General features: G+C 71.3%; 98 protein-coding genes and 8 pseudogenes (1 of these 106 cut by a window edge). 54 read left to right on the forward strand and 52 right to left on the reverse strand.

The genetic code is table 11. The features are described from left to right. Positions 1–372: 372 nt before the first annotated feature. From ABZ920_RS16015 to ABZ920_RS16025, 3 genes are all read right to left on the reverse strand, one after another. Positions 373–1665 (reverse strand): hypothetical protein, encoded by a 1293-nt coding sequence (locus tag ABZ920_RS16015; RefSeq protein WP_361504269.1) that lies wholly within the window; start codon positions 1663–1665, stop codon positions 373–375. Further along, a complete protein-coding gene (locus tag ABZ920_RS16020) occupies positions 1659–3035 on the reverse strand; it encodes an N-acetylmuramoyl-L-alanine amidase (protein WP_361504272.1) in 1377 nt (458 codons plus the stop codon). Before ABZ920_RS16020 ends, ABZ920_RS16015 begins: the two co-directional genes overlap by 7 nt. Positions 3036–3216: 181 nt before the next feature. Further along, the gene (locus ABZ920_RS16025; RefSeq protein ID WP_361504567.1) at positions 3217–4353 is read right to left on the reverse strand and encodes an SH3 domain-containing protein; all 1137 of its coding nucleotides are present in this window, start codon (positions 4351–4353) and stop codon (positions 3217–3219) included. 480 nt (positions 4354–4833) lie between these two features. Here ABZ920_RS16025 and ABZ920_RS16030 point away from each other — a divergent pair, with 480 nt between their 5' ends. Together ABZ920_RS16030 and ABZ920_RS16035 are read left to right on the forward strand one after the other, a co-directional pair. Next, the gene (locus ABZ920_RS16030; protein WP_361504275.1) at positions 4834–5646 is read left to right on the forward strand and encodes a M23 family metallopeptidase; all 813 of its coding nucleotides are present in this window, start codon (positions 4834–4836) and stop codon (positions 5644–5646) included. Between the two features lie 662 nt (positions 5647–6308). Next, positions 6309–7268: a DUF5996 family protein gene (locus ABZ920_RS16035; protein WP_361504278.1), complete on the forward strand. Its 960-nt coding sequence runs from the start codon at positions 6309–6311 to the stop codon at positions 7266–7268. Positions 7269–7451: 183 nt separating this feature from the next. Here ABZ920_RS16035 and ABZ920_RS16040 read toward each other — a convergent pair whose 3' ends face one another. Next, positions 7452–8861, reverse strand: coding sequence for an MFS transporter (locus tag ABZ920_RS16040; RefSeq protein ID WP_361504281.1), 1410 nt, complete (start codon positions 8859–8861; stop codon positions 7452–7454). Positions 8862–9566: 705 nt separating this feature from the next. Continuing rightward, positions 9567–10232, reverse strand: coding sequence for a response regulator transcription factor (locus ABZ920_RS16045; RefSeq protein WP_361504284.1), 666 nt, complete (start codon positions 10230–10232; stop codon positions 9567–9569). A 461-nt stretch (positions 10233–10693) separates the two neighbouring features. On the opposite strand from ABZ920_RS16045, the gene ABZ920_RS16050 reads away from it, so the two are divergent. The 9 genes from ABZ920_RS16050 to ABZ920_RS16090 all read left to right on the forward strand — a co-directional run bounded on the left by ABZ920_RS16050 (position 10694) and on the right by ABZ920_RS16090 (position 27865). Beyond that, on the forward strand, positions 10694–10858 hold the full coding sequence (locus ABZ920_RS16050; RefSeq protein WP_361504287.1) for a lysine biosynthesis protein LysW: 165 nt from the start codon (positions 10694–10696) through the stop codon (positions 10856–10858). Then, positions 10855–12183: an MFS transporter gene (locus tag ABZ920_RS16055; RefSeq protein ID WP_361504290.1), complete on the forward strand. Its 1329-nt coding sequence runs from the start codon at positions 10855–10857 to the stop codon at positions 12181–12183. Before ABZ920_RS16050 ends, ABZ920_RS16055 begins: the two co-directional genes overlap by 4 nt. Positions 12184–12204: 21 nt before the next feature. After that, on the forward strand, positions 12205–17139 hold the full coding sequence (locus ABZ920_RS16060) for an amino acid adenylation domain-containing protein (protein WP_361504293.1): 4935 nt from the start codon (positions 12205–12207) through the stop codon (positions 17137–17139). Next, entirely contained in the window at positions 17136–20408 is a 3273-nt protein-coding gene (locus tag ABZ920_RS16065; protein ID WP_361504296.1) for an amino acid adenylation domain-containing protein, read from the forward strand. Before ABZ920_RS16060 ends, ABZ920_RS16065 begins: the two co-directional genes overlap by 4 nt. Continuing rightward, the gene (locus ABZ920_RS16070; protein ID WP_361504299.1) at positions 20398–24363 is read left to right on the forward strand and encodes an amino acid adenylation domain-containing protein; all 3966 of its coding nucleotides are present in this window, start codon (positions 20398–20400) and stop codon (positions 24361–24363) included. The genes ABZ920_RS16065 and ABZ920_RS16070 overlap by 11 nt, the downstream gene beginning before the upstream one ends. Next, positions 24360–25211, forward strand: coding sequence for a transketolase (locus ABZ920_RS16075; protein ID WP_361504302.1), 852 nt, complete (start codon positions 24360–24362; stop codon positions 25209–25211). The genes ABZ920_RS16070 and ABZ920_RS16075 overlap by 4 nt, the downstream gene beginning before the upstream one ends. Then, complete coding sequence (locus tag ABZ920_RS16080) at positions 25208–26173, forward strand: transketolase C-terminal domain-containing protein (protein WP_361504305.1); 966 nt, start codon at positions 25208–25210, stop codon at positions 26171–26173. Before ABZ920_RS16075 ends, ABZ920_RS16080 begins: the two co-directional genes overlap by 4 nt. Then, complete coding sequence (locus ABZ920_RS16085) at positions 26170–27144, forward strand: aspartyl/asparaginyl beta-hydroxylase domain-containing protein (RefSeq protein ID WP_361504308.1); 975 nt, start codon at positions 26170–26172, stop codon at positions 27142–27144. Before ABZ920_RS16080 ends, ABZ920_RS16085 begins: the two co-directional genes overlap by 4 nt. A 124-nt stretch (positions 27145–27268) precedes the next feature. Further along, positions 27269–27865 (forward strand): GNAT family N-acetyltransferase, encoded by a 597-nt coding sequence (locus ABZ920_RS16090; RefSeq protein WP_361504311.1) that lies wholly within the window; start codon positions 27269–27271, stop codon positions 27863–27865. 3 nt (positions 27866–27868) lie between these two features. Here ABZ920_RS16090 and ABZ920_RS16095 read toward each other — a convergent pair whose 3' ends face one another. Both ABZ920_RS16095 and ABZ920_RS16100 read right to left on the reverse strand, forming a co-directional pair. Continuing rightward, the gene (locus tag ABZ920_RS16095) at positions 27869–28798 is read right to left on the reverse strand and encodes an arginase family protein (RefSeq protein ID WP_361504314.1); all 930 of its coding nucleotides are present in this window, start codon (positions 28796–28798) and stop codon (positions 27869–27871) included. Positions 28799–28818: 20 nt separating this feature from the next. Then, positions 28819–29565, reverse strand: coding sequence for a sulfotransferase family protein (locus tag ABZ920_RS16100; RefSeq protein WP_361504317.1), 747 nt, complete (start codon positions 29563–29565; stop codon positions 28819–28821). Between the two features lie 306 nt (positions 29566–29871). Between ABZ920_RS16100 and ABZ920_RS16105 the strand changes: the two genes are divergently transcribed. From ABZ920_RS16105 to ABZ920_RS16150, 10 genes are read left to right on the forward strand one after another with little or no spacing between them, the layout of a single operon-like run. Then, entirely contained in the window at positions 29872–30510 is a 639-nt protein-coding gene (locus ABZ920_RS16105) for a hypothetical protein (RefSeq protein ID WP_361504319.1), read from the forward strand. Then, positions 30507–31538 (forward strand): BtrH N-terminal domain-containing protein, encoded by a 1032-nt coding sequence (locus ABZ920_RS16110; protein WP_361504322.1) that lies wholly within the window; start codon positions 30507–30509, stop codon positions 31536–31538. The genes ABZ920_RS16105 and ABZ920_RS16110 overlap by 4 nt, the downstream gene beginning before the upstream one ends. Further along, the gene (locus ABZ920_RS16115; protein WP_361504325.1) at positions 31535–32866 is read left to right on the forward strand and encodes a DegT/DnrJ/EryC1/StrS family aminotransferase; all 1332 of its coding nucleotides are present in this window, start codon (positions 31535–31537) and stop codon (positions 32864–32866) included. Before ABZ920_RS16110 ends, ABZ920_RS16115 begins: the two co-directional genes overlap by 4 nt. After that, a complete protein-coding gene (locus ABZ920_RS16120) occupies positions 32863–33720 on the forward strand; it encodes a RimK family alpha-L-glutamate ligase (protein WP_361504328.1) in 858 nt (285 codons plus the stop codon). Before ABZ920_RS16115 ends, ABZ920_RS16120 begins: the two co-directional genes overlap by 4 nt. After that, complete coding sequence (gene argC / locus ABZ920_RS16125) at positions 33717–34739, forward strand: N-acetyl-gamma-glutamyl-phosphate reductase (RefSeq protein ID WP_361504570.1); 1023 nt, start codon at positions 33717–33719, stop codon at positions 34737–34739. Before ABZ920_RS16120 ends, argC begins: the two co-directional genes overlap by 4 nt. Positions 34740–34759: 20 nt before the next feature. Then, positions 34760–35671 (forward strand): [LysW]-aminoadipate kinase, encoded by a 912-nt coding sequence (locus ABZ920_RS16130; RefSeq protein WP_361504331.1) that lies wholly within the window; start codon positions 34760–34762, stop codon positions 35669–35671. Then, positions 35668–36771 (forward strand): [LysW]-lysine hydrolase, encoded by a 1104-nt coding sequence (locus tag ABZ920_RS16135; protein ID WP_361504334.1) that lies wholly within the window; start codon positions 35668–35670, stop codon positions 36769–36771. The genes ABZ920_RS16130 and ABZ920_RS16135 overlap by 4 nt, the downstream gene beginning before the upstream one ends. After that, positions 36768–37298 (forward strand): adenylyl-sulfate kinase, encoded by a 531-nt coding sequence (gene cysC, locus ABZ920_RS16140; RefSeq protein WP_361504337.1) that lies wholly within the window; start codon positions 36768–36770, stop codon positions 37296–37298. The genes ABZ920_RS16135 and cysC overlap by 4 nt, the downstream gene beginning before the upstream one ends. Continuing rightward, positions 37295–38203 carry a sulfate adenylyltransferase subunit CysD gene (gene cysD / locus ABZ920_RS16145; protein WP_361504340.1) on the forward strand — a complete coding sequence of 303 codons (909 nt, stop codon included), beginning with the start codon at positions 37295–37297 and terminating at the stop codon, positions 38201–38203. The genes cysC and cysD overlap by 4 nt, the downstream gene beginning before the upstream one ends. Beyond that, complete coding sequence (locus ABZ920_RS16150; RefSeq protein WP_361504343.1) at positions 38203–39471, forward strand: GTP-binding protein; 1269 nt, start codon at positions 38203–38205, stop codon at positions 39469–39471. The genes cysD and ABZ920_RS16150 overlap by 1 nt, the downstream gene beginning before the upstream one ends. A gap of 166 nt (positions 39472–39637) precedes the next feature. On the opposite strand, the gene ABZ920_RS16155 is transcribed toward ABZ920_RS16150, so the two are convergent. The 5 genes from ABZ920_RS16155 to ABZ920_RS16175 form a co-directional block, all read right to left on the reverse strand. Next, entirely contained in the window at positions 39638–40015 is a 378-nt protein-coding gene (locus ABZ920_RS16155; RefSeq protein ID WP_361504346.1) for a toxin Doc, read from the reverse strand. Further along, complete coding sequence (locus ABZ920_RS16160; RefSeq protein WP_361504349.1) at positions 40015–40254, reverse strand: hypothetical protein; 240 nt, start codon at positions 40252–40254, stop codon at positions 40015–40017. The genes ABZ920_RS16155 and ABZ920_RS16160 overlap by 1 nt, the downstream gene beginning before the upstream one ends. 77 nt (positions 40255–40331) lie before the next feature. Further along, complete coding sequence (locus tag ABZ920_RS16165; protein ID WP_361504352.1) at positions 40332–40892, reverse strand: pyridoxamine 5'-phosphate oxidase family protein; 561 nt, start codon at positions 40890–40892, stop codon at positions 40332–40334. A 276-nt stretch (positions 40893–41168) separates the two neighbouring features. After that, the gene (locus ABZ920_RS16170; RefSeq protein WP_361504355.1) at positions 41169–41576 is read right to left on the reverse strand and encodes a hypothetical protein; all 408 of its coding nucleotides are present in this window, start codon (positions 41574–41576) and stop codon (positions 41169–41171) included. A gap of 179 nt (positions 41577–41755) precedes the next feature. Next, entirely contained in the window at positions 41756–42187 is a 432-nt protein-coding gene (locus tag ABZ920_RS16175) for a hypothetical protein (protein WP_361504358.1), read from the reverse strand. A 381-nt stretch (positions 42188–42568) separates the two neighbouring features. On the opposite strand from ABZ920_RS16175, the gene ABZ920_RS16180 reads away from it, so the two are divergent. The 4 genes from ABZ920_RS16180 to ABZ920_RS16195 all read left to right on the forward strand — a co-directional run bounded on the left by ABZ920_RS16180 (position 42569) and on the right by ABZ920_RS16195 (position 46645). After that, positions 42569–43393, forward strand: coding sequence for a helix-turn-helix domain-containing protein (locus ABZ920_RS16180; protein ID WP_361504361.1), 825 nt, complete (start codon positions 42569–42571; stop codon positions 43391–43393). Between the two features lie 175 nt (positions 43394–43568). Continuing rightward, complete coding sequence (locus tag ABZ920_RS16185) at positions 43569–44126, forward strand: DoxX family membrane protein (protein WP_361504364.1); 558 nt, start codon at positions 43569–43571, stop codon at positions 44124–44126. Positions 44127–44347: 221 nt separating this feature from the next. After that, on the forward strand, positions 44348–45559 hold the full coding sequence (locus tag ABZ920_RS16190; RefSeq protein ID WP_361504367.1) for a globin domain-containing protein: 1212 nt from the start codon (positions 44348–44350) through the stop codon (positions 45557–45559). 21 nt (positions 45560–45580) lie between these two features. Next, positions 45581–46645, forward strand: coding sequence for an SDR family oxidoreductase (locus ABZ920_RS16195; protein WP_361504370.1), 1065 nt, complete (start codon positions 45581–45583; stop codon positions 46643–46645). Positions 46646–46775: 130 nt separating this feature from the next. On the opposite strand, the gene ABZ920_RS16200 is transcribed toward ABZ920_RS16195, so the two are convergent. From ABZ920_RS16200 to ABZ920_RS16220, 5 genes and pseudogenes are all read right to left on the reverse strand, one after another. Then, positions 46776–47051, reverse strand: a complete 276-nt coding sequence (locus ABZ920_RS16200; protein ID WP_361504373.1) for a substrate-binding domain-containing protein — start codon at positions 47049–47051, stop codon at positions 46776–46778. 324 nt (positions 47052–47375) lie between these two features. Further along, positions 47376–48245, reverse strand: a complete 870-nt coding sequence (locus tag ABZ920_RS16205) for an SGNH/GDSL hydrolase family protein (protein ID WP_361504376.1) — start codon at positions 48243–48245, stop codon at positions 47376–47378. Between the two features lie 343 nt (positions 48246–48588). Continuing rightward, the gene (locus tag ABZ920_RS16210) at positions 48589–49263 is read right to left on the reverse strand and encodes a YceI family protein (RefSeq protein WP_361504379.1); all 675 of its coding nucleotides are present in this window, start codon (positions 49261–49263) and stop codon (positions 48589–48591) included. Positions 49264–49483: 220 nt separating this feature from the next. Further along, positions 49484–49669 (reverse strand): annotated as a pseudogene (locus ABZ920_RS16215) (alpha/beta hydrolase); the annotation flags it as partial. A gap of 330 nt (positions 49670–49999) precedes the next feature. Continuing rightward, the gene (locus ABZ920_RS16220; RefSeq protein ID WP_361504573.1) at positions 50000–50482 is read right to left on the reverse strand and encodes a transposase; all 483 of its coding nucleotides are present in this window, start codon (positions 50480–50482) and stop codon (positions 50000–50002) included. A gap of 219 nt (positions 50483–50701) precedes the next feature. Here ABZ920_RS16220 and ABZ920_RS16225 point away from each other — a divergent pair, with 219 nt between their 5' ends. The 5 genes from ABZ920_RS16225 (at position 50702) to ABZ920_RS16245 (ending at position 55064) form a co-directional block, all read left to right on the forward strand. Then, positions 50702–51169 carry an SRPBCC family protein gene (locus ABZ920_RS16225; protein WP_361504382.1) on the forward strand — a complete coding sequence of 156 codons (468 nt, stop codon included), beginning with the start codon at positions 50702–50704 and terminating at the stop codon, positions 51167–51169. A 219-nt stretch (positions 51170–51388) separates the two neighbouring features. Beyond that, entirely contained in the window at positions 51389–52669 is a 1281-nt protein-coding gene (locus ABZ920_RS16230) for a PQQ-binding-like beta-propeller repeat protein (RefSeq protein ID WP_361504385.1), read from the forward strand. A gap of 407 nt (positions 52670–53076) precedes the next feature. Continuing rightward, positions 53077–54066 carry an aldo/keto reductase gene (locus ABZ920_RS16235; RefSeq protein WP_361504388.1) on the forward strand — a complete coding sequence of 330 codons (990 nt, stop codon included), beginning with the start codon at positions 53077–53079 and terminating at the stop codon, positions 54064–54066. Positions 54067–54175: 109 nt separating this feature from the next. After that, positions 54176–54832 carry a maleylpyruvate isomerase N-terminal domain-containing protein gene (locus ABZ920_RS16240; RefSeq protein WP_361504391.1) on the forward strand — a complete coding sequence of 219 codons (657 nt, stop codon included), beginning with the start codon at positions 54176–54178 and terminating at the stop codon, positions 54830–54832. 49 nt (positions 54833–54881) lie between these two features. Then, entirely contained in the window at positions 54882–55064 is a 183-nt protein-coding gene (locus ABZ920_RS16245) for a hypothetical protein (RefSeq protein ID WP_361504394.1), read from the forward strand. 73 nt (positions 55065–55137) lie between these two features. On the opposite strand, the gene ABZ920_RS16250 is transcribed toward ABZ920_RS16245, so the two are convergent. From ABZ920_RS16250 to ABZ920_RS16260, 3 genes are all read right to left on the reverse strand, one after another. Next, positions 55138–55698: a cysteine hydrolase gene (locus ABZ920_RS16250; protein ID WP_361504397.1), complete on the reverse strand. Its 561-nt coding sequence runs from the start codon at positions 55696–55698 to the stop codon at positions 55138–55140. A 137-nt stretch (positions 55699–55835) separates the two neighbouring features. After that, positions 55836–57071: an epoxide hydrolase family protein gene (locus ABZ920_RS16255; RefSeq protein ID WP_361504400.1), complete on the reverse strand. Its 1236-nt coding sequence runs from the start codon at positions 57069–57071 to the stop codon at positions 55836–55838. Between the two features lie 472 nt (positions 57072–57543). Then, positions 57544–58008 carry a DUF3293 domain-containing protein gene (locus tag ABZ920_RS16260; protein WP_361504403.1) on the reverse strand — a complete coding sequence of 155 codons (465 nt, stop codon included), beginning with the start codon at positions 58006–58008 and terminating at the stop codon, positions 57544–57546. A 434-nt stretch (positions 58009–58442) separates the two neighbouring features. Between ABZ920_RS16260 and ABZ920_RS16265 the strand changes: the two genes are divergently transcribed. After that, positions 58443–58889, forward strand: coding sequence for a hypothetical protein (locus tag ABZ920_RS16265; RefSeq protein ID WP_361504406.1), 447 nt, complete (start codon positions 58443–58445; stop codon positions 58887–58889). A gap of 161 nt (positions 58890–59050) precedes the next feature. Here ABZ920_RS16265 and ABZ920_RS16270 read toward each other — a convergent pair whose 3' ends face one another. Both ABZ920_RS16270 and ABZ920_RS16275 read right to left on the reverse strand, forming a co-directional pair. After that, positions 59051–59206, reverse strand: coding sequence for a hypothetical protein (locus tag ABZ920_RS16270; protein ID WP_361504408.1), 156 nt, complete (start codon positions 59204–59206; stop codon positions 59051–59053). Positions 59207–59459: 253 nt separating this feature from the next. Further along, positions 59460–59684 carry a hypothetical protein gene (locus tag ABZ920_RS16275; protein WP_361504585.1) on the reverse strand — a complete coding sequence of 75 codons (225 nt, stop codon included), beginning with the start codon at positions 59682–59684 and terminating at the stop codon, positions 59460–59462. Between the two features lie 288 nt (positions 59685–59972). Between ABZ920_RS16275 and ABZ920_RS16280 the strand changes: the two genes are divergently transcribed. Together ABZ920_RS16280 and ABZ920_RS16285 are read left to right on the forward strand one after the other, a co-directional pair. Beyond that, positions 59973–60998 carry a right-handed parallel beta-helix repeat-containing protein gene (locus ABZ920_RS16280; RefSeq protein WP_361504411.1) on the forward strand — a complete coding sequence of 342 codons (1026 nt, stop codon included), beginning with the start codon at positions 59973–59975 and terminating at the stop codon, positions 60996–60998. 436 nt (positions 60999–61434) lie between these two features. Continuing rightward, entirely contained in the window at positions 61435–62421 is a 987-nt protein-coding gene (locus ABZ920_RS16285; RefSeq protein WP_361504414.1) for a magnesium and cobalt transport protein CorA, read from the forward strand. 178 nt (positions 62422–62599) lie between these two features. Here the strand turns inward: ABZ920_RS16285 and ABZ920_RS16290 are convergent, their stop codons facing one another. Further along, a complete protein-coding gene (locus tag ABZ920_RS16290) occupies positions 62600–63916 on the reverse strand; it encodes a phytase (protein ID WP_361504417.1) in 1317 nt (438 codons plus the stop codon). Positions 63917–64517: 601 nt separating this feature from the next. Here ABZ920_RS16290 and ABZ920_RS16295 point away from each other — a divergent pair. Continuing rightward, positions 64518–65159 carry a flavin reductase family protein gene (locus ABZ920_RS16295; protein WP_361504420.1) on the forward strand — a complete coding sequence of 214 codons (642 nt, stop codon included), beginning with the start codon at positions 64518–64520 and terminating at the stop codon, positions 65157–65159. Positions 65160–65274: 115 nt separating this feature from the next. Here ABZ920_RS16295 and ABZ920_RS16300 read toward each other — a convergent pair whose 3' ends face one another. Further along, the gene (locus ABZ920_RS16300; protein ID WP_361504423.1) at positions 65275–66129 is read right to left on the reverse strand and encodes an SDR family NAD(P)-dependent oxidoreductase; all 855 of its coding nucleotides are present in this window, start codon (positions 66127–66129) and stop codon (positions 65275–65277) included. Positions 66130–66201: 72 nt separating this feature from the next. Here ABZ920_RS16300 and ABZ920_RS16305 point away from each other — a divergent pair, with 72 nt between their 5' ends. The 4 genes from ABZ920_RS16305 (at position 66202) to ABZ920_RS16320 (ending at position 69304) form a co-directional block, all read left to right on the forward strand. Beyond that, positions 66202–66636 carry a MarR family transcriptional regulator gene (locus tag ABZ920_RS16305; RefSeq protein WP_361504426.1) on the forward strand — a complete coding sequence of 145 codons (435 nt, stop codon included), beginning with the start codon at positions 66202–66204 and terminating at the stop codon, positions 66634–66636. Between the two features lie 417 nt (positions 66637–67053). Further along, the gene (locus ABZ920_RS16310; protein WP_361504429.1) at positions 67054–67806 is read left to right on the forward strand and encodes a 5-oxoprolinase subunit PxpA; all 753 of its coding nucleotides are present in this window, start codon (positions 67054–67056) and stop codon (positions 67804–67806) included. Further along, positions 67803–68450, forward strand: coding sequence for an allophanate hydrolase subunit 1 (locus ABZ920_RS16315; RefSeq protein ID WP_361504432.1), 648 nt, complete (start codon positions 67803–67805; stop codon positions 68448–68450). Before ABZ920_RS16310 ends, ABZ920_RS16315 begins: the two co-directional genes overlap by 4 nt. Then, complete coding sequence (locus tag ABZ920_RS16320) at positions 68447–69304, forward strand: biotin-dependent carboxyltransferase family protein (protein WP_361504435.1); 858 nt, start codon at positions 68447–68449, stop codon at positions 69302–69304. The genes ABZ920_RS16315 and ABZ920_RS16320 overlap by 4 nt, the downstream gene beginning before the upstream one ends. Positions 69305–69778: 474 nt before the next feature. Here ABZ920_RS16320 and ABZ920_RS16325 read toward each other — a convergent pair whose 3' ends face one another. Then, positions 69779–71950 (reverse strand): hypothetical protein, encoded by a 2172-nt coding sequence (locus ABZ920_RS16325; RefSeq protein WP_361504437.1) that lies wholly within the window; start codon positions 71948–71950, stop codon positions 69779–69781. A 237-nt stretch (positions 71951–72187) separates the two neighbouring features. Next, the gene (locus ABZ920_RS16330) at positions 72188–72580 is read right to left on the reverse strand and encodes a gas vesicle structural protein GvpA (protein WP_361504440.1); all 393 of its coding nucleotides are present in this window, start codon (positions 72578–72580) and stop codon (positions 72188–72190) included. Positions 72581–73046: 466 nt separating this feature from the next. Between ABZ920_RS16330 and ABZ920_RS16335 the strand changes: the two are divergent. Beyond that, a pseudogene (locus tag ABZ920_RS16335) lies at positions 73047–73151 on the forward strand (IS5/IS1182 family transposase); the annotation flags it as partial. A gap of 216 nt (positions 73152–73367) precedes the next feature. On the opposite strand, the gene ABZ920_RS16340 reads toward ABZ920_RS16335, so the two are convergent. The 5 genes from ABZ920_RS16340 to ABZ920_RS16360 are packed head-to-tail and all read right to left on the reverse strand — an operon-like array spanning position 73368 to position 78820. Next, entirely contained in the window at positions 73368–74387 is a 1020-nt protein-coding gene (locus ABZ920_RS16340; protein ID WP_361504443.1) for a histidinol-phosphate transaminase, read from the reverse strand. A 3-nt stretch (positions 74388–74390) separates the two neighbouring features. After that, positions 74391–75410 (reverse strand): ketoacyl-ACP synthase III family protein, encoded by a 1020-nt coding sequence (locus ABZ920_RS16345; protein WP_361504446.1) that lies wholly within the window; start codon positions 75408–75410, stop codon positions 74391–74393. Beyond that, on the reverse strand, positions 75407–76060 hold the full coding sequence (locus ABZ920_RS16350; RefSeq protein ID WP_361504449.1) for an SRPBCC family protein: 654 nt from the start codon (positions 76058–76060) through the stop codon (positions 75407–75409). The genes ABZ920_RS16345 and ABZ920_RS16350 overlap by 4 nt, the downstream gene beginning before the upstream one ends. Further along, entirely contained in the window at positions 76032–77807 is a 1776-nt protein-coding gene (locus ABZ920_RS16355) for a thiamine pyrophosphate-binding protein (RefSeq protein WP_361504452.1), read from the reverse strand. Before ABZ920_RS16355 ends, ABZ920_RS16350 begins: the two co-directional genes overlap by 29 nt. Then, complete coding sequence (locus tag ABZ920_RS16360) at positions 77804–78820, reverse strand: GlxA family transcriptional regulator (RefSeq protein ID WP_361504455.1); 1017 nt, start codon at positions 78818–78820, stop codon at positions 77804–77806. The genes ABZ920_RS16355 and ABZ920_RS16360 overlap by 4 nt, the downstream gene beginning before the upstream one ends. A gap of 332 nt (positions 78821–79152) precedes the next feature. Between ABZ920_RS16360 and ABZ920_RS16365 the strand changes: the two are divergent. Continuing rightward, a pseudogene (locus ABZ920_RS16365) lies at positions 79153–79383 on the forward strand (methylenetetrahydrofolate reductase); the annotation flags it as partial. Between the two features lie 98 nt (positions 79384–79481). Here the strand turns inward: ABZ920_RS16365 and ABZ920_RS16370 are convergent. Next, positions 79482–80369, reverse strand: coding sequence for a LysR family transcriptional regulator (locus tag ABZ920_RS16370; protein ID WP_361504457.1), 888 nt, complete (start codon positions 80367–80369; stop codon positions 79482–79484). 207 nt (positions 80370–80576) lie between these two features. On the opposite strand from ABZ920_RS16370, the gene ABZ920_RS16375 reads away from it, so the two are divergent. The 3 genes and pseudogenes from ABZ920_RS16375 to ABZ920_RS16385 all read left to right on the forward strand — a co-directional run. Then, on the forward strand, positions 80577–81221 hold the full coding sequence (locus ABZ920_RS16375; protein ID WP_361504460.1) for a disulfide bond formation protein DsbA: 645 nt from the start codon (positions 80577–80579) through the stop codon (positions 81219–81221). Between the two features lie 108 nt (positions 81222–81329). Beyond that, on the forward strand, positions 81330–82286 hold the full coding sequence (locus ABZ920_RS16380) for an EamA family transporter (RefSeq protein ID WP_361504463.1): 957 nt from the start codon (positions 81330–81332) through the stop codon (positions 82284–82286). A gap of 54 nt (positions 82287–82340) precedes the next feature. Continuing rightward, positions 82341–82529: pseudogene (locus ABZ920_RS16385) on the forward strand (transposase); the annotation flags it as partial. A gap of 466 nt (positions 82530–82995) precedes the next feature. Here the strand turns inward: ABZ920_RS16385 and ABZ920_RS16390 are convergent. Both ABZ920_RS16390 and ABZ920_RS16395 read right to left on the reverse strand, forming a co-directional pair. Next, positions 82996–83646 (reverse strand): peroxiredoxin-like family protein, encoded by a 651-nt coding sequence (locus tag ABZ920_RS16390; RefSeq protein WP_361504466.1) that lies wholly within the window; start codon positions 83644–83646, stop codon positions 82996–82998. Positions 83647–83756: 110 nt separating this feature from the next. Beyond that, positions 83757–83903: a hypothetical protein gene (locus ABZ920_RS16395; protein ID WP_361504468.1), complete on the reverse strand. Its 147-nt coding sequence runs from the start codon at positions 83901–83903 to the stop codon at positions 83757–83759. A gap of 166 nt (positions 83904–84069) precedes the next feature. On the opposite strand from ABZ920_RS16395, the gene ABZ920_RS16400 reads away from it, so the two are divergent. Then, positions 84070–84669, forward strand: a complete 600-nt coding sequence (locus ABZ920_RS16400; protein WP_361504471.1) for a TetR/AcrR family transcriptional regulator — start codon at positions 84070–84072, stop codon at positions 84667–84669. Positions 84670–84688: 19 nt separating this feature from the next. On the opposite strand, the gene mctP is transcribed toward ABZ920_RS16400, so the two are convergent. From mctP to ABZ920_RS16425, 5 genes are read right to left on the reverse strand one after another with little or no spacing between them, the layout of a single operon-like run. Continuing rightward, the gene (mctP, locus tag ABZ920_RS16405; RefSeq protein WP_361504474.1) at positions 84689–86311 is read right to left on the reverse strand and encodes a monocarboxylate uptake permease MctP; all 1623 of its coding nucleotides are present in this window, start codon (positions 86309–86311) and stop codon (positions 84689–84691) included. Next, on the reverse strand, positions 86308–87876 hold the full coding sequence (locus tag ABZ920_RS16410; RefSeq protein ID WP_361504477.1) for an MFS transporter: 1569 nt from the start codon (positions 87874–87876) through the stop codon (positions 86308–86310). Before ABZ920_RS16410 ends, mctP begins: the two co-directional genes overlap by 4 nt. A gap of 2 nt (positions 87877–87878) precedes the next feature. Beyond that, the gene (locus ABZ920_RS16415) at positions 87879–89543 is read right to left on the reverse strand and encodes a histidine phosphatase family protein (protein WP_361504480.1); all 1665 of its coding nucleotides are present in this window, start codon (positions 89541–89543) and stop codon (positions 87879–87881) included. After that, the gene (locus ABZ920_RS16420) at positions 89543–91585 is read right to left on the reverse strand and encodes an FAD/NAD(P)-binding protein (RefSeq protein ID WP_361504576.1); all 2043 of its coding nucleotides are present in this window, start codon (positions 91583–91585) and stop codon (positions 89543–89545) included. Before ABZ920_RS16420 ends, ABZ920_RS16415 begins: the two co-directional genes overlap by 1 nt. Positions 91586–91619: 34 nt before the next feature. Next, the gene (locus ABZ920_RS16425; protein ID WP_361504483.1) at positions 91620–92030 is read right to left on the reverse strand and encodes an OsmC family protein; all 411 of its coding nucleotides are present in this window, start codon (positions 92028–92030) and stop codon (positions 91620–91622) included. 264 nt (positions 92031–92294) lie between these two features. On the opposite strand from ABZ920_RS16425, the gene ABZ920_RS16430 reads away from it, so the two are divergent. The 4 genes from ABZ920_RS16430 to ABZ920_RS16445 all read left to right on the forward strand — a co-directional run bounded on the left by ABZ920_RS16430 (position 92295) and on the right by ABZ920_RS16445 (position 96910). Next, the gene (locus tag ABZ920_RS16430) at positions 92295–93797 is read left to right on the forward strand and encodes an NB-ARC domain-containing protein (RefSeq protein WP_361504486.1); all 1503 of its coding nucleotides are present in this window, start codon (positions 92295–92297) and stop codon (positions 93795–93797) included. Positions 93798–94531: 734 nt separating this feature from the next. Next, on the forward strand, positions 94532–94975 hold the full coding sequence (locus ABZ920_RS16435) for a group 1 truncated hemoglobin (protein WP_361504579.1): 444 nt from the start codon (positions 94532–94534) through the stop codon (positions 94973–94975). Between the two features lie 22 nt (positions 94976–94997). Then, positions 94998–96155, forward strand: coding sequence for a globin domain-containing protein (locus ABZ920_RS16440; protein ID WP_361504489.1), 1158 nt, complete (start codon positions 94998–95000; stop codon positions 96153–96155). After that, the gene (locus ABZ920_RS16445) at positions 96152–96910 is read left to right on the forward strand and encodes a DivIVA domain-containing protein (RefSeq protein ID WP_361504492.1); all 759 of its coding nucleotides are present in this window, start codon (positions 96152–96154) and stop codon (positions 96908–96910) included. The genes ABZ920_RS16440 and ABZ920_RS16445 overlap by 4 nt, the downstream gene beginning before the upstream one ends. Positions 96911–96983: 73 nt before the next feature. Here the strand turns inward: ABZ920_RS16445 and ABZ920_RS16450 are convergent. Then, positions 96984–97196, reverse strand: a pseudogene (locus ABZ920_RS16450) (IS701 family transposase); the annotation flags it as partial. A 143-nt stretch (positions 97197–97339) separates the two neighbouring features. Then, the gene (locus ABZ920_RS16455) at positions 97340–98080 is read right to left on the reverse strand and encodes a 3-oxoacyl-ACP reductase family protein (protein ID WP_361504582.1); all 741 of its coding nucleotides are present in this window, start codon (positions 98078–98080) and stop codon (positions 97340–97342) included. A 707-nt stretch (positions 98081–98787) separates the two neighbouring features. Here ABZ920_RS16455 and ABZ920_RS16460 point away from each other — a divergent pair. Continuing rightward, complete coding sequence (locus ABZ920_RS16460; RefSeq protein WP_361504495.1) at positions 98788–99273, forward strand: hypothetical protein; 486 nt, start codon at positions 98788–98790, stop codon at positions 99271–99273. A gap of 73 nt (positions 99274–99346) precedes the next feature. Further along, positions 99347–100213, forward strand: coding sequence for an alpha/beta hydrolase (locus ABZ920_RS16465; protein WP_361504498.1), 867 nt, complete (start codon positions 99347–99349; stop codon positions 100211–100213). A 48-nt stretch (positions 100214–100261) separates the two neighbouring features. Here the strand turns inward: ABZ920_RS16465 and ABZ920_RS16470 are convergent. Together ABZ920_RS16470 and ABZ920_RS16475 are read right to left on the reverse strand one after the other, a co-directional pair. Continuing rightward, a pseudogene (locus ABZ920_RS16470) lies at positions 100262–100443 on the reverse strand (hypothetical protein); the annotation flags it as partial. 578 nt (positions 100444–101021) lie between these two features. Next, positions 101022–101852 (reverse strand): AraC family transcriptional regulator, encoded by an 831-nt coding sequence (locus tag ABZ920_RS16475; protein WP_361504500.1) that lies wholly within the window; start codon positions 101850–101852, stop codon positions 101022–101024. 109 nt (positions 101853–101961) lie between these two features. Here ABZ920_RS16475 and ABZ920_RS16480 point away from each other — a divergent pair, with 109 nt between their 5' ends. Continuing rightward, positions 101962–102333: a cupin domain-containing protein gene (locus ABZ920_RS16480; RefSeq protein WP_361504503.1), complete on the forward strand. Its 372-nt coding sequence runs from the start codon at positions 101962–101964 to the stop codon at positions 102331–102333. 16 nt (positions 102334–102349) lie between these two features. Here ABZ920_RS16480 and ABZ920_RS16485 read toward each other — a convergent pair whose 3' ends face one another. The 6 genes and pseudogenes from ABZ920_RS16485 to ABZ920_RS16510 form a co-directional block, all read right to left on the reverse strand. Continuing rightward, the gene (locus ABZ920_RS16485) at positions 102350–103471 is read right to left on the reverse strand and encodes an IS630 family transposase (RefSeq protein ID WP_361504506.1); all 1122 of its coding nucleotides are present in this window, start codon (positions 103469–103471) and stop codon (positions 102350–102352) included. Positions 103472–103963: 492 nt separating this feature from the next. Further along, positions 103964–104983, reverse strand: a complete 1020-nt coding sequence (locus ABZ920_RS16490) for a hypothetical protein (protein WP_361504509.1) — start codon at positions 104981–104983, stop codon at positions 103964–103966. A 513-nt stretch (positions 104984–105496) separates the two neighbouring features. Beyond that, on the reverse strand, positions 105497–106396 hold the full coding sequence (locus tag ABZ920_RS16495) for a dihydrodipicolinate synthase family protein (RefSeq protein ID WP_361504511.1): 900 nt from the start codon (positions 106394–106396) through the stop codon (positions 105497–105499). 95 nt (positions 106397–106491) lie between these two features. Beyond that, positions 106492–107199: a phenylalanine--tRNA ligase beta subunit-related protein gene (locus tag ABZ920_RS16500; RefSeq protein ID WP_361504513.1), complete on the reverse strand. Its 708-nt coding sequence runs from the start codon at positions 107197–107199 to the stop codon at positions 106492–106494. 46 nt (positions 107200–107245) lie between these two features. Further along, a pseudogene (locus tag ABZ920_RS16505) lies at positions 107246–107897 on the reverse strand (FMN-binding negative transcriptional regulator). Between the two features lie 35 nt (positions 107898–107932). Beyond that, positions 107933–108769 (reverse strand): DMT family transporter, encoded by an 837-nt coding sequence (locus ABZ920_RS16510; protein ID WP_361504516.1) that lies wholly within the window; start codon positions 108767–108769, stop codon positions 107933–107935. 121 nt (positions 108770–108890) lie between these two features. Between ABZ920_RS16510 and ABZ920_RS16515 the strand changes: the two genes are divergently transcribed. Continuing rightward, positions 108891–109466, forward strand: coding sequence for an XRE family transcriptional regulator (locus ABZ920_RS16515; protein WP_361504519.1), 576 nt, complete (start codon positions 108891–108893; stop codon positions 109464–109466). 343 nt (positions 109467–109809) lie between these two features. Here the strand turns inward: ABZ920_RS16515 and ABZ920_RS16520 are convergent, their stop codons facing one another. Both ABZ920_RS16520 and ABZ920_RS16525 read right to left on the reverse strand, forming a co-directional pair. Next, positions 109810–110238 (reverse strand): hypothetical protein, encoded by a 429-nt coding sequence (locus ABZ920_RS16520; RefSeq protein WP_361504522.1) that lies wholly within the window; start codon positions 110236–110238, stop codon positions 109810–109812. Positions 110239–110904: 666 nt separating this feature from the next. Then, positions 110905–111048 carry a hypothetical protein gene (locus ABZ920_RS16525; RefSeq protein ID WP_361504525.1) on the reverse strand — a complete coding sequence of 48 codons (144 nt, stop codon included), beginning with the start codon at positions 111046–111048 and terminating at the stop codon, positions 110905–110907. Positions 111049–111342: 294 nt separating this feature from the next. Here ABZ920_RS16525 and ABZ920_RS16530 point away from each other — a divergent pair, with 294 nt between their 5' ends. Further along, on the forward strand, positions 111343–113022 hold the full coding sequence (locus ABZ920_RS16530; RefSeq protein WP_361504528.1) for an alpha/beta fold hydrolase: 1680 nt from the start codon (positions 111343–111345) through the stop codon (positions 113020–113022). 138 nt (positions 113023–113160) lie between these two features. Here ABZ920_RS16530 and ABZ920_RS16535 read toward each other — a convergent pair. Next, positions 113161–113830, reverse strand: a pseudogene (locus ABZ920_RS16535) (transposase); the annotation flags it as partial. A 61-nt stretch (positions 113831–113891) separates the two neighbouring features. Here ABZ920_RS16535 and ABZ920_RS16540 point away from each other — a divergent pair. Next, positions 113892–114051, forward strand: partial view of a phosphotransferase gene (locus ABZ920_RS16540; protein WP_361504531.1) — the 5' end (the start) only. Its footprint extends 740 nt past the window's final position; 160 of the gene's 900 nt are visible here — the first part of the coding sequence; its start codon is at positions 113892–113894; the stop codon falls past the right edge of the window.

Below are 114051 nucleotides of genomic sequence, written 5' to 3' on the forward strand. Positions count from 1 at the left end.
ACCGGGGAGGGCCCCCGCACCGGGGACGATCCCCGCACCGGGGAGGGCCCCCGCACCGGGGAGGGCCCCCGCACCGGGGACGATCCCCGCACCGGGGAGGGCCCCCGCACCGGGGAGGGCCCCCGCACCGGGGACGATCCCCGCACCGGGGACGGCCCCCGCACCGGGGAGGGCCCCCGCACCGGGGACGATCCCCGCACCGGGGACGGCCCCCGGGCCGGGGACGGCCCCCGGGCCGGGGACGATCCCCGGGCCGGGTACGGCTCCCGCGCCGGGGACGATCCCCGAGCCGGGGGCCCTGCCCCACGGCGCGTCGCCGGATTCGCCGTAGGGTGCGGGCGGACGCCAGTGCGTCCGCCCGCCGGGATCGGCTCAGCAGGTCGGGACGCCCGGGAGCCAGGCGTCGGGGACGTCGATGAAGATGTTGGAGACGTAGCCGCCGTAGTCGGGCAGGTAGGACCAGGCGTCGTTGCTGTAGCCGTTGTAGGTGACGAGCTGTCCGTGGACCTGGCACTTGACACGCACGGTGGTCGGGCCGGGCAGCGTGGCCACGCGGGTGGAGGTGGTGGTCGCCTGCTGACGGATGCTCACGTCCGTGCCCCAGGTCGGGAAGGACTTGGTGTCGCCGCCGCCGCCGTCGGTCCACAGGTAGGTGACGGTCACCCAGCCGTTGTTGCTCAGGCCGATGTTGTAGAAGGTGCCGTCGGCCAGGTCGATGCCGGCCGGGTTGGCGACCTGGCGGCCGAACTCGTCGCGTCCGCCGTTGTACCCGTTCTGGTAGGCGGCCTGCGCCTCGGGCACCCCCCGGGCGAGGTCCCTCCACTGCTCCCTCTGCGTGGAGGGGTTCCAGTAGTCGTCGTGCGTGTTCCAGGGGCCCACGTCCCACACCGGCGCGGTCTCGCAGCGGACCGGCCCGCACACCTGCACCGAGTACTGGCCGCTGCCGTTGGGCGACAGGGCGCGCCGCGAGGGAAGGGCCACGAAGTGGTCGTTGCTGCGTATGACGTGCCCGTTGGCGGTCGTGCCGCCGACCAGTCCCTCACGGGTGGCGAAGACACGGGCCGAGAAGGCCGAGGCCGCCGCCAGCGGCCGGGCGGCGGCGGTTCCCCCGTCGTCCGCGCTCAGCGTCAGCTCCTCCACGGCCGGTGTGGTGCCGTCCTCCGCGGTCCACAGGGTCAGCCGGGCCTGCACGTCGTCGACGAGGCCGGGCAGTTCCGCCGGAGCGCCCGCCGTCGCCTGCCGCCACTCCGTCCACGCGCCGTCGGCGGCGCGGCCGCGCACGTCGACCACCACGCTCGCCCCGCCGGGCACCGCGGCGTCGACGTCCACGGTGACCCGGTTCACCGGCCGGCCCACGTGGTGCGACTGCAGCACGGCCGAGGCGTAACCGCGGTCCTGCCCCAGCGACGCCGGGCTCAGCGAACCGTCGCGCACCCGCAGCGCGCCGTCGCTCCAGCGGACGTTGGCGTCGTCGGAGCCGGGGTGGGAGAGGTCGGCGCGCCAGGAGACCGCGCCGGTGGCGGCGCGCGACGCGTCGGCCGCGCCGGCGGCCGGGGCCGTGCCGAGCGCCGTACCGGCCAGGGCGAGGAGGCAGAGCGTGCCGCGGAGCAGACGGGATCTGCGGCGCGGGGCGGGCCTCTTGCCCGGGGAAAGGGGGGTCAGCATGTCGGCACTCCCGGGAGCCAGGCGTCGGGGACGTCGATGAAGATGTTGGAGACGTAGCCGCCGTAGTCGGGCAGGTAGGACCAGGCGTCGTTGCTGTGGCCGTTGTAGGTGACGAGCTGTCCGTGGACCTGGCACTTGACACGCACGGTGGTCGGGCCGGGCAGCGTGGCCACGCGGGTGGAGGTGGTGGTCGCCTGCTGACGGATGCTCACGTCCGTTCCCCAGGTCGGGAACGGCGTGGTGGGGCCGCCGCCGTCCCCGCGTACGAGGCTCATGTAGTACGACCAGTCCCAGTACGGGCCGGGGTCGGTGTGGTCGTTGCCGGGCACCTCGCTGTGGCCGACGAGGTGCGTACGGTCCGTGGGAATGCCGTACTTGTCGGTGAGGTAGCGGGTCAGCGCGGCCGAGGACCGGTACATGCTGTCGGTGAACCAGGACGGCGTGCTGACGTAGCCCTCGTGCTCGATGCCCACGGAGTAGGCGTTGGCCGAGCGGGCGTGCCAGGCGGTGTCGCGTTCCCGGACCGTCTGGGTCACCTGGCCGTCGGAGGAGCGGACCACGTAGTGCGCGCTGACCTGTGCCGCCGGGTCCTTGAACCAGTTGATGGCGCCCGCGTACGAGCCCTGTGTGACGTGGACGACCACCGTGGTGACGGCCGAGGTGCGGCCGGCGGCGTAGTTGCCGGCGTAGGCCGGTGACCAGAGGGCCGACGGATAGTCGGCGGCCGCGGCGAGGCCCTCCGGGGCGGCCTGCGCGTACCTGCCGCGCCGGGGGGTCACCCGGTGCGGGGCGACGCCGACCTCCTCGCCGCCCGGCACGTGGGCGCGGACGCCCCGTCGCAGGACGTCGTAGACGGCGTCCGCGTACAGGCGGCCCGCCGTGTCGCTGCCGGGCGCGCCGTAGCGGGCGGTGACCGGGTACCAGGCGTCGAGCCGGTGCCGTCCGGCGGCGCGGAGGCCCGATGCGTCGGCCATGGCGCGCAGGACGGCGGCCCCGCCGCGGATGTTGGCCGCGGGGTCGTGCTTGAGCTCGGCGGCCGTGGCGGTGGTGAGCCGGGCGGCCTGTTCGAGCGTGTGCCGGGAGGGATTGCTGACCAGGTGCATCATTCCGAAGCCGTTGTCCTGGCTGGGCAGTCCGTGGTGGCCGTCGAGGCGCGTCTCGGCGTAGGCGACGGCCACCAGCAGGTCGCGGGGTACGTCGTAGGCGGACGCCGCCCGCGCGAAGGCTTCGTTGAGGGCGGTCCCGGCCGGCGCGGCGGGCGGGGAGGGGCTCGCCGCGCCGGCCGGCTGACCGGTCAGGGCGAGGCCGGTGGCCAGGGCCAGCCCGAGGAGGGCGGTGCGCAGGCGTCTGAGGGGAGGTCCGGGAGGCATGTGGGGCTGCTCCGTTTCTCGGGTGCCGGGTGAGGTGGGACGGCAGCTGGCGCACCGTCGTCGGACATCGGAGGGACGGCCGCCGCGGTGGACGGCCGGGTGCCGGGAGGGGAGGTCCCGGCGACGGGCCCTGGGCGCGGTGCCCGGGCGGAAGTGCCGCGGGGGAGTGGCCAGGGGCTCGTCAGCACACGGGGACGCCGGGGAGGCGGTCCGAGGGGGTGTCGACGTAGACGTTCGTCAGATAGCCGCCGTAATGGGGGAGATGGGCCCACCAGTCGCTGCTCCGGGTGCCGTCCGTGATGCGCCGGCCCTGCTTCTGGCAGGTGACCAGGACCTCCACGCCGGCCGGGAGCGTCGTGACGACGGCGGAGTCGGTCGTGGCGCCGGCGCGGACGCGGACGCCCGAGCCGAGCGTGGCGAAGCGGACGCCGAGGGGGCGCCGGGCGCCGGGCACGTCGAGCAAGTCGACCAGGCGGGTGAGCCGGGAGTACGCGGTCCCGTACGGCGTGCCGTCGGGGTGCAGGGTCAGGACGGCCACGATGGACCGGTCGTCCGCGCCGGCGGTGCCGGTGGAGTGCAGGGCCTCACTGACCAGATCGACTCCGCCGCCGGCGGCGGCCGTGGCGGGGCCGGCGGCGGACGGTCCCGGCTTCCGGGCACCGTGGACGGAGCCCGCGCCGGCCGGGGCGGCGACGGGCGCCGGTGTGCCCACGTCCGCGGTGCAGCCGCCGGACGTGAAGCCGGACCAGCCCTGCTTGACCGCCCAGGGGCCGGTGAAGGCCGACGGGATGCCGAAGTACTGGTCGTAGCCGTCGTTGGCGCACCGGGTCGAGCGGTGCAGAGCGCCCATCACCAGGTCCCGCACGGGGGCGGGGGCGCTGTCGAGGACGTAGCGGTAGATCCGCACGGTGTCCGACGCGGTCAGGGAGGTGTACCCCCAGAAGCCGGGGTGGGTGGCGGGCGGGGGAGCCGTGCCGGTCAGCCCGAGCCGGGCGGCCATCCGCTCGACGATCAGGCTGCCGCCCCGCTGCGACCAGTAATGGCTCGCCGCACCGTCGTCGCTGCTGCGCAGCATGGCCTCGAGCCGCGCCCGGTCCTCGGCCGGGACCTGGTAGCCCGGCCCGAGGTCCCCCAGGACGTCGAGGGCGAGCAGCAGCTTCACGACCGACGCCGACCGGAACTGCCGGTCCTCGTTGAGCAGTTCGGTGAAGCGGCCGGTGGACCGGTCGAAGACGGCGACGCCGGCGGTGACGCCCGCGGGTACGTCCACGTCGGGCGACGGGCGGGGCGAAGCGGCCAGGGCGGGCACCGCCGCCAGCGCGCCGAGCGCCCCCAGGGCGACGGTGAGGCTCACCAGCCGGCCGATGCCGTGCCGGACCCGGCGGCGGGTACGGCGGGCCGGCCGCGTCGCCGGCCGGGCGGCGGACGGGCCGGACACCGCCGGACCACACGGCAGTTGCGGACCACGGCCGGCCGCGGCAGCCGCCGGCCGACGCTGTGGATGTGCCGTGACCTGCCGCTGCGTGCGTGCTGAGGCCCGGTCTCCCGGGCGTCCCTGCTGCATCGTCGCCCACTCCGTCCGTCACGCCAAGGAGACCCGCGGTGGCGCGAGTCGGCCGCACTCCGGTCACGCATGGTGGTCCGGCGGAGTTGTCATGGGCAAGACATTGCGTTCTGAACGAAAGACCCCGTCCGCTTCTTGTGCCGCACCAGGCGCGTCCCTACCTTGTGCCGCGGCCCGCCGTCCGCCCGGACGCCGGCGTCCCCGGCTGCTTTCCCCACGAAGGAGCGATGCGCGATGCCTCTCAGACGCCTCTGGACCACAGCGGTGACCGCCCTGGTCGCACTGGCCGGCCTGTTGCTCGTCCCGGTCCAGCCGGCCGGTGCCGCCACCACCGGAAGCACGGTGGCGGCGGCGCCGAACTTCAAGGCCCCCTACCCGTGCGGTCAGAAGTGGACCTACAGCCACCACTCGGCCGAGGTCCGCCGCGCGCTGGACTTCGTCCGCGCCGACGGCGGCACCACCAACGGAACCCCGGTCCTCGCCTCCGCCGCGGGCACCGCCTACCGGTACTACCAGGCGAGCGGCGCGGGCAACTACATAGCCATCGAGCACGGCGGCGGCTGGCGCACCTACTACTTCCACCTGTCCGCCTACAGCGTCGCCGACGGCGCGCACGTCGAGCAGGGCCAGCAGATCGGGACCACCGGGAGCACCGGCAACTCCAGCGGCCCGCACATCCACTACGAGCAGCTCTACAACGGCGTCGGTCAGGACATCCGCATCAACGGGGTCGCGCTGGCCTACCCCGGCAGCTACAACCAGTACTTCCTGACCAGCGACAACGGCTGCGGCGGCGCGGGCGTGCCGTTCATGACCTGGGGCAGCGGGGTGCGGGTGCGCAGCGACGCCTACCTCAGCGCGCCGGTGGTCACCACGCTCGGCGGTCCCACGAGCGTCCGGGTCCTGTGCCAGAAGCAGGGCGACACGGTGAACGCGGAGGGCTACACCAACAACTGGTGGAGCAAGCTGCGCGACCAGAACGGCTTCATCAGCAACATCTACATCGACAACCCCGCGGCCCAGCTCCCCGGCGTCCCCCTGTGCTGACCGGGACGCGGTGAAACCGGCCGGCCCGGAGACCTCCGGGCCGGCCGTCGTGCACGGCCCTCACGCGCGCCTCGCGAGAGGCGTCACCCGGCGGCCGGCGCGCCGTCCCGGGAGCGCGGGAACCGCGCTCCTGCCCCAGCGCCGACCCGGCGCACTCGGCCATGAGAACGGCGGCTGGTGCGGGGCATCCCGGGCGCGCCATTGGTCTCCGCAGTGGACGGCGGCGGAGGGGACCAGTACGGCTGCGAGAGTCGCCGCCGCGGCCAGGAGGACGGCCACACGGGGTCTTCCACTCATCAGGCACTCCGATCAGTTCCTGTGCACAGGGATGACCACAGTTCACGACTAGGGTCGTGTGAGCTGGGGGCCGTCGGTTGTCCCTGACAATGGTTCGGGCAGGCTTCACGTGCGGAGAAGGTGAGCCGCTGCCCGGCCCCGTGTCTCAAGAAGCACGGTGTGGGCGGCGGCCTCCCCCGCCGGTCAGGTCCAGCCCCGCGAACACGGTTCAGCGGGCTCCGCGTGCCTCGCGCGGAGTCCGGGGGCGGGCAGCGGACACGCCTTCCGGGTTCACGAGATGCCGCGCCCGTCAGGTGTGGCCATCATGGTCAGCCAGGCTCCGTCCGGCCGTCAGGGCAGCCGGGCGGGAGGGAAAGGTGGTGACCATGGAGCTGTTCCCGTCGATCCCGCTCGCCGAGTGGCGCGGCACCAAAGAGACGCTCCACCGTTTCGCGCAGACCGTCGGGAAGATCCGGCTCGCCGCCAGCCCCCGGCGCAACCACTGGTGGAACGTGCCATTCCACCTGACCGGGCGCGGCATCACCACGCGCCCGATGGGACAGGGCGACGGCCGTCCCGTCTTCACGATCGACTTCGACTTCGTCGCGCACCAGCTGGACGTCTCCGCCCTGGACGGACGGCAGATGTCGATCCCGCTCGCCGACCAGTCCGTGGCCTCCTTCCACGACCAGGTCATGCGAGCGCTCGCCGCGCTGGGCGTCCAGGTGGACATCGACCTCGACCACCCCTTCGACCTGCCCGACGCCGCCCGGCCGTTCGCCGAGGACACCGAGCACGCGGCCTACGATCCCGCCCAGGCCAACCGCTACTGGCGGGTCCTCAGCCAGGTGGCCTCCGTACTGGAGGAGTTCGCCGCGGGCTATGCGGGGAAGGTCAGCCCCGTGCACCACTTCTGGCACACCTTCGACATCGCCCACACCCGGTTCTCCGGACGGCGCGTCGAGCAGCCCGAGCAGGTCGACCCCGTCACCCGGGAGGCGTACTCCTGGGAGGTGATCAGCTTCGGCTTCTGGTTCGGGGACGACACCTTCCCCGAGCCGGCGTTCTACTCCTACACGGCTCCGGAGCCCGCCGGGCTGACCGAGGAGCCGCTCCGGCCCGCGGCGGCGCACTGGCTCCCCCTGCGGGGCAGCCATCTGGCCGTACTGCCGTACGACGCGGTGCGCACCGAGGCCGACCCGCGTGCCGCCGTGCTCGCCTTCTACGACAGCGCGTACCGGGCCGGTGCGCGGCGCGCCGGATGGGAGACCGAGGCGCTGGAATGCCCCGGCGGGGTCACGGACCCGCAGTTGCGTGTCCAGCGGTCCGACGGGGCGCCCGGCTGAGGCCGGGCGGGAGCGGCGGAGGCCGAGTCGGTGCGGCCGTCCGGGCGCCGCCCGCCCGGTGAGCACGCCGCTGGTGGCCGCGCCCCTTCCCCGACGGCCACACCACCACACGCCGGTGGGCCGCCCCGGGCAGGGACGGCCCACCGGCCCATCCGGGCGGCAGCCGGGGGAACGCCGGCCGGATCAGACGGAGGAGGTGACCGCGGCGCGCTTGCCGTCGTCCGCCGAGGCGGGCTCGCCGTCGTCCAGGGAGACGTTCTTCGTCTCCTTGCCGAGGAGCAACGCGGTCAGTGTCAGCACCGCCATCGAGGAGAGGTAGACGCCCACCAGCCACGGCGAGCCGTCACCGGCCTGCCACAGCGCCACCGCGATGAACGGGGCGACCGCCGCGCCGAGGATCGAGCTGACGTTGTACGAGATGCCGGACCCGGTGTAGCGCACGCTCGTCGGGAAGAGCTCGGGCAGGAGCGCGCCCATCGGGCCGAACGTCATGCCCATCAGCGTGAAGCCGAGCACGAGCCACAGCACCACGCCGAGGGTGCCCAGACCGATCAGCGGCACCCAGACCAGTCCGAACACCACGATCGCGGCGGTGACCCAGATCAGGGTGGTGCGCCGTCCGTACCGGTCGGCGAGCGGGCCGGAGATGAGGGTGAACGCGGCGAAGAACAGCACGCCGAAGATCATCATCAGGACGAACGTGGTGTAGCTGTAGCCCAGACCGGGCACGGCGGCGTCCTTCGCGGTGCGTCCGTAGCTCAGCGAGAACGTGGTCATCAGGTAGAAGAGCACGTACGTCGCCAGCATGATGAAGGTGCCGAGGATCAGCTGCTTCCAGTGGCTGCGCACCACGGTGGCCAGCGGCAGCTTCTGCACCTTCCCCGCCTCGCGCGTCTTGGCGAAGACCTCCGACTCCACCAGTCGCGACCGCACCCACAGGCCGATGGCGACCATCACGGCGGAGAACAGGAACGGGATGCGCCAGCCCCAGCTGACGAAGGCGTCGGAGGGCTGCGTGGGGTCGGCGCCCGCCGCGGAGGGCAGCAGCGCGCCGATGATCAGGAACAGGCCGTTGCCGATGATGAAGCCGAGCGGCGCGCCCAGCTGCGGGAAGGTGCCGTACAGAGCGCGCTTGCCGCTGGGCGCGTTCTCCGTCGCGACCAGCGCGGCACCGCTCCACTCGCCGCCGAGCGCGAAGCCCTGCGCGAGCCGCATCAGCACCAGCAGTGCGGTGGCGATCCAGCCGGCCTGCACGTAGGTGGGCAGGACGCCGATGAGGAACGTGGCGATGCCCATGGTCAGCAGCGAGACCACCAGCGTCCTCTTGCGGCCGAGCCGGTCGCCGAGGTGTCCGAAGAAGACGGCGCCGATCGGGCGGGCGACCATCGCGGCGCCGAACACCGCGAACGACGACAGCAGCGCCGTGGTCGGGTCGCCGCCCGGGAAGAAGAGGGAGGGGAAGACCAGCACCGCGGCGGTCGCGTAGATGTAGAAGTCGTAGAACTCGATCGTCGTGCCGATGAGGCTGGCGATGAGGACGCGGGACCGCGGATTGACGGGTGTCTGGGCTGAGCCGGTGGCTTGTGCGGGCATTGCTCGGTCTTTCGCGCGAGGTGGAATCGGTCGCCGAGGGCCCGGACCTGCGCACACGTCCCCCTCGCCGAAAGACCGTGCGAACTGTACGGGCAGGCCAACGATCTCAGGCGTCTTACGTTCCGAAAAGCGCCGCCCACATGCTGAGACGCCTTCCGGCCTGCCCCTCGGCCCCGCTCACGCCGGCCGCCCTCGCCGGGTGGGGGCCCGTCCTGGAGGGATGTGGAGGCGCTCCGGACTGCGGGGCCGGGCGCGTTCGACGACCGGGTGACCGAACCGAGCGGCCCGGGCGGTGACCATGCCGGGCCGCGTTCGCCACCGCGGTCGTGTCCCGGCGCGGGCAGTCCCGCTGGCGCTGTCCCGCCCGGGCGGACCCGACCCGGGTGCGTCGGGCCGGGCGGCGGGCCGTGACGGAGACCAGGGGAGCGGTGGTCACGACGACATCGGACTGCTGCGGGCCGGTGAGCGCACGCCCGCGGGCCACCGCCGCTATGTGAGGACTACCTGCGGCGGCTGTACCGGGTGCGGGCGCTGCGTGCCCTGGGTATGCCCCTGGAGGAGATCAAGGACCCGCTCGGAGCCTGGCGCCGGGGGCGGCCCCTCCACGAGGGGGAGGGGCCGCACCCCGGCTTCCCCCCGGTCGCCGGGGGTCAATCGTGGAAGACCTGGGAAGCGGTACTCGTGTGCGGTACGGGCGTGCCTCGGTCAGGCTGATTGGATCAGCCCGGACCGGTAGGCGAGGGAAACGAGTTGGACGCGGTCGCGTACGTCGAGCTTGCAGCGCAGGCGGTAGAGATGGGTGCGAACGGTGGTCACCCCTATCGATAATTGCGCGGCGACCTCCTCCGTGGACATGCCTTGTGCCAGCAGCGTCAGTACCTGGCGCTCGCGCGTGGTGATCTCTTCGGTGGGTATCCGCAGCGCCTCGTGGGGAGTGCGGTTGTCGCGCCGGTACCAGTCGACGAGCCGGGTGGCGATCTGCGGAGCCAGTGTGGTCTGGCCCTTGGCGGCGGACCGTATGGCGGCGCTCAGTTCCTGACCGGTGGTCCCGCGCACCAGTACGCCGTTGACGCCCAGGCGCAACAGGCCGGCGAAGGTCTCGTCGTCGTCGTTCATGGCCAGCGCGACGATGCGGGGCGGTGTGTCTCCGGGTTCGCGGAGAAGTCTTCGGATCATCTCCGTACCGTTGATGCCCTGGAGGTCCAGACCGGTCACCACCACGTCGGGCCGCTGAGTGCGAGCCGTCATGATCGCTTCCATGCCGCTGTTGGTGGTGCCAATGACCAGCATGTCCGGCTCGGCCTCGATGAGACTGCGGAGCCCGTCAAGAACGATCGGCAGGTCATTGCAGACCAGTACTCGAAGGGACATTTGTCATCCTTGTGTAGGGGAGGGTGACACCTTCTCATTCGTTCAGCCGCGTCACGCTACCAGCATCTGAATGTTGAATTAGCGTTTCTCGTCGAGAGATGCGGTCCTTTGGTGGGGCAAGACTGCTGCTTCCGGGGCGCGTTGTGCTGTCAAGAGGGCCCGACCCGATCATTTCTGCAACGACCCCGTTGAACCCGTCCCTCTCACCACGCGAGCCGCCATGACGCAGCGGTGCCGCACGGCGAGGGACGGCATCCGACACGGGGTCGGCAGGACGAGGCCGAACACCCGGGGCACGGCCACGAGCCCTCCGCGCCGCAGGGACCCGGGGTAAGCGCAGCGTTGAACCACCCTTACGTCCAGGTCAATGCGGCGCGGACGACCGCCTGGCGAGCGCTGGGTAGTTTCGGCCCTCGGTGGCTCCGCGGCCATCGCGTCCGAACCGGCTTCAGGAGGTCCCCATGGTCGTCTGTCCCGAGTGCGAAGAGGGACTCGCTGTCCCGGCTCAGTCCAGGAAGGGCGAGATCCTCGACTGCGCCGGCTGTTCCAGCGAGCTCGAGATCCTCGCCGTCGACCCCGTCCTGGTCGCCCTCGCCCCCGAGGTCGAGGAGGACTGGGGCGAGTGAGCGCGCATCGCTCCCTCTGGAGCAACCGTGACTTCACGGTCTTCTGGGCCGGGGACACGGTTGCCCAGTTCGGCAGTCAGATCACGCTCCTGGCCGTACCGCTGACCGCGGCGGTCACGCTGCACGTGGACGCGAAGGCGATGGGCGTGCTGAACGCCGCCTCGTACCTTCCCTTCCTGGTGCTGACCCTGTTCGCCGGGGTCTGGGCCGACCGCTACCGGCGACGCCCGGTGATGCTGGCGAGCACACTCTGCCGCGCCGTCCTGCTCTCCCTCATTCCCCTGCTGTTCGCCCTGGACCAGCTGAACCTCGGCTATCTGGTCGCCGTCGCGATCGCCGTCGGCGTGTTCACGGTCCTGTTCGAAGTGACCTACCAGTCCTATCTGCCGTCGCTGGTGGACCGCGAGGACCTGATGGAGGGCAACAGCAAGCTCCAGGTCAGCGCGTCGGCGGCGCAGGTCGGCGGTCCGGCCCTCGCGGGCTGGCTGGCGGGCTGGCTGACGCCCCAGGACGCGATCCTGGTCAGCGCGATCGCGTTCGCCGTCTCGGCCGGGGGGCTCGTCATGGTCCGGAAGCCGGAGCCCGCTCCGGACCGGCCGGCCGAGCACCCCGCGGTACGGCGCCAGATCGCCGAGGGGCTGCGGTTCACCTTCGGCAACCGGGTCCTGCGCGCCTGTGTCCTGGAAGCCGCCACCTACAACATGTTCTGGCTGGTGCTGGAGACCGTCTTCCTGCTCTACGCCACCCGGAACCTGGGCTTCTCACCCGGAACGGTCGGTCTGATCCTGGGCGGCGGCGCGGTCGGCTCCCTGGCGGGGTCGCTCGTCGCCAAGCGGATCTCCGAGCGCCTCGGACTCGGCAACACCGTCACGCTCGCGATGGTGCTGGGGTGCGCCGCACCGGTGCTGGTGCCGCTCGCGGGCGGTCCGCGGGCCGTGGCCCTGGGGCTTCTCCTGCTGTCCTTCCTCGTCGGCGGGGCGGGCACCATGGTCGCCAACATCCAGGTCGTGAGCCTGCGGCAGACCATCACACCCAACGCCATGCTCGGCCGGATGAACGCCAGCTACCGCTTCATGTCCTGGGGCGTGGTGCCGCTGGGCGCCCTGCTGGGCGGCTGGCTCGGCGACTCGATCGGGCTGCGTCCGGCGCTGTTCGTGGGTGCGGCGGGGCTCTTCGCCTCGGCGCTGTGGATCGTGTTCTCCCCGATCCGCGTGATGCGTGAACTCCCTGCGGCCGCCGACCACGAGGCGGCGCACGACGGCGGCACGGACGGCGCGGACGAGAAGACCTCAGACCCGAACGCGGCAACGGTCGCCGACCACTGAACGGACCGAGAGGCGGAACTCGTGAACACGTTGCCGGTGCAGCAGTTGGTGTCGAGGGTCGCCGAGGCCCGGCCCGAGGCGATCGCCGTCGTCCAGGGGGCACGGCGCCTCAGCTACCGGACGCTGGTGCGCCGGGCCGAGTCGCTGGCGGTCCGGCTGCAGAAGCTGGGAGTGTCCCGCGGCGACCGGGTCGTGCTGGCCACGACCCGGTCGCCCGAGATGGTGGTGGGCATGCTGGCCGTGCTCCGGGCGGGCGCGGCGTACATCCCGGTCGACCCCGGCTATCCGGCCAAGCGGCTGGAGTTCCTGATCGGGGACGCCGGCGCCCGCCTGGTGCTCACCGAGCCGGAGGTGCGGCCCGGCCTGCCCGGCCTCGACTGCCCCGCCGTCGACATCCCGCGTGAGGACGACGGTGGGCAGGAGCGGCCCGTCCCCGCCGCCGCGGACGGGTCCGACGTCGCGTACTGCATCTACACGTCCGGCTCCACCGGCCTGCCCAAGGGCGTGGAGATCCCGCACGAGGGCCTGTCCAACCTGGTCGCCTGGCACCGGGAGACGTACGGGCTGACCCCGGCGGACCGCACCACCCAGATCGCGGGCACCGCGTTCGACGCCTCGGTGTGGGAGATCTGGCCCACGCTCACCACCGGCGCCGAACTGCACCTGGCCACCGAGGGACACAGCTCGGCGGCCGAGCTGGTGGAGTGGCTGACCGGGGCGGGGATCACCGTCTCCTTCCTGCCCACGCCACTGGCCGAACTGGTGCTCGCCGAGGACTGGCCGGCCGGCACCCGCCTCCGGTATCTGCTCACCGGCGGCGACCGGCTGCACCGCCATCCGCCCGCGGGGCTGCCGTTCACACTGGTCAACCACTACGGTCCGACCGAGTGCACCGTCGTCGCCACCGCGGGCGAGGTGCCCGCGGGCGCGGAGGGTCGCGAGCCGTCCATCGGGCGGCCGATCCGCGGTATCGAGGCCCGGCTGCTCGACGACCAGGGCTCGGACGTGCCCGACGGCACCGAGGGCGAGCTGTACCTGAGCGGCGCCGGCCTGGCACGCGGATACCTGAACCGCCCGGAGCTCACCGCGGAGCGCTTCGTCACCCTGGGCCCCGACGGCACCCGGTACTACCGCACCGGGGACCTCGCCGTCCGGAACCCGGACGGCAGTCTGCGGTTCGTGGGCCGGGCCGACGGCCAGGTGAAGCTGCGCGGCTTCCGGATCGAACTCGGCGAGATCGAATCCACCCTGTGCACCCACCCGCGGATCACCGGCGCGGCGGCCGCCCTGCGCGAGGACGTCCCCGGCGACGCGAGGCTGGCCGCCTACCCGGTGTTTCGGCCCGGCACCTCCCTGTCCGCCGCCGAACTGCGTTCCTGGCTCGCCGAACGGCTCCCCGGGCACCTGGTTCCCACCTCGTTCACGGCACTGGACGCGCTGCCGCTCACCCGCAACGGCAAGGTGGACCGCTCGGCCCTGCCGGCCCCCGCCCAGGACCGTGACGCGCTGGCCGGCGCCTACGTGGCCCCGGCGGAGGGCGTCGAGGCCGAACTGGCGAAGCTGTGGCAGGAGGTGCTGGGCGTCGACCGGGTCGGCGCGCTGGACGACTTCTTCGTCCTGGGCGGCAACTCGCTGTCGGCGGTCCGGGTGACGGGACGGTTGCGCGAGCACTACGCCGTCGACCTGCCGCTCACCGCGGTGTTCGCCGAGCCCACCGTCCGGGGGCTGGCCCGCGCGGTGGCCGCCGCACCCCGGCAGGACGCCGAACGGCGTCAGCCGCGGACCCCGGACCGTTCCCGGCCGCTGCCGCTGTCGCCGTCCCAGCGGCGGATGTGGCTGATGAACGGGCTGGACGACTCCGGCACCACCTACAACGTGCCGCTCGCCTTCGACCTGCGCGGTCCGCTCGACGAAGGAGCGTTGCGGCAGGCCCTGCGCGCGGTGGTGGAGCGCCACGAGGCGCTGCGCACCGGCTTCGTCGTCGAGGCGGGGACGCCCCTCCAGGTCGTCGGTGCCGTACCGGAGATCGATTGTCCCGTGGTCGAGGTCGGCAACGACGAGGAGCAGCTCCGGCGCGCGGAGCGCATCGCCCGGCACCGCTTCGACCTCACGACCGGTCCGCTGATCCGCTGCGAGCTGCTGCGCCGCGGGGCCCGGCGGCACGTCCTGCTGGCCGTCGTCCACCACATCGTCTTCGACGGCTGGTCGCTCGGCGTGTTCAGCCGCGACCTCGCCGACTGCTACGAGGCGGCCCTCGCCGGACGCGCACCGGCGCCGCCCCTGGCCGTGCAGCCCGCAGACATCACCGAGCAGCTTCAGCGCGCGGCGGACGAGGCGTCCGAGGGCCCCCACGCGGAGTACTGGCGCAGCACGCTCGAGGGCGCGCCGCAGGACCTCGGACTGCCCACCGACTTCGTCCGCCCGTCCCGGCCGACCAACCGGGGCGGCCGGGAGAGCGTCGACATCGGGCCGGAGGCGCTGGGCTCGCTGCGGGCCCTGTGCCGGGCCGAGGGGGTCACCCTGTTCATGGGCCTGGCGGCGCTCTGCCAGGCGTACCTGAGCCGGATCACCGGCAACGAGGACGTGGTCATCGGCAGCCCGGTGGCGGGCCGCAACGCGTCCGGCAGCGAACCGCTGGTCGGCTGCTTCATCAACACGCTGCCGCTGCGCACCGATCTGAGCGGCGAGCCCGGTTTCCGCGACCTGCTGCACCGGGTCCGCCACGTCGTGCTGGGCGCGTTCGAGCACCAGGACACGCCGTTCGAGCGGATCGTGGAGCTGGCCGCGGCCGGGCACTCCGCCGACCAGAACCCGGTCTACCAGGTGGTGTTCGCCCTGGAGGACGCCCACCGCGCGGAGTTCGGCTTCGGCGGACTGAGCGCCACCGTCACCGAACTGGACGCCGGCACCGCACGGGCGGACCTCAGCTTCTCCGCCACCCCGTACGGCAACGGCCTGCGGCTCACCGCCGAGTACCGCTCCGACCTGTTCGCCCCGGCCACCGTCCGCAGGACGCTCGCGACACTCGGCACGCTGCTCGACGGTGCGCTGGCGGAGCCGGACCGGCCGTTCACGCTGCTGCCGCTGCTGGGCCCGGACGAGTACCGCGACCAGGTGCACACCTGGAACGACACCGCGCGGCCCTTCGAGGACACGGCGACCGTGCACGAGCTGGTCGAGCGCAGGGTGGACGCCGACCCGGACGCCGTCGCGGTGGTGTTCGAGGACCGCGCCGCGCTGACCTACGGGGAGCTGGACCGCCGCGCCAACGCGCTGGCGCACCGGCTGCGCGCGCTCGGCGTCGGCCGGGAGACCCTGGTCGGGCTCTGTGTGGAGCGCTCGCCGGACCTGGTGGTCGCGGTTCTCGCGGTGCTCAAGGCCGGCGGCGCGTACGTGCCGCTGGATCCGGCCTACCCGGCCGACCGGCTCGCCTTCATGCTGGCCGACAGCGCGGCTCCGGTCGTGGTGACCCAGTCCGCGGTGCGCGAGCGGTTGCCGCAGACCTCGGCCGCGGTGGTCGAGCTGGACACGGACACGGCAGTGGACAAGATGCCCGCCACCAGGCCGGCGCCGGTCTCCGGGCCGGCGGGGCTCGCATACGTGATCTACACCTCCGGTTCCACGGGACGGCCCAAGGGGGTGCTGATCGAACACCGGTCGGTCTGCAACTTCATGGCCAACGTCCAGCAGATGTTCGGCCTCGGCCCGCACGACCGGATCCTCCAGTTCGCCTCGCTGAGCTTCGACGTCTCGACGTTCGAGATCTTCGGAGCGCTGACCAGCGGCGCCCGGCTCTGCCTGGCCCGGCAGGAGACCCTGCTCTCGGTGCGCGCGCTGAGCCGGTTCATGACCGAGCAGGGCATCACCGTGATGGACATGCCGCCCGCGGTGATGAAGCTGCTGCCCGGACAGGAGTTCCCGGCGCTGCGCGTCGCCTTCGTGGGCGGTGAGGCGTTCTCCGGAGGCCTGGTCGACGACTGGTCGGTGCCCGGCCGGCGGTTCATCAACGGGTACGGGCCCACCGAGGGCACCGTGACGGTGATCGCCGAGGAGTGCGGCCCCGGCGCGTACGAGGGATCGCCGCCGATCGGACGGCCGATGGGCAACATGCGGGCCTATGTGCTCGACCGGCGGCAGCAGCTCCTGCCGACCGGGGTCCCCGGAGAACTGTGGATCGGCGGTGCCGGACTGGCCCGCGGCTACCTGGGGCGCCCGGAGCTGACCGGCGAGCGGTTCCTGCCCGACCCGTTCCTGGCCGATGAGGACGCGCGGATCTACCGGACCGGCGACCTGGTCAGGCTGCTGCCCGACGGCCGGCTGGACTTCCTCGGCCGGGTCGACGACCAGGTGAAGCTGCGCGGTTTCCGGATCGAGCTGGGAGAGGTCGAAGCCGTGCTGACCGAGCACCCCGGGATCTCCTCCGCCGCCGTGCTGCTGCGCGAGGACAAGCCGGGGCACCCGAGGCTGGTCGGGTACGCGGTCCCGGCGGACGGCGCCCTCACCGCGGCCGAACTGCGCGCCCACCTGGCGGACCGGCTCCCGGCGCACATGGTGCCCGACGCCTTCGTCCTGCTGGAGAGCCTGCCGCTCAGCCCCAGCGGCAAGATCGACCGCCGCTCCCTGCCGGCCCCCGCCGCGGCGGACCTCACGGCGGCCCGTGCCGTCGTGCAGCCGCGCAACCGCCGCGAGCGCACGCTCGCCGAGCTGTGGTGCAAGCTCCTGCAGGTCCCGGAGCTCGGCATACACGACAACTTCTTCGAACTGGGTGGCAACTCGATCGCCGCGGTGCAGCTCGTGTGGGACATCCACAACAGCTTCGGAGTGGAGCTCCGGCTCCGCGAGGTGTTCGACCACCCCACCGTGGCCTCGCTCACCCCCCGCATCGAGGCGGCCATGCTCGCCGAGCACGCCGCCCGAGCCTCGTCCGCCGTGGACCCGAAAGGCAGCGTCCGATGACCGAGAACCTCTCCGAGCTCTCCGCCGAGGAGCGCGAGCGGCTGCTCGACCTGCTCCAGGACGAGGCAGCCGACGCCCCGTCCGACCGGATACCCGCGGCGGCGGGCGAAGGTCCCGCCCCGGCCTCGTACGCACAGCGCCGCCTGTGGTTCGTCGACCGCTTCGACCCCGGGAACCCGGCCTACAACGTGCCGCTGGCGGCCCGGATCCGTGGTGACCTCGACCTGGACGCGCTGGCTGCGGCGCTGCGGATGGTGGTGGACCGGCACGACGTGCTGCGCACCACCTTCCGCGAGGCCGACGGCGGGCCGGTGCAGGTCGTCGCCGAGCCGGGCGAGGTCGAACTGCCCGTCCTGGACGCGGAGCGGACCGGACCGGTCGACGAGTGGATCACCACCGAGACGCTCCGCGTCTTCGACCTGACCGAGGGCCCGCTGCTGCGCGCGGCGGTGCTGCGGGAAGCGGCCGACTCGCACGTGCTGCTGCTGGTGGCCCACCACACGGTGGTCGACGGCTGGTCGCTGGGCGTGGTGATGCGCGAACTCGGCGCGTTCTACGCGGAGCTGAGCGCCGGCCGGACGCCCGAGCCGGGCGAACCCCCGGTGCAGTACGCGGACTTCGCCTCCTGGCAGCGCCGCCGCCTGGAGGACGGCGAGCACACCGGGGACCTGGCGTACTGGCGCGAGGCGTTGCACGGCGCGCCCCCGGTGCCGGCGCTGCCCCAGGACGGCCCGGTGCCCGGCACCGAGCGCTACGCCGGAGAGGTGCGCTCGGCCCGGGTGGCGCCCGGGACGCTGACCGGCCTGCGCGCGCTGGGCGCCTCCTCCGGCGCCTCCACGTTCATGATCGTGCTCGCCGCGTTCCAGCTGCTGCTCGGCCGGCTGGCCGGCACCGGCGACGTGGTGGTCGGCGTGCCCACCGCGGGCCGCTCGCGCCCCGAACTCGCCGGCTCCGTCGGCTGCTTCCTCAACACCCTGGCCCTGCGCGCGGATCTCGGCGGAGAGCCGACCTTCCGCGGCCTGGTCCAGCGGGTCGGCCGCTCCACCCTCGCCGCCTACGAGCACCAGGAGCTGCCCTTCGAGCTCCTGGTGGAGGAACTGCGGCCGGAGCGCAGTGCCACCCACACTCCCTTCTTCCAGGTCATGTTCAACCACACCAACACGGTGGAGGCGACGGACCGGCTGGGTCCGCTGCCCCTGGAGTTCCTGGAGCTCTCCCGGCCGCCGGCCAAGTTCCCGCTCACCCTCTACGCACGGGAGACGGGTGAGGAACTGGTGCTGGAGGCGGTCTTCCAGACCGCGCTCTACCACCCGGAGCGCATCGCCCACCTCCTCGGCCAGCTCGTCCGGCTGCTGGAGCAGGCGGTCGCCGCCCCCGACACGGCGGTCTCCCGCTACTCGCTGGTCCTCCCCGGGAGCGAGGGGGCCCTGCCCGATCCGGCGGAGCCGCAGAAGGCCGAACTCCAGCCCACCGTGCGTGAACTGGTGTACGCGCAGGTGCGGCGCACCCCCGGGGCCGCGGCTGTGGAGTGCGGCGGGCAGCGCTGGAGCTACGCCGAGCTGTGGGAGCGGGCGGAGGCCATCCGTACGTCCCTCGGCCTGGACCCGGACGGCGCCGAGCGGCCCGTGGTCGCGGTCTCCGGGCGCCGCAGCCCGGCGCTGGCCGCGGCGATGCTCGCCGTGCTCGCGGGTGGCGGCGTGCTGGTCTCGGTCGACCCGCTGCTGCCCCGGCTGCGGCAGCAGAGCCTCCTGAGCCGGTCCGGGGCCACGCGGGTGGTCCTGGTCACCGCACCGGAGGACGGCGAGGACTCGCCGCTGCGCCGCGACGGAATGGGAGTCGTCGAGGTGCCCCGGGACACCGGACGGCCGCTCGGCGCGCCCGGACCGCACGAGCCGGGCCGGACGTACGGCAGCGAGGCCGGATACCTGTTCTTCACCTCCGGCACCACCGGCGTGCCCAAGGGCGTCCTCGGCCGTGAGAGCGGACTCACCCACTTCCTGACCTGGCAGCGGGACACGTTCGGTGTCGGTCCCGGCGACCGCACCGCCTTCCTCACCGGACTCTCCTTCGACGTCGTGCTGCGGGACCTGCTGCTGCCGCTGGTCTCCGGCGCCACCCTGTGCGTCCCCGAGCGGGGCGACGCACTGCTGCCCGGCGCCCTGCTGGGCTGGCTGGCGGAGCAGCGGATCACCGCCCTGCACACGGTGCCCGCACTCGCCACCGCCTGGCTCGCGGAGCACCCTGCGGACAGCCCCGGACCCAGCGCCGTGCGGCTGGTCTTCTTCGCGGGCGAGCCGCTCACGGACGCTCTGGTGGCGCGCTGGCGGGCGACCTGCCCGGGCAGTGCGGTGGTCAATCTGTACGGCCCGACCGAGACCACCCTCGCCGCCTGCTCCTGGACCGTGCCCGAGCGGCCCGCGGCCGGCGTGCAGCCGGTCGGCCGCCCGCTGCCCGGAGGCCAGGCCCTGGTGATGAACGAGTCCGGGACCCGCTGCGGGATCGGTGAGGTCGGGGAGATCGTCATCCGCACGCCGTACCGCAGCCTCGGCTACCTCGCCGCCGAGGAGGCGGAGACCGGCGCACGCGCCGCCTGGCAGCCCAACCCCGCAACCGGCGACCCCGAGGACCTGCTCTATCACACCGGTGACCTGGGCCGTTACGGGCTGGACGGCACACTGGAGATCCTGGGCCGCAGGGACCGCCAGGTGAAGATCCGCGGGGTGCGGATCGAACCCGACGAGGTGGCGGCCGTGCTCGCCAAGCACCCGGGCGTCCGTCAGGCGGTCGTCGCGGCCAGGTCCGTACGGGACGGCGAGATCCTGCTGACCGCCTACGCGGTGGCCGCCACCGAACCCGCCCCGACCCCCGCCCAGCTGCGCGGCTACCTCGGCAAGCGGCTCCCCGCCGCCGCCGTGCCCGCCGTCTGCCTCTTCGTGGACGCCGTACCGGTCACCGCCAACGGCAAGACCGACTGGGCGGCGCTCCCGAAGCCGGAGGCAGCGGTCGAGGAGGAGTGGGTGCCGCCCCGCAGTGGCACCGAACAGCGACTGGCCGCAATCGTCGCCGAACTGCTCGGCGTCGACCGGGTCGGCGCGCACAGCGGCTTCTTCGCCCTCGGCGGCCACTCGCTGCTCGCCATGCAGCTGGTCTCGCGCATCGCCGACACCTTCGGGGTCACGCTGCCGCTCAAGGCGGTGTTCGAGAGCCCGACCGTGGCCGGGCTCGCCGAGCTGATCGACGCGGAAGCGGTGCGCCCCGATGACGACTGAGCACCCGGCCGCCCCGGACCACCCCGCCTCGCTCGCCCAGCGCCGGCTCTGGTTCGTCGACCGGCTCACACCAGGGAGCTGCGCCTACACCGTGCCGGTCGCGGTACGGATCCACGGTGCGCTCGACCAGGAGGTGCTGCGGGCCGCCCTGGACGGGATCGTCGCCCGGCACGAGGTGCTGCGCACCACCTTCCACCTGGTCGACGGCGAGGTGACGCAGCGGGTGCGTCCCGCACGGCCGCTGCCGCTGGCCGTGCACGACCTGACCGGGGAGCCCGACGCCGAGCGGCTGGCGGACGAGGCGGTGGACCGTGCCTCCCGGCAGGTGTTCGACCTGGCGACCGGACCGCTGTTCACCGCCGAGTTGCTGCGGCTCGGTCCGGCGGAGCACGTGCTGTCGCTGGTCGCGCACCACATCGTGGTGGACGGCTGGTCGCTCGGCCGGCTGCTCTTCGAACTGCAGGTCCTGTACGCGGACCTCGCCGCCGGGCGCCCCGCTTCGCTGCCGCCGCTGCCGCTGCAGTACGGCGACTTCGCCCGACGCCAGCGCGGCCGGGCCGGCTCGGATTCCGGTGCGCGCGAACGCGCCTACTGGCGCACCGCGCTGGAGGGCGCTCCACCGGTGCTGGAGCTCCCGGCCGTCCACCCGCGTACCGCCGCCGCGACCGGGAGCGGGCCGGGAGCGCTGCGCTCGGCGCGGCTTCCGGCCGGACTCGCCGAGGACCTGGCCGAGCTGGCGGAGCTGCACGGCAGCACGCTGTTCATGACCCTGCTGACCGCCTTCGGCGTGCTGCTGCACCGGTACACCGGCCGCACCGACCTCGTGGTCGGCACCCCGGTGGCCGGACGGCTCAGCGCCGACGTCGAGCCGATGATCGGCTGTTTCATCAACACCCTGCCGCTGCGGATCCGGGTGGATCCGGAGCGGACCTTCGGGGAACTCCTCGGCGAGGTCCGCGAGGTGGCGCTGGGCGCCTACGACCACCAGGCCCTGTCGTTCGAGGAGATCGTCGACACGGTCCACCCGGACCGGTCCGCCGGACTCGCCCCGCTGTTCCAGGTGATGTTCGCGGTCAACAACACCCCGCCGCCCGCCGCCCCACGGGGTCCGCTGCGCCTCGAACCGCTGCCCGCCCGGCGCAGCGAGGTGAAGTACGACCTCAACATGTCGGCCGCGTCCACCCCCTCGGGGATCGACCTCGCGGTCGAGTACCGCACCGACCTCTTCGACGAGGCATGGGTGGACCGGTTCCTCGCACAGCTCCGCACCCTCCTGCACGCCGTGGTGGAGGACCCGGCCGGACCCGTCGGGGACCTCCCGGTGCTGCCCGCGGCCGAACGCCGCCTGCTGCTGCACGAGTGGAACGCCACCGGCACCGGCCATCCGCCCGTGAACGCCGTGCACGAGCTGATCCACCGGCAGGTGGACCTGACCCCCGAGGCCGTGGCGCTGTCCTTCGAGGGCACCGGGCTGACCTACCGGGAGCTGGACGGCCGCGCCAACCGCCTGGCCCGCCATCTGCGCACGCTCGGCGTGGGGCGGGGCGACCGCGTGGGCCTCTGCCTGCACCGTTCGACGGAGCTCGTGGTCGCGCTGCTCGCCGTGCTCAAGGCGGGCGGCGCCTACGTGCCGCTCGACCCGGACCACCCCGAGGAGCGGCGCGCGTTCCTGTGCGAGGACGCCGGGACGGAGGTGGTGCTCACCCATGCCGCCGCCCGCGACCGGGTGCCCCCGGCCGCCCCGCTGGTGGTGGACCTGGACGCGGACGCCGCTGCCCTCGCACCGTACGCGGAGACAAGACCCGAGCCGGTCAACGAGCCGGACGACAGCGCGTACGTCATCTACACCTCCGGCTCCACCGGAACGCCCAAGGGCGTGGCCAACAGCCATCGGGGCATCGTCAACCGGCTGCGGTGGATGCAGGACTGCTTCGGCCTGGCCGGTGACGACACCGTGCTCCAGAAGACGCCGTACAGCTTCGACGTCTCGGTCTGGGAGTTCCTCTGGCCCCTGATGACCGGTGCCCGGCTGGTGGTCGCCCGTCCCGGCGGCCACAAGGACCCTGGCTACCTGGCCGGCCTGATCCGCGCCGAGCGGGTCACCACCGTGCACTTCGTCCCCTCCATGCTGGAGGTGTTCCTGGAGACGGAGCAGGCCGGGGAGCTCACCTCACTGCGCCGGGTGGTGTGCAGCGGTGAGGCGCTGCCCGCCGCCCTGGCCCGCCGCTTCCTGGCCGAGGCCGGGCACTGCGGCCTGCACAACCTGTACGGCCCCACCGAGGCGGCCATCGACGTCAGTCACTGGCAGTGCCGTCCCGGGGAGCCCGGCCCGGCCGTCCCGATCGGGCGCCCGATCGCCAACACCCGCCTGTACGTGCTGGACGAGCGCGGCGCCCCGGCGCCGGTCGGCGTGCCCGGCGAACTGTGCATCGCCGGCGTACAGGTGGCGCAGGGCTACCTCAACCGCCCCGAGCTCACCGCCGAGCGTTTCGTCGCGGACCCCTTCCACGGCGGCCGGATGTACCGCACCGGCGACCTGGCACGGTGGCGGCCGGACGGCGCGCTGGAGTTCCTGGGCCGACTGGACGACCAGGTGAAGCTGCGCGGTTTCCGGATCGAACTCGGTGAGGTGGAGGCGGCGGCCCGCGCCGTGGACGGAGTCCGCAACGCGGTCGCGGTCGCCCGGGACCAGCGGCTGGTCGCCTACGTCGCAGGCGACCGGGAGCTGGTCGACACCGCGCGGCTGCGAGCGGCGATGGGGCGCACCCTGCCCGAGTACATGGTGCCGGAGGCCGTGGTGTGGCTGGACGAGATCCCCCTGTCGCCCAACGGCAAGGTGGACCGCAAGGCGCTGCCCGACCCCGGCGTGGTCACCGACGAGAGCGGACAGGTGGCCGCCCGGGACGGTCTGGAGCTGGCGCTGGTGGCCCTCTGGGAGGACGTCCTCGGACGCCGCCCCATCGGCGTCACCGACGACTTCTTCCAGGTGGGCGGAACCTCGCTGCGTGCCGTGCGGCTGCTGTCCCGGGTGGCCGCCGAGCACGGCCGCGAGCTGCCGCTCTCCTCGCTCTTCGCCGGCGGGGCGACCATCGAGCGGCTGGCGGCCGAACTGCGTGAGGGCCGGTCCGCCGCCTGGTCGCCGATCGTGCCCATACGGGCCGCCGGCTCCCGGCCGCCGCTGTTCTGCCTGCCGCCCGCGGTCGGCAACGCGCTCAGCTACCTCGATCTGACCCGTCACCTCCCCGACGACCAGCCGGTGTACGGCCTGCAGTCCTTCGGCCTGGACGCCGGGCAGCAGCCCGTGGACCTGCTGGAGGAGGCGGTGGAGCACTATCTGGACGCCATCGTCGGCGTGCAGCCGGAGGGTCCGTACCACCTCGTCGGCTTCTGCATCGGCAGCGTGGTCGCGTACGCGGTCGCCCAGCGGCTGCGCGGGACCGGGCGCGAGGTGGCCTCGCTCACCATGCTCGACGGCGGGCCGCCGAACCTCGGCAACGGGCTGGAGGAGGCCGACGAGGCCGACCTGGCCGCCTGGTTCGGCTGGGAACTGGGCCGGGCCGCCGACCGGCGCCTGGAGATCGACCCGGCCGCGCTGCGCGGGCTGCCGCCGGAGCGGCTCACCGAGGAGCTGCTGGCCCGGGCGGCCGCCGCGGACGTACTGCCCCCGGACACCGCGACCGGCCAGCTCTCCCGGCTGATGGCGGTGTTCAACGCCAACGTCCGCGCGGTGCGCCGATATCCGCTGAAACCGTGGGAGGGCCCGCTGACGGCCGTACGCGCGGCCGAGGAGCGCCAGAGCCCGGTCGCGGGCTGGCAGCGGCTGGTCGGCCGGCCGCTGAAGATCCACGACGTGCCCGGCGACCACTACACCATGATGCGACCCCCGCACGTGCCCCGGCTCGCCGAGCTGCTGGCCCGGGCGACCGACCCCGAGACCCCTGGTAGTGACCGGTGACCATCGAACAAGCCGCCGCGGCGACCGATCGGGCCGCCCGTCCACTCGCCGAACGGGCGCTGCGCGTGCGGCAGCACATCGTCGCGATGACGGCCAGCCCCGAGGGGGCGCACATCGGCGGAGCACTGTCCGCCGCGGACATCCTGACCGCGCTGTACTTCGACGTGCTGCGCATCCGGCCGGAGGAGCCCGACTGGCCCGGACGCGACTACTTCGTGCTCAGCAAGGGGCACGCCGCCGCCGGCCTGTACGCGGTGCTCGCCGAGCGCGGCTTCCTGCCCGTCGAGGAGCTGGACACCTACGCCCGCAGCGGCAGCCGCCTGGGCGGCCACCCGCTGCGGGCGGTGCCCGGTGTCGAGTTCCCCACCGGCTCCCTCGGCCACGGACTCGCCCTGGGACTCGGGCTGGCCCTGGCCGCGCGGAGCGACGGCAGGGACAACCGGGCCTACGTCCTGCTCGGCGACGGCGAGCTCCAGGAAGGCAGCGTCTGGGAGGCCGCGGACGCGGCGGCCCGGCTCGGCGTGGACAACCTGACCGCCGTGGTCGACCGCAACCGCCTGCAGATCAACGGCAGTTCGCACCGCGATGCGCTGGCCGGCCGCTGGCGGGCCTTCGGGTGGCGGGCCGTGGAGACCGACGGGCACGACCTGGGCGCGCTGAGCGCCGCCCTGCGCGAGCCGCCGGCGGATCCGGGCGTGCCCACCGTGCTGCTCGCGGACACCGTCAAGGGGCGCGGTGTGCCGTTCCTGGAGAACCGCGCCAAGGCCCACTACGCGTTGTTCTCCCCCACGCTCAGGCACCGGGCCCTCAAGGCCCTCGCCGCCTCCGGACGGGAGAAGGGCCGATGACCGCCGAAGCGCCGGACCTCGCCGGGACGACGGGCCGGGACGCGTTCCGCCGGGCCCTCACCGAGCACGCCGGAGAGAACCACCGGATCTGGTGCTGCGACTCCGACATGGGCGGCGTCGCGGAGGGCTTCGGCGCCACCCACCCCGACCGGTACGTGGACCTGGGCATCGCCGAGGCCACCCTGATGACCACGGCGGCGGCCCTCGCCGCCGCCGGCAAGATCCCGTTCGCCCACACCATGGCCTCCTTCGCCGCCCTCCGCGCCGGCGAGCAGGTCAAGGTGGACATCGCGTACAACAACCTTCCCGTGCACATCGCGGCCACCCACGGCGGACTCTCGGGCGGGCACTTCGGGCCCACCCACCAGTCCCTGGAGGACATCGCCGTCATGCGGGCCCTGCCCAACATGACGGTGGTCGTCCCCAGCGACTCGGCCACCGCCGCCCGGCTGGTCCCGCTGCTGGCCGGGCTTCCCGGCCCCAGCTACGTGCGGCTCGGCCGGCGTGTCACCGCACCCGTCGGCCCGGTCGGCCGCCCGTTCGCCCTCGGCCGGGCCGAGGTCCTGCGCGAGGGCGAGGACGTGACCCTGGTGGCCTGCGGACCGCAGCCGGTGCTCGCCGCCCTCGGTGCCGCCGACCGGCTCGCCGCCGACGGCCTCGGCGCGACCGTCCTGGACATGGCGACCGTCAAGCCGCTCGACGTCGCGGCCCTGGTGGCCGCCGCCGAACGCACCGGCCGAGTGATCACCGTCGAGGACCACAGCATCGTCGGCGGCCTCGGCAGTGCCGTCGCCGAGGCGCTCGCCGAGCACCGGCCCGTACCGCTGCGCCGGATCGGTGTGCCCGACCGGTTCTGCGACCGGGTGGGCGGCCACGAGGAGCTGCTCGCCCACTTCGGCATCACCGGCGAGCGGGTGCACCAGACCGCCCTCGCCCTCTACAAGGGAGTTGACGAACTGTGATTTCCGCCCGGCTGCCCCGCAGCTACGACCCCGCCCGGCTGGCGGAGGACCTGGACCGGCTGCGCGCGCTGCCGCAGGCCCCGCAGCCCGGCCCGTACCACGACGGCGAATGGACGGGCGTCGACCTCTACGCCCAGGGCGGCGGCAGCGGACCCGCCCCGCACCTCGAACCCTTCCTGCCCACCCCGGCGCTCGACCACGCCCCCTACCTCGCCGAGCTGCTGGCCGGCCTGGAGTGCCCCAAGCTGATGGTCCGGCTGCTCACCCTGCCTCCGGGTGCCGACATCGGCGAGCACAACGACGCCGGCTGCAACCCCCAGTTCGGCTCCCTGCGGCTGCACGTGCCGATCCGGACCCACCCGGACGTGGTGATGGTCGTCGACGGCGAGCGGATGCGCTGGCAGCCGGGCGAGCTGTGGTGGGGGGACTTCTCCAAGCGTCACTGGCTGCGCAACGACAGCGAGGTCACCCGGGTGCACCTGGTGATCGACGTGCTCATCAACGACTTCGTACTGGGGCTCTTCCCGCCCGCACTGGTCGCACGCTGGCGCGAGGAGGGCACGGGGATCTCCGTGTACCGGCCGCCGCTGCCCCGTGACGACGGCGCGCTGGAGCGCTTCGCCGGCGGCTTCCTGCTGCCGAACCAGCTCATGCCCCTGTTCGGCGGGGGGAAGGGACTGGAGACGCTGGTCGGAGGAGCGGCCGCCGAACTCGCCCCGCGGGACGGGCGCCTGGTCGTCAGCCTGAACGGCGAACCGGCCTGCGCGCTGGAGCGGGTGGGGGAGAGCACCTTCTCGGTGGTGGGCCAGCCGTCCGGCGTCACCTGGGAGTTCGACGACTCCGGGCTGCCCACGGTGGTCGTCCGGGGAGTGCCGGAGGACCTCTACGCGGCCCAGCTCGGCTTCCAGCGCGGCCCGATCGTCCCCGAGCAGCGCTTCTCCCTGCAGCGGGTGGCGACGCCGATCTCCTGAGCGGCGGCGAGCGCCGGTGAGCGGCGGCGGACCCCGGACGCGCGTCTGCCGCCGCTCACCACACGGCCCCGCCGGGACCCGGTAGCCTGCGCGGCGGGCAGCGGAACCAAGCGCGGAGGAAGCCGTGGAGGAAACAGGCAAGACGGTCGCGACGGTGGCCGGTCCCGCCGGCTGGGAGGACGTCGAAGCGCTGCTCGGCCGGCGGGGATCGGTCAAGGGCTGCTGGTGCATGTTCTTCCGGCAGACGCCCGAGGAGCGGCGTACCCAGTGGGGCGAGGGCAACCGGCGGGCCCTGAAGAAACTCGTGGACGGCGGGCGCGCGCCCGGACTCGTCGTCCACCGCAACGGTGAACCGGCCGGGTGGTGCTCGGTCGCACCGCGCGGGGAGTACTCCCGCCTGGACCGCTCCCCGGTCACCAAGCCGGTGGACGACACGCCGGTGTGGTCGCTGGTCTGTCTGTACGTGCACCCCCGCCACCGGGGTACGGGCGTGGCCCGCGAGCTGGTGCGGGCGGCGGTCGGGCATGCCCGCGAACAGGGTGCCGCCATGATCGAGGCGTATCCGGTCGACGAGGACCTGGGCCCCGTGCCGACGGGTGCCGCGTACCACGGGCTGGTCGGGCTGTTCGCGGCCGAGGGCTTCGAGGAGGTCGCCCGGCGCACCCCGAAACGCCCGGTGATGCGGCTGCGGCTGCGCCCGGCGGACCGGGGCGCGCACTGACGGTCAGGCGTGCCGCTGCCGTGCGGCGAGGCCACCGCCGAGCGCGTCCGCCAGCGCTCCGGCCAGGGTGCGGACCATGGCGCCGTCGGGATCGCGATCGGGGTTGACCTCGGTGAGGACCAGCCCGGCGAGTTGCGGGGCGGAGCAGAGCTCGGTGAGGCAGTCCCGCGCGACGTCCAGCGGCAGGCCCTCGTTGAAGTGCGGGAAGTTGGCCAGCGGCAAGTCGACCGAGTCGATGACGTCGACGTCGAAGTGCAGTACGAACGGGTCGTGCTCCGCGGTCAGCTCCTCGCGGGCCGCCCGCGCCGCGGAGACCGGGTCCGCTCCGGGGGCGGTGACCTCCGTACACGGGTGGGCGCGCAGCCCGTGCCGCGCCATCCGCTCACGGCCCGGGGCGTTCAGCTCCGCCGGATCGTGACCGAAGGCCACGATCCCCGCGGCGGGCAGGAGCGGGGTGCGCGGTCCCAGCCCGTACAGCTCGGGCGCGCCCTCACCGAGGAGGTGGGACAGGACCATCGTGTCCAGGATGCCGGAGCGGCTGGTCTCCGGCACGGACAGGTCCAGGTCCCCGTCGAAGTACAGCAGTCCGGTCCCGGGATGCCGGGCGACCTGGGCCGCGACCACGCCCAGGGTGATGGTGCAGTCGCCGCCCACGACCAGCGGGAGCGCACCCTCGTCGAGGATGTCGCCCACCGCGGCGGCCACCGCCTCGGCGACCTCGACCACCCGGTCGAGGTTCTGGCTGGTGCGGTGGGCCGGGTCGGTGCGGAACGGGACCACGGGCAGGTCCCCGTGGTCCGCCACCTTCCACCCGGCCGCCGTCAGCCGTTCGGCCAGTCCCGCGTGCCGCAGGGCCGCCGGCGCCTTCTCCTGGCCGGGGCCGTGCGTCCCGGCGCAGGACGGGACACCGAGCAGTGCGATCTCTGCGCTCACGTGCTCTCCCCGTCGGCTCGTCAGTTGCTCCCGGCCCCCGGGACGGGTATCCGGCCGGCCTTCAGCGCCAGGTAGTACGGCAGATGGTAGTCGGCGAACTCGGCCAGGCGCGGATTGTTGTCCACGGTGTCCGCGTACGAGGAGGCGACCTTGGTGAAGCCGCTGGTACGGCTGGTCGACTCGTGCCAGGCGCGGGTGGACCGCCACTCCTCGCGGAGCCCCGGCTTCCAGTTCAGCGCTTCCGGGCGGAAGCCGATGCCGACGGCCGCGCAGTAGGCGCGTACGGTGCCCTCGGGGGAGGCGAGCAGATCGTCGGAGTCCACCACCACCGGGGACCGGCCGGTGCGTGCCGCCACCGCGTCGTGGATCTCGCCGAGCCGGGCGACGCCGATCTCGTCCCGGGTGAGGCCGGGGTTGAGCGCGTAGTGCGAGGCGACGATCTCCCGGGGGTGCCGGATGATGAACGTGTGCTCGGCCTCGGCGAGGAAGTCGGTGTCGGCGAGCAGCACCGGGTAGTGGAAGTCGGTCGTGTCCTTGAAGAACACCGGCGTGCGCCCGGACAGTTCGCGCAGGGCGGTGATCAGCTCGGACTCGCTGCGCACCGTCCGTCCCGCGACGTCGGCCTCGCCGAAGTCGGCGACGTGCGAGAACGGCTCGTGCACCACCGTGTAGTCGCCCCGCTCGGCCATCATCCGGAGGAAGGCGGTCGAGCGGGAGCGCGGGGCGCTCCACAGGGCGAGAATGCGGGGCGGTTCCCGGTCGGTCATCGGCTGCCCTTCCTGGTGGGGACTACGTGCGGCCGATCGTAGGGCCCTCGCGTCCCGCCCGTACGGGGCCGCGGGAGTGCCGCGGGCCCCATTTCCGCGCCCCGTCATCGTCCTCGTTACGCGGCCGTCAACGGCTGTAGTCGTGGCGTTGATCCGGCTGCTTCGGGCGTCAACGCGGGTGACCCGCGACGATCCTCATTCGAGCGGACGTGGCCGTCGCGGCCGGCCCGTAGCGTGCCGGTGTCAGGGCGCCGCGGTCGCGATCCGGTCGGCCGGGCGCGGAGGACGACCGTGGACGGAGATCGGGTGACAGCCTCGGCCATCGAACGTCCGGCCGGTGGGGGCGGGGGAACGGCGCTGCACGCCGTCAAGCGCTTCCTGCCGGTCCGGCTGGAAGAGCACTGGAACAACCGGGCCGTCTCCGCGGCGGGGGAGACCGGCGCGGGCCGGTTCAACGTCTGGCGCAACTCCTTCCCCGCCGAGCACCTGCCCGCTCCGGGCGGTGAACTCGTCGTCGGCGACGTGCCGTACCGCTTCCCGGCAACCACGGCGGACGGTGACAACATCCGCTGCGCGGGCCAGTACCTGCGACTGCCCGAGGGGCGGTACGACTGGATCCACCTGCTGGCCTCGGGCGAGCGGCGGGTGGAGACCGAGCTGGCACTGCACTTCGCGGACGGCGAGGTCGACTTCGAGGCCGTGCGCGTCTCGGACTTCTGGGCCGCTCCGGCCCGGTTCGGCGAGCAGGAGGCCGCCCGCACACCGGTGATGCACTATCCGCACCACGTCCAGCGCGGCGTACCGGCCGTGCTGTGGTCGCAGCGGGTGCCGGTCACCCGCACCGCGGTCCTGCACGGCGTCCGCCTCCCGTGGCACATCGCCCTGCACGTGCTGGCGCTCACCTTGGAGTCGGTGAGCACGGCTCCCCCGGGCAGTGGCCGATGACCACATCCCTCCTGCCCACCGCCGCCGGCCTCTGGTACCGCGACGTCATCAGCTGCCTGTGGGCCACCCTCGCCGAGAACGTCGCCCGCGCCGGGGGCGACCCTCTCGAAGTCCTGGGCCTGCACTGGGAGTTCCGCTTCCGCCCGGGCGACGTGCGCTCGGAGGAGTTCTACTTCGCCGGGGCGTACCCCGACGACGTGGCCCGCAGCATCGCCCCGTACCACGGCCTCTCCTCGCGCTGGCACCGCGCGGCCGACGACGAGAACCCGCTGGCCGAACTGGCCGCGCTGACCGGTCGGCGTGTGCTGCCCGTCGCGGCCGTGGACAACTTCCACCTGCCGTTCCGGCCGGCCTTCGGGGACGTGCACGCCGCCCATCTGATCGTCGTCCACGACGTGGACGCGGTGGCGGGCACCGTCACCGTCTCGGACGCCATGCCTCCGGCGTTCTCCGGGGTGATCGACGCCGCGGCCTTCCGCAGCTCCTGGGAGTCCGCCAACCCCAGCGACGAGCAGGACGCGTTCTTCAGCGACTCGCGGATCGACCGCCGGTACCTCACGGTCACCGTGGACGAGCTGCCGCCCCTCGGCCCCGAACTCCTCAAGCGGGCCCTGGAGACCGACGGGAAGCGGTTCGCCGACGGCGACGAGCGCGGCCCGTCGGGCGACTGGACCGGACTGCCGGGCCTCGGCCGCTTCCTGACCGACCTGAAGGAACGTGCCGCCGCCGGTGACCCCGGCGCGCTGCGTGACGCCTATCCGTTCGGCTGGGGGATGCAGGCCCAGGCCGGCCTCCACGGGGAACTGCTGCGCCGCCTGGGCGTCCGGCACGACATCCCGGAGCTGCGCGAGGCCGGCCGGCGGGCGGAGGCGGTGGCCCATGCCTGGACCGGCGTCCGGCTGTGTTCCGCCCACGGACACCCCGACCCGCTCGCCGCGCTCGCCGAACTACGCGGGCACGCCTCCCGACTCGAGGAGGCGTACCACCGGGGGGTGGCCGCGGTGAACGATGCCTGGAGGGCTCTGTGACCCCTGTCGAAGGCGATCCCGCCGCGGACGCCAAGGGGCGGCGGCTGGCCGCGCTCGGCGGCCGCCCCGCCGTGCCCCGGTGTCTGCGCAGCCTGCCCTGGCCGGTGGTGACGGACGCCGACCGGAAGGCCGTACTGGACACCCTGGACGGCGAGTCGCTGGTCTCCAACGCCGATGGGCAGACTCCCGTGAGCCGCCTGGAGCAGGCGTGGGCCGACCGCTGCGGCACCCGCTGGTGCGTGGGCACGTCCAACGGCACCACCGCGCTCCAGCTCGGGCTGGCCGCGCTCGGCATCGGTCCCGGCGACGAGGTGATCGTGCCGGGACTCAGCTTCATCGCCAGCGCGCTCGCCCCCGTCCACCAGATGGCGGTACCGGTGTTCGCGGACGTCGACCCGGTCACCTTCACCCTGGACCCGGAGGCCGTACGGGCCGCCATCGGCCCCCGCACCGCCGCCGTCCTCCCCGTTCACCTGCACGGCCACCCGGCTGACATGGACGCCATCGGCGCGCTGGCCGACCGCCACGGTCTGGCCGTGCTGGAGGACGCGGCGCAGGCCCACGGCGCCCGCCACCGGGGCCGCGCGGTCGGTGGACTGGGGCGTGCCGGGGTGTTCAGCCTCCAGGTCACCAAGAACCTGCCCACCTGCGGCGAGGGCGGACTGCTGGTGACGGACGACGAGGACGTCGCCCGTACGGCACGGATGGGCCGGCAGTTCGGCGAGGTGATGGAGCCGGGCGTCGACCGCGACTACATCTCCCACCACCTCGGCTGGAACCACAAACTCAGCTCCGTGCAGGCCGCGTTCACCCTCAGCCAGCTGGACCGCTTCGACGCGTACGAGGCCGTCAGGACCCGCAACGTCGAGGCGTTCCTGGAGCGCCTCGCCGGACTGCCCGGCCTGGTCGTCCCGACCGTCGCCGAGGGCAGCACGCACGCCTGGCACATCCTGCGCTTCCGCCTCGACCCCCGGGCGGCCGGCCTGCCCGGCGACGTCACCCCCGGCGCGTTCCGCGCCGCGGTGCACCGGCTGCTGCGCGCCGAGGGGGTGCCGGTTTCCCGTTACCAGCTGATGCCGCTCTCCGAGCAGAAGGTCTTCCAGGACCGCGTCGGATTCGGTTCCGGCCACCCCTGGGCGGCCCTCGGCGGCCCGCCGACGGAGTGCGGCGACCTGCCCGTCACCCGCGCGGTCGTCGAGGACTCCCTCACCCTCCAGAAGCGTCACCTCAACCCGGACGCCGGCGAGGCGCTGCAGCGGTACGCCGACGGCATCGAGAAGCTGTGGGCGAACCTGGACGTCGTGGCCCGGATGGCGGGCGGCTCATGACGCCCGAGGTCGCGGTGCTGGTGTCCCGGGTACGGGCGGACGACAAGCGCATCTTCGAGGCGCTGGAGCGCCGCTCGGTGCCGTACGTCCAGCTCGACGCCCGTACCCTGCACGGCTCCGCGCACCCCGGTCCGCGGCGCCCGCGACCGGTCGTGCTGAACCGGGAGATCTCGTACACGCGGGCCTGCTACGGCGCCGAACTGCTGGAGGCCGCCGGACACGAGGTGGTGAACTCGGGCGCCGCGACGGCCCTCTGCGGAGACAAGTGGCGCACCAGCACCGCGCTGGCCCGGGCCGGTCTGCCCACCCCGCGCACGGTGCTGGCGCTCACCCCCGAAGCAGCGCTGGAGGCGTGGGAGGAACTGGGCGGGCCCGCCGTCGTCAAGCCGCTCGTCGGTTCCTGGGGACGGCTGGTCACCAGGGTCCCCGACCGAGCGACGGCGGAAGCGGTGCTGGAGTACGTCGCGGCGCTGCCCTCGCCCCAGTCGCACGTGGTCTACCTCCAGGAGCTGGTCGAGAAGCCGGGCAGGGACATCCGGGTGGGTGTCGCGGGCGGCGAGGTGATCGGCGCGGTCTACCGCCGCTCGGACGGCTGGCGAACCAACGTGGCACAGGGCGCGCATACCGAACTCTGCGAGGACGCGGAGGAGTTCGGGACGCTGGCGCTCGCCGCGGCGGAGGCGGTCGGAGCCCGGATCGCGGGAGTCGACCTGATCGAGGACACCGACGGGAGGCCGCAGGTGCTGGAGGTCAACGCCGGGCTGGAGTTCTCCGGACTCCAGCGGGCGCTGGGGGAGAAGGTCTCGGTCGCGGACGCACTGATCGACGTGGTGCTGGGGAGGCAGCCGTGGTGACCCGGGTCGCGGTGGTCGGCGGAGCCGGCTACATCGGGGGAGACCTGATCCGCATCCTGCTGGGGCATCCCAAGGTGGAGCTGGTGGCGGCCACCTCGCGGAGCCTGGCCGGACGGAGGGTCGACGGCGCGCACCCCAATCTGCGCGGTCTCACGGACCTGACCTTCACCGAACCCGACCGGCTCGGCCGGTGCGAGGTGCTGTTCACGGCCGTGCCGCACCGGGAGAGCATGGGGCAGCTCAGCCGCTTCGCCGGCCTCACGGACCTGCTCGTCGACCTGTCCGGGGACTTCCGGCTGCGCGACCCCGAGGTCTTCGCGGCGTACTACGGAGTGGCCCACACCGCCCCCGGCGAACTGGACTCCTTCACGCCGGGACTGCCGGAGCTGCACCGCAAGGAGCTGACCGGCGCCGACCGGATCAGCGTGCCCGGGTGCATGGCGACGGCCGCCGTCCTCGCCCTCCACCCGGCCGCGGCGGACGGCCTGGTCACCGGTGAGGTGACGGTGGACGCCAGGACCGGTTCCAGCGGTTCCGGGATCTCGGCGGGCACCGAGAACCTGCACGCCGAACGGAGCGGAGCCATGCGGGTGTTCGCACCCCACGGTCACCGCCACGAGGCCGAGATCGCCCAGGCGACCGGCCTGCCGGTGCGGATGACGGCCACCGGGGTCGAGGCGGTGCGGGGCGTGCAGGTGCTGTGCCGGGCCGCGCTGGCCGACGGGGTGGACGAGCGCGCGCTGCGGGCCGCCTACCGGCGCCACTACGCGGACGAGCCGTTCGTCCGGGTGGTCGCGCACAAGCGGGGCCGGTACCGCTACCCGGAGCCCAAGCTCCTCGCCGGCTCCAACTTCTGCGACGTCGGCTTCGCGGTCGACCGCGAACGCCGGCAGGCCCTGCTCATCGGCGCGCTGGACAACCTGGTCAAGGGAGGCGGCGGGGGCGCGGTGCAGTCCATGAACGTGCGCATGGGCTGGCCGGAGCGGACCGGACTCGGCTTCCCGGGGCTGCACCCGTGACATCTGGGAGGAGATCACCCGTGCCCGACCCCCTGCACCCGCCCGGGAGCCTGCCGGCACCCGAGCCCGCCACCGCCCCGGACAGCCCGGCCGCGCCACTGGTGGTGAAGGTCGGCGGCAACGCCGCGGTCGACCTCGACGCAGTGGCCGACGACGTGGCCGAGTACGCCCGCACCGGCCGCCCGGTCGTTCTCGTGCACGGCGGTTCGGCGGAGATCGAACGGCTCGCGGAGCGTCTCGGGGTGCCGTCGCGCACCCTGGAGTTCCCGGGCGGGGTGACCACCCGCCACACCGACCCGGCCACCCTGGAAGTGGTTCTGCTCGCGCTGGCCGGTGCCGTCAAGCCCCGGCTGGTTTCCCGGCTCAACGCGGCCGGTGCCGTCGCCGTCGGCCTCACCGGCCTCGACGGCGGCACCCTGCTCGCCAGGCGGAAGAGGACCCTGCGGGCCGTGGTGGACGGCCGCTCCATGGTGGTGCGCGAGGATCACAGCGGCCGGATCACCAAGGTGTCCACCACCGTGCTCGACCGGCTGCTCGCCGACGGTGCCGTACCGGTCCTCTCCCCGCCCGCACTGGACGAGGAGGGACACCCCGTCAACGTCAACGCCGACCGGGCCGCCGCCGCGGTGGCGGCCGCCCTTGGCGCCCACGCGCTGCTGCTGCTCACCGGCGCGCCGGGCGTGCTCGACGACCCGGGCGACGAGAGCTCCGTGCTGCCCGAGTGCGCCCTGACCGCGGACGGCCCGGTGCCGTACACGGGCGGTGGGATCGCGATCAAGCTGGCCGCCGCACGGGAGGCACTGCTGGCCGGGGTGAGCGAGGTGAGGATCGCCGACGGCCGGGCCGCCCGCCCGGTCTCCGCCGCGGTCGCCGGAGCCGGGACCCGGATCACTCTGGACGCCCTCCGCGGCGAGGGAGAGGGGAAGCGATGAAGCTCGTACACCAGAGCCAGGACGGTTCGGTCAGCGAGACCACCGCCCTTGGCGTGCTGCGCAGGATGCTGGAGATCCCGTCGCCCTCGTACCATGAGGCCGAGCTCGCCGCCTACCTGGTGAAGGCCCTCGAAGAGCTCGGGTTCCAGGCCTACATCGACCGCGTCGGCAATGTGATCGGCGAGATCGGCACGGGTGGTGACGGGCCGGCGGTGATGCTCGTCTCGCATCTGGACACCGTGCCCGGCGAGGTACCGGTCCGCTCGGAGGACGGCAGGCTCTACGGGCGCGGGGCGGTGGATGCCAAGGGCCCTCTGGCCACGATGATCTGCGCCGCCGCCTCACTGGCCGACTACCCCGGCCGGATCGTGGTCGTCGGCGCAGTCGAGGAGGAGACCCCCTGCTCCCGCGGCGCCATGCGGATCAGGTCCGAGATGCCGAAACCGGACTACGTGGTGGTCGGCGAGCCGAGCGGCTGGTCGACGGTGGTCCTCGGCTACAAGGGCAAGCTGGATCTCCGCTACCGGGTCGAGCGTCCGGCGACCCACCCCAGCAACCCCGAACCCAAGGCGTCCGAACTCGCCGCCGCGACCTGGCGGGAGCTGCTGGACCTGTTGGGCCCGGAGGCGAACCACGGCTCCTTCGACCAGCCCGGGGCCACCCTCTGCTCCTTCAACGGCGATCTGGTCGCCGCGGAGGCCGAGTTCAGCGTCCGCACCCCGCCCGGCTTCGACTCACCGGGACTGGTGGAGTCGTTGCGCTCCCGGCTGCCGGCAGGGCGGCTGACCGTGGTCAACTCGGTCGCCGCCTGCCACGCCGGACGCGGCAGCGAGGTGGTCCGGGCCCTGTCCGTGGCGATCCGCGACCAGCACGCGAGGCCCACCATGAAACTGAAGACCGCGACCTCGGACATGAACACCCTGGCCGAGGTGTGGGACGTGCCGATGGCCACCTACGGCCCCGGCGACAGCCGCCTCGACCACGCGGACGACGAGCACATCATGATCGCCGACTACCTGCGCGGGATCGCGGTGCTCACCGCCGCCCTGCGCGAACTCGCCCCGGCTCCCGCCAGGGCCAGGATGCGGGTGGTCCGGTGAACGGTGCCACCGTCTGGCTGACGGGTCTGCCCAGCGCCGGGAAGTCGACCGTCGCCCGTGCCCTCGCCGAGCGGCTGCGCCCCGCCCGCCGCGTGGAGATCCTGGACGGGGACGAGATCCGCGCGCATCTGTCGCCCGGCCTCGGCTTCAGCCGCGAGGACCGGATCGAGAACGTACGCCGCACAGGCTGGCTCGCCCACGTCCTGGCACGCAACGGCGTGCTGGCCGTCGTGCCGGTCATCGCCCCCTACGCCGAGGCGCGCCGCCAGGTCCGCGCCGCTCACGAGGCCGCCGGCACCCCTTATCTGGAGGTGTACGTCGCCACCCCCCTCGACGCCTGCGTGGAACGCGACGTCAAGGGACTCTACGCGCGCCAGGCACGTGGCGAGCTGAGCGGGCTGACGGGCGTCGACGACCCCTACGAGCCGCCGGGGGAACCCGAGTTGGTACTGGACACCCGTGTCTGCTCGCCCGCCGAGTCCGCGGCGCAGGTGCACGTCGTGCTGAGGGACAGGGGGCTCGTATGACGGTGACCGCCGAGGTGCGCACGGGGCTCGACCTGCTGGAGGCCGAGGCCGTCCACATCTTCCGCGAGGCCCTGGGCCAGTGCGAGCGTCCGGTGCTGCTGTTCTCCGGGGGCAAGGACTCGATCGTCATGCTCCATCTGGCGCTTCGGGCCTTCGCTCCGGCTCCTCTGCCGTTCGGACTGCTGCACGTCGACACCGGCCACAACTTCCCGGAGGTGCTGGCCCACCGCGACCGCGTCGTGGAGAAGTACGGCATTCGCCTCGCCGTGGCGTCCGTACCCGGCTACCTGGCGGACGGCCGCCTCCAGGACCGCCCGGACGGTTCACGCAACCAGCTCCAGACGCTCCCCCTGCTGGACGCCATCGCCGGCGGGCGGTACGACGCCGTGTTCGGCGGCGGGCGCCGCGACGAGGAGAAGGCCCGGGCCAAGGAGCGGGTGTTCTCGCTGCGTGACGCCTTCGGGCAGTGGGACCCCCGCCGCCAGCGCCCCGAACTCTGGTCGCTCTACCACGGCCGCCACCGTCCGGGCGAACACCTCCGGATCTTCCCGCTCTCCAACTGGACCGAGCTGGACGTGTGGCAGTACATCGGCCGCGAGGGCATCGAACTGCCCGAGATCTACTACGCGCACCGCCGCACGGTGTTCCGCCGGGACGGCATGTGGCTCACCCCCGGCGGCTGGGGCGGCCCGCGGACGGACGAGGAGCTCACCGAGCGGACGGTCCGGTACCGCACCGTCGGGGACATGTCCTGCACCGGGGCGGTCGAGTCGACGGCCCGCACCGTCGACGAAGTGATCGTGGAGGTGGCCGCCTCCGAGCTCACCGAGCGCGGAGCCACCCGTGCCGATGACCGGGCCGGGGACGCCGCGATGGAGGACCGCAAACGCGAGGGGTACTTCTGATGACGACCGTCAAGGGCGGACTGCTCAGGCTCGCCACCGCCGGCAGTGTGGACGACGGGAAGTCCACGCTGGTCGGGCGGCTGCTGCACGACTGCCGGGCGATCTTCGCCGACCAGTGGACGGCGGTCGAGCAGGCCAGCCACCGGCGCGGCCACGACGGCGTCGACCTCGCCCTGCTCACCGACGGGCTGCGCGACGAGAGGGAGCAGGGCATCACCATCGACGTGGCGTACCGGTACTTCGCGACCGCGCGCCGCCGCTTCGTCCTCGCGGACACCCCCGGCCACGTGCAGTACACGCGGAACATGGTCACCGGCGCCTCCACGGCCCAGCTCGCCATGATCCTGGTCGACGCCCGCCACGGTCTGGTCGAGCAGACCCGCCGCCATCTGGCGGTCACCGCTCTGCTCGGCGTCCCCGAGGTGGTGCTCGCGGTCAACAAGATGGACCTGGTCGGATACGACGAGTGGACCTTCCGGAGCCTGGCCGAGGAGTTCGGCGCGCTGTGCGCCCGGCTCGGGGTGGGGTCGGCCCTCGCCGTCCCGGTGTCCGCGGTCCACGGCGACAACGTGGTCAACCGCTCGGACCGGATGCCCTGGTACGACGGACCGACCCTGCTCCACCACCTGGAGGAGGTGCCGGTGGCGGAGCCGGCGGCACCCGCTCGGCTCCCGGTGCAGTTCGTGATCCGGCCCCGCACCGCCGAGCATCCCGACTACCGCGGCTACGCCGGGCGGCTGGAGTCCGGCACCCTCGCGGTCGGCCAGCAGGTGGTGGTGCTGCCCGCCGGCCACCGGACCACGGTCACCGGTCTGGACCGGCTCGGCCGGCCGGTGGACACCGCTGTCGCGGGGGACTCGGTCACCGTTCTGCTCGCCGACGACCTCGATGTGGCGCGCGGCGACCTCATCGCCCCGCCCGAGGAGGCGCCCCGCCCGGTGGACGAGTTCACCCTGACGGTCTGCCACCTCGCCGACCGGCCGCTGGGCGCGGGTGCCCGGGTCCTGCTGCGGCACGGCACCCGGGTGGTCCGGGCGATGGTCACCGAGCTGGTGGACCTGACCGACATCAGCACCCTGGCGGCCACCCCGGGACCGGCCGAACTCCGCACCAACGACATCGGCACGGTCCGGGTCCGCACGGCACAGCCCGTTGCCCCGGACGCGTACGAGGAGAACCGCGGCGGCGGCGCGATGCTGCTCATCGACGACCAGTCCGGCGACGTGCTCTGCGCGGGGATGACCCGCCGGGCGGGACTGCCGCGCTGACCCGCCGGCGCAGGGGGAGGCCCGGCGGGCCGGGCTGCGGCACGGCGACCTGGTCCCGCACCCGTCTGCTGCAGGGGGAGCGGCGTGAGAAGAGTCGTGCGTACCCGGCCACGCCGTCCGTCCTCCACCCCCGCTCCCGCGGGCCGCGCCGGCCGGCGGTCCGGCCTCAGATCCTCCAGGAGCGCAGTGCCCCGGCGACGGCGTACACGCTCACCCGGCTGTCCCGCACCTTCCGGACCAGGTCGGACAGGGCGCCGTAGGGCGGGTCGATGCCCTCGCCGCACTGGTCCATGTACTGGGCGGCGACGAAGGCGGCGAAGAGGCTGTTGCGGTGCGGCAGGGGCTCCAGGCGCACGATGGTGTGCAGGAGCGCGGCCGCGCGCCAGGCGGGATCCGGGTCGGACGCCTCGAGGGTCGGCATCCGCGTCCGGTGCCGCGCGACGGCCGCCACCAGCGCGGAGTAGTCGGCGACCGTCACGTCTTCGTGTCCGAGGGCGACCTCCTGGACATCCAGCAGCCAGGAGACGTCGATATGCAGGAACATCAGGCGGCGGCAGTCCCATCGCCGCGCCGGGAAGGCGGCAGCTCCTCGGGGAACGCCGCGTCGAACTCCGCGCGCAGCCTGTCGGCCCAGGCGGTGGCGCCGGCGACGAACCGCTTCCGGTGCATCTCCCGCACGCCGAGATCATGGAGGTACTGCTTCAGGCTCTTGCCCTCGGCAGCGGCGGCCGCGCGCACACCCTCCAGCTCCTCGTCGGAGAAGGACACGTTCAGTGATGGCATGCAGGCGATGGTACCTAGTTGGTGCCACGCCCGCCACACCCGCCGTGCCGGACGGCGGGGCGCGGCGGGTGCGGCGCTCAGAACACCCACCGCGTGTGGGTGTAGACCCCGTTGTCCCGGCCGAAGCCGTACGCCGTGGCCGGAGCCACCGCGAACACCACCGCGTCCCCGTTCCGGAACGCGTCCCCGATCCCGTGGAAGGTGCCCTCGGGCGAGGTGATGTGCGCCCCGTACTTCGTCTCGTACGCCGCGATCACCTCCTCCAGCAGCGCAGGATCGCGGACCCGCTCCGCCGTGCCCTCGACCACCAGGTCGAGCCCTTCCGTGAGCGAGTTGCCGCCCGTGGTCAGCGCGCAGTGCGCGTCATGGGCGAGGTTCCTCGCCTTCTGCTCGCCCGGCCCGGTGGAGAAGTAGAGCACCCCGTCGTGCCAGGCGGCGATCACGGGCGTGACGTGCAGCCGTCCGTCGGGCCGCACCGTGGACACCCAGAAGATCTCCGCGGTCTCCAGGTGCCGCCGGGCCTCGGACCACTCGGTGGCGGTCGCGCCCGCGGCCTCCGGGCGAGGGTTGAGCGCGGAGCTGTAGCGGGCGTCGAGTTCGGCGGTCGTGGGCTGTCTCCCGGGTCCCTGTGTGGGCATGGGCGTATCCCCTTCCTTCCTGCCATGAGACTGGCGGTGCACGCGGAAATCATCGGGGGCGTCGGCACCGAGGCCGGCGCTCACACGCCAGGGGGTACGGAGGAGTCGGCTTCCTCCTGCGCTCTCGACCCGCCATGCCCGCGTCCACCGTCGACGCGCGCGTATACCGGGTGACGACTTCTGATCCGCGTCCGGGACCGCGCAGCGCCGTATGCGACAGCCCCGGCGACGCCCGAGCGGGCGACGGCGGTCCTGGGGTTCGGCCCGGGTGGCCGCTCACAGGCCCGCGTGGTCCAGCAGCAGCCCCAGATCGCCGTCCCGCACCCGGGTGACCCCTTGCGGGTGCCGGTTGGACAGGGCGTGCAGGGGGACGGGGTCGAGGTACAGCCGCCGGGTCGCCGCCGCGTTCAGCGTCGCGGTGAACCGCCACGGCTGGCGGGGGCTTCCGGTCACCTCGTACGGTTCGTCCTCGATCTCCGCCACGGCGGCGATCTCCCGTACCGGCGAGGCGAAGTAGATCCACAGGCGGTCGCCGGAAGCCATGCGCCGCCACCTCGACAGGCACCACTCCCGCCGGGGCGCGGTCTCGGCGAGTGCCAGCATGCGGTCCTTGGCGGAGGAGCCGGCAGAGGAGCCGTCGTCCAGGCCGGTGTCCGTGGGTTTCACGATGAACAGCCAGTCCACGAAATGTTCCTCCGCTCGTGCGTGTCCCGTGCTCGGCGCCGGTCTCGTGTGTGCTGCCCGGAACGAGACCCGGCATGCCCCCGCCACGAGCACCCGCCACGAGCACCCGCCCGGAAACCGCGCCGGCGCCGTCCGGACCGGGTGGGCCGCACCGCACGCGGTGGTACCCGGCCCCGGCGTCACCCGTGCCTCGGCGCGTCCTGTCGCAGCGGCGTCCGCTGCCGGCTGGACCGATACGCACGTTCGCGCGTCGCGCGGTCGGTGCCCGTCGCGCCGAGCCAGGCGAGGAAGGCGCAGACGAAGAGGCCTTCGACGAGCAGGGACAAGGGGCCGTACGGTGGCTCCCATCCGGCTTCGTAGTAGCCGTAGGGCAGGCCGACGGTGCGCGACAGCACAAACCCCACGATCATGGCGAGGCTGACGACCGTCCCGGTCAGCCAGGCGGCCAGGGGACGCCATCCGGCCACGAGCGCCGCGGCCACCAGCAGCATCACGCCGCTGCCCACGGCGAACAGCAGGCCGATGTAGAACTTCTCCTCCAGGTGGTCGGGGACGAGCAGCGTGTGCAGCACCGCGTTGCCGACGGCGCAACAGGCCGCCAGTCCCCTCACAGAGGCCTCCGTGGCAATCATCTCGGCTCCCATCGTTCACGGGCACGGGCACGGGCGTGGCCCTGGGACAAGAGGCCGGGTCTGAGGACGGCGCCGGCCGGTCCGGGTGCTGAGCCGCCCGGGGCGGAGGAAGCCGCTTCGGCGGGACGGGTTCGCACGGAGTGAGTACGGCAGGAATCCCTGCAGGGATTGCTGCGCGGGCCGGAGACCTGCCGGGCGTCCGCTCGGACGGGTGCCCCGCGCCCTGCCCCGGCGCTGTCCGGGCCCGAGCGGGCGTTCCACCAACGCGTCTTGGTCTTATCCCATGCGGCTGCCAGGGAACCCAGCGACGACGTCGACGAGAGCGGTTGCGCCCACACCGGTGGGAGTTACCGTGGTCTGGTGGCTTCCGATCCGGCCGTGCCGGTCGACCTCGCCGGCACCGCCATCGACTCCGTCAGCGTCCTGAGCGACGCCTCGCGGCGGCGCATGTTCGCCTTCATCCGGCGCGCCCGCCGCGCCGTCACCCGCGACGAGGCCGCGGCCAGCGTCGGCATCTCACGCAAACTCGCCGCCTTCCACCTCGACAAACTCGTCGACGCGGGGCTGTTGCACGCGCGCTACGAAACGCCCGGCGGGATCCGCAAGGTCGGCAGGCGGCCGAAGGTCTACGAGGCCACCGGCGCCCAGATCACGGTGAGCATCCCCGAGCGGCGTCACGAACTCCTGGCGGACCTGCTGCTGGACGCCGTCCTCACCGAAGGTGCCGACGAGAGTGCCGCGCAGGCGGCCGTGCGTTCCGCCGGGCAGCGGGGCCTGCTGATGGGCGAGGCCGCGCGGGAGGAGTTCCGGCCGGGCCGGCTGGGCCCCGAGCGAGGCCTGACCGTCTGCGAGCGCCTGCTGGACCGCTACGGCTACGAACCCGTCCGTGAGGCCCCCACGCGGCTGCGCCTGCGCAACTGCCCGTTCCATCCGCTGGCCGCCAAGGCCCCCGACCTGGTGTGCGGCATGAACCGGGCGCTCCTGACCGGCTACCTGGCCGGCCTCCAGGTCAAGGGAGTACAGGCCGTCCTGGCTCCCGAGCCCGGCGAGTGCTGCGTCCGGCTCGGCGCCGGCAGCACCGACAGCGACCCCGCGCCGGTCGCCGCGCAGGCCGGCCCCGCACGCACGCCCCCGTCCGCTGCGGAAGGATCCGAAGGCGATGACCAGATAGCCGAAGACCTCTGACTCCGCGCGGGCCCTGCAGAACCACCCCGGACGCACGACCGTGTCCGCCGCGGACGGACCGGCGGAAGGGGAACCTCTCCGCGACGCCACGCGGAGCTCACCAGCACGACCGGTGCTCGGCATCCGTCCGAGCTGGGGGACACGCCCGTTCTGGCGTTCCAACCGGAGCACTGCCATGTTGACCAAGCGCATCCTGAACCGTCCTGCTCCGTCCACGCAGCCGGCGGCGCAGCCCGCCACCGCCCCCGTGGCGACCGCCGCGGACTGCGGACTGCTGCTCCTCAGGCTGACCTTCGGCCTGCTGATGGCCGCCCACGGTGCCCAGAAGGTCTTCGGGCTGTTCGGCGGTGAGGGCCTGGCGGCCACCGGCAAGGGTTTCGCGGCCCTGGGCTACCACCCGGGGAAGCTGTTCGCCGCCGTCGGAGGCCTGTCCGAGCTGCTCGGCGGCCTCGGTCTGGCCCTCGGACTGCTGACGCCGCTCGCCGCCGCCGCGTTGATCGGCGTCATGATCAATGCGATGGCGACGGTCACCGGCGCCCACGGCCTGTGGGCCACGGAGGGAGGCGTCGAATACAGCGTGTGCATCGCTGTCGTCGCCCTGGCCGTCGCTGCCATCGGACCGGGCCGCCTGGCCGTCGACCGCTTGTTCCGCTGGGGTACCGGCGGCTGGAAGGAGGCCGCGTTCGCCCTGGGCCTCGGCGGCATCGCCGCCGCGGTCACCCTCAGCATCTGAACGAAACGCACGCGCGGGGACCCGGCCGCCCACCGAGCGCGGCTCGATCGGCGCATCGAGGGGCGCCACCCGGCCGGGTCCCGCCCGGCGGCAGCCCGCCGATTCGGCAGTCCCCGCGGGAGCGCCGCGAGCGACCGGACGGTTCCGCTTCCCGGTGTCGGGCCTGCCGTGACGGGTACCGGGAGCGGACGGGGGAGCCGCTCTCACCGGAGGGAGAAGACGTGCTCTCAGACACATCGCGTCCCGTCGTCACGGCAACGCTGCCGGTCGTGGCCGACCACATCAACGAGATCGCCCAGCGCTTCTACAGGCATCTCTTCGCCGAGCATCCCGAGCTCCTCGACGGCGTCTTCAACCGCGGCAACCAGGCACACGGCCAGCAGCAGCAGGCGCTGGCCGGCTCGGTGGCCGCGTTCGCCACGACCCTGCTGGAGACGCCGGAGCGGATGCCGGAGCAACTGCTGCGGCGCATCGCGCACAAGCACGCCTCACTCGGCATCCGCCCGGACCAGTACCGGGTCGTCCACGACCACCTGATGTGGGCGATCGGCGACGTCCTGGGCGACGCGGTCACCGAGGAGGTCGCGGCGGCCTGGGACGAGGTGTACTGGCTGATGGCCAACGCCCTGATCAACCAGGAGCGCGGCCTCTACAGCGCCCGTGGGGTGCGGCCGGAGACCGTCTGGCGGGACTGGCAGGTCGAACGCAGGATCAAGGAGACCGACGACGTGGTCACCTTCGTGGTCAAGCGGATCGACGACCGTCTGGTGAAGAGCTCACTGCCGGGCCAGTACGTCACGGTGCGGATGCGGATGCCGGACGGGAAGCTCCAGCCGCGCCAGTACAGCCTGACCCGCGCCGACGACGGGGAGCGCCGCCAGTTCTCGGTGAAGCGGGTGCGCGGCGAGGGCGGCGACCCCGACGGCGAGATGTCGGCGCTGCTGCACGACTCGGTCGGCGTGGGCGACATCCTGACGCTGTCGCTGCCGTACGGGGACGTGGTGCTCGACGACTCGGGGCGGCCGGTGGTGTTCGCCAGCGCGGGCATCGGCATCACTCCCATGGCGGGCATGCTGTCGCACCTGGTCGCGGCCGACTCCGGGCTGCCGATCACCGTGCTCCACGCCGACCTCGACGAAGCGTCGTTCCCCCTGCGGCGGCAGGTGGTCAACGACGTCCTGGCGCTGCGCGACGCGCGGATGTTCCTCTGGTACGAGAAGGGCGCGCACAGTCTCGAACCGGTGAACGGCGTCTTCGAGGGCCTGATGGACCCCACCGCCGTCGGCATCCCCGACGACGCCCTCTACTACCTGTGCGGCCCGCTGCCGTTCATGAAGGCCGTCCGCAGCCGGCTGATCGATCACGGGGTCGCCCCGCACGACATCCAGTACGAGGTCTTCGGCCCCGACCTGTGGCAGGCCGACCTGGACTGACCGCCTCGAAAGGACCCCGGCATGACCACCGATTCCGCTCTGGTCGCGGGCGCAGGAGGAGTCATCGGGCGCAGCGTGGCGGAGGGCTTCGCCCGCGCGGGCATCAAGGTCCGCGGCGTCAGCCGCCGTCCACCGCAGGGCTCCCCGAGCTGGGAGCACCTCCCGGTCGACCTCCTGGACCCCTCGGCGGCGCGTGAGGGGCTGCGTCCGGCCGCCGACACCACGCGGCTCGTCTTCGCCGCCTACATCGAGCGCACCGACCTCGCCGAGCAGGTCGCCCCCAACGTCGAACTGCTCGACAACACCCTCGGCGCCCTCGCCGCGGCCGGCGCCCCGCTGGAGCACGTCACGCTGTACCAGGGGAACAAGTACTACGGCTCCCACCTCGGTCGTTTCAAAACGCCCGCGAAGGAGGACGACCCGCGCCTGATCGGGCCCAACTTCTACTACGACCAGGAGGACCTGCTGCGCTCGCGCGCCGAGGAGATGGGCTTCCGGTTCACCGTCTTCCGCCCCGAGGCCGTCATGGGCTACGCCCAGGGCACCCCGATGAACCTCCTGATGGTGATCGCCACGTACGTCGCCGTCACCAAGGAACTGGGACTGCCGCTGCGCTTCCCCGGTGCCCTGGAGGCGTACGACGGGATCCTCTACCAGATGACGGACGCGCAGCTCCTCACCCGCGCGACCGACTGGGCCGCCTCCGCGCCCCCTGCCGCGAACGAGGCCTTCAACATCACCAACGGTGACGTCATCCGCTTCAGCCACCTGTGGCGTGCGCTGGCCGCCCACTACGACATGCCCGTCGAGGAACCGAAGACGATCGTCCTCGATCAGCACATGCCGGCGCAGGAGCCCGTCTGGCGCCGGATCGTCGAGAAGCACGCCCTCGTACCGACCCCCTACGCCGAGCTCGTCGACTGGCGGTTCGGCGACATGATCCTGAACTCGACGTGGGACAACGTCAGCTCGACCATCAAACTCCGCACGGCGGGGTTCCAGGACTGCTACGACACCGAACAGCGCCTCCTCGAACTGCTCGACGACCTCGGCCGGCGACGCATCGTCCCACCCGCCCGGGCATGACCGCACCACCCCGGACCGAAGCACTCCTTGCCCAGCAGCGGCCGGACCCGTGAGCGGGAGCCGGCGGTGCAGAACGGGCGTTGCAGCAGGCCGCCCGTCGGCGACCGGGGCCACGATCTGCCGGCCGGAGTCAGCGACCGGCGGTGCTCTCCCGCACGAGGAGTTCGTGCCGGGCCGTCACCTCCCGGAGATCGGCGCGTCCGCCGCCGTACCGGGGACCGTGGATCTGCCGCTCCAGCATCTCCACCGCCACCCGGACGGTCTCTCCCTTGCCGGGGGAGACGGTGGTGAGCGTCGGCGTGCTGCAGCGGCCGTCCTCGATCTCGCCGAACTCCGCGAGTGCCACGTCCTGCGGGACGCGCAGACCGCGGGCGAGCGCGGTGCGCTGGGCCCCGAGCGCCTCCACCAGGACCTGCTGATGGCGGGCGCGGTGATCGCCGGCGTGCCCGTCCTGCTGCCGTACGTCGTGGCCCCGCGCCGGGTGATCGAAGGGGTCTCCCGGTCGGGTCCGAAGGGCTGAGCCCGGACGCCGTCCGACGGGGACACTCGGCGTGTCACCCGTACGCCGTGAACGGGCGGACCCGGCCGGCGGCCATGGCGCGGCCGGGCCGGTCGTTCGCTGCCGGTTCCCGCGGCCTACCGGTAGAAGACGGCCACGCCGCCGTGGTGCGAGCAGGCCCCGACCCGGCCAGTACGCCGTCCCTCCCGGACGAACTGCCGACCGGGCGCCTCACGGGTTCTCCGAGGTCCCGCGGACGGCGGCGGCGAGGGCGCCGCCGACGGCCCGCGCCCCCGCCGCGTTGGGGTGCAGGGGAGCGGCCGGACGAGTGGGGACCACACCTTCGACATAGCGGTCGGCGGGGTCGGCGCAGCTGTCGTGCCCGATGCCCAGCGCCCGGGTGTCGACGAAGACGGCGCCGTGCTGTCCGGCCACCCGTCTCATCGCGGAGTTGAGGTGGTCGACCGCGCCCTGCAGGTAGGTGGCGTCCTGCTTCCAGAAGGGCTGGCGGGGATAACAGCCACCGTCGCGCAGGTAGTTGCCGTAGCCGACGACGAAGACCCGGGCATGCGGCGACCGCCGCGCGATGCCGTCCAGCACGCTGCCCAGGGCCGGTGCCCAGGCGTCGACGCGGGCCTTCACCTTGTCGGTGCCGCCGTCGGTGTTCTCCTTGGCACAGCTCGTACCGTGCGGCTCGGGCAGCACGTTGACGCAGGCCAGGGCCTGGCTGAAGAGACCGGTGTCGTTGCCGCCGATGGTGATGCTGACGATGTCGGTGGCCGGCGTGAGCGCCTCGTACTGGGCCGCTGCATTGGGGTGCTGAGCGCTGCTCAGATGGTCGACGGTGGCCGCGGAGCAACTGACGTCGGTGAGGTGCGCGCCCAGGGCCTGCGCGGCGACACGGGGATAGCCGGCCAGGGAACGCAGACAGGCCCCGCCGGCCAGGTCGGCCGGCGGCACCAGCGGCGCGGCCGCGTAGGAATCGCCGAGCGCGACGTACCGCAACGGTGCGGCGGCCGACGCCCCCGTGGCCGGCGCCGTGGCCGCCAGGGCACCGAAGGCCGCAACGGCGAACAGGGTCATGGGCAGGGCTGTCTTCAAGGACGCCTCCATCCGGGCAGGTGCGGCGCGGGCTGCTGTCTTGCTCCGAGCATGGGTGAGCGGGCGGACCGCCGCACGGCGGTTCGCCCACTCGCACCGCACTCCTCACCGTCACCCGGCGCCGACCGGCCCCGCCCGACGGGTCGCCGGACGGGGCTGGTCGCGGCCGGCAGCCCGGCAGGAGACGAGGACAGCGCGTTGCACCTGCCGCGGCCGGCGGCCCCTGTCCGACCCGCCCGACTGCCGTCCCGGTGGCATGGCGTCCGGGGCTCGGGCCACGGGTGGGGCTCCCCGCCGACGCGAGGGTGCTGCGGCCGGCCTCGCCCGGCGGACCGCGTCCTCCCTACATGGCGGCGGTGCGGATGGCGGCGATGTCGAACTGCAGGCGGACCTTCTCGCTCACCATGGCCCCGCCCTGGGCGAGCCTGGCGTCGTAGGTCAGACCCCAGTCCGAGCGGTTGATCGTGGTGGTCCCGTCGAAGCCGACCCGCTCGTAACCGAACGGGTCGGTCACATGCCCGATGTAGGTCAGTTCCAGGACGACGGGGCGGGTGACGTCCTTGATGGTGAGGTCGCCGCGCATGCGGTAGACGTCCTGCCCGGCGAGGCTCACGGCGGTGCTCGCGAACGTCATCCGGGGATACCGCGCGGCGTCCAGGAAGTCACGGCCGACCAGGTGCGCGTCGCGCTGCTCGACGCCGGTGTCGACGCTGGCGGTGTGCAGCACGATGTCGGCGCGCGAGCGCGCCGGGTTGCGGCCGTCGAAGTACAGGCGGCTCTCGTACTTCGGGAAGGCGCCGCGCACCGTCGTCACCATGGCGTGCCGCACGGAGAAGCCGATCCTGCTGTGCGCCGGGTCGATCATCCATTCCCCGGTCAGCGCGGACAGGGCGGCATCGGGCAGGACCGGGGTGCCCGGGGCCGTCGGCGCAGGCGAAAAGACCGAGTCCTCTTGCGTGTCTGGGGTGGCGGGAGCCATCGCGTGACGGAGCGGAGAGGTGCGGCCGAAGAGGTTCATGAGGCACGTAGTTACGTCAGGGCGGCCGCCACCGCAAGACCTGGACAGAAAACCCGCGCCTTCGTCGGCAGATCTTCACAGCTCGACAGGGCGGTGGGGCCGCCTCCGTCGAACCTGGCCTCTAAGGGGGGATTCATCCGCATTCGCTTCCGGTGGCTGCCTGTACGGAGAGCCACTTCGTGGCGTTCAGGCCGGACCGGAGACCGCCCGCAACGGCCGCTCACTCGGACGCCCCGGCGAAGAAGTCGGCCAGGGAGGAAGCGAGTGCCCCGGGAGCCTGCTCGGCCACATGGTGTCCGGAGTCGATGCCGTGACCGCGTACGTCCGTCGCCCACCGGCGCCAGATCCTCACCGGGTCACCGTACAGATCCTCCATGTCGTCCCGGAGCGACCACAGGATCAGCGAGGACCGCTGCGGACGGAACGCGTACGGGTCGCCCCACAGCCTCTCGTCGTGGTTCTGCCCGTAGACGTCCAGTAGCGCCATGCAGCCGGCCGGAGCGCACTCACCGTGCCGGGACAGTTCGGTGACGGCGCGGCCGCCGCCCCGCGGGCAGGGCAGTGGCCGGTGCGTCATGCGCGCCCAGTGCCCCGTGCGCTCCTGCCCGCCCCGGGCGGTCGGGTGAGCACCGGCCGGACGCAACGCAGCGGAACGCGCCGGTGACGCGCACGCCTCGGGAGGGGACGGTCACCGGCGTCGGGCCGAGTCGAGGACGGTGGCGGACTTCTCGCACCGTCAAGGCTCCCCGGACAATCCGGTCGAACGGCGTGTCATCGGAGTGATCAGGACTCGGGTGATTAGGGTCTCGGAGTGCTGAATGAGCCGTTCGTAATCGCGAGCATGCCGGCGGGTGTCCATGATCCGGGCCGGGGGCCGCTCGACGACCTGGCGGCGGGACAGGACGGACCCGGAGGTCTCAGGACGGCCGAGCGTCCTGATCGTGAGGTGCAGATGCCTGTGCGCCCGGATCCTGAGCTCGCTCCCGTACGCGGAGTCGGCCCGGGCGACGGCGGTGACGGCGGAGCGCGTCAGGCCGATGCGGCAGAGGCCTCCCGTCGCCGCGGCGGGGTCGACCAGGCCGGCCGGGGCGCCCATGACCGCCAACGGCAGGCCGCGGCCGTCGACCACGACATGGCGTTCGCGGCCATCGACCTCCTCCCGTGGGTCGTGGCCACGGAATTCTTCCCGGACGGCCGAGGCCGCTTCGACCGATGAGATGCCGGGAGATCAGGGCCGCTGCCCGGGATCGTGACGCCTGGCGGGGGAGCGTCCGATGTCTGACCCATCGGCTTGGACGGGCCTGTCCATGACATAGCCCGCTGCCGAAGTGCCTGCTCGAGTCGGCGGAGCGTTCGGACACCCGGGGCGCGTGAGCCGGTCCGCGAACAGGCAGGGCGTCGGTCGTCTCCCCGGGCTGTGAAGGTCCATGCTTGCGTCATGGAGAAGCTCCAACTCACGCAGGTTCCTGCCGCGTACGCCTGCATGATCGTCCGCAGGCCCGCCGAAGAGGCGTTCCGGGCCTTCGCCGATCCGGCCGTCACCACCCGGTTCTGGTACAGCAGGAGCAGCGGACCGATGACTGCGGGAGCCGAGCTGCGCTGGGAGTGGGAGGCCTACGGCGCGTCGGCGGACGTACGGGTCCAGGAGGTGGCGGAGAGCCGGCTGATCCGGTTCGAGTGGGGCAACTACGCGCAGCCGACCACGGTCGAGCTGAAGTTCACCCCGCGGGCAGGGGAGTCCACGTTCGTCGAGGCGACCGAGACCGGTTTCCGGGGCACGGGGGACGACGCCGTGCGCTGGGTCAATGACACCGTCGGCGGCTTCACCACTGTCCTGTGCGCGATGAAGGCCCTCCTCGAACACGGCATCGAGCTCAACGCGGTCCCGGACCATCACCCCGTCTGACGGGCAGCCCTGACCGGACGCGGTCCCCTTACAACCGCCGCCGGCCCTCAGGGGCAGTGCCGCTCGGTTCCCGCCGGTAGAGGAGCCCGGCTGGATCCGACGGGAGGGCCGAGGGCCGGCACGCCTGGTCGGGGTGCTCCGAACGCATTCGAGGCCCGCGAGGGGGTAATGGGTCGTGGTCATCCTGACCGGGGTGACTTCGGACCAGGGGGTAACTCGTTGAAGGCAACAACCCGCCGTTCAGGGAAGAGACTTGGCGTCGTCTGCGTCGCCGCCGTCACGCTGCTGACCTTCACCGGTTCGCCACAGGCGGCGGCACCGGTGCCGGGGCGGACCGCGACCGCGGCCGAACTGACGGACGCGACGCTCGGCTACCGCGCCGACAGCCGGGCGGACGGTCTCGTCGCCGGGGCCACGGCGGCTCCGCCGTACAAGAAGCTCTGGTCCCGGGACTTCGGCACGGTCGTCTCGGCGCCGGTCGCGGTCGGTGACAACGTGTACGCCGTCGTGAACGCGGACGACGGCACCGAGGGCGGCCCGCGCATGATGCTCGTCGGGGTCCAGGCCGCCACCGGCCAGGACCTGTGGCCGGCCGTCCCGCTGGAGCAGAACGAGCCCCAGGCCGGGGTGTCGTTCGGGGGCGGTCTGCTCTACACACAGACGTCGCGCGGCACGATCGCCGCCTGGGACCCGGCCACCGGCCGCCAGAAGTGGTCGGTCACCCTCGACTCGGCGTCCATGCAGTACCCGCCCGTCTGGTACGACGGGCTGCTCTACCTGCAGGACGGCCGGGGCACGGCGCTGGCCCTTCGCGCCGACACCGGCGCCCGGGTGTGGACCGCCCCTCTCTCGGAGTACTCCTGGGCCCCGACCGTCGTCGACGCCTCCGGCGTGTGGATCGGATTCGACGGCGTCGCCTGGCACCACCTCGACCTCAGGACCGGTGCCGAACTGCACCGCTTCGAGGTGCCCGACGTCTCCGGCGCCTACGGAAACCCGGTCGCGCTCGGCGCAGGCGCGGCCTGGATGCGCAGCAGCGACAGCGACGACGAGACAGTCACCGCCTACGACCAGCACACCGGCGCGGCCGTGCGGAAGCTGCCCGCCGACGCGACCCCGGTCTTCGGCCCGGGCCGGGTGTACGTCGCCCATCGCGGCACAGTCAGCGCGCTCGACACCAGCACGTACACGGCCGCCTGGACCTACACCAGCTCCGTGAACGCGGCCACCGTGCGCCTCGTCGCCAACGGCTACGTGTACGTGGAGGATGCCGACGGACGCCTCGTCGTGCTCGACCAGGAGACCGGCGACGTCGTGTGGTCGTACCGGCGTTACCCCACACCGCCGCCGATGTCGCCCGTCCTCGCCGAGGAGGACTGGCGCGGCTTCGTCGTGCCCGGCATCGCCACGGCCAAGGCGCGGCTGTTCGTACCCGCCGCCGAAGGCACCCTGATCGCCTTCGGCAAGGAGGAGGAACCGCGCGTCTCCGCGAAGGCCTGACACGGCTGTCACCGTGAGCTGTGCCCGGCCGCGTAGCGCGTTCCGGTGAGGCGGGTGCCGCCGGGCACCCGCCTCGTCCGGGTACGCGGGGACTTCTGGAGTGCGCTTCGCGGTGTGGGCGACGGACCGGTCCGGCCAGTCCGGCCTGAGCCGGCGGCACCTGACCGGGAGGCTGCCCGCCCCGAGCCGGGGGACGTTCACAGCATGCGGCGTCGCCGTCCGAACGCCCGGCTTGCGTTGGAGTGTGCTCCAGGTCGTAGCGTCGCGTTCACTGAGGGCGGGGGACGGGGCCGGCGTCGGCCGGTGCCCCGCACGGGATGCCGGGCGGTGGATTCTGTCGCTAGATGGATGAGGGACATCGTGCGGTGCGGACGGTGAACGCGTACGCGGAAAGGCTGGGACAGGGCATGCGAGAGCGAAGTCTGCGGGACCTCCGGGTATCGGCCATCGGCCTGGGGTGCATGGGAATGTCCGCCTTCTACGGGTCGGCGGACCGGGAGGAGGCGATCGCGACCATCCGGCACGCCCTCGACCTGGGGGTGAACTTCCTCGACACCGCGCAGATGTACGGGCCGCTCACCAATGAGTCGCTGGTGGGCGAGGCGGTCCGGGGGCATCGCGAGGACTACGTGATCGCGACGAAGTTCAACTACCGGATGGACGACGCCGTACCCGGCGACATCAGCACGGTCGGCCCGCAGGACGGCTCGGCCGAGCACGTGCGCAGCTCGGTCCACGGATCCCTGGAGCGCCTGGGAACGGACCACATCGACCTCTACTACCAGCACCGGGTCGATCCGAACGTGCCCATCGAGGAGACGGTCGGCGCGCTGGGCGAGCTGGTCGCCGAGGGCAAGGTGCGGGGCATCGGGTTGAGCGAGGCGAGCGCGCAGACCATCCGGCGCGCCCACGCCGTGCACCCCGTCACCGCGGTGCAGAGCGAGTACTCGCTGTGGTCGCGGGACGTGGAGGCCGAGGTCCTCCCTGTCTGCCGGGAGCTGGGTATCGGCTTCGTGCCGTACTCGCCGCTGGGGCGCGGTTTCCTCGCCGGCCGGTTCACCTCACCGGACGAGCTGGATCCGAACGACTGGCGGCGCGAGAACCCGCGCTTCCAGGACGCCCATCTGGAAGCGAACCTGCGGCTGGCGGCGAAGGTGAAGGAGATCGCCGCGGAGAAGGGCGTGACCCCGGCCCAGCTGGCGATCGCGTGGGTGCTGGCCCAGGGCGAGGACCTGGTCCCGATCCCGGGGACGAAGCGACGTACCTATCTGGAGCAGAACGCTGCCGCGGTCGACATCGCGCTGACCGCGGAGGACCTGGCCCGTATCGATGCGGAGCTGCCCGAGGCGTCGGGTGAGCGGTACGACGAGGCGGGGATGCGGACGGTCGACCGCTAGCCGGGGCGCGCGAGCGGCTGCGGGGCTGCGATGGCCGGCCCGCCTCGGCAGGCGGGCCGGCCGCCCGAATGCGGTTGTCGGCGTTCCGGCCCCGCACTACGGTGCCGCGGTGGACCTCTTCTCACAGTCGTGGACGATGCTGCGCGGGGCGGTCGCCGCCCTTCCGGACGCGGACTTCGAGCGCGCGTCGGGCTGCGCCGGCTGGCTGGTGCGGGACCTGGTGTGTCACCTGGTCATCGGCGCCCAGGACATTCTGATCACCCTCGTGACGCCTGCCCAGACCGAGCCGACCGCGGACGCGGTCGGCTACTGGAGTGCGGGCGATGCCTCGCCGGGCGGCGAGGATCCGCCCGACGCGTTGATCCCCCGGCTGGCCGCCGCGTATGGCGAACCGCGCTGGCTCAGGTTCCACTTCGACGACGTGGCTTCCGCCGCGGGCCGCGCCGCCGGCCTCGCCGATCGGACCGCCCGTGTGAGCACCCAGGGCAAGGTGCTGACCGTCGGTGACTTCCTGTCGGCGTACGTCCTGGAATGGACGGTCCACCATCTCGACCTGATCGCCCACCTGCCGTCGGGCGCCGAGCCGCCCGCCGAGACGCTCGCGGCGGCGCGCAGGATGCTGGAGGAGATCGCCGCGGCGCCGTTCCCGGCGTCGCTGCCGGACAAGGACGCGCTGCTGATCGGCACCGGGCGCCGCCCGCCCACCGATGCGGAACAAGCCGCGCTCGGCTCCCTGGCCGGGAGGCTGCCGCTGGTCCTCAGCTGAGCGAGCGGGCGGCGGTACGGCGCAGCCCGGCTGTCCCGGCCGCGAGTCGATGACGGACCAGGACGGCCGGGACCTCACCGTCATCTACTACGCGGCCGAGGCGTCGATCGCGGCATGGAAGGCCCACCCGGAACATCTCGAAGCCCAGCGACTCGGACGTGCACGCTGGTACGCCTCCTACAGCGTGGAGGTGCCACGGGTGGAGCGCGCCTACGCCTTCACCCGCGAGTGAGCACGGACTCCCGACCGCTGGGGCGGCAGCACATCGGTGTTCCGTCGGCGGCCACGGGAAACCGTCCGGCTGTCTAGTGGAGCGCGATGGCTTCGACCCAGTCGTCGACGGTGACGACGTCCGCCCACTGCGGAAAGAGCCGCTCGATGAGGAACCGGTGCACGTCCGGGTCGGTGTCCAGGCAGCCGTCGGAGAGCACGGTGAGGCCGAAGTCCAGGTCGTTCGCCTGGCACAGGGTGTACAGCACCACTGCGCTGGTGGCGATGCCGGTGAGCACGAGGCTGTCGATACCGCGTGCCCTGAGCACCACGTCGAGATCGCTGCCCGAGAACGCGCTCGCCCGCCTCTTGGCGACCACCACGTCGCCGGGCCGGGGCGCGATCTCCGGGTGGATCGCGGTCCCCGGGTCGCCCTCGACGTACAAGCCGGCCCGCGCGATGGCGGTGAGAGCCCTGTTGCGCGAGCCGACCTCCGGAAAGCCGGGACGTAAGGCGATGACCACATGGATCACGGGGATGCTCGCCGCCCGGGCACCGTCGATCGCCCTGCGCAGGCGTCGCAGATACTCGGAACCGGCGTCGGCGATGTCCACGATGGCCCGTTGGACGTCCATCACGAGGAGGGCGCTGCTCATGTCGTCTCCAGAAACGGCCGAGGTTCGGTTTAGGTGGTGGCGGCCTGCTTCTCCATGCTCGGGCAGGGAGCGCAGCTCCCGCCGATGGTGAGCCGGCCAAGCCGGCCAGGGGGAACGCCGACCGCGGGCCGCCTCGTTCAAGGTCTGCGGCCGTGGAAGGTACGGCGCAGGTCGCTCACCCAGGCCTCCGGGTTCTCCCAGGGGATGAAGTGGCCGCCGCGGTCGTGCGCGTTGACGTTGACGTGGTTGAACCAACCGGCCTGCGGGCCGGTCTCGAACGCCCGGACGCGCTCGCCGGCGGTGTGGACGCCGGGCGGGTTCTCGTACGTGACGAAGGTGAGGCCGACCGGCGCCTCCACGACCGGGACGCGGTCGTGGACAGGGGCCCAGGGGTAGCGGTTGGCGTTGGCGTAGTACCGCATCGACGTGGCGACGGAGTTGTTCACCCAGTAGATCGTGGCGTGAGTGAGCAGGTCGTCCTTGGTGAAGACGGACTCGACGTCGCCGCCGTTGTCGCTCCAGGCGTTCCAGCGCTCCAGCAGCCAGGCGAGCAGTCCGGCGGGGGAGTCGCTCAGTCCGTGGGCCAGGGTGGCGCCGTCGAGCATGTGCACGGCGAGGTGGGACGCCCAGCGGTGGTCCAGCTCGATGACGCGGGCGCGGACGTCGGCGGGCTGGTCGTCGGTGAGGGGCCGATTCCGGGCGAAGTCCCAGGCGCGGGGGCCGTTGAAGAAGTCGAGCGGCAGCCCGGAACCGATGTGGATGCCGTACAGCTCGTCGGCGTACTTGTGGCCGAGCTGGCTGGAGACGATCCCGCCGATGTCGCAGCCCCCGGCGGCGTATCTCTCGTAGCCCAGGGTCTCGGTCATCAGGAGGTGCCAGAGGTCGGCGGCCTTCCAGAAGTTGACGTCCGGAAAGCCGGTGAGGGGGCCGGGGAAGCCGAAGCCGGGCAGGGACGGCACGATGACGTCGAACGCGTCGGCGCGGTCACCGCCGAACGCGGCCGGGTCGGCGAGCGGGCCGATCACCTTCGACCAGTGCCAGAACGTCCACGGCCAGCCGTGGGTGAGGATCAACGGGATCGGCCGGGGACCACGGCCGGGCCTGCGCATGAAGTGCACCGGAACACCGGCGACGCTCACCTGGTAGTGCTCGTGGACGTTGATCGCCGCCTCGGCCTTGCGCCAGTCGTAGCCGTCCCGCCAGTAGGCGACCAGCTCACGGAGATAGCTGTCCGGCACGCCGTAGGACCAGTCCTCGTTCCCCTCGTCCAGCGGCGCACGGGTCGACGTAAGACGGACGCGCAGGTCGTCGAGGACCTCGTCGGACACATGGATCGCAGTGGGCTCCAGGGGGAAGGCGTGCGGGGTGGTCATGGCGTACTTCCTTCTGGCTGGGCGGCAGCGGTGCGGTCGGCCGGTTGGGCGGCGGGCCGGGCCATACGAGGAGGGCGGGCAGCGATGCGGTGAGCGCCTGCCGGTGGTGCGGGTTCAGCCGGTCGTGTCCTCAACATGGGGGCGGGCCAAGTGGCGCGACGGGGAGGTCTTGTCCCATACGTGCCAACGCGCCCCGCACACCGGGTCGGGTTTCGTGGGTCACCTCCGCGGGGAAGCCGTCGGCCCTGACCCGCTCGGCGGTCGGACCGCTGAGCGTCCTGCCGCATCCCGGGCAACGGTCCGGGATGCGCATCGGATACATGCCCATCGTCTTCTGTTCCTGTTCCTGTTCCTGTTCTTGTTTGTGTCCCTGCTGTTCTTTCGGCGTTCCTGATCGCGGGCTTCGGCGGCCGGTCGCGGGCCCGTCAGGTGGTCGGGCAAGTGACGTAGCTCCGGCCCCTGTTGGTGAACGCTATCCATCCCTGGACGTCCGTCCCGCCGCCGTCGCAGGACAACAGACGCCAGGCACCGGGGTCCAGGCGAAGACCGCGTCCTGACCGAACCGCCGCCCCAGTTCACGCGCCGCCGAGTCGCTCAGGCCGGCGACGGCGATGCTCTGCTCGATGTGCGTGCCGTGCGCATCGCCTCCCGCCGCGGGCCACCACGCGAGCCCTCGCCGGTCGAGCTCGTCGACGAGCTGAACCTGGGCGCGGGCGTTGTCCTCGGCGAGGGCGGGACGGCCGTGAGGGTCGCACGCCGTGACGACGTGGAGAGCGGCGATGCCCGCGTACTCCGGCAGTGCGGGGAAGAGACCCCCGACCGTGCCTCGCGGACGCGGTTCAACCCGTACCGTATGGTCCGGGAACCGGATCTCGACGACTGTCCGCCGGTAGCGTTCCCAGTTCGGTGGTGTGGCCGCAGCGTGAGTGACCTGCATGAGGGCCTCCTGGGGACGAAGGACCCCCTTACCCACCGGCAGGGAGATCGGTGCGCGCTCCCACAGCGCCGTGGGAGCCGGTCCTCGGCGCGATCGGCCCCGTGACCGAGCGCAACGATGCCACACCACCGGTCAGGGGACAAGATCCGGACGTTGTTGACTCGGGCCTGGTCACAAGCTGCAGCGTCAAGCCCCGGCTTGGGTCGGTTGCGGCCGTCAGAGGAAGAGTCCTGGCGGATACTTGCCGAATGGATGGTTCAAAGGCCTCTTGGGTCAACACCACGCACGATTGGGCCGCCGTCGTGGACGCGGACCATCTCGGTCGGATTCGGCACAGACCCGCGGAGTTCGCGCCGGGCGGGCCAGGACACCTTGTACTTGAGGTGGTTGCTTATGCGGCTGACGAGGCAGCCGGCCGAGGCGGCGGACGGTGTGTGATCACACTGCACACCGACGGTTCCCTGTCGGTCCGGGATGACGGACGGGGCACCGACACTCGGGTCGACGAGCATGGCCAAGTGGTGAAGAAGCCGGTCATGGCCACGAAGGACCTTCGATTCTTCGACCTCCCCGAGGCGGAACGACTCCCGGACGGACATCCGCGTCGTGGCATGTCCGTCGTCGCAGCGCTGAGCGAGTGGCTGATACATACCAACCGCCGGCTGAACGGATCCTGGAGCCGGCGCTATGAGCGAGGCATCCCGGTGACCGATCTGGAGCCCGTCGAACCCGACGGGACCACGGGAACCTGTGTCCACTTCTTGCCTGACAAGGCCCTGACCTCGCGGTGGTCGGTCACCGCAAAGGACCTGGCGCGGTGGTCCGAACACTGGCCCGAACTGACCGTCCGCCTCGACGATCATCGCGACGGCGCTGAGTAGCCCGTGCCGGAGCCGGAGTCGGCCGGGAAGTCGAACCCCCACTTCGACTCGTCGGGGAAGGAGCCTGCCTCCTTCATCGCGGCGCTCGGATGCTGCGCACGGTCGGGGCGGCGCCCGCACGGCGAAGGTCTGCTCACCCCCTCGTAGGGCTGAGTAGACCTTCACAGGGTTTGAAGCGGGCGGATCGGTCGCCGGGCGGTCGCCACCGCGAAGATGTGGAGCACGCCGCCGTTCGTCGTCGCGGGCAGTGTCACACTCGCGAGCTGCTTGCCGGCCTGCAGCGCGATGGGCGCGGCGGCGAACACCTCCGTACCCACCGGGTCCTCGACCGCACCCCGGCCCTTCGCCGCTGAGGGGGAGTGACGGACATGGCCAGCGCGGCGGCGGCCATGGCGGCCGTCGCGATAGAACCGAGAGCTCACCGTCTGGGACGAGCCCGGCCCTTCACTGAGGTATGACGTACCGATGAGCCTGACACCTGGCCTGCCCTTCGTGTCTGACGGAAGGTCACGTCGTGCCCGGGGCAGGCACGCGCGTTCGCTGTCTTCGAGCGGTGTCAAGGGGGCGAGATCACCTCCCGTACGCCCGCCGAGCCGTCGGCGCCGAACGACCGCATGGCTGCGCGGCCGCTTCCGCATGGCTGCGGGAGCGGCCGCGCGGGCGAAGGCCATGCCTGGGTCGTCCGGGCACCGTACTGAGCTGGTAGTTCGCTTCGAAATGGTTCGCCTCGCTGAGGACTTCCGCGGGCCCGGACAGATCGAGCATCTTCATGCCGTCGAACACGAGAACGCTCACGCGGTGCGCCTTCGGTGCCACTCGCTCTCTCCCCCGCGACTCGACCGCTTCCCCGCGGCTGCGACCTGGCGGCTGCACCGGGCGGTGCCGGAAGTGATCGGAAAGTCCGGTGGCAGGGCGAGCGAGCGTACGGCCTGCGCGCCGCCGGACGGCGAACGGGCCCTGCGTGCCCCGCGTCGCCCCCACGCGCCCGTGACACGCCTACGGACGGCCCATTCGGCGACCATGAGGTTATCGGGTCATAACTTATACAATGTGACAAAACGCCACGTTGCTCTTTTCCTCAGCATGGTAGGACTCGTCGCCTCCTGCGGCCCTGCCGCATTGTCGGACTCGGCCGAGCGGACGCATCTCGTGCACCCGGGGGAATCCATTCAGAAGGCGGTGGACTCCGCCAAGGCGGGCGACACCGTGCAGGTGATGCCCGGGACCTACCACGAGAGCGTCAAGGTGGCGACGCCCGGCCTGACCCTGCGTGGGTCGGGCACCGCCACCGTCATCAAGCCGGCGGCGAAGGCCGCCGACGACTGCGGCCGGCGCGGCAACGGCATCTGCGTGATGGGCACCGCGACCAAACGGCTCAAGGGCGTCACCATCTCCGACCTGAAGGTGACCGGGTTCTCCCACACCGGTGTGATCTCCATGGCCACCGACGACCTGACCGTGCGAGGCGTGACCGCCGAGAAGAACGCGGTGTGGGGCCTCGCCGAAGAACACTCCGAACACAGCACCTACCGGGGGAACACCGCCCGGAACAACGGGGACGCGGGCATCTTCCTGGCCAATACCATCACGGCCGAACAGGGGGGCGTCGACACCAAGGGCACGGTGGTCACCAGCAACCGCCTGGAGAACAACAGGATCGGCGTCACCGTCCGCCGGCTGCGCAACCTGAGCGTCACCAGCAACAACGTCAGCGGCAACTGCGCGGGCGCCTTCATCGTCGGCGACGAGAACAAGCCGAAGGCCGGCGCGCTGACCGTACGCGGCAACCGAGTCGTGAAGAACAACAAGCACTGCGCCAAGACCGAACGGCTGCCCTTCCTCCAGGGCTCGGGCATCATCCTGACCGGCGTCGAGAAGACCGACGTCACCAGCAACGAGGTGACCGGGAACTCCGGCACGTCCCCGCTGTCGGGCGGCATCGTGCTCTTCAAGAGCTTCGTCGGAGCAACCAGCGACAACAACCGGATCAAGGACAACGCGCTGCGGGACAATGCCCCCGCCGACCTGGTCAACCAGGAGAGCACCAAGAGCGGCAACACCTTCACCCGCAACGTCTGCAAGGCGTCCAGCCCCACCGGACTGTGCTGACACCGTAACCCGCTCCCGGGGCATCCCGCCTTCCCGCCGGCGCTGTGAACGCAGTGCGCCGGGCGGTCCGCCGAGCGTCGGACCGCCCGGTGCCGTGCGAGCACTTCCTCCGTCGGGTTCCGTCGGGGACTGATGCCTGAGCACACGAAGGCCGCTGCACACGCTCCCGAAGATACGCAGCCGGTCACCCTCTGAACCGCACTGCTGAGTCCCCGCCGAGAGTGAGGCGGGCCGGCTGGAGGCAGTCCGTTACGCGTACGTCCGGCAGCCCCACGGCGGGGAACTCGACGGAACGGGTCTCGGCCGCCGGTTTCCACCAGCTCCCGGCCGCCAGCCGTGTGCGGATCTGGCGAGCACCAGGGGAGGGACGGCTCGCGGTGGCGGGCCTTCCGCATTCCTAGGCATGGAATGCGGTGGCGGAAGCATCCGAAAGAGCATGGAGTGCGTGATCTATCAGGAGCCGACGGGTGAGTGCGAGCAGATCGACTGCCGGCAGGCGGACGCGTGCCAGGCCACCCTGGACCGGCTGGCGGAATTGAAGCCGGACGAGTTCGCCTGGATCCGCATGGACGAGCCCCGCCCGGAGGAGCTGCAGCGGCTGGGCGAGTACCTCGAGCTGCATCCCCTGGCGATCGAGGACGCGGTCCAGGCTCATCAGCGGCCGAAGCAGGAACGCTACGGCGATGTGCTGGCGGTCGCGGTGAAGACGCTGTGGTTCGTCGAGAAGACCGCGGACGTGGAGACCGGAGAATGCATGATCTTCCTCGGCCCGTCGTTCGCGCTGACCGTACGGCACGGCGCGAACGACCCCACGCAGGAGGCCGCGCGCCGCCTGGAGGAGCAGCCGGACATGGCCCGGCTCGGGCCGGTCGCCGTCCTGCACGCGGTGACCGATGTGATCGTCGACGCCTACGCCGAGGCCGCCGCCCAGATCCGTACGGACCTGATGGAGCTGGAACGCTGCGTCTTCTCGCCCGCCCGGGACGACCTCACCGAACCGATCTACTCGCTCAAACGCGAGGTCGTGGAGTTCCGCGACGCCATCCAGCCACTCGTTCCCGTCCTGCAGCCCTTCACCACGGCGCACGAGGACTGGCCGCGGCAGGTCCTGCCGTACTTCCGTGACGTCACCGACCACCTGACCCGCACCGACATCGAGGTCCGCGCCCTGGACGACCTGCTTTCCTCCGTTCTCGACGCCCATATGGCGAAGGTGGGAACGTGGCAGAACGACGACATGCGCCGCATCAGCGCCTGGGCGGCCATCTTCGCCATTCCCACCATGGTCGCCGGGATTTACGGCATGAACTTCGCCCACATGCCCGAACTGGACTGGCGCTACGGCTACCCGTGCGCGCTCGGCGTGATGGCGCTGGGGGCGGGTCTGCTGTACCGGGCCTTCCGCCGCAACGGCTGGCTGTGACCGAGGACAGCTCCTCCCGGACGGCTCCCTGCCCGCCTTCGCGACCCTCCCCGAACGGACCGGCACCGGCCCTTCCGGCACGGTTCCCGCCCGTCACCGCAAAGGCGGTAGCGGTCGGCTCCTCGCTCGATCGGCCCTCGGACGTGGTCACTGGTGATGGCCAGCACGGCGAGGAGGGTCATTCGTCCAGAACGTCGGTGACCTTGCCGAGGTCGACGAACTTGAAGTTCGTCGCGGGCCGATCACCGTCCCCGGGGACGTCGTGCCCGTCCTGGACGACGAGGAGGCCGTTCGGGTACTTGGAGCCGAGGGGCGCGTGCAGGACCGCGGCGCCGTCGCACTCCTCGGAGCCGTCGAGCGTGCCGCTCGCGGCCGTGACCCGGAAACCGCCCTCGTACTCGTTGCCGTCCTCAAGCTCGCGGTCGTAGGCGGCGAAGGTGTGGTCACCCTGGCTGGAAGCCAGGAGGTAGCCGTCACCGTCGGACTCGGTGAGCAGTGTCAGTCCCTCGACGTCCGCGGTGAGCTTCGTGCCGCCGTAGCCGGGGTCGGCGCCCGGCGTGCACTCCTCGGTGTCCTCGTCGTAGACACCGGGGACGCCGTACTCGCGGACCCTGTCGATCAGCTTCGGCGTGCCCGTGAGGTCGGCGCGCAGGCGCCAGATGCCGACATCCTCCTGGCCGGCGTAGAGGGTGCTGTTGGCCGGATCGACGACCATGCCCTCGACCTGCGGGAGTTCGCCGGGCTCGGCGCAGGGGGACCACGAGGTGCCGTTGGGCAGTCGGAAGCTGTCGGGCAGGTCCAGGGTACGGATCTTGCGGTACGTGACCTTGCCGTCCGGGGCCGGCAGCAGTTCCAGGAGGGCGACGCTGGTGCGTTCGCGGCGGCTGACCAGGGCGTAGGCCTTGCTGGTTGCCGGGTCCGTCCAGGTCGCCAGGCCGTAGGCGGTCCGCTGGTCGTTGATCTCGGCCTGGTCCTGGGAGAACACGGCCGGCGCGGCGGGGGCGGTGATGTCGGTCAGCGGGCCGCCGACGCGGTCGCGGTCGATGCGGTGGAAGCGCAGCCGGTCGTGGCCACGGTCGCTGGTGACGGCCAAGTCGCTCTGTCCCGAGGAAAGCCGCAGCCCGTGGACGAGGTCCACGTTGTTGAACCGGCCCGGGGCGTCCTCCTCGCCCGCGGCGGGGGGCGCGGCTATCGACTGCACCAGTCGCGCGTCCAGGTCGTAGACGCGTAGACCACCCTCCTTGGCCGTGGCGACGACGAGGCTGCGCCCCGGGGCCGCGTCGTCGCGCCAGATGGCGGGGTCGTCCGCGTCGGCGTTGCCGCCCGCGTCGTCGTCGTGCAGCACGGGCGTCTCCGCGCGGGGCGTGAGGGCCGGCAGCGGACCGCCGGAGACGCGGTGGCGGCCCTCGGCCTGAGCCGGCACGGCCAGGGCCGTCGCCGTGAGAGCCGTGATCACGGCCAGCACGGCCGGCCGGGCGATCGTAGAGCGAGTCACGCAGGCCTCCTCTGCAGGGGTGGCTGATCCTGCGAAAGAGTCATCCCCCTCCATGTCGGCACGGCATCCGCCGAGCAACCGGTGACCCCACACTCGCGTGCACACGAGATGAACGGCGTTTCGGCGGCGTACAGATGGGGCCTGGCCAAGCAGTCCGCGCGCAACTCGCCTATAGGCGCCTCCCGTTGCGGTTACCGAAGGACCGATCCCCGGACAGGCACGTGCCCTTGGGAGCCAGGTGGTGCGCACGGTCTTCACCAATCCGGATGTTGCGCTCGTAGAAGTACGGAGCGGGGGAGGACGGCTGCCTCCAGTACGAGGCGCGCGAGTCCTTGGCCGTGTCCCGGTCCGTCCAGGAGTGCTGGGGGAGTCGCTCGGCCTCCGGACGTCCCGTAACCCGTAACAAGACCCGTGGCTGCGTCGACGTGACCCCGGGGTGTGCGGTGGTCGGGTCAGCCGCCTTCGCCGGGAGTTGACGGAACGTGATGTCTGTTTCCCGCAAGCGTTGCAGCGCCGGGGTGAACACAGTGGATCAGCGGTGCCTTCCGGTGTCTCCGGAAGCCGGTCCGCGATCCGCTACCGCAAGAAGGAGTACCTCCGCATGCACCGCACGATCGAGCCGAAGGTTCTGTACTTCGGCACCCCCGTGGTCCTGGTGAGCACGCGCAACGAGGACGGCTCGGCGAACCTCGCGCCGATGTCGTCCGCCTGGTGGGTGGGGCAGTCGGGCATGCTCGGCCTGGACAGGACGTCCAGGACGACCGAGAACCTGGACCGCACCGGAGAGTGCGTGCTGAACCTGACCTCGTCCGCGCTGGCCGGCGCGGTCGACCGCCTGGCTCTGCTGACCGGTACCCCGGTCGTCCCCGAACACAAGATGCGCAAGGGCTACCGTTACGAGCCCGACAAGTTCGCCGCGGCCGGGCTGTCGCCCATGCCGTCCCAGGTGGTCGCTGCACCGCGGGTGGCCGAATCCCCCATCCAGCTCGAAGCCCGGGTGACCCGTACGCATCCCTTCGAGGACCAGGACTCCGGGCTCGTGGCTGTCGAAACCCGAGTCGTGCGGGTGCACGTCGAGGAGGAGCTCCTGGTGCCGGGAGGCCGGCACCACATCGACGCCGACCGGTGGGATCCGCTGATCATGAAGTTCTGCGAGTTCTACGGCAACGGCCAGAACCTGCGCCCCTCCCGACTCGCCACGGCCTGGGGAATCCCGGGACGGACCGGCGCGGTACGCGGCTGAGCCGCTCGGTGACTCGGTTCGTCGTGGCGGGGTGCTGCGGTGGTTGTTTTGATCGCCGGGGTTGGGTAGCGGCTCGCGTCTTGTTGAGGCGCGGGCCTGCACGGCGCAGGAGCACTCATGCAAGGAACGGTGCGGTCAGATTCGTGGTGAGTGCTGCCAGCCGGGCGCGGGCCTGCGAATCGTATGCCTGTGGGTGTGCGGGCTGGTCGTCGTATCGGTCGAAGTACTGTCCTGTGGTGCTCTCCAGGTTTGGGTCGGCGATGAGACGTAGCGTCGGCTGAGCACCGTCGTCGGGGTTTGTGGCGGGGGTGAAGCCGCTCCGCCGGACCATGGAGGTGTCCATCAGGTGTGCTGGGTGCAGTGCATTGACGGTGACCCGGTGGGGCGCCGACTCGGCGGCCAGGTCGAAGGTGGCCATGATCAGGGCTAGTTTGCTGCGGCAGTAGGCGTGCACTCCGTCGTAGTCCCGTTCCAGCATCACGTCGTCGAAACGGATGGGCGTCTGCCCAGCCGAGGCGACGTTGACCACCCGCGAGGGCGCCGAGGCGACCAGAAGCGGGAGGAGTCGGCGGGTGAGAACGTACGGCGCCAGGTGGTTGACGGCGAACCGCAGTTCGTGGCCCTGGCGGCTTGTCTGCCGAACGGTCGGGTCGGTGCCACCGCCCACGGCGGCGTTGTTGACCAGTACGTCGAGCCGCGGCTCGGCGGCGAGGACGGCGTCGGCCAGCGTGCTCACCTGCTCAAGGTCGGCCAGGTCGGCCCGGTAGGTACGCACCGAGACTTCCGGGGCCTGGGCCCGTATCTCGTCGGTGGCCGTTGCAAGCCGCTGCTGGTCGCGTCCGTGGAGCAGCAGTGTGGCGCCGCGGGCTGCCAGGAGCAGGGCGAGGCGGAGCCCCATCCCCTGGGTGGCCCCGGTCAGCAGGACCGTCTTTCCGCGCAGGTCGCCCGGAGTAGCTGCGTGTTCATGCATGCGTCCAGGGATATCAAGACCTTGATATATATTCCAGTCTTGATTCATCTCAAGGGTCGGTAAGCTGAGCGCATGGAGATGCCGCCGCAGGTCCGGCTCGGCCTGGACATCAAACGGGCCGAGCAGGCGCTGATGGCCGCCAAGAGCAGCGCCGTGCGCACGGCCGACCTGACCGTCGCTCAGTACGCCGCCCTGCTGGCCCTCGGCCAGCACCCCGGGATCTCCGCTGCCGCGCTGGCCCGCAACTGCTTGGTCACCCCGCAGGCCATGACCGGGGTGCTCAAGACACTGCAGGCACGCGGCCTTATCGAGCGGACGGTGCACCCCTGGCACCAGAGGGTCCTCGAGACCCGGCTCACCGAGGCCGGCCGGCGTGCCCTCACTGCCGCCGATACCGAGGCGGTGCGCATCGAACGCCGCCTTGCAGACGAGTTCACCGCCGAGGAACAAGACATTCTCCGCGCCCTGCTGGCCCGCTGCGTCCAGGCGATCGAGCGAGACCACTGAGCTCGCGATGCAGCGCCTCTGCATGGCCCTGCTTCGGATCATGTCGCGGGACGGAGGCTTCGGAGCCAGATGAGCGCGCCGCGTAAGGGGAGACCGGCCAGGTAGCTCTCGGGTGTCTCCTGGCCCGGCGGTTCACCAGGACGGGATTGCGGCGCGTGAGAACGAGGATCACCACGAGCACGCCGAGGGGAACGATCACGCGGTGGCCTTCTTCAGGCGTAGGAAGCAGGAAGCAGGAAGCAGGAAGCAGGACGCTGGACGGCGTGGATGCGGGAGGGCCGGGTCCGTGGGGGAGGGATGCATGGACCTTGGGTGACTGTTGAACGATCGAACAAGGGGCAAGGTGCTGTCGGTGCCGGCGACCGACCCGGAAGCAGGCTCTTGTCGGATCGTTCAACGATTGGTTAGGTTCGAAGGGTGATGGACCTCAACGCAGACCTCGGTGAAGGCTTCGGCCGCTGGACGCTGACCGACGACGACGCCCTCCTCTCCGTCGTCACCAGCGCCAACGTGGCCTGCGGTTTCCACGCCGGCGACCCGTCCGTGATGCGCCGAATCTGCGACCTCGCCGCCGAGCGCGGAGTGCGGATCGGGGCCCAGGTGTCCTACCGCGACCTGGCCGGTTTTGGGCGGCGCGCGATGGACGTGCCCCACGACGAGCTGGCGGCCGAGACGGCGTACCAGATCGGGGCGCTGCGCGTCTTCGCCGAGGCCGCCGGGGCTGAGGTGGCGTACGTCAAGCCGCACGGCGCCCTGTACAACCGCACCGTCCACGACGCCGGCCAGGCCGCCGCGGTGGTGGCGGGTGTGCGGCTGGCGGGCGGCGCGCTGCCCGTGCTCGGGCTCCCCGGCTCGCGGCTGCTCGCGGCCGCGGAGGAGGCCGGGCTCACCGCCGTACCGGAGGCCTTCGCGGACCGGGCCTACACCCCCGAGGGCACGCTCGTGTCGCGCCGTGAGGCGAACTCCCTCGTGACCGACGAGGACGCGGTGGTGCGGCGCGCGCTGGCGTTCGCGGTGCAGGGGGCGGTCGAAGCAGTGGACGGCAGCACCGTCGCGGTGGCCGCCCGCTCGCTGTGCGTGCACGGCGACACCCCGGGCGCGGCCCGGATCGCGGCGCGGGTCCGGGAGGCGCTCCGGACGGCCGGGGTCGAAGTCGGGGCGTTCGTATGACGGACAGCCTGCCCCTCCAGGTGCGCCCCGCCGGGCGCCGCGCGGTGCTGGTCGAACTGCCCGACGCCGAACGCGCCGGGGCCTTCCACACCGAACTGCTGCGGCGGCGCGCGGCGGGGACCCTGCCGCCGGTCGAGGAGATCGTGCCGGGCGCGCGGACCGTCCTCCTGGACGGTGTGGCGGACCCGGAGGGGCTGGCCCACCGGCTCACCGAATGGGACGTGCCTCCCCGGGTCACGGACGATGGGGGAGTGGTGCACATCCCCGTGCGCTACGACGGCCCCGACCTCGCCGACGTGGCCGCTCTGTGGGGGATCGGCACCGACGAGGTCGCCGCCCGGCACCGCTCGTACACCTACCGCGTCGCCTTCTGTGGCTTCGCGCCCGGCTTCGGCTACCTCACCGGACTGCCCGCCGAACTGCACGTGCCGCGCCGCGGGACACCCCGCACCCGGGTGCCGGCCGGCGCCGTCGCGCTCGCGGGCCCCTACAGCGCCGTGTACCCGCGCGCCACCCCCGGCGGCTGGCAGCTGATCGGCACCATGCCGGACCCGACCCCGCTGTGGGACCTCACACGGGAGCAGCCGGCGCTGCTCACCCCGGGGACCCGGGTGCGGTTCGTCACCACGGACGGCGGCGCATGAACGTCGAGCTCACCGTCGTGCGCTCCGGCGCGCTCACCACCGTGCAGGACGCGGGCCGGCGCGGTTACGCCCACCTGGGAGTCCCACGCTCCGGCGCCCTGGACGCGCCCGCGATGCGACTGGCCAACCGGCTGCTCGGCAACGACCCCGACGCGGCCGTCCTGGAGACCACGCTGAGCGGCTGCGCCGTGCGGCCCGACCGCGGCGTGACCGTCGTGGTCGGCGGCGCGCCCTGCCCGGTGACGGTCGACGGACGGCCGGTCGCCTGGGGAGCGCCGGTACACGTGCCCGCCGGCGCGGTGCTGAACGCGGGCGCGGTGACCGCGGGCGTGCGCTCGTATCTCGCCGTCGGCGGCGGCATCGCCGTGGACCCGGTGCTGGGCAGCCGCTCGACGGACCTGCTCTCCGGGCTCGGCCCGGCACCCCTGCGCGATGGCGACGTGCTCCCGCTGAGCGCCCCTGCCCGCCAGGCCGCGCTGCCCGGCACCGCGCCCTGGCCCGCGCCGCCCACCGAGCTGACCCTGCCGCTGCGGCTGGGACCCCGCGCCGACTGGTTCACCCCCGCGGCGCTGCGCTGTCTCACCACGGCGACGTACCGGGTCTCCCCGCACAGCAACCGCATCGGGCTGCGCACCGAAGGACCCGCGCTGGAACGCGAGGTGACCGGCGAGCTGCCCAGCGAGGGGGTGGTCCTCGGCGCGGTGCAGGTGCCCCCCGACGGCCGCCCGCTCGTGTTCCTGCACGACCACCCCACCACGGGCGGCTACCCGGTGATCGGCGTCGTCCCGGAAGCCGCCCTGGCGCAGGCGGCCCAGGCCGCCGTGGGCACGCCGGTGCGCTTCACAAGGGAGTGACGCTGCGGCCGGCACAGGTCTCGGGGGCCCAGGACGGCGCGTCGGGCACCTCGAACGTCCCGCGCCGGGGAAGGTCGTCCTACCGGCACGTTCTCCGCGCAAGGGTCACTCTTCCGCACCGGACTCCGCGTACGGGACGGTCCGCCGCCGTCCCCCGGAGAGTCGCGCTGCGCCCCGGCGAAGCCCGGTGCGGCGGGGGTGCGCTCGGACTGGCCCGGACAGGACACCACCACCATCGGGGCTGCGGTGGTCCTGACCGCAGTGCCCTGCCGCGGGCCGGCCGGGGCCCGTCCTGATCGCCCTTGCGGCCGTGGCTGCGTGGGACAGGCCCAGGGAACGGCTCGGGCGGCGCCCGCGCGGTGAGCGCGGGCGCCGCCCGGAGCGACGTCGAAGGCGAGGAAAGCGAAGGAGCTTGTATCAAAGGAGGATGAGAAGGAAGCCCCCTCATGGCCTCGCCATGGGCCACGCTAGCACTCAGCTTGGGATCAAGTCGCGCAGATTCTCGAGGGTGATGACCCGGGAGTCCGGGGGCAGCCCCTCGGGACGTTCGAGGCCGATGTATGTCACGGGCTCGTCCGGGACCCGCTGGCCGTCCCACAGGTCCACGGCAGTCGTGCGGTCGGACATCAGGTCGATCAGGTACCGCACTGTCAGGTACTCGCGTTCCGCGACGGCGCGCACCACCTTGGACACCGACACCTGGTTCTCCTCGACGCGGTTGGCCGAGGAGATGCCTCTCAGATACAGGTGCAGCCACTTCGCGCGCCACCGGCCGTCGTCCTCGCGCCGGAACGCCAGCGGCAGCGCCACCCGGCCCGCGCCGCGCAGCTCCGACTTCATCCGCACCGTGCGCGGCTCGAACGGCCGGCCCTTCTGCTCGCCGTCGCGCAGCATGAAACCGAAGAACGACTCCTCGACCTCGTCGAAGCTCTCGCCGGCGTAGATGTCGACTTGCGGAACGATGAAGGTGCTGCGGACCCGGTCCAGGGACAGGTTGATGAATTCCGAGGCCCCGTCGGGCGCCTCGGTGACATCGCCGGAGTGCACGCCTCCGACGGCCTTGAGCGACGTGTACGACAGCCACGAGTCGGTGCTGTAGTCGGCGTGGAGAAGCAGCGCCGACAGGTCGTAGTCGGTGCGGCGCTCGGCCTCCTTCCAGTACACGAAGAAGCGCAGCTGCTTGCCGGCGACCGCTGAGACCGAACCGCGCGGCAGCACGCCGAGTCCGCCCGCGGTCGCCCGGCCGCTGAGCGGGAGCGCCACATCGAGGACATCGGGGTCGAGCAGCAGCCGGCCCGGTGCCGGCAGTCTGCGGCGCATCTCGGCGTCGAGCGCGGCGATCAGGCGATCGCGGTCGGCGGCGGGGACCGGTGGCCGGGCGTCGGCGGCGACCCAGCCGCGGCCCCGGCGGTTGACGAAGATCCGGGATGCGCCGCTCGCCCGCTCCCGGTTCTGGAAGTGCTCACGGACCGAAAGCACGACCCGGCCGGAGACCTCGGGAGCGACTCGCACCGCGGCGGCCACCACTGCATCCCGTTCCTCCTGGCCGGCGGCGATACGCAGCAGGAGGTCCAGGGCGCGGAACAGCTTGCCGGGAGCGGACTCCAGCAGCCGCACCGCACCGAGCACGTCCGAGTCGTCGAGCAGCTTCCCGACACGGCTGTCGAAGGACCGTGCCTCCTTCTCGCCCCGCGCCACAGCGAACACATCGGCTGCGTGCGGCCAGCGCGGATACTCATGCGGGTGGAGTCGCTCACCGAGCCGTTTGAAGGGCTCACGGTGCGCGTGCACGTCGGCCAGCTTGCCGGGGTTCGCCGCGACCACGGCGTCGAGGCCTGCGAGCAGCGCGCGGCGGACCGGCCGTGGAAGGGCCCGGAACCGAGTCGGCTCGTGCAGGGTCACGTCGCCGCCCGACAGTGCGCAGGCCAGCCGCAGCACATCGGTGACGGTGTCCAGCAGAAGGTCCTGGCCGGCCAGGAGACGCGCCTCGTTGACGACCGCCCGGTTCTCCCTGACCGGGATCGACTCCGGCTGCGGTCCGAGCGCGCACCGGTCGGCGAGGGTCTTGAGGTCGCTCAGGTGCTCCTCGCCCAGTGGCGTCGTACTGCCTGCCAAGGTCAGATACAGATCCGTGAGTTCGTCGTCCAGGTCCCGCCCGAGGTGCAGGACGGTCACCCGGTCGCCCGCCGAGGCGATCAGCTCGTCCTGTGCCGCGAGCATCTCCTCGTAGGTGTGCTGGTAGCGGCCGTACGTGGGGAGGCTGAGCAGGTCCACCGCCCCGTGCGCCAGCTGCGTCAGTACGTTCTCCCGCGACGTGTCGTCGTCGAGCGCCTTGGCCACACACCGCATCCAGAACGCCTCGGTGTCCGGCACGTTCGCCGGGAAGTCGATGAAGTACGGGTTGTGCCGCACGTGGTCGCCCACCATCTCGCTGACGGTGCGCAGCGTCCGCTTGGCGGTGTGCACGACTGCGGCTTCGGACAGCCCGGACAACCGCTCCAGCAGCTCCGCCGAGAGCTTGAAGCCCACGGACGTCAGCGCTGCGTCGAACTGCCGTGCCGCGGTGGTGCCTTGACCGGCGGAGCCTTGGGGGGAGGGAATGCGGTGGGTGTGCCGGATGACCAATGCTTCGAGACCGTACGCCATTCGGGGATGATCGCAGAGTTGTACGAACCGGCGCACAGGAGTTTCCTCTACGCACTCGACGCCTGGCACGGCGTGGCCTTCCTGCCTCTGCGCAAGAAGAAGTGGGACTGGCGTATGACGGCGCTTGAAGCGAACCGGCGACGGGTGACGGCGCTCACCACCGGCCCCGGCAGCGGAACGTGGCGGCATGGATCACGTGGGATCCTGCGGCCGGATCCGGGCTGCCGGGACGGTGAGTCAATCGTCTTCGTTCGTCCTGCGCGCCGTGTGTTGTTGCTGCCCCTCGTCGCGGGTCTGCTGGAAGGCTTCCGAGATGGTCTGTGCGGCGCCGGACAGTGCTCCCTTGGTCTTGCCGCGGGCTCCGGATTCCATCATTTTGCCGGGAAGCTCGGTCAGTCCGGTCGGCTTGCGTGGGCCTGCTTCGAGATCGAGGCGGTTGCAGGCCTCGGCGAAGCGCAGGTAGGTGTCGACGCTGGCGACCACGACCCGTACGTCGATCTTCAGGATTTCGATGCCTACCAGGGAGACGCGAACGAAGGCGTCGATCACGAGCCCCCGGTCGAGTACGAGCTCGAGGACGTCGTAGAGGCCGCTGGAGCCTCCACCGCCTGCCTGCGTCGTCACGGTCATGATGATCAGCCCCTTGACTCTCTGCGTGCCCGTGGTGTCTGCCCGCGCTCCTGGCGGCTGATCGCGTCCCCTTGGGCTGGGGGCGCCATCACCGGCGCGGGTAACCCCACCCACCCGCTGCCAAACAGTCGACTCCCCTGCGCCTGCCCCGCGGCTCCGCCTCCGTAACAGCCCGGACCGGCAGGGCGCGGGGCGCCAGGTAGGTGCAGGTGGGGCGAGCGGGCGGGCGCGTGCGAGCGCGGCGACCTGCCGGTGGGCGACCGGCAGGTGCCGGGTCTTCGTTTGCGGGGCAGCGTGCCGCTGCCCCGGCGCACGGGTCGACGGCGTGAGGCGTCCGGTCGTTTCGCGGACGCGCTCACGCCGCCGGGGATGGCGGCCGGGATCTGTGCGCACGCCTCGAAGAGGCGGGCCGTGCGGGTGGACGCCTGCACGGTGTGCGGACCGCGGCGTCCCGGTGGCGGGCGGTCGCCGCACCGCCCGCCTCGGCCACCGCCCGCGGCGCGGAAGCCGAGGCGGCAGGCCACCAGCCGTCAACCGTGAGGCATACAAGCAGCGCAACACCGTCGAACGCCGCAAACTGCCTAGGCCGTCTCCGCCCCGGCGGAGGACGATGGCAGGCACAGAACTCCAGCGTGTGGACCACCGGCAACGTGCCGATGAGGCGGCGCCGGGTCGAGGGCCCGAACCTCCGACGGGTTCGGGTCCTCGACCCGGTCCGTGCACCTCCCCGCGTCACCTGCGGGGTTTCGGTGATCTCCCACCTCCCCGGCCGCCGCGGTGGGGTGCTTCACGCCCGCGACGCGGCCCGGTGTGTGGGCAGCCCGGCCAGGGTGGTCAGGACGGTGTCGTTGGCGTTCCGGTCGCCGACGGTGAGCCTGAGCCCCTCGCCGGGGTAGTGGCGTACCTGGACACCGGCGCCGGCGAGTGCCGCGGCGCCCTCGTCGACCGGATCGGGCGGGGCGAGCCAGACGGAGTTGGCGTGACCGTGAGGTACGCGCCAGCCGAGGGACACGAGTTCACCGCGGAGCCGTTCGCGCTCCGCGACGACGGTGTCCACGCGTAGCCGCAACTCGCTCTCGGCCTGCAGCGAGGCCTTCACCGCCGCCGTTGCCACCGCATTGATCCCGAAGGGCAGTTGCTGCCGGCGGATCCGCCCCACCAGGTCGACGGAGCCGAGGCCGTAGCCGATCCGCAGGGCGGCCAGGCCGTAGGCCTTGGAGAAGGTGCGCAGGACCAGGAGGTTGGGATGCGCGTCCAGGAGCGAGGGCGTATCCGGCAGGTCGGTGTCGCGGGCGAACTCGATGTACGCCTCGTCGAGGAGCACGGTGACGTGCCGGGGAACCTGACGCAGGAACGCCGACAGCGCGTCAGCGGCGACGAGGCTTCCGGTGGGATTGTGGGGATTGCACAGCACCACGACGCGGGTGCGGTGGTCGAGCGCCGCGAGCAGGGCCCCCAGGTCCTGGTGGCCGTCCGGCGACAGCGGTACGGGGACCGGCCGGGCGCCGGCCATGGCGGCCAGGAGCGGGTAGGCGTCGAACGTGCGCCAGGCGTACACCACCGTGTCGCCGGGCCGCACCACTGCCCGGAACAGTTGCAGGGCCACGCCGACGGATCCGCTGCCGACCGCGACGCGGTCGGAGGGCACCCGGCACCACGCCGCGATCCGTTCGGTGAGCTCGTCGGGGCGGAACTGCGGGTAGCGGTGGGCCTGTGCGACGGCCCGTTGCATCGCCTCGCGCACCGACGGCAGTGGGGGATACGGGCTTTCGTTCAGGGAAAGCCGGTGCAGGACGGGGATGTCCATGGCTCAGTCCAGTCCGCCGTGCCAGCGAACGGCGACGGCACCGGCGAAGTCGCCCGCGTGGGCGAATCCGCCGAGTACCATCAGCGCGCCGTCCTCCACCCGCCCGGAGCTGATCGCCCGGTCCAAGGTGACGGGGATCGCCGCCCCGAACAGGTTCCCGCACTCGTCGAAGGTGTTCAGATGCCGTTCCGGCGGCAGTTGCAGCGCTTCCCGCCAGTTGCGCAGGAAGGTGCGGTTGGGCTGGTTGGTGATGAGGACGTCGATGTCGGTGCTCTCCACGCCGAGCCGTAGGCACAGGTCCGTGATCACCTCGGGGACGAGGCGGTTCCCGCGTGCCAGGACCTTGGCGACACTGGCATCGGTGAACCCGATCCGCAGCTGGGACTCGCCCGGCTCCCAGTACTTGCGGCCGTCGTCGACCGCCACGGTCATGTCACCGGCGTACTCGCCTATGTGCCGGGTCTCCAGGTCGAGGACCGGCGACTGCGCCGACGTGGTCACGTACCCCACGCCGCACCCGTCGCCCGGGATCGCCGCCTGGGCGAGTTTGCGCACTTCGGACTGGGTGAACCACTGCCCGGCGGCGCTCTGCGCGTTGCATATCAGCGCGGTCCTCGCGTCGGTGCTGGTGAGGATCTGCCGGGCCAGCTTCACCATGTACACGAAGGATGCGCAGCCCGCGTTGGCCACGTCGACGAGCCACTCAGGGTTCAGGCCCAGCCGACGCGCCACCTCGGTGCCGGCGCCCACGAACGGCAGGTCCGGCAACTGGCTGTGCACCAACAGCACGTCGACACCGCGGATCTCGTCCCGGCCGTGCCGTTCGATCAGGGGTTGTACGGCGCGTTCGACCATGTCCGCGTTGGTCTCGTGCCTGGCCACGTGGTGCCGTAACGGCGGGACTTTGAACATGGGGTGGTTGCGGAGCTTGTCCTCGGCTCCGGGGAAGTCCGTGTAGAACTCCGCGGGGACCGGCTCGCCGGGCAGGTAGCTCGCGACGTCGGTGAGGCTGACCGTGGTCACCGCGCCACCGCCCTCGCCGGAGCCGAAACAACCGGCAGGCCGCGCCGGTGACGGTGTTCCAGGATGGCCTTGAGGTTGTGCATCTCCACGGTGTGCCCCGCGTAGAAGAGGTCCCAGTAGTCGCCCACCCAGGGCCGCTCCGGGCGGGGGGCCAGGTCGGGGCGCGGGTTGTCGTCGTAGTAGGGGTGCCGGCAGTTGGTCCAGGTGATGACCGAACCCGGCTTGTCGAGCACCAGCCGGGCCGGGACGACCCGCATCAGGTAGATCATCCACAGCGTCTCGCCCTGGTCCCAGGAGCAGTGGTAGTCCACGGTCATGGCCTCGGGGTTCGCGACCACCTTGCAGTAGATCCTGGTGTCGTCCTCCAGCCGGTCGTGGCCGACCCACAGCCCCGGTGTGCCGGTGGGCGCGAAGTCGCGCAGGCTGCAGGTCCACTCCTCCAGGTGGTGGCCCTGGCGCAGGTAGTCGTAGGCCTGCTCCGGGGGGCAATCGACGTACTCGTGGATGGTGCAGTACTGCCCGTACACCTGATGGTGGGGGTAGACCGCGTGAGTGAGCTCCATGCAGTGGGCGGTCAGTTCCTCCTTGCCGGCGTTCTCGATCCGGACCAGACCGGGGATGTCAGCCAACGTGGACGACTCCTCGCTCATCTGAACTCTCCTTGTTCTCGGCTGCTTGGGTGAAGGACTGGAACGGCAGGAACGGGGGGATCTCCCGTGGGTCACAGGCCACCGCGACGAACGCCGGGCCGTCGCCCGCATTGCCGCGCAGCAGCGCCGTGCGCAACTGCTCCGCGTCGGTGGCTCCCGTGACCTGCAGGGACGGGAAGGCGGCGGCCACGCCGGCGGCGAGGTCGGTGTGGGCGAACCGGTCGTGGTCGCGTACGCCGCCCTGGAAGATCTCCTCCCGCAGCGCGCACATGGCGTGTGCGTTGTTGTTGAAGATCACGAATGTCACGGGTGCGCCGTACTCCACGGCGGTGTGCACTTCCATCCCGTGCATGAAGAAGGAGCCGTCGCCCGCGAGAACGTAGGTGCGCCGGCCGGTGGCGAGCGCGGCGCCGATGCCGGCACCGAAGGTGTAGCCCATGCCGCCCATGCCGACCGCCACCACGAAGCGGCCCCGGCGCGGTGCCGGGAGGAGATGGACCGCGCTGGCTCCGGCGTTGCCGGCGTCCACGAAGACGTGTGCGTCCTGCGGGAGTGCCGCCTCCACCGCGGCGACGGCATCGGCATGGGCGACCGTTCGCTCCCGGGCCGGAAGGCGCGGGCCGGGCGCGGGGTTGGGAAGGGCGCCGGCGTGCGGAGGGCAGGGACGTGGGCGGGACGGCAGCCGGGCGGTCACGGCGCGCAGTGCGTCCCGTAGGTTCCCGCCCAGGGCGGTGCCCGCCACGAACGGCGGTTCGGGGCCGATGCAGACGACGTCCGTGGCGGCCAGGGCCCGGTCCAGGCCGCCGCTTGCCAGGAGCGGCAGCCGGGTACCGGCCAGCAGGCACACGTCGGCCCGCCGCAGACAGTCCTCGACGTTGGCGTGGCCCATCACCCCGGCCACGCCGGCGAATCGGGGATCGCGGTTGTCGAAGACGTCCTTGGCGTCCGGGGTGACCGCCACCCATGCCCCGAGGGACCGGGCCAGGTCCGCCAGATCCTCACGCGCGTCGTCGGCGGCGACGCCTTCACCGGCGATGACGAGGACGCGGCCGGCGCCGCGAAGGGCGTCCACCACGGCGTCGACGGCAGCCGTGTCGAGTCGGGCCGCGGATGCCGCCGGAGAACCGGCCGGGGATGCCTCAGCGTGGCCGCCCGTTGCCGGGGCCGCGTCGTGGGCGGGTGCCCGGATCAGCGCCTGCTGCACGTCCTTGGGCAGCAACAGCACGGCCGGCCCTCGTGGATGGGCCTGCGCCGCAGCGACTGCCCGGGGCAGCAACTGCGCGAGGGAGTCCGCGTCATGGACCCGGGCACAGAACCGGGAGACGGGTGCGAAGACCGCCCCGGCGTCGAAGGAGCCCGCCTTGCCGCTGGAGTCCTGGAAGGCGCCGTGCCCCTCCTGGCTGGTCGGCGGCTGACCCACCAGGGCCAGTACGGGCACCCGGGAGGCGTAGGCCTCCGCCAGACCCGGTACGAGGTTCATCGCCCCACCGCCCGAGGTGGCGGCAACCACGCCCAGGCGCCCGGTGGTGCGCGCGTATCCGTCGGCCATCGTGACGGCGGAGAATTCGTGTTTGGCGACGACGCAGCCGACGGCTCCGCCGCGGTGCACGGCGTCGTACAGGTCCTCGATGTTCGCGCCGCCGACGCCGAACACGTGGGTGACGCCGGCCCCGGCGAGCTCCGCGGCCAGATAGTCGACCAGGCGTACCGCTTCCGCCTCGCGTAATTGAGATGTCGTGCTGGTCATGCGGGGCTCCCCTCCCGCTCGTGGCGCCGGTCGACGAGGCCGGACGGTGAGATCACCTGAAAGCGGTGCCGATATTCCCCGGGGGTGAGTCCCAGGGTTCTTCCGAAGGAGCGGAAGAACGTCTCGGTGGTGGCGAACCCGCAGCGGCCGGCTATCTGGCTGGTCGTCAGGGCCGTGGTCTCCAGCAGTTCGCGGGCGCGGACGATACGCGACCGCTCGACGTACTGACCGGGTGTCGTGCCCACCTCGCGGCGGAAGACCCGGGCGAAGTTGCGCTGACTCATGTTGGCCTGCCGCGCGATCTCGGCCACGGACAGCGGGCCGTCCAGGTTGTCCAGGATCCACTCCTGCGCTGCCCGGATCGGCGGATGGTCGGCCAACTGGGCGTCGAGGACGGCGCTGTACTGGGACTGTCCTCCGTGCCGCTTGAGGAACAGCACCAGGAAGCGTGCCGTCTCCAGCGCGAGCGCGGACCCGTGATCGGCCTCCACCAGGGCCAGCGCCATGTCGATCCCGGTCGACACACCCGCTGAGGTCACGAAGGGACCGTCCCAGACGAAGATCGGTTCGGCGTCCACCGTCACATCCGGGTAGCGGCCCGCCATCGTCTCGCTGTACGCCCAGTGCGTGGTGGCGCGTCTGCCGTCGAGGAGGCCCGCCTCGGCCAGCAGGAAGGATCCGCCGCACACGGAGGCGACTCTGCGTGAACGGGCCGCTGCCCGGCCGATCCAGGACACGAGCGCCTGGTCCGCGAGCGCGTCGCTCAGACTCCATCCACCCGGCACGAGGAGCGTGTCGATCGGACCCTGCCCCGCCTCCAGCGGCGAGGCCTCCACCACCACCCCCGAACTCATGCGCACCAGTGGTGCGTCGGCGGAGACGAAGTCGGTCCGGTAGGGGACGCCCGAGGCACCCAGGAGCCGGTTCGCGGTATCGAACACTTCAATCGGTCCGGTGATGTCCAGGGCCATCGCACCCTCGTACACCACCACAACAACACGTCGCTCCAACACGGTCACAGCCTGTATCGGATCTCGCACTGGCTGCAATGACAGATTACTGACGCATCCGGCCAACGAGCGACGCGGAGCGGGCAGGTGGCGCGCTGGTCAGGCACTTCCTGTGCCGAGCCTCGGCGACGGGTGAGGCAGCTCACAGCAAGTCTCTTGTCACCGTTGCTCGTTCACGGCCCGACTACCGGTGTTCGTCGTGGTGGTGCCTCCCCGGCGGGGGAGCACGGACAGGCCGCCGACGCCCGTCCCCATGACCGGCGGCGGCCGCCCGCGGCGCGGCCTCCGGACCGAGGGGTGGCCGCAGTGGCCACCTCTGACCCACCGGGTTGGAGGTCACCCCGGAGATCATGCCGGCTACCGACGCCCGCCGGATCCGCCGCTTCGCCGAGCTGAGCGGAGCCGCCTTCCCCGGGGACCCGGCCCACCGCCTGGAGGCCGCCGCCCACGACCTGGAGCAGGGCCACCGCATCGGCGTCGAGTGCGCCACCGCGATGGCCGAACGTCTCCTCGCCGAGGGCGCGCCCGGCCTGCACTGCGTCACCCTCAACCGGTCCACGGCGACGCCCGCAACATACGGCCCCGGCGGCCGGCGCTGCCCGCCAACTGCTCTTCTCCGAACGCCACTTGTGGCGCGGCCCGCACCCCGCGGGCCGCGTCGCTGTCACACGGCGGCTTCGGTGTCGGGCATCCTGAGGACGCGCAGGAACGCCGTGGCCGCGGGGGTGCGGCTGTCCGGGCTCCAGATGACGTACTCGACGCGGGCCGGGGCGTCGATGACCTCGATGGTCGTGACACCGCTGAGCTGGGCCACGTACGCGGCGGGCAGCATCGCCACGCCGAGGCCTTGCCCGACCAGCCGCGCCAGGAAGTCCGCGTTCGTCACCTCGAACGCCACGTCACGGGTCAGGCCGGCGGCGGAGAAGGCCAGGTCGGACTGGGCGCGCCCGGCGGTCTTCGCGGGCAGGTCGACGAAGACCTCCGAGGACAGCCGGCGCAGGTCGATCGCCGGCTCGTCGGCCAGCGGGTGGTCGGGCGCAACGACGGCGACGAGCCGGTCACGGGCGAGTTCGCGGCAGCTGACCCCCTCGGGCCGCACCGTGGTGGGCAGACCCAGGAAGGCCACCTCGATGGCTCCCTGCTTGACCTGCTCGACAAGGTCGTCGCTCGCCCCAACCCGCAGGCTGATGCGCACCTGCGGATACCGCTGCCGGTAGTCGCGCAGCGCGCCCGGGATGTCGACGGCGGCGACGGACGGAATCAGCCCGACGCAGAGCCGCCCGCGGACCTCCCCGACGGCCGCGGCGACCTCGACGGCCGCGCGCTCGGCGGCCTCCAGACACTGGCGGGCCGCCGGCAGGAACGCCGCACCGGCCGGGGTGAGCCGCACCCGGCGCGTGGTGCGCTCGAACAGCTTTGCCCCCAACTCCTGCTCCAGGCGCGCGATCTGGCGGCTGAGGGCGGACTGGACGACCAGACAGTGCTCCGCGGCCCGGGTGAAGCTGTTCGTCTCGGCGACCGCGACCACGTAGCGCATCTGCTGCAGCTCCATGGCGATCTATCGTGCCAGAACATAAATGACATGACAAACATGTCTTGGACTCATTGACGAGGGCCGGTCCAGAATGTGAGCGTGCCACGTCCGGCACCCCAGGACCTTGCCATGACCCCGTATTTCTCTGGTTGACGGGTTCCGGACGGACGGCGGCAATTCCCCATTCACCCGGATCTGAATCCGACCGGAAGGACCGGCTTTCCCATGACCAGCACGCCATCCACCCAGCAGGCGAAGACCGTCGTCGACATGTGGGTCGACCCGCGCTGCCCGTGGGCGTGGATCACCTCCCGGTGGCTGCTGGAGGTGGAAAAGGTACGGCCCATCGAGACGCGTTTTCACATCATGAGCCTTTCCGTGCTCAACCAGGGCCGGGAAGTGCCGGAGAAGTACCGGCAGGGCATGGTCGACGGCTGGGGCCCGGTGCGCGTGTGCATCGCCGCCGAGGACCGGTACGGCACGGACGTGCTGCGCGCCCTCTACAACGCCATGGGCGCCCTCATCCACCTCAAGCAGGCGGGTCTGAAGCGGGACATGATGGTCGCCGCGCTCGCCGAGGCCGGGCTGCCGGAGGACCTGGTCGAGGTGGCCGACACCACCGACTACGACGAGGCGCTGCGCGCCGGCCACCACGCCGGCATGGACGCCGTCGGCACCGAGGTCGGCACCCCCGTCATCCGCGTGCCCGGCCCCGACGGCGAACTCATCGCGTTCTTCGGCCCGGTCATCTCGCCCGCGCCGCGCGGTGAGGCGGCCGGCCGGCTGTGGGACGGCGTGCTCGCCCTCGCGGGTACCGACGGATTCTTCGAACTGAAGCGCTCGCGCACGCGAGATGCCATTTTCGACTAGGCATCGCCGCGGCCTTCTGTGCTCAGGAAACGGTGACGTGAACACAATTTTTCTGCCTGGCTCCCGCTGTTTCGGCGTCAGGTGTCTCGCTGCGGAGGACGGTGCGCCATGAACAGTGGCCGGCAACTCCTCACCTCGGGTGTGACGGCGCTGGCGCCGGCGATCTGGGGAAGCACGTATCTGGCGACGACCGAATGGCTGCCGCCGGACCGGCCCCTGCTCGCCACGACCATGCGGGCACTTCCCTCGGGTCTCATTCTGCTGCTCATTTCCCGGGTGCTGCCCAAGGGCCAGTGGCTGTGGCGTTCCCTGGTGCTCGGGACGCTCAACATCGGCGCGTTCAACCTGCTGCTGTTCGTCGCCGCCTACCGTCTGCCGGGCGGTGTTGCGGCGATGCTCATGTCGGTGCAGCCGATGATCGTGCTGGTCCTGGCTGCGCTGCTGATCGGCGACAAGATCCGCCTGGTGCACGCGCCGGCCTGCGCGCTCGGCGCGGCCGGAGTCGTCCTGCTGGTGTTCAAGGGATCCACGGCGCTGGACACGGTCGGTGTGGCCGCCGGCCTCGGCGGTGCGGCCTGCATGGCCACCGGCATCACGTTCACCAAACGCTGGGGGCGCCCAAAGGGAGTGGGGCTGCTGCCCTTCACCGGCTGGCAGCTGCTGGCCGGCGGGCTGGTGTCGCTGCCCTTCACCGTCGCCGTCGAAGGGCTGCCCGGTTCCCTGACCGGGACCAACATCTTCGGGTTCGCCTACCTCATCGTCCTCGGCGCGGTCATCAGTTACGCGCTGTGGTTCCGCGGCATCGAGGAACTGCCCGCCTTGGCCGTCTCCTTCCTGGCCCTCGTCAGCCCCGTCGTCGCGACCATCCTCGGCTTCGTCTTCGAGAACGAAAAGTTCTCCGCGCTGCAGATCGTCGGCATCCTCGTGATCCTCGTCGCCGTGATGCTCGCGCAGCCCCGGCCGGCCAAGCCGCAGAGCCCGCCACCCGGGACCGGGCCCACCGGTGAGGAACCCGCGGTGCTCGCGCCCAAGCCCGCCGCGGGCCGGGGCGGAACGCGTTCCTGACGTCCCTCTTGAGCCGCCGTTTCAGTTGGCGTGATCTTGCGGCGGTCTGGGGTGATGACTGCTGCGTTTGTCGAGCGGATGGCGCCGGAAGGGTTGTGGACGTTGTTCCAGCGGGTGGTGCCGCCGGCACCGGTTCGCCCGCAAGGCGGAGGGCAACGCCGGCGAGGGGACCGCGAGGTGCTGGCCGAGATCGTTTTCGTGGCCACGTCGGGCTGCACCTGGAATCAACTCCCGCCGGGCTTCAGGGCAGTCTCCAGCCGGGCCAGGTGACCGGCAAGAGCTCGGCCCAGACCCTGGCCTCGGTCCAACGGTGAACCGCCGGTAGGCGGTCACCCCGGACAGGCCGAGGCCGACGGTGACCGCCTCGCCCCCTACGTCCGTCACCGCCTTGAGGAACAACACCGCGCCACCGCCGCGTTCCTCACCCCGTCACGCCCCGCAGCCCGCCGAGTGAAACGCGCCCTGCCCGACACCGACACCGGCAAGGCCGCCATCGACACCGTCCTCGCGGAGGCCGCCGCTCGCGGACGGCGCCCCACCGTGACCGCGATCGAGCGGCGTCTCGGCATCCCGCACGCCACCTTTCCACCCGCACTACGCCAACCTGATCGACGAGCACTTCCGGCCCCGCCTCCCGAAGCCTGCCCAACCCGCAACCGGCGCCATGCGTAGATCGCCGATGGGCTGCGAAAGCTGATGGAGATGGCGATCAGCTCATTGCGTCGAGGACGGCGATGATGTCGGCCGGTTCCGCGCGGGTGGTGTAGTCCGTGGTGACGAAGGCCCAGCGGATCGCTCCGTCTCGGTCGATGACGTAGGTCGCGGGCAGCGGGAGCGTACGCGGATGGCCGTCATTGACGCGCTGGAGGTCGAAACCGAGCTTGTCGTAAACGGCTGAAAGGTCGTCGGGGAGGTCGAAGGCGAGACCGTACTGCTTGGCGGTGCCGGAGCCGACATCACTGAGGACCTCGAAGGCGAGGCCATGCTTCTCGGTCAGCGTGAGGGACTCGTCGGGGATCTGGGGGGAGACGGCCACCAGGCGGGCGCCGCGGGCGGTGATGGCCTCGTGGTGCTGCTGGAGTGAGCGCAGCGCGATGTTGCAGTAGGGGCACCACGCGCCGCGGTAGAAGGTCAGCACGACCGGGCCGTCAGCCAGCAGGTCGTCCAGGGCCAGGGTCTGGCCGGTCGCGGTGGGGAGGTTGAAGCGAGGGGCCTGCGCACCGACGGTCAGGGCGCTGTCGACCTGGCCGGAGTCGGCGAGTTTCTGGCCGGCCCGCTGCATGATCTGCCGGATCTCGGCGGGGATCTGCTGCTGACGTGCTTCGTAGAAGGTGCGCAGTTCGGCGTTCAGGGTGGTCATGGCGCTTCGTTTCTCCTGGCTGACGGCTGGAGCGGGGCATATCTTGAAATGCTCGTTCCAAGATAGGGGTATGAGGAGTCCCGCGCCAGCCGTGCGGAGATGTCGAAGGGTCAGAGGCTGGTGAAGGGGCGGTGGTCGGTCAGCGCGAGGGTGCGGACGAAGGCGGCGAGGTGGACCGTGCGGCGGGCGAGGAAGCGGCGGAGGCGGGGTGTGCGCGAGCCGTAGGCGACGGCCCAGAGGGCGGGTATGCGATTCATGGGGGCATGGTCGCGGCGATCGGCGCCACCACGGGTGGATCGTGGACGAACCTGGATGCCCTGGCGTAGGTGGGCGGCCTGTCCTGCTCTGTACCCGTCAGCACCTTTGCGGGGTGGTGAACGGGGAGTATCTTGGAATCCTTATTTCAGGATGGCGGGGTGAAACGTGCCGGATATCAAGCACTTCGACCCGGATGTCACCCTGGAGACCGTGGTGCGGCTGTTCTGGCGGCAGGGCGTCGCTTCGACCGGGATCCAGGACGTGGTGACCGCGACCGGGCTCAACCGCTCCAGCCTGTACGCGACCTTCGGCGGCAAGCAGGAGCTCTACTTCGCCGCGCTGCGCCGGTACCTGGAGCAGCGGTCCCAGCCGATGTTCCGGCGCCTGGCCGAGGACGAGCGGGGTCTGCCGGCCGTCTCCGAGTTCTTCGCCGGCCTGATCGAGGCGCGCTGCTCGGGTGAGTACGCCCAGTGGGGCTGCATGGTCTCCAACGCGCATGCCGGGGTCGAGAACAGTGATCCGAAGGTGCGCGGCGTCCTGGACCAGCACCACCGGGAGCTGCGCGAGGCGATGTACGCAGCACTGGTCACCGCCGAGCGCCAGGATCAGCTGGCCCCCGGGGCCGATCCCGGTGCTTCCGCGGATCTGCTGGCGTTGCTCGCCTACGGGGTCAACTTGCGTTCGCGTGCCGGTGCCGACGCCGCGTCTTTGCGAAAGACGGTGGCCGCCGCCCTGGACTCGCTCGGCAGCAGGGCGGCGGCGTAGGCATCTGTCGATCGGGCTCTCAACTGGGGTTGGGGGCAGGTGAAGTGCCCGGACGGAGGGTGGCAGCTGACATGGCTTCGGTTTCTGCCGTATCCGCGGTGTAGTCCCCCGGGGCTGTGGCGTCGATGCCCTCGGGGGCGTTGGCCGCCTTCAGGACGAAGGTGAGGACCACCGTCACGGCCACGTTGAACACGAACGCCGTCAGGCCGATGTAGCCGGACTGGCCGATCCCCGGGATCTCCTTCGCCGAGCCGCCGAAGTGCTCCTGCGTGGGCGAGGCGACACCGTAGGCGGCAAGGGTGCCGTAGATCATGCCGACCGCCCAGCCGACGAGCAGGGCCCAGCGGTGGAACCAGCGGGTGAACAGGCCGCCGACCAGGGCCGGGAAGGTCTGCAGGATCCAGATGCCGCCCAGCAGCTGGAAGTTGATGGCGACCGTCTTGTCCATGGTGAGGACGAAGACCAGCGCACCTACCTTCACCAGCAGGGACACGAGCTTGGAGACCTTGGTCTCCTGCTGGGGCGCGGCGTCGGGCCTGATGAAGTCCTTGTAGATGTTGCGGGTGAACAGGTTCGCGGCCGCGATCGACATGATGGCCGCCGGGACGAGTGCGCCGATGCCGATGGCCGCGAAGGCCACGCCCGCGAACCAGCTCGGGAACATGTCCTCGAACAGCTGCGGGATCGCCAACTGGCCGTTGGTGACCTTGACGCCGGCCGCGATCGCCATGAAACCGAGCAGCGCCAAGAGGCCGAGCATCAGGGTATAGAGGGGCATCACCGTGGTACTGCGGCGGATCACCTCGCGGCTGCGGGACGAGAGCGTCGCCGTGATCGAGTGCGGGTACATGAACATGGCCATCGCGGAGCCGAGCGCCAGCGTGGCGTACGTCCACCGCCCCTGTGCGGGTGGAAGCAGACCGCCGGCACCGGCTGCCGCGTACTTCTCGCTCGCCTGAGCGAAGACGTGGTCGAACCCGCCCAGCTTGATCGGAATGTAGATGATCGCGACGACGATGACGACGTAGATCAGCGTGTCCTTCACGAAGGCGATCACGGCTGGGGCGCGCAGGCCCGAGGAGTAGGTGTACGCCGCCAGCACACCGAACGCGATCAGGAGGGGAAGGTCCTTGATGAACCAGTTGGTGTTCTCACCGCCGCCGACGCCCAGCACGTCGAGAACAGCCTGGATACCCACCAACTGCAGCGCGATGTACGGCATCGTCGCCAGGATGCCGGTGAAGGCCACGGCGAGCGACAGTCCCTTCGAGCCGAAGCGGCCACGGACGAAGTCGGCTGTGGTGACGTACCCATGGCGGTGGCACACCGACCACAGGCGGGGCAGGAAGGTGAAGATCAGCGGGTAGACGAGGATCGTGTACGGCACGGCGAAGAAGCCGGCCGCGCCCGCTGCGTAGATGGCCGCAGGTACGGCGACGAAGGTGTAGGCGGTGTAGACGTCGCCGCCGAGCAGGAACCAGGTGATCCAGGTACCGAACGACCGGCCGCCCAGGCCCCATTCGTCCAGGGTGTGCTCGTTGCCGGGCTTGCGCCAGCGGGCGGCGAGGAAGCCCATGACCGTGACGGCCAGGAAGAACAGGGCGAAGACGGCAAGGGCAACAGCGTTGACACCGCCGGTCATGTCCGCGTTCCTCCCTTGCCTGGCGGGGGTGTTGTCGCCGCGGCCTGGGCGGCAACGGTCTCGCTGCTGACCAGGTCGTCGAGTTCGGCGTCCAACGCGATGATGACCTCTGGAGTCGGGGTGGCGGCCTGCGGAGTGCTCCCGCGGACGGCGACGGCCAGTCCCGCCAAAGCCATGGGCAGCGCCACGAACACCGCGGCGGTGCGGATGCCTCCCGGCGCCGAGAGGACCAGGGCGATCAGGGGCGGGCCGAAGGCTCCGCCGGACTTGCCGACGGCCGCGGCCCACCCGCCGGCGGTACCGCGGATGGCCAGGGGGTAGATCTCGGCCGTGTACGGGCCGATGAGCGCGATCACACCGGCGGTGCCGGCGAACAGCAGCATCACGGTGGCCAGCAGGAGGGGCCTGCTGCCGTCCATGCCGACGACTGCCAACGTCAGGAGGGCCACCACGGTGAGGGCCGCGTAGACGACCATCGTGCCCCTGGCCGACCAGCGCATGTACAGCCATGCGCCGACCGCGCAGGTGGGGATCGCCAGCAGCGACGAGAGGAACAGCAGGGTGGCGGCAGACATGCCGTGCCCGCCAGAGGATTCCAGCTGGCTGGGCAGGAAGGTGATGAAGCCCCAGTAGACCAGTCCCCAGGCCAGTGCGTAGGCGCTGACGACCAGCGTCTTGGCCGTCTGCGGGCGCTTGAACAGGGCCGAGGCGGGGACCTGCTTCGCTCGTGTCTGCCGGGCGGTGAACGCGGCTGATTCGGGGATCCAGCGGTTCAGTGCGATCAGGACCAGGACCAGGGGGAGCTGGGCGAACCACGTCACACGCCAGCCGGCCAGGGGAATGAGGATCGCGGCCAGACCGGAGGCGGCCATGTAGCCGCCGGTGGTGGTCAGCCCGGCCTGAAGGACCATGATGGCCGCGCGTCGGCCGGGCGGCAGGCTCTCGGTCATCAGGGCGTAGACGACCGGCAGCATGCCGCCGGCCGCCATGCCCATCAGGGCGCACATGACGAGGGTGCCGCCGAAGGTCGGCATGGCGCCGCACACCGTGGTGCCGAGGAAGAGCAGAGAGGCGATGAGGATGGTGGCCCGGCGGCCGATGCGGTCCGCCGCACGGCCCCAGACGAGCGATCCGAGCACGGTGCCGGTCAGCGCAACCGTGGGCAGCCACGAGACGTCAGCCGCGCTGAGACCGTATTCGTCGCGCAGGCCGGGCGCGATGAATGCCAGAGTGGCGGGCTTCATCTGGTCCACCATGAGGGCGAAGCTCAAGATGGCGATGAGGCGGCGCCGGCTCGCCGTGGTCATCGGGGCCGGAGCGGCAGCAACGGAACCTGCTGTGCGCGGCTGCACGACCGCGATGCCGGAGAGCACCACGCCGACGACGATGGCGGCCATGGCCGCCCACATCATGGCCGGTGACATGTCCATCATGGACATGTGGAAGTGCATGGATGCGGAATCGATGAACATCCACAGGTGCTCGACGACGCCGGCGCAGGTGAGGGCGACACCGGACCAGAACAGTAACGGCCGGGGTATCAACGAAGCGGGTGGCGCGGACAAGGTCAACTCCTCGCGGAAAGCCGGGCGTCGGGGTCTTCAATGGCGCGGACGGGCGCGGTGGCACGCTGCTCGGCCGACGGGCGGTCCTTGAGGCCGAGTACGTCGGGCCAGCGCGGGTCGTCGGGGGCGACGACGAGGTGGCGGGCGTACCAGCTGTCGAAGAAGGACAGGACGAACAGCGGCAGCAGGGTCCAGATCGCCACCTGCTCCAGCGGCCCGTTGCCGGTCAGCGCGGCGATGATGACCACCACGAACACGTTGGGGTAGGTCATGGCGGTGTAGTCGTCGAGCGTCTGGACGTGGCGGCGCCGCTTGAGCAGCGTGGCGACCAAGCGCAGTCCGACGGCGATGCCCGCGGCGGTCGGCGCGTAACCGGTGAAGCCGTCCAGGTCGAGCTTGAGGCAGACCAGCACGATGAACGCGCTCAGCAGCAGCACCGCCACGTACCCGTTACGTTCGCCGTACTTGGCCGTACGGATGGGCGAGCGTTCCCGCAGACGTTTGACCAGGACGTAGACCGCGGTGACGACGCCGGTCGAGGTGGCGGCGCTGATGGCGATCGCCGGGGCGACGTCCTCGTGCAGGGTCAGGGCGAGGACCGCCGAGAACGACAGGGTCGCGGCCAGTGAGGAGAGCAGGACCTGCGCGAACGTCGGCATGATCATCCCGCCGAGGCAGCGGCTGACGGTCATCGCCACCACGGAGCTGGGCGTGGCGAGGAACACCGCGGCGATCGCCGCCGTACTCGTACTGCCCGCATCGGACCAGCGCACCAGAGCCGCATAAGCCATCGGCAAGGCGAGGTAGCGCAGGGCGACGGACCTCAGCGTGCCGCGGTCGGTCACAAAGGCTCGCGCGTTCTCCAGTTCGATACGGCACATGGTGATGACGCTGGCCAGCACCAGGAGCAGAAGCAGCACATAGGGCGAGGTGGAGATCCGCGCTCCCGCCAGATTGGCGAGCAGGCCCGCGGCCAGGCCGGCGCAGAAGACCACGGGATGGTTGACGACGATCCAGTCGTAGACCATGTTCATGGTCTTGTTCTCGTTCTTGACGTAGCTGTGGATCCGGTCGCCCTGCAGCATCTGGGAGTTGGGCAGCCGCAGGTCGTACGACTCGTCGACCGGGCGGTCCAGAATGAACCGGCAGATCAGCTCCACGACGTACTTGTGCGAGACCACGCACACCGTGTCGCCGCGCCGCAGCGCGGGCAGCAGCTCCTGCTCGTAGAAGGCGTGCACGCGGTCCTTGAACTGCTGGAACGTCTCGCCGCCGTGCATGGTCGGGCTGTCGGCGTTCATGGCCCGCTCGTACTCGGCGATGCCGTGGCGGCGCTGGAGAATGGACTTGCTCTCCAGCGTGTAGCTGCCGAAGTCGCGCTCCATGAGGCGCTCGTCGACCACAACCTCGGGGACGTCCGCCTCATGGGCGTCGAAACGGAAGATGGTGTCGGCGGTTTCATAGGCGCGGGTCAGCGGGGAGACGTAGACGCGGTCGAAGTGCCGGCCGCGGTGGCGCCCCGCGACCTTCTCGGCCTGGATCCGGCCGAGGAAGGTCAGGGGTGCGTCGCGCTGCCCGGCGATGCGGTGGACGGAATTGCAGGTCGATTCGCCGTGCCGGACCATGAACAGCCGGCTCAGCAGCTCCTGCTCGTCGTGCTCTGCCATCACGACCCCTTCTTCGGGGCGTGCTTGACCTGCCCGGCGTACTGGGAGTCCCAGCCCGCCAGCTTGGTGATGTCGCACAAACTGTGCACCGCGTGCTTCTGCACGAGCGTGGCCAGCAGGGACACGGTCCGCCTCGCCTGCTGGGTGGTGAGGCCGAACTCGCGGGACAGGGCGACGCCGAAGTCGGCCAGGTCGTCGTCCAGGATGGTGCGGTACTTGCGGCGCTCGGTGCGGTCCTGGGCCTGGAGGTAGTTGACCGCGTTGGGGTAGGCGTTGTCCTTCGCGTAGCTCTGCAGGCGTTCGCGCAAGCGGGTGGCGTGCGGATCCTCGGTGGCGAGGTCGGCGGCGATCCAGTCGCTGATGCGGATCAGGCAGTGGTGGACGCCGTCGGGGATGTCCATCTGCTCCTCGTCGCTGGCCGATTCGAGGCGGCGCAGGACCTCCATCGCCGTGTCGAAGCACTGGTTGCGCAGGGTGCCGATGCTGAACACGAACGCGCCGAGCCGGCCTCGGCGGGTGGTCTCGTCGCCCTGGCGCATCGGACCGACGCCGAACAGGCCGGCCGCCGCCTCGCCGTCGGACGCGATCAGTTGTCCGTGTGGGCCGACCTCGATGCCGCGGTGGGTCTTGGTCTGCGGCTGCGCATAGCCGTGTCCGTTGACCAGGGCGTGCCACAGGGGGTGGTCGGCGCGCTCGTAATCGGTCTTGTTGCCCAGGCAGTTGACGACCCGGTCGACGACGATGTCCGGCTGGTCGGCGAAGACCACCCGGATCTTCGTGCCGTCCTCGACCGGGCGCATGTCCTGGATGCCGGCGGACAGAGCCTCGACGGTCTTCGGCGCTCCGTGGTATCCGCGCATGCGGCTGCGCACGACGCCGCCGATCTCCCGCACGGTGCTGGTGCGGTTGGTGACGATCAGGCTCTTGTACCGGTCGAGCAGCATCCGCACGTCGCGGGCGTCCATGCGGGAGATCAGCTCGATGACGTACGGCTCCCACGCCTTCATGACCCGCTCGGGGAAGACGGCCTCGAGCGCGCTGCCCGGCTCTACACCGTGCTCGGCCCGCAGGTGGGCGTACTCCGCCTTGATCCCCTCCACCACCGCTTCGGGGGTGAGCTTCTCGGCGTCGAGGAAGGGCGGCCGGCGGGCCTGCCAGATGTCGTGCTCGTGGTCGACGGGGTAGGTGCCGTGCATGTGCCCGCCGCGCGAGCAGATCAGGATCTGCCCCCGGTGGCCTGCATGGATGAGGGAGATCACCGTGTCAAAGGCCGACAGCGCGGAGCCCGTGACGAGGACGCTCTCCTCGGGGCCGACCTCCTGGAACCAGTCCTGGGCACCGGGGGCGTAGGGGTCGGCGAGGAAGCGGTCGCAGTCCTTGATGCGGTGGTAGAAGGGCGCCTGCACCGGCGAGAGGTGACCGGTCGCCAGGATCACCTGGTCCGAGAACAGGTCGTGCACCCCGCCCTGGGCCGAGAAATCGGCGTACTTGACGACGTAGCCGCCACCCTGGCCACGGACGTCGATGACCTCACCGGTGAGCTCGCGCAGGGTCACCTCGGCGTGGGCGTCGGCGGCCGCGTCGCGTAGCTGCTCGGCCAGGTACTGCCGGAAGATCCGCCGCGGCACGACGCAGGCCACGCCGAAGGTGTGGTACTGCCACTTCTGCGGCCAATCCGAGCGATCCGCCTCCTCGTTGGCCCACTCCAGGAAGTCCTCCGGACGCTCGCGGCGCAGGGTGATGCGGCCGGCCTGGATGTTGAGCATGTGCTCCCAGTTGGTGGACGCCCAGCCGAAGGCGATACCTCCGTAGCGGTAGCCCTCCTCCCGCTCTATCAGGCATATCTCCAGTGGCATGTCGGCGAAGTGGAGCAGCCGGATGGCGCTGAGCGTGCCGGAGAAGCCCGCGCCGACGATCGTGACGCGCCGCGTGCCCGGGTCCGCGCCGCCCATGGGATCGTGCTGCAAGCTGCTCGCCTGCATCGCCATGTCCGCTACGCCGCGGTCCTGGCTCGGGCTGTCCTGCATCGCGGGGTTCCGCATTTCCACGGTCTTGTCTCCTTCGGTGGGGGAAGCGTCAGCGCCACTCGTGGGTGAAGCGGACCGTTATGGCGCCACGGATCGAGTTGTGGACGATGCAGCCCCGCTCGGCCTTGAGCAGGGGCTTGGAGATCAGGTCCTCAAGGGCGGCGGGCGCCGACACCTGCACGGTGATTTCGGAGAACCGGGTCGGCGCGCTCACGAGGCGTCCGTCGACCTGGAAGCTGATCTCGGAGGCGTCGGCCTGCGGGTCCTCGGCCTTCAGGGCCGCGAGGAAGGTGCTCACGTAGCAACCGCCAAGCGCCAGCAGCAGTAGCTCTCCGCCCATGGGACCGGCGTCGGTGCCCTCTTTCTCCTTGGGCCGGTCGATGGTGAGCGTGTGGCCTCTGGCCTGGCCCACGACGACGCTGCCGCCGACGGGGCGCAGGGAAACACCGATTTCGGGCATGGTGATGCACGGACTCCTGTCCTGGAACCGGGGCACAGAGGCTCGCCGTCAGGGGGCGAGTGGGATTCCTGGGGTGCCGGTGAGCGGGGACGGCCCTCAGCATCAGGACGGAATGCGGGCTTCCGGAGCGATCGTGGATGATCCTGGATGCGCTGCGTGGTCGGAGGTCACCCTCGGATACCGCTTGACAGTCGAGACCCCGTGTCGTCTAACTTGAAACGACCATTCCAGGTTGTTCGTGGCCCAGGTGTCCCATGGGGGAGGATGTTCGTGCCGCAGGTGTTGGATCCGGCAAAAGCCCGCACCATAGACGAATTCATCGCGGAACTGAGACTGCTGAAGGCGTGGGCGGGCAACCCGTCAATCACCGAGCTCACACGGCGCATCCACCGGGACTGGCAGCGGGCAGGACGCCCGCGCGGCGAGTGGCCGGCGCGCTCCACGGTGGGCAACTGCTTCCAGATGGGCCGCCGCCGCCCCAACGCCGACCTGCTGCTGGCCGTGGTGCAGGCACTCGTCGGCTCCGACGAAGCCATCGTCTCCGGCTGGCGCCAGTCGCTACGTGCCGTGCTCGGTGAAGCCGAGGCAGCCGCACGCGTCAGCGCCTACGACCGGCTACCTGCGGGACCTTCCGCATTCGTCGGCAGAACCGGTCTGGCGGCCGAGGCGGAGGCACTGCTGACCTGCGACGGGCAGACGCCGACGCTGGCGCTGGAGGGCATGGCGGGTGTGGGCAAGACGTCGTTCGCCCTGCATGTCGCACATCGGCTTCTCGCCGGGGAACGCACCGACACACCGGTCCTGTTCGCGAACCTGCGAGGCTCCGCTGCGCAGGGCCCAGGCGCCGACCCTGCCGCCGTACTGGAGACCTTCCTGCGGCTGCTCGGTATTACCGGCGACCGCATCCCGTACGACCTCGACGCGCGAGCAGCCTTGTACCGCCAACTCCTGGCCGGAAGGGGCGCACTGATCGTCCTGGACGACGCGGCCGACACGGAACAGGTGCGGCCCCTTCTGCCCGGGATCTCAGGATGCCGCACGCTGATCACCAGCCGGCGCGCCCTGAACGGCCTCGCTGAAGCCGCTCGGCTGCCGGTACCGCCGCTGGCCCCGGACGACTCCGTCGAACTGCTGCGGGCAGCGGCCGGAGCCGAACGCGTCGCCTCGGACCTCCCGGCGGTCCAGCAGATCGCCGGCTTACTAGGCCACCTCCCGCTCGCACTGTCGGCCATCGGTCGCCACATGCGCGACCATCCCGCCTGGGCACTCGGCGACTATTACCGCGAGCCTCTGATCACCCTGGCCCTTGAGGACGGCGTGCGCACTGCACTGGCCGCCTCCGACGCACGGTTGTCGCAGGGCGCACGGCGACTCCTGCGCCTGCTGGCCCTCCATCCGCCGACAGAGGTGGAGATCGCAGGAGCGGCCGCTCTCCTGGGCGAACCGTCCGCTGCCGCCGAACACCACCTTGCCGCTCTGGCGGCAGAGCACTTGATCGAACGCACCGCACCCCACCGCTTCCGGGTTCATCCGCTCACCCACGCCTACGCGGAGGAACGTCTCTGCATCGACGAACCTGCGACCCGCATTCGCCAGGCCCTGACCCGCCTGTCGGAACATGGCCACAGCTGGGGTGCCGACATACGACTCGAGACTCGAACCATCCGCGGACTCCGTTTGCCCGTACCCCGGCAGCACGCTGCAGCAGACAGAGAGAGGAACAGCCCGCTGCCGCAACCGCGCACGGGACGCGTACTCGCAGCCTGAGGGGGCTACGACGTCCGGCATCCGCGCACGGACGCAAGGAGGAGAGGAGCATGCCCGCCGACCAGCACCAGGTCCTCGTCTTCGACGTCAACGAGACACTCAGTGAACAAGCACCGTTGCAGTACTAAAGGGGGTCAACTCGCCTCGGACAGCGGGGAAGTCACCCGTCTCAGCGGCCCTCCGCCGGCGAGGGGTGGAGCACTGGGTGATGCCCAAACGGCGCCCGCAGACGGCCGTTCTCACGTTTTGTGTTCTATGCCACACGGTCCGTGGTGATCGCGCCGAGCTCACCCTCGGTGTCCTGACTCCCACCCGCCCCGATCCACAGTTTCCGCTGGTGGCAAAGGACTTACGAGAGCACAGACGACTCCGCCAGCACCGGTCGGATCACGCCAACACGCGCGATGGCGAACGCATGGACAGGCTTGCGACTCACTGTCGACGTACGACAGGATCACGGGCATCCACTCCCGGCCGAACGGGATCCGGGCCCTGCCGCGGTGCACACACACCCGGCACACCTCGGGGGAACACCTGGTGTGCAGGCACGGTGAGGTCCTGGGCGACATCGCCCTCGGCGGCGGACGCGGCGGTGCGTAAGGCAGGCGGCTGGAGATCCCGGCCGCGGCCCGGATCCGCCGACCGGGGAACGGGGGCGCGCAAGAGCCGGGATACGAGGCGCATCTATGTGCCGCCATCTGAGACCACAGATGAGAAAGGCCCAAGTGACAGACATGACGCTCGACGAAGCTGCCGAGACGCACGCGAAGGAGCTGCCAGGCGACCACGCGGAGACCTCGGCATTCTACCAGCAGATCGGCGGCGCCCCGGCCGTCAAGAAGGTCGTCGACGACCTCTATCTCCACGCTCTGCAGGACGAGGAGCTGGCCCCGTACTTCGAGGGCACCGACCTGCCCACGCTCAAGCGCCACATGGTGTTGATGCTGACCAAGGTCCTCGGTGGGCCGGACAACTACGCCGGGCGAGAGCTGGCCGAAGCGCACCAGGGGCTGGGCGTCACCGGGGAGCACTACGAGCGGGTGGGTCACGTGCTGCTCGGCGTGCTGTGGGAGAACCGCGTCGGAGTGGACGTGCTGATGCATGTGGCCGGGGTGCTCGCCGCGGTCAAGGAGCAGATCGTCCGGCAGCCCTCCGACGAACTGGTGCGGAAAGCCTGACATTGTGGTTGACGCTCGCCGTTTGCAGGAGAGCTGGAACGTGGTGGCCGGTTACGGCGACCAAGTACCGCTGTTCTTCTACTCGACGCTGTTCTTCACCCATCCCGAGACTCGGGACATGTTCCCGATCGGCATGGCAGGGCAGCGTGACAAGCTTTTCGGAGCGCTGGGCACCATCGTGTCCCGCGTCGGCCAGGTGGACGAGCTGGTGCCCTTCCTGGAGCAACTCGGCCGGGACCACCGCAAGTTCGACGTTCAGGCCGACCACTACCCGGCGGTGGGGTCCGCGCTGCTGGGAACGCTGGCCCACTTCCTCGGCCCGCAGTGGACGGACCAGTTGGCCGCCGACTGGCAGGAGGCGTACGAGCTCGTGGCCAAGGTCATGCGCCAGGCCGCCCAGGAGGCCACCAACAGCAGCCCGCCCTGGTGGGACGCCGAGGTGATCGGCCACGAACGGCGCACGCTGGACATCGCCGTGCTCACCGTCAAGACCAACTACCGCCTGGACTTCCTGCCGGGTCAGAGCGTCGCGGTGGCGACCCACCTGCGGCCCGGGATGTGGCGCTACTACAGCCCGGCCAACGCTCCCCGCCCGGACGGCACCATCGACCTGCACGTCCGCATGGTTCCGGGCGGCCCGGTCTCCTCGGCGCTGGTGCACGGCATCCAGCTCGGGGACGTGCTGAGGTTCGGCGCCCCGGTCGGCAACCGGCTGACGCTGGACCCGGACGGCGACCGGCCACTGCTGCTGCTGGCCGGCGGCACCGGGCTGGCGCCGCTGAAGGCCCTGGCCGAGCAGGTCGCCGGGCAGCGGGCCGGGCGGCCGGAACGCCGGGTGACACTCGTCGTCGGCGCACACACTGACCACGACCTGTACGACTGGCCCGCTTTGGAGGCTCTCGCCAAGGCGCACCACCGTTGGCTGCGCGTCATTCCGGCCGTCTCCGAGGTCTGCCTGCGGCCCCAGGAGAGCGGCACCGCGGTGGAGGTGGCGCTGCGCCTCGGCCGCTTCACCGACCACGAGGTGTACGTGTGCGGCTCGGACCACATGGTGCGCGACTCGGTTCAGCGCCTCGCGCAGGCCGGCACACCGGTCGAGCGCATCCGGTTCGAGTCGTTCACCGGCCTGGGTGGCGAGCAGTACGGCGTCGCGTCTCACGGGGAGGACATCGAGTCATGAACAGGCCCTACCACCAGACCCAGTATCGGCTGACACCCGAACAGATCCGAACCAAGCAGTTCACCCGTACCCCGATCGGCCGGCGCGGCCTGGACGAGGACGAGGTCGGGCGCTTCATGTTGAGGGTCGCCGACGAGATGACGGCGCTCCACCAGGACCTGGCCGGGCTCTGGGCGGAGAACGAACGGCTGCGCAACTTCTACCGCGAGCGGGGCGAGCAGGCGGACGGGCAGGCCGCTCGGACCGGCAAGGCGGTATCCCAGCGCCAGCCGACCGTCGAGGCCGTCAACCTGCTCTCCCGCGCCCAGCAGCAGGCGGATTCGTTGATCGCCCAGGCACGCGAATTCGCCCGGCAGGTCGCCGACCAGGCCCGTCGGCAGTACCACGACGTGCTGCGTGAGGCACAGCGCCAGGCCCAGGAGGAGGCCGAGCGGGCCGTACTCGAGTACCGCGCCCGCTCCGGCACGCACTACACCGCCGAGTTCGAGGAACTGGAACGCCGCCTGGCCTGGGCACGTGCCTTCCTCGACGCCATCCAGTCCGTGGAGACGCAACTCAAGACGGCCCGCGAGGCCTTGGCGTTCGAGGTGGAGAAGCTCGCCGGGGTCGGCAGTCCCACGCGCCCGGCCACCGGCCCGGCCCACCGGCTGTCCGGCCGTACGGCCGAGCAGATTCCCGTCGCCTCCGCGGACTCTGCCCAAACCTCGGGCACGGGCGGCCCGGGCGGCGCGAGCACCTGGACCACCCAGGGATGAGGTGTCGGCCGGCCGCGGCGTCGACGGCCGGCACCGCCCGGCCGGCCGTCGACGCGCGAGATCCCGTCCGATGTAGGTCGTCGCGGACCGCATCGGCGTCCCAGCGGGCGTAGCGCAGCAGGCGCTGTACCGGCCCTGGCCGCGCAAGGCCCGCCTGCTCGGCCATCTGCCAGCAGTTCTTCCGTTCGACGCTCGGCAACAGCCCGAGCAGGTAAGCGCGGGCTGCGGCCCGGGGCTCAACCCGCCCGAACCTGCCCGCGATCCGGGCCATGACCTGGTCGAACATCGCCTGCCAGCGGGCAGGGTCTACGCTATGGCTCGCGGCCACTGCACGATCTCCAGGAGTCCACACGGCCCCTGATGATCACGCGGTGGCCGTTCCTCTTGCGGGCTGGGCCCTCAGCGTGGTTGCGAAGTCGAGTTCGGGTGTCAGGCGGTGAAGCCGCCGTCGACATGAATCGAGGCGCCGGTGATGTACGCGCCGTCCGCGCTTGCCAGGTGAGCGACGGTGGCCGCGATCTCGGCCGCTTCCGCATAGCGGCCCACAGCCGTGAAGCCGGCGATCACCTCGGCGTTCGGCCCGTCAGCGGGGTTGCTGTCTGTGTCGGTGGGGCCGGGATGCACCAGATTGACGGTGATTCCACGCGGACCGAGTTCTCGAGCCAGGCCTTTCGTCATTCCGACCAGAGCCGTCTTGCTCATTGAGTAGAGCGCCAGTCCCGGGAAGACCGCACGCTCGGCGACGTTGCTGCCTATGCTGATGATGCGGCCGCCCTGGCCCATGTGACGTACTGCCGCCTGGGACGCTGCGAACGGCGCCCGGACGTTCACTGCCAGCGTGCGATCGATCTCTGCCGACCCCAGGTCTTCAAGTGGGCCGATGAGGAAGACGCCGGCGTTATTGACCAAGATGTCGAGTCTGCCGAACATCGCGGCGGCCTCGTCCACCGCGGCAGTGAGTGCCTCAGGGATGGCGCTGTCGGTCTGAATGGCCAGTGCCCGGCGCCCTCTGGCCTTGATCTGCTCCACCACCTCGGTGGCGCGTTCCACGCTGTTCTCATAGGTCAGGACGACGTCGGCGCCTTCTTCAGCCAGCCGTAACGCCACAGCGGCACCGATGCCCCGGCTGCCGCCCGTGATCAAGGCCACCTTTTTTCCAAGTCGGTTCATGACGTTGAGCATTGCTGGCACCAGCGCCGGAAGCTCGCGGAAATCCGACCTGGCGTCCGACCTCCAGGAAGGCACACCGTCCTGATCAACGAAAGCACAGCATACGAACAGGACGGAGGGCTTGTCGGCCATGGTGATAGCAGCGCGCTGCGCCCCGACATCGTTCACCGAGCCGCATGGCTCGCCGCCTTCTTCATGCCACTCCGCGGCGGCAGTCGCCGTCAGCGCGGACCGGTTCGTCCTCGCCCGTGCCTGTCGGCCCGCCGAGTCGAGTCGGCCAACCGCTTGTGGGAACGGAACGGAGAGGCGGTGTGGACCGGGACGCCGCACCGCCGCCCCGCGTGGACCCGGCCAACGCCCAGGCGGTGGAGCGGCAGGCCGCCGCGCTGCGTGCACTGGCCCGCCGCGCCTTCCCCCAAGCCCGACGCCGTCCCGGACGATGCGCCGGCCTGAATCGAGCAGTTCCGCCCACAGCGCCGCGGCCCGGCCGCGGCGACCGAGGCGCCGCTCCGGTGGTCGGTTCCCGCTGTGAGTGACTCGGAACGGCAAAGCGCAGACCTAGCTCAAATCGGATTAGGTAGCCGCCCCTCGGCGGAAGACTTCTGTTGCAGTCTCAAGCGGCAGTAGCCGCAGCAGGAACGCCTGGTGCGCTCCTACCGGATAGCCCGGTCGGACGGACACCGTCGGTTCCGAGTAGGGAGGGCCTGATGGCACTGGAAGAGCACGAGCGAGTGAGCGCTGTCGTCGACCTGCGGATGCAGGAGTACGAGACACTCCGCACCGAGATCATCCAAAGGATCGCTGCTCGACAGCAGATGGCAGGGTATGCCGCCGCGCTGACCGCTATTGCCGCGACCCTGGGCGGGAATCTGGGCTGGTGGCGGTACTTCATCGTGGCGCTCGTTGTTCTTGGTTCGGCCCTCTACCTTCGAGACAGCAATAAGGGGATCCAGCGCATCGGCCTCCATCTGCAAGATCTGGAGAAGGAGATAAATGTGCTTGCGGTCGAAATCTATGGTCGGCCAGCCCTGTCCTGGGAGAGCCGTCGGCAAGGCCAGCGTGAACGCGAGGGATGGATCTGGAAGGTGATCGGGATCTTCGGGGGCTGGCACTTGCGGAAGCCGAGTAAGGAACTCCCCGGACAACGCACCAGTTCGAACGCTCGCACAGAGTCTCGTACGCCTGGTGGGTGATTGAGTCACTCGCCAGCCTCTGTGGCCAAACGGGGCCCGCGGTCACCAGGGGAGCGCTCTATGCTGTTCGTCTATGAGTCAACTGCTCACTCTGGCGGTGCCGTCTAGCGCCCGTGCTCGGTCTCTCGTGACCAGCCGCGGCACCTTCGCAGCGTTCGACATGGCACCTGGTGACTCTGTGTCCTACAGAGGCACGGTAGTCATGGTTCCCGGCTTCATGGGCAGCAAGGAGGACTTCCTGCCCATGCTGCCGCCGTTGAGCCGAGCTGGTTACCGTGTCGTCACCATCGACGGGCGAGGCCAACATGAAACGGGTGGCTCCCATCCCCCTGGAGCGTATGCAAGGGAGGCCCTCGCCCGAGACCTGGTTGCCGTCGTTGAGGCTGTCGACGATGGACCGGTCCACCTCGTGGGGCATTCATACGGCGCTCTCTTGGCACGGGTTGCCGTTCTTCAGACCGAGGGAGATCCCGTTCTCTGGCGATCTCTGACACTGATGAACTTTGGCCCAGCGGAAGTCTCCACCCAACAACGTGAACGCCTGAGCCTATTGCTCTCAGTGATCGATTCAATGACTCTGGAAGGGATCTGGCCATTCCTGGACGTCCAAGACGACGCAATCGCAGATGATGTCCGCTCCTTCATGCGGGCGCGATGGCTCGCCAATGACCCCACCCACATCAAGGCGGCTGCCGAGCAACTGCTTACCGAGCCGGACCGCACCGCAGAACTGACTGCTATCCAGCTTCCCAAGGCCGTCATCTCGGGTTCACCCGACCTCACTTGGGCACCGGAAGGTGTCACGAAGATGGCCGACGCTCTATCGGCACAGCTCATCACGATGCCGGGAGGCGGACATTCACCGAATGTCCATCGCCCGGAGGAAAGCGCAGCAGAGCTGGCCAACTTCTGGGATGCCATCACCACCACCCATCACTGAGCCAGGCTGTGGCAACGTACCGCAGCGGCTGCTCGGACAGCAGCCGGATTACCTTCTTTTTGTGCCTTCACGCCGTACGTCTCGTACTGAACAGGTCGCAGAGGCCGTCACCTGCTGCTGATTGAGCTTCTCCAAGACGCGGTCGCGGAGAAGCTCGTACTCCTGACGGAGCCTGCGCCATTCAGTCACGGGAGGGCGCGAGGAATCACGATGCCTTCGGTGACCATCTCCGTCGTGATGCGGCTGCGATGACGCACCTCGAATCGCTGGGTGCGCCGGCGCGGCTGGTGCGGCTGGCCGCTCATCACTCCGGAGCCGTGTACGAGCGGGGCAGCGCGGACTCTCGGCAGAGCTGGCCGTCTACGAGCGGGAGGACTCCCCGGTTCTGGACGCCCTGATCTTCGCCGACATGACGACCGGCCCTGCCGGGCAGTCAGTCCATCGACTTCGACACCCGAATCGACGAGATCCTTGTGCGCTACGAGCCGGGCAGCGAGGTACACAACGCGATCAGCAAGGCGCGACCGTACCTTGGCGCGGCTGTCGAGCGAACCCCTAGCCGTCTCGGTCTCAGCTCCTGATCACTTGGTCAGTGGGAGTGACCGTGCTTGTGCAGCGCTGCGCCGGCGCGGAATCGCAAGCGTCCACAGCGGTCCTCTTCCTCGTCGGATGCGTCCGTGGGACAGCAGCAGTGGCTGGACAGCCAGCGCAGGTCATCTGGATCTAGTGCCGTGACCGCATAGGTTCGCCGGGTTGGCGGTGGAGGCGGTGCTACAGAGGTGATTGGATCACAGCATCCGATGCAGGGTCAGGAAGAGATCGGGGCAGAGCCGGTGCGAGTGCGCTTGTAACGCGCGGGTGTGGTGCCCACGTGGCGTGTGAAGTGTCGGTTCAAGTGGGCTTGGTCGTGGAATCCCACGGTTGTGGCGACCTCGGCGGGCCGGTGGCCGTTGAGGAGAAGTCGACGTGCCTGATCGATGCGCTTGCCGGTGAGGTAGGTGTGTGGTGGCAGGCCGTATGTCTGCTTGAAGCAACGGATCAGGTGGGTGGGGTGGGCGTGCAGTATGGCAGCGGCCTCGCGCAGGGATATACCGACGTGGATCCGTGAGTCCAGTAGTTCCCGCAGCTCGGTGGCGAGCCGGCTTGCCTCACGCCCCGGTGCGCGGGGCTGCAGGGCGTCGAGGTGGAAGTGGAGCCGTTCACGGATGAGCGAGAGGCGGGACTCGGCTTCGAACCCGTCTCCGGCGTGGACAAGAGCGGCGTGCAGTTGGTGGATCCGATGGCGCAGCAGCCCGTCGCTGAAGATCGGAGCGTCTACTGCACGACCGGCCAAACGCTGCGGGAGTACGGAGTCGTCGAGGTAGAGGTTGCGCTTGCGGAAGCCTGACGCCGTAACGGTTTGACCGTCATGGGGGACGCCGGGAGGTAGCAGGAGGACGCTGGCGGTACCGGTCGCCGCATGGCGGCGACGGTCGAGTGCGAAGTCGACCGAGCCGTCGTCGAGGATCATCAGGTCCCACGTGTCGTGGGTGTGCGCAGGGTACGCGTGGTCGGTGAAGTGCGCGTGGAAGACCTCGGCGATCCCTGGGACTGGCGGCCTCCAGGCGCTGATGGACGTACGGGGTGTGTTTGAGGCCATGTCAGGAACGTACAAGACCGGCGGAGTCCGTGCGCGGCAGGCTCGTGACGCCGGCCTGGAGGGCCTGAGAGGTGGCTCCTGGTTGCCCGGCCCTGAGGAGGGATGCCGTATGTCCGAGTCTGTTGTTCCTGTCAACCTCGCCGACAAGCTGTCGCAGTTCAGCGAGCTGTGGTCGCAGAAGAAAGTGGCCGTGCTCAACGACTACGAGGTCAAGCTGGCCAAATTGAAGGGGGAATTCGTCTGGCACACCCATGAGGACACCGATGAACTGTTCCTGGTCATCAGCGGGCGGCTCACCATCCAGCTCAGAGATGCCGATGTGGTGCTGGAACCTGGCGAGTTGTTCGTGGTTCCCCGTGGAGTCGAGCACTGCCCCATGGCAGACGAGGAGACCGCTATCCTGTTGTTCGAACCGGCGGGAACGCTCAACACCGGTCACGCAGGAGGACCGATGACCAAGGCGGCCGAGATTCTCGGGTGACGTGCAGGGCGTGGTGTCAGGCTGCGGCCCTGAGGGGGCGCCGGCCCCAGCGGATGCCCTTCTCGCTGCGGATGCGGGCGCGTTCCTTGCGTTCGGCGGCCAGGACGTCTCGGTGGCGGGCGTTGGCGTTGCGCCACCGCAGGTAGGCGTGCAGTGCCCGGGTCTGAACCGTGTGGTTGGGATAGTTCGAGTTGGCGATGGTGAACTGCCGCAGCGGACCGAAGTGGGCCTCGATCGGGTTCGCCCACGAGGCGTAGGTCGGCGTGAAACACAGTTCGACCTTGTGCTTCTTCGCCCAGCGGCGGATGTCGGCGCCTTTGTGAGCGGACAGGTTGTCCAGGATCACGTAGATCGGTGCGCCGTCGGGCCGGGCGGCGCGGATCGACTTCAGCGCGGCCAGAGTGTTCCCGGCGCCCTTCCTGCGGCGGTTGATGCCCCACAGGGTGTCGTCGCCGACCGAGTAGCAGCCGTGGAAGTACCGGACTCCATGGGTGCGGTGGTAGGTGGCAGGCAGTCGGTCGGGGTGCTTCTGTTCGGCCCAGCCCGAGCCGGCGGTGGGCCGGATTCCGAGCGGGCCGAACTCGTCGAACGCAAAGACCCGATCCGGAAAGCGGTCCAGGACCTCCTCGATGCGGTCGAGCTTGGCGTCGCGGTCGGGATCCGGAGATTCCTTCCAGGATTTGGTGCGCTGGAAGGTGACGCCACGGCGGGCGAGCAGGCCGCGTAACGCCTCGCGGCCGATATGGATGATCCGACCGTGGACTTTCCGCAGGTAGGCGACGAGTTTGCGCAGCGACCAGCGGGTGAAGGGCTGGCCGAGGTTGGTGGGGCGAGTGGTGGCCGTCTGGACGACGAAGTCCTCTTCGTCACGACTGAGCAGGCGGGGACGGCCTCCCGCCCACCGAGGGTCCAGGCAGGCTAGGCCGATCTCGTTGAACCGGTGGATCACATTGCGCACGGTGTCCTCGTCGGCCTGCACCAGCTGGGCGATCACCGGCACCCGGTTCCCGCCGGCCGAAGCCAGCAGCATCATCGCGCGCCGGTAGCGCACCGAGCTGGTGCTACCGCGGCGCACGATCTGCTGCAGCTTCCGCCCCTCTTGGTCGGTCAGTCTGCGCACACGGACAGGCTCGGCCACCGCGCCTCCAGCGGTCGGTTCGACGTCACCGCACATCAAACCGTCATGACCGCCAACCCGGCGTACCTATGCGGTCAGAGCACTAGCCAGAGGGGCACTCGGTCCTTGGCTGCCTCCATCGACGGATCGGTCTCGTTCATGGCTGGACCATACCGAGGACATCAGCCGATGTAGGGCTCCGCCCGGTCGGCCAGACCGTCGCGTGCTGACAAGCCGGTAGGAGTCGGTGCCGGTCTCGATGATTGTGAGTTCAACAAGCGCCTCGGTGCGGCGGCGAGCGTCCGCGAGGACCAGTTCGTCGCGCGGAAATAGCATCACCGTGCGGTCTGTCTGACCAGACGCGCCCGCTCCGTGCGGACAGCAGCAGTCCCAGGCACCTTCGCCTGGGGCTGCCCGCGTCAGAGGGGCGACGGCAGGTGGGGGACGTCAGCGGGGGAGAGGTCCGGGCGGGCACGGTGCCAGCGTGCAGGATGCCGCCATCGGCCGGAGGCGTCACGGGCGACGTCGACGCCGACTTCCACCACCAGCTTGGGTTCCACCAGCGTCACGTCCGGCCGTTTCCGGCTGCCCCACCCGGCGGAGAACGACCATCCCATCCACGGGTGCCCGCGTCGCCCGGCCGTGAGCAGGCCGGCGACCTCGGCGCCTGCCTGGCGGGGCGAGGGTGGTGGTGCGGCCGACGCGGCCCGTGGGCCCGGTCGGGTGCGGTCGTCCGTTCTCGGGCTCGGTGCGCGGGGATGCGGGGCCGCAGGGAGCGTTGTACCGGCGGCGGTTGTGGCGGCGTTCTGCGAGGGAGAGCAGGGTGCTGGCGATGGTGAGCGCTACGGCCAGGAGAGGGAGTGCGGCGCTCGTGCTGATGAGGGCGCCGGCGGCTGCTGTTCCGGCTGACCCGGCGGTGATCTTCAGGGCACCGACCCAGACGAAGATCTGTCCGCGGGCGTTGTCGGGGGCGTATTCGTTGCGGGCGGCGAGGGTGGCGGCGAAGAAGTGGGCGTTGGCGATGCCGGCGGCGGCGTAGGCGGTGACGGCGAGCGGGAAGGAGGGGGTGAGAGTGATCAGCAGGAGGGTGGCGGCGACCGTGGCGGCGAGGTGGGTGGTGAGCCGGTCTGCTTCGGTGCGGGAGGGGCGGATCATGACGCCTGCGGATCCGGCGAGGTTGCCCAGGCCGTAGGCGGCGGTCAGGATGCCGGCCGCGGCGGCACTGACGCCGAGGGTGTGGGTGCTGGAGACGGCGGTGACGGGCAGGGCGGCGACGCTGAAGGCGACGGTAACGGTCAGATACAGCGTGCGGCGCAGGGGTCCGGAGGCGAGGATGCCCGTGAGGGTGCGGAGGGGGCGGGGGACGTCTGCGGCCTTGCCGGGAGCAGGGGCGTAGGGCAGGAAGCGGATGACGGCGGCGGCGATGTAGCACCCGGCGGCCAGGGTGAGGGCTGCGGTGGCGGGTGAGGCCCAGGCGGAGACGGCGGCGACGAGGGTGGGGCCGACGGTTCCGCCGATGCCGTAGGTGGCCACGTCCCAGCCCTGGGCGCGGCGTTGGCGTCGCTGGCGATGGCCGGCAGGCGGCTGCTGATGCCTCCGGTTAGCAGGGGCCCGAAGAGGCCGGAGATGATCAGGAGGGCTGCGGTGGTGGCGGGGTGGGTGTGGGGGTAGAGCAGGACGGCGGCGGCGAGGGTGGTGCCGTGGGCGAGTGAGGCCGCGGCGATGACGGTGCGGCTGTCGCGGGCGGTGTCCAGGCTGCGGGCGACGAAGGGGCCCAGGAGGTGGGGTGCGGTGATGCAGGCGCCCAGGGCGCCGGCCGGCCAGCCCGAGCCGCCGCTGGTGTTGACCATGAGCACGATGGCCACGACGGCGCCGCCGTCGGAGGTGCGGGCCAGTGTGGCGGCGATGACGTAGCGGGCCAGCGGGCCCCAGCCGGGCTCGTCGACGGGGTGGTCGGTGCTTGGGCGCATGGCCGCGCGCTCTCCTGTGGTGATGGCGGGCAGAAGGAGGGCGCCGCCCTCTCAGGTCGAGGGGGCGGCGGGGCTGTCAGGTGTTGAGCTGCAGCTGCTCGATCACGGTGGCGAGGTGGGCGCGTTCCTTGGCGTCCAGGCCGCGCAGGGGCAGGGGGAGGTTGCGTTGGGCGGTCAGACCGAGGTGGGCTGCGGCGGCGGCGACGACGCGCAGGGATCCTCCGTGCTCGGCGAACAGGTCCCACAGGGGCTGGAGGCGCTGGGATGCTTCGAGGGCTTGCTCGTGCCGGCCGGCCTGGGCTGCGCGGGTGAGGGCGAGGGCCGGCTGGGGGAAGGTGCCGCCGATCACGGAGTACCAGACGTCGCATCCGGCATTCAGGCCCCGGGCTGCGGCGGCGTCTCCGCTGATGCCCACGGTCACCGTGTTGGGCAGGAGCTGGCGCAGATGCGCGACACGGGCCCGGGCTTGCTCGGGGTCGTCGGGAAGGGCGGGGATCTTGATGGAGGCGACCTGTGGCAGCCAGGCCAGGCGCGTGTACAGCTGGTCGGTGAAGGTGAAGTGCGTGGTGCCGGGGTTGTCGTAGATCACCAGAGGGATCGACAGGTTCGCGGTGACCTCTTCGAACAGGCCGAAGACGTCGTCGTCGGTCAGCGGCTGGTAGGAGACCGGTGCCAGCAGAACTCCGGCGGCGCCGGCGTTCTGGGCGTCCTCGGCCGCCTGGAGCACCTGGCGGGTGAGCAGGGCCCCGATGCCGACGATGACCGGGACCCCGTCGGCGTGCTCGACGGCGATGCGGGCGACACGGGCGCGTTCCTCGAGGGTCAGGTAGGCGTAGGAGCCGGTGGAGCCCAGTGCCCCGATGGAGTCGACGCCGGCGGTGGCGAGCCGGCCGACCAGCGCGGCGAATGCCTTCTCGTCGACGCCGCCGTTGCCGGGGATGGGGGTGAGCGGGAAGGCGCTCAGGCCGGTGAACAAGACGAACCTCCAGGGGCTGCGGGTGGCCTTCAGTGGTGAGCTGCACCTCGCCCACCGTGTGCGGTGCCGCCGTTGCGGTAGGCGGGCCGGGGGGCTCAGGCGGTGGTGTCGGGGTGGGCGGGGCTGAGGTAGTGCACGGTGCTCTGCTCGCAGTGCGGCTGGAGCAGGGCCTGTAGTTCACCGGCCGCGGTCTTGAGCAGGTGTCCGTCGCGGGTGGCAGCGACGGTCTCCAGGACGAAGGCGACGTGCGTGGAGGCTTCGGTGACGCGGGTGCGGTGGGCGTCGCGGTGGTTCCAGTGCCGGGTGAGCACGTCGGTGGAGTCGGTGTAGACAATCTCGCCGGGCTTGGGGTTCTCGACTGTGTCGGGTTTGCCGAGCGGGGTGAAGGTCTCGCTGCCGTCGGCGTAGCGGATCTCGACACCGTCGGTGACGTGGTCGAGGTCGAAGGCGCCGGAGGGCAGGCCGAGGCGGACGGACACGGCGTTGTAGGAGTCGACGGTCGGGTTGATCCGGGGCAGGGTGCCCTTCTTCGCCATGCGGCGGCCGAGCGCGTCGACGCTGGGGCGGATGCGGCGGGGGTTGGTGCCAAAGGAGCGGTAGGCGGTGTGCCATGCCTCGATGCGCGGATCGCTCTCGTCGGCGGGCTGCCAGGCGCCGTCGGCGAGCTGGGCCTCCAGGGCTTCCAGGGCGGTGGTGGTGGCGGGCCAGGGCTCGGTGCCGCGCAGGCCGGTGGCGGTGACGACGGCGATGAGGGTGTCGGGGAAGGCGTCGGCGACAGCGGGGCTGATATGGAAGGTGGTCATCGCAAAGGGATCCGTTCCGTATGGGCGAGCGGGGTCAAAAGGTCGGTCAGGCTTTCCAGGTGCCGATGCGGTCCAGCCGGCGCCTCTGCTGGGCTGCGGCGGACGCGTCCAGGCCCTGGCCGCGTCCGGTGAGCCGGCGGGCGGTGTCGGCGCGCTGTTCGACGGGTTTGTGGTCGTCGTACTTGAACTTCGCGCGGACCTCGGTGACGTCCAGGCGCAGACCGCGGATGCCGGACAGCATCCGCCCGTAGGGCGGCCGGCCGGCCGGCCTCGATGGGGGCGTGGTCGCCGTCCGGCTGGAAGTGGGCCATCTGCCGGCGCAGCAGCTCGGCCTTGGCTTCGGGCTCGTCGATGATGGTGGCCTGGCAGGTTAACTGGACGGCCGCGTAGTAGCCGGTGGGGACGCCGTCGATGGGCGGGATGTCCGGCTTGGCGCGCCAGGGGCCAGGGACGAAGGCGTAGTCGCCGGTGACGGTGAACGTGACGTTCGGATCGACCTCGATCGTCTCCCAGACGGGGTGGGGCCGGGCGAGATGGACCAGCAGGGCTGTCCCGTCGACGGTGAAGTGGGTGGGCACGACGATCGGAGCGTGTCCGAGCAGGCCGTTGACGCACAGGATGCCGAAGTCGTGGCCGTCGGCGACCCAGGTCTGCCATTCGGCGGCGTCCAGGGTGGCGTCCCAGGGCTGGATGAGCATCGTGATGCTCCTTCTGTGCGGTGTGCCGGGGCGGCTCAGGTGAGGGCGAGGAGGCTGACGGCAACGGCGGCGGTGCCCAGGCCGATCAGCTGCCCGCGGTGGATCCGCTCGGCCAGGACACTGCGGGCGAGCAGGACGGTGCCGGCCGGGTACAGGGCGGTGATCACCGCGACGACGGCGAGGTCACCGCTGCGGGCCGCGAGCAGGAACAGCAGGTTGGCCACCGAATCCAGCACGCCGGCCGTCGCCGAGATCGCGTACGCGGGCTTCTCCGTGCCCAGCCGCCGGAACATCACCCCGGCGGCGGCCAGGGTGACCGCGGAGGACACGGAGCGGCCGATGATCAAAGGGCCGACGCCGCTGTCGGACGGCGCCTGGTGCAGGAAGACCAGCTGCAGTGCGATGGCCGCCCCCGCGCCGAAGGCCAGCAGCAGCGCGGCACGCGAGGGGCGGGCCGACTTCGCGCCGTGCCCGGCGCTGACCAGCACCACGGCCGCCAGCGCCAGCGGCAGACCGATCAGCCCGGCCGGCCCCAGGTGCTCCCCCTGCACCAGCCCGACGCCGACCGGCAGCATCGCCGAAGCCAGCGCCGTGATGGGGGACAGCACGTTCATCGGGCCGATCGCAAGCGTGCGGTAGAGCAGGGCGAACGCGGCAGCCGACGCGACGCCGGAAGCGGCGCCCCAGGCGAGCGTGGCGGGAGCGAACGAGGCACCGAGGAAGGGCCACAGCAGCAGCTCGACCGTGAGCGACGCCGGCGCGGCCACCATCACCGTGCGCAGGACGTGAGCCTTGCGGGCGCCGAGACCGCCGAGGAAGTCGGCGCATCCATAGGCCAGAGAGCTGCCCAGGGCCAGCAGCAGAGCGATCACAGGTGGTACATCCCTTACTATCAATGGAACGACTACACCGTACAACGCACCGACCGGAAGTCGTCAATCAAACGACCGCGCGGTCCAGCGCACTGGTCCACTGTCTGAAGAGGTGAGAGAGATGGCCGAGACCGAGGCGGCGCTGCGGACGCTCGCGCACAACGTCCGAGCGGCCCGCACCCGCGCCGGACTGTCCCTGGACGAACTCGGCCGCCGCGCCAAAGTCAGCAAGGGCGCCCTGGTGGCCCTGGAGAAAGCTCAGGGCAACCCCAACTTCGCCACCCTGGTCCGTCTCGCCGACACCCTCGGCATCTCGGTGTCCGCACTGATGGAAGGACCGGCCGAAGGCCGCGTGCGGATCGTGTCCGCCGACGCCGTCATGCCCCTGTGGGCCGGGGAGAAGGGCGGCGAGGCCCGGCTCATGCTGACCACCTCGGGGCCCGCCCCGGTCGAGGTGTGGCGCTGGAAACTGGAACCCGGCGAGGAGTACCCCAGTCACCCGCACCAGAGCGGCGTCGTGGAGACCGTTAGCGTTACCGCTGGAGAGATGGTCCTCGTCGTCGACGGCACGGAGCACCCGGTCGACGCCGGTCAGACCGCCACCTTCGACGGCGACGGCCCCCACACCTACCGCGGCTCAGGCACCGAGACATGCCACCTGATCATGACCGTTCACCTGCCCCCGGGCCCCGCATAGCGCCGTGCGGGGCGAGCCGCGGCCAGGTAGTCGGACCAGTTCTCGCCGGCCATGGCTGCGAAGCGTTCTGCGGTTCTCGGCTGGATGCCGATCAAGTCGGAGAGGACGACGGGTGGCAGGTCGGCGAGCGCTTGCATCATGGCCGTGTTCCGGGCTGCGCGGGCGGGCCGGCCGTAGCGCTCGAGTTTGTCGGACAGTCCCGCAGGGTTGCGGGGGCGCCCGGGGGCTCGGCCCGGCAGCAGGTACCTGGTGGCTTCGTTGCCGTGCCGGGATCCGTCTTCGAGGTGGTCATCGATGAGGCGGGCGGGCTTCGGTGGCAGGACGACGGGGTGGCGGATGATCGTCAGGCGCAGTCGCCCTTGTGGGCGATGTAGATGTAGCGGCCGCGCGCCGAGCGCCGGCGGGCGTCTCGGATGATGTGCCACTCGGCGAACGGGCGGATCAGGATCGCCTGATGTCCTGGCAGCTTGGCCAGCGTGCGGCCCGTCCGATTGATGAGCAGGGCGAGGTTCTCATCGCGTCGCGGAAGTAGGCCTGCGGTGGTGAGCAGGCTGCGGACGTAGGTGGTGGCGTGTCCTTGGGGCAGCGCGTCCAGGGCTGCGTGGTCGAGTTCGTCGGGCGCGGTTACCAGCTGGCCCAGGAGGCGCGCGGCGGGGCTTCGGCGCAGCCAGGCCAGGACGGGGTAGGGGTTGGGTGCGTCGCTGAGTACATCGGCGAGCGACCGCAGGGAGGCGTCGAGGGTGGTGCCGTCGCGTGAGAGCAGGCTGGTCACCTTGGCGAGCAGGGTGCAGTGTGGACAGCGGCGTCCCGGCAAGAGGTCAGCCGGTTGCTGGCAGGACGAGCAGCAATCGGGCCGCTCGTCGGGGAAGGAGCACGCCTTGCAGATCCGGCCGCCGTCCGGGGTGCGGCCTACGAGAATGCGCTGCCGGCCGCACATCGTGCACGATTCCGGCTGTGTCAGAGCAGTCCGGTATAAGGGGCAGACGGGCCCTACCGGCCAGAACACGCCCACCCTTCGCTCCTGGCCGCACAGTGCGCACGTGTGTAGCTGCCGCTTGCGGGCCTCATACGGGACGCACCCATCGCAGTGGAAGGGTCCATCGCCGTGCTCGATGTGGTGGCCGCGACGGATCCGGCCGCATACGGTGCAGAGCTTCTCCGGCCGCACGTAGCAGCGGTAGCAGATGTCGGGAGCCTCGCCTTTTGCCCGCACCCTGATGGGCGCCACCTGCTCGCAGATGCCGCACCGGCGCGCAGGGCGTCTATCGCTACCGCCCTGGGCCTGGCTCCGCTGTGACGCCGACGTGGCAGAGGAGTTGAGGGAGTGATCAGCGGAAACGGCAGTTCTGGCGAGCTGCGGAATGTTGCATCAACTGCAATTCATCCCGTTTTTGTACTTACTTCACTGAAGGGCTCCACACACAGCCAGACGGCGCACTCACCTGGTCGGTTCTGACCCGACGGTGGTGATCACCCCTGCGAGGTCTCCTGCGGCCACCACCGCGACCACCGCGACGACCACCGCGACGACGACCGGCGTCACGGCGGCGACCACAGCGACGGACAGCGCGATTGACCTCACGCGGCGGTAGCTGACTCCGGCCCATGAGTCGGACGTGTCCACGGTGGGTCGCCTCGTGCGGGGGCGGCCCACCCTCCGTTCGCGCGGGGCGGGGGCAGCCGTGCGCGGAACGTGAGCCACCCTGTTCGGGCGCGCGCCGGCGTTCCGGGGTCGGCGCCCGGTGGGTGCCGCGATCGGACTCGGGGATGTCACTCGTCCGAGTGGCGGGCGCGTTTCGCCTGCTGCCAGTGATCACTTGAGCACGACCATATTTATGACAGCCCGTCAGGAACATGCACGGAAGGCGGAACATCCATGCCGGTCAACGGATCCCCGGAGAACCCGTTCGCTCTCAGCCCCGACGACGTCGCCATGCTTGAGGCGATCCGCGTGGCGCTGCTCGACCCGTCGCCGCGTCGGATCGGCATGCTCGACCAGTGGGGTCTTGCCGACACCTTCGAGGTGCAGGCGGAGACCGCGCAGTACCGGGAGTTCCCGATCGTCATGTCGGACGGGACCCGGATCGACGCGGGGCTGAGCATGCCGCGAAGACTCGCTGCAGGGCAGACCTGCCCTGTCATCGTCATGCCCGCCCCGCTGAACGACCAGGGCCGACTCGCCTACTTGGGCACGATCCCGCGCTGGACGCTCGGCGGCTACGCTGTCCTGACCTACAGCCAGCGCGGTCTCGCTCGCTCCGAGGGCGAGATCCACGTCGCCGGGCCCCAGGACGTCGCCGACGGCGTCGAGATCCTCAACTGGCTCATCGGTCTGGAAGGCGTCGACAAGGACCGGATCGGATGCTTCGGCGCCTCCTACGGCGCCGGGACCAGCCTGCTACTGGCCGCACAGGACTCCCGTGTCAAGGCCGTCGCCGGCACCAGCGCCTGGGGCGACCTGTTCGCCTCACTCTTCGAAAACGGCACCCGGCACATCAAGGCGTTCGAGGCGCTCGTGGCCCTGTTCCACGAGGAGCGCTGCTCCGCGGAGTTCCAGAAGATCATCAAGAAGGTCCGCGACAACGCCATCGACGACGAGGTCAAGGAGTTCGCCCGCCTCCGCTCGCCGATCCAGCACGTGGACACCTACAACGACCGCAAGCTGCCGGTGCTGATGACCACCTACTGGCACGAGACGATCTTCTCCGTGCCCGCCGTCGTCGACCTCTTCACCAAGCTGCAGGGTCCCAAATCGCTGCTGGTGCAGATCGGCGACCACGGCAACGGCGAGCTGCCCGGCCTGTTCGGCGGCATCTCCAAGCCCACCGAGATGACCTACCGCTGGATGGACCACCACCTCGGCGGCAGCGCCGGTGACGGCGCGAAGCCGCAGTTCGGCATCCGCTCGGAGTACATGCACAACCTCCTGTCCGACCTCACCCACCCCGACTGGGCGGGCTACGCCCTGCCGATGCAGCGCTTCCACTTCGGCGCCGTGCCAGCCGGGCAGCAGGACGCACCCATGGCGCAGGGCCAGCCGCAGGCGGGCTGGACCCGCTCCGTGCAGGCCGCCGGCCCGGACACAGGGGTCGTCGTCGCCCCCAAGCTCGTCCAGACCGGTCTGATGGAGCGTGTCGGACTGCCCCACGTCTACAAGACCGCCGACATCAAACGCGATGTCGCCGCGGTCTGGACGACCGCGCCGCTGGAGCAGCCCATGCGCGTCCAGGGCGACCTGGAGGCCAAGGTCACCGTGAAGCCGCAGACGAACAACGCCACCTTCATCGCCTACCTGCTGGACTGCGACCCCGCCACCGGCCGGGCCAAAATCATCACCCACGCCCCCTACACCCTCACCGACCAGCAGGCCACCACGGTGACCTTCCGCCTGCAGCCCGCCCACTACGTCCTCGCCAAGGGCCGCCAGCTGCAGCTCATCATCGACAGCTACGACCCCTTCTTCGCGGACGAGAACACCATCCCCTCTGCCCTGGAGATCACCTCCCCGAAGGACAACGAGTCCTACATCGACATCCCCCTCACCACCCTGCAGTAACACCCACCTCCCCGCGGGACGCCCACACCCACCCGACAGGTCCGGTCCGGGACACAGCGGACCGGATCTTTTCCACGTCCGACCCCCAGCCCCGTCTGACCCACCTCCGAACCGCGTCCAGCGACGGACCCCACCGCACCCGGTGCGCACCCGACGATGCCCGGCGCTCGTGCGTAGGCGGCGGGGTTCCCAGAGCGGGGCCTTGCCGGTCAGGGCGAGCATCGGCATCCAGGCCAGCAGCTCGACAGTAATCTGCACGATCACCAGCCAGATCCGGTTCCGGGGGCGGTGCGGTGCAGGGGCAGGTTGCGCAGGCCGGTGGCCCGGGCGGCGCGGATGCGGTCCTCGGCCCGGGCCCGCAGCCGGTGACGGAGCTCGAGCTCGGCGATCGGCCGGCCCTAGGTTGTTGGTCGCGAAGCACGTCAGCCGCATGCCGTCCGCATCCGTGAGCCTCAACTGGGCACCGGATGCGGCGGTTCCTTGCGGGCGATCAGCTGCATGCCCTGCCGCCGGCCCTCGAGGATGTCGCCGTTGATTTCGGCGCCCCAGGCTCCGTCGCGGATCTCGCCGTCCGCCTCGACGGCCGGTGCCGGAACCTTGAGAACGTGCTGGTGGATCGTCTCGGTGATCACCATGCCGACCGAGTAGCAAGCCACCGTCCCGGATGGGCGCACCAGGTGACGAAGTGGTGGGTACCACCCGCGGAGTACGGGCGGATCAGGGTCCGCCGTCCGCGCCGCCACTTCTTCGGCAGCCGGGCCAGGGCCAGGCCGGTGGCGGTGATGTGGTCGGCGGCTGTGTCCGAGCCCAGCACCGTCTCCGCAGTCAACCCTCGAAGGACTTACGGAGCTGACCACTAAGGTCGTGGCATGGGGAGCAAGGGCCGCGATCGTGCCGGAGATGTCTGTGGCGTCGTGGCCACGCATCTGCCCGCCTACCGGATCGACTCCGTGGTCCACTTGGGGGAGGGTGAGGACAACACCGCCTATGAGGTCAATGGCGAGCTGATCCTGCGATTCAGGAAGGAAC

This window comes from Streptomyces sp. NPDC046831 (genome assembly GCF_040645305.1).
Taxonomy (GTDB): Bacteria; Actinomycetota; Actinomycetes; order Streptomycetales; family Streptomycetaceae; genus Streptomyces.

What these genes read in the sequence shown, in the direction of transcription:
- ABZ920_RS16015 (WP_361504269.1), bottom strand. Translation starts at nt 1,665, where the DNA reads ATGCTGACCCCCCTTTCCCCGGGCAAGAGGCCCGCCCCGCGCCGCAGA.
- ABZ920_RS16020 (WP_361504272.1), bottom strand. Translation starts at nt 3,035, where the DNA reads ATGCCTCCCGGACCTCCCCTCAGACGCCTGCGCACCGCCCTCCTCGGG.
- ABZ920_RS16030 (WP_361504275.1), top strand. Translation starts at nt 4,834, where the DNA reads ATGCCTCTCAGACGCCTCTGGACCACAGCGGTGACCGCCCTGGTCGCA.
- ABZ920_RS16035 (WP_361504278.1), top strand. Translation starts at nt 6,309, where the DNA reads ATGGAGCTGTTCCCGTCGATCCCGCTCGCCGAGTGGCGCGGCACCAAA.
- ABZ920_RS16040 (WP_361504281.1), bottom strand. Translation starts at nt 8,861, where the DNA reads ATGCCCGCACAAGCCACCGGCTCAGCCCAGACACCCGTCAATCCGCGG.
- ABZ920_RS16045 (WP_361504284.1), bottom strand. Translation starts at nt 10,232, where the DNA reads ATGTCCCTTCGAGTACTGGTCTGCAATGACCTGCCGATCGTTCTTGAC.
- ABZ920_RS16050 (WP_361504287.1), top strand. Translation starts at nt 10,694, where the DNA reads ATGGTCGTCTGTCCCGAGTGCGAAGAGGGACTCGCTGTCCCGGCTCAG.
- ABZ920_RS16065 (WP_361504296.1), top strand. Translation starts at nt 17,136, where the DNA reads ATGACCGAGAACCTCTCCGAGCTCTCCGCCGAGGAGCGCGAGCGGCTG.
- ABZ920_RS16070 (WP_361504299.1), top strand. Translation starts at nt 20,398, where the DNA reads ATGACGACTGAGCACCCGGCCGCCCCGGACCACCCCGCCTCGCTCGCC.
- ABZ920_RS16080 (WP_361504305.1), top strand. Translation starts at nt 25,208, where the DNA reads ATGACCGCCGAAGCGCCGGACCTCGCCGGGACGACGGGCCGGGACGCG.
- ABZ920_RS16100 (WP_361504317.1), bottom strand. Translation starts at nt 29,565, where the DNA reads ATGACCGACCGGGAACCGCCCCGCATTCTCGCCCTGTGGAGCGCCCCG.
- ABZ920_RS16110 (WP_361504322.1), top strand. Translation starts at nt 30,507, where the DNA reads ATGACCACATCCCTCCTGCCCACCGCCGCCGGCCTCTGGTACCGCGAC.
- ABZ920_RS16120 (WP_361504328.1), top strand. Translation starts at nt 32,863, where the DNA reads ATGACGCCCGAGGTCGCGGTGCTGGTGTCCCGGGTACGGGCGGACGAC.
- ABZ920_RS16135 (WP_361504334.1), top strand. Translation starts at nt 35,668, where the DNA reads ATGAAGCTCGTACACCAGAGCCAGGACGGTTCGGTCAGCGAGACCACC.
- cysD (WP_361504340.1), top strand. Translation starts at nt 37,295, where the DNA reads ATGACGGTGACCGCCGAGGTGCGCACGGGGCTCGACCTGCTGGAGGCC.
- ABZ920_RS16150 (WP_361504343.1), top strand. Translation starts at nt 38,203, where the DNA reads ATGACGACCGTCAAGGGCGGACTGCTCAGGCTCGCCACCGCCGGCAGT.
- ABZ920_RS16155 (WP_361504346.1), bottom strand. Translation starts at nt 40,015, where the DNA reads ATGTTCCTGCATATCGACGTCTCCTGGCTGCTGGATGTCCAGGAGGTC.
- ABZ920_RS16160 (WP_361504349.1), bottom strand. Translation starts at nt 40,254, where the DNA reads ATGCCATCACTGAACGTGTCCTTCTCCGACGAGGAGCTGGAGGGTGTG.
- ABZ920_RS16165 (WP_361504352.1), bottom strand. Translation starts at nt 40,892, where the DNA reads ATGCCCACACAGGGACCCGGGAGACAGCCCACGACCGCCGAACTCGAC.
- ABZ920_RS16185 (WP_361504364.1), top strand. Translation starts at nt 43,569, where the DNA reads ATGTTGACCAAGCGCATCCTGAACCGTCCTGCTCCGTCCACGCAGCCG.
- ABZ920_RS16195 (WP_361504370.1), top strand. Translation starts at nt 45,581, where the DNA reads ATGACCACCGATTCCGCTCTGGTCGCGGGCGCAGGAGGAGTCATCGGG.
- ABZ920_RS16210 (WP_361504379.1), bottom strand. Translation starts at nt 49,263, where the DNA reads ATGAACCTCTTCGGCCGCACCTCTCCGCTCCGTCACGCGATGGCTCCC.
- ABZ920_RS16225 (WP_361504382.1), top strand. Translation starts at nt 50,702, where the DNA reads ATGGAGAAGCTCCAACTCACGCAGGTTCCTGCCGCGTACGCCTGCATG.
- ABZ920_RS16235 (WP_361504388.1), top strand. Translation starts at nt 53,077, where the DNA reads ATGCGAGAGCGAAGTCTGCGGGACCTCCGGGTATCGGCCATCGGCCTG.
- ABZ920_RS16245 (WP_361504394.1), top strand. Translation starts at nt 54,882, where the DNA reads ATGACGGACCAGGACGGCCGGGACCTCACCGTCATCTACTACGCGGCC.
- ABZ920_RS16250 (WP_361504397.1), bottom strand. Translation starts at nt 55,698, where the DNA reads ATGAGCAGCGCCCTCCTCGTGATGGACGTCCAACGGGCCATCGTGGAC.
- ABZ920_RS16255 (WP_361504400.1), bottom strand. Translation starts at nt 57,071, where the DNA reads ATGACCACCCCGCACGCCTTCCCCCTGGAGCCCACTGCGATCCATGTG.
- ABZ920_RS16260 (WP_361504403.1), bottom strand. Translation starts at nt 58,008, where the DNA reads ATGCAGGTCACTCACGCTGCGGCCACACCACCGAACTGGGAACGCTAC.
- ABZ920_RS16280 (WP_361504411.1), top strand. Translation starts at nt 59,973, where the DNA reads ATGGTAGGACTCGTCGCCTCCTGCGGCCCTGCCGCATTGTCGGACTCG.
- ABZ920_RS16285 (WP_361504414.1), top strand. Translation starts at nt 61,435, where the DNA reads ATGGAGTGCGTGATCTATCAGGAGCCGACGGGTGAGTGCGAGCAGATC.
- ABZ920_RS16295 (WP_361504420.1), top strand. Translation starts at nt 64,518, where the DNA reads ATGCACCGCACGATCGAGCCGAAGGTTCTGTACTTCGGCACCCCCGTG.
- ABZ920_RS16300 (WP_361504423.1), bottom strand. Translation starts at nt 66,129, where the DNA reads ATGCATGAACACGCAGCTACTCCGGGCGACCTGCGCGGAAAGACGGTC.
- ABZ920_RS16305 (WP_361504426.1), top strand. Translation starts at nt 66,202, where the DNA reads ATGGAGATGCCGCCGCAGGTCCGGCTCGGCCTGGACATCAAACGGGCC.
- ABZ920_RS16315 (WP_361504432.1), top strand. Translation starts at nt 67,803, where the DNA reads ATGACGGACAGCCTGCCCCTCCAGGTGCGCCCCGCCGGGCGCCGCGCG.
- ABZ920_RS16320 (WP_361504435.1), top strand. Translation starts at nt 68,447, where the DNA reads ATGAACGTCGAGCTCACCGTCGTGCGCTCCGGCGCGCTCACCACCGTG.
- ABZ920_RS16325 (WP_361504437.1), bottom strand. Translation starts at nt 71,950, where the DNA reads ATGGCGTACGGTCTCGAAGCATTGGTCATCCGGCACACCCACCGCATT.
- ABZ920_RS16330 (WP_361504440.1), bottom strand. Translation starts at nt 72,580, where the DNA reads ATGACCGTGACGACGCAGGCAGGCGGTGGAGGCTCCAGCGGCCTCTAC.
- ABZ920_RS16340 (WP_361504443.1), bottom strand. Translation starts at nt 74,387, where the DNA reads ATGGACATCCCCGTCCTGCACCGGCTTTCCCTGAACGAAAGCCCGTAT.
- ABZ920_RS16350 (WP_361504449.1), bottom strand. Translation starts at nt 76,060, where the DNA reads ATGAGCGAGGAGTCGTCCACGTTGGCTGACATCCCCGGTCTGGTCCGG.
- ABZ920_RS16355 (WP_361504452.1), bottom strand. Translation starts at nt 77,807, where the DNA reads ATGACCAGCACGACATCTCAATTACGCGAGGCGGAAGCGGTACGCCTG.
- ABZ920_RS16370 (WP_361504457.1), bottom strand. Translation starts at nt 80,369, where the DNA reads ATGGAGCTGCAGCAGATGCGCTACGTGGTCGCGGTCGCCGAGACGAAC.
- ABZ920_RS16375 (WP_361504460.1), top strand. Translation starts at nt 80,577, where the DNA reads ATGACCAGCACGCCATCCACCCAGCAGGCGAAGACCGTCGTCGACATG.
- ABZ920_RS16380 (WP_361504463.1), top strand. Translation starts at nt 81,330, where the DNA reads ATGAACAGTGGCCGGCAACTCCTCACCTCGGGTGTGACGGCGCTGGCG.
- ABZ920_RS16390 (WP_361504466.1), bottom strand. Translation starts at nt 83,646, where the DNA reads ATGACCACCCTGAACGCCGAACTGCGCACCTTCTACGAAGCACGTCAG.
- ABZ920_RS16395 (WP_361504468.1), bottom strand. Translation starts at nt 83,903, where the DNA reads ATGAATCGCATACCCGCCCTCTGGGCCGTCGCCTACGGCTCGCGCACA.
- mctP (WP_361504474.1), bottom strand. Translation starts at nt 86,311, where the DNA reads ATGACCGGCGGTGTCAACGCTGTTGCCCTTGCCGTCTTCGCCCTGTTC.
- ABZ920_RS16415 (WP_361504480.1), bottom strand. Translation starts at nt 89,543, where the DNA reads ATGGCAGAGCACGACGAGCAGGAGCTGCTGAGCCGGCTGTTCATGGTC.
- ABZ920_RS16420 (WP_361504576.1), bottom strand. Translation starts at nt 91,585, where the DNA reads ATGCGGAACCCCGCGATGCAGGACAGCCCGAGCCAGGACCGCGGCGTA.
- ABZ920_RS16425 (WP_361504483.1), bottom strand. Translation starts at nt 92,030, where the DNA reads ATGCCCGAAATCGGTGTTTCCCTGCGCCCCGTCGGCGGCAGCGTCGTC.
- ABZ920_RS16430 (WP_361504486.1), top strand. Translation starts at nt 92,295, where the DNA reads ATGTTCGTGCCGCAGGTGTTGGATCCGGCAAAAGCCCGCACCATAGAC.
- ABZ920_RS16435 (WP_361504579.1), top strand. Translation starts at nt 94,532, where the DNA reads ATGACGCTCGACGAAGCTGCCGAGACGCACGCGAAGGAGCTGCCAGGC.
- ABZ920_RS16445 (WP_361504492.1), top strand. Translation starts at nt 96,152, where the DNA reads ATGAACAGGCCCTACCACCAGACCCAGTATCGGCTGACACCCGAACAG.
- ABZ920_RS16455 (WP_361504582.1), bottom strand. Translation starts at nt 98,080, where the DNA reads ATGAACCGACTTGGAAAAAAGGTGGCCTTGATCACGGGCGGCAGCCGG.
- ABZ920_RS16460 (WP_361504495.1), top strand. Translation starts at nt 98,788, where the DNA reads ATGGCACTGGAAGAGCACGAGCGAGTGAGCGCTGTCGTCGACCTGCGG.
- ABZ920_RS16465 (WP_361504498.1), top strand. Translation starts at nt 99,347, where the DNA reads ATGAGTCAACTGCTCACTCTGGCGGTGCCGTCTAGCGCCCGTGCTCGG.
- ABZ920_RS16475 (WP_361504500.1), bottom strand. Translation starts at nt 101,852, where the DNA reads ATGGCCTCAAACACACCCCGTACGTCCATCAGCGCCTGGAGGCCGCCA.
- ABZ920_RS16480 (WP_361504503.1), top strand. Translation starts at nt 101,962, where the DNA reads ATGTCCGAGTCTGTTGTTCCTGTCAACCTCGCCGACAAGCTGTCGCAG.
- ABZ920_RS16500 (WP_361504513.1), bottom strand. Translation starts at nt 107,199, where the DNA reads ATGACCACCTTCCATATCAGCCCCGCTGTCGCCGACGCCTTCCCCGAC.
- ABZ920_RS16515 (WP_361504519.1), top strand. Translation starts at nt 108,891, where the DNA reads ATGGCCGAGACCGAGGCGGCGCTGCGGACGCTCGCGCACAACGTCCGA.
- ABZ920_RS16530 (WP_361504528.1), top strand. Translation starts at nt 111,343, where the DNA reads ATGCCGGTCAACGGATCCCCGGAGAACCCGTTCGCTCTCAGCCCCGAC.